General features: G+C 66.0%; 61 protein-coding genes and 1 pseudogene. 31 read left to right on the top strand and 31 right to left on the bottom strand.

Annotated features, from left to right (window positions below):
- The first annotated feature begins 92 nt into the window (after nt 1-92).
- A complete protein-coding gene (locus ACWEQQ_RS41795; protein ID WP_452352129.1) occupies nt 93-1847 on the top strand; it encodes an MFS transporter in 1755 nt (584 codons plus the stop codon).
- A 172-nt stretch (nt 1848-2019) separates the two neighbouring features.
- On the opposite strand, the gene ACWEQQ_RS41790 is transcribed toward ACWEQQ_RS41795, so the two are convergent.
- The 6 genes from ACWEQQ_RS41790 to ACWEQQ_RS41765 form a co-directional block, all read right to left on the bottom strand.
- A complete protein-coding gene (locus tag ACWEQQ_RS41790) occupies nt 2020-4278 on the bottom strand; it encodes an MMPL family transporter (RefSeq protein WP_452352128.1) in 2259 nt (752 codons plus the stop codon).
- Nucleotides 4272-5030: a thioesterase II family protein gene (locus ACWEQQ_RS41785; RefSeq protein ID WP_452352127.1), complete on the bottom strand. Its 759-nt coding sequence runs from the start codon at nt 5028-5030 to the stop codon at nt 4272-4274. The genes ACWEQQ_RS41790 and ACWEQQ_RS41785 overlap by 7 nt, the downstream gene beginning before the upstream one ends.
- The gene (locus ACWEQQ_RS41780; protein ID WP_452352126.1) at nt 5027-9274 is read right to left on the bottom strand and encodes a type I polyketide synthase; all 4248 of its coding nucleotides are present in this window, start codon (nt 9272-9274) and stop codon (nt 5027-5029) included. Before ACWEQQ_RS41780 ends, ACWEQQ_RS41785 begins: the two co-directional genes overlap by 4 nt.
- An 89-nt stretch (nt 9275-9363) precedes the next feature.
- Nucleotides 9364-9645: an acyl carrier protein gene (locus tag ACWEQQ_RS41775; RefSeq protein ID WP_452345549.1), complete on the bottom strand. Its 282-nt coding sequence runs from the start codon at nt 9643-9645 to the stop codon at nt 9364-9366.
- Nucleotides 9646-9678: 33 nt separating this feature from the next.
- Nucleotides 9679-11424 (bottom strand): fatty acyl-AMP ligase, encoded by a 1746-nt coding sequence (locus ACWEQQ_RS41770; RefSeq protein WP_452352125.1) that lies wholly within the window; start codon nt 11422-11424, stop codon nt 9679-9681.
- 168 nt (nt 11425-11592) lie between these two features.
- Entirely contained in the window at nt 11593-12876 is a 1284-nt protein-coding gene (locus tag ACWEQQ_RS41765; RefSeq protein WP_452345547.1) for a cytochrome P450, read from the bottom strand.
- 107 nt (nt 12877-12983) lie between these two features.
- Between ACWEQQ_RS41765 and ACWEQQ_RS41760 the strand changes: the two genes are divergently transcribed.
- From ACWEQQ_RS41760 to ACWEQQ_RS41745, 4 genes are all read left to right on the top strand, one after another.
- Nucleotides 12984-14618 (top strand): GMC oxidoreductase, encoded by a 1635-nt coding sequence (locus ACWEQQ_RS41760; protein ID WP_452345546.1) that lies wholly within the window; start codon nt 12984-12986, stop codon nt 14616-14618.
- Nucleotides 14619-14648: 30 nt separating this feature from the next.
- On the top strand, nt 14649-15518 hold the full coding sequence (locus ACWEQQ_RS41755; RefSeq protein ID WP_452352124.1) for an SDR family NAD(P)-dependent oxidoreductase: 870 nt from the start codon (nt 14649-14651) through the stop codon (nt 15516-15518).
- Nucleotides 15519-15893: 375 nt separating this feature from the next.
- Entirely contained in the window at nt 15894-33038 is a 17145-nt protein-coding gene (locus tag ACWEQQ_RS41750; RefSeq protein WP_452352123.1) for an amino acid adenylation domain-containing protein, read from the top strand.
- The gene (locus ACWEQQ_RS41745; protein WP_452352122.1) at nt 33035-33721 is read left to right on the top strand and encodes a DUF6875 domain-containing protein; all 687 of its coding nucleotides are present in this window, start codon (nt 33035-33037) and stop codon (nt 33719-33721) included. Before ACWEQQ_RS41750 ends, ACWEQQ_RS41745 begins: the two co-directional genes overlap by 4 nt.
- 102 nt (nt 33722-33823) lie before the next feature.
- Here ACWEQQ_RS41745 and ACWEQQ_RS41740 read toward each other — a convergent pair whose 3' ends face one another.
- From ACWEQQ_RS41740 to ACWEQQ_RS41730, 3 genes are all read right to left on the bottom strand, one after another.
- Nucleotides 33824-34315 (bottom strand): Uma2 family endonuclease, encoded by a 492-nt coding sequence (locus ACWEQQ_RS41740; RefSeq protein WP_452352121.1) that lies wholly within the window; start codon nt 34313-34315, stop codon nt 33824-33826.
- A 284-nt stretch (nt 34316-34599) separates the two neighbouring features.
- On the bottom strand, nt 34600-35457 hold the full coding sequence (locus ACWEQQ_RS41735) for a class I SAM-dependent methyltransferase (RefSeq protein WP_452352120.1): 858 nt from the start codon (nt 35455-35457) through the stop codon (nt 34600-34602).
- 560 nt (nt 35458-36017) lie between these two features.
- A complete protein-coding gene (locus ACWEQQ_RS41730; RefSeq protein WP_452352119.1) occupies nt 36018-36185 on the bottom strand; it encodes a hypothetical protein in 168 nt (55 codons plus the stop codon).
- Nucleotides 36186-36287: 102 nt separating this feature from the next.
- Here ACWEQQ_RS41730 and ACWEQQ_RS41725 point away from each other — a divergent pair, with 102 nt between their 5' ends.
- A complete protein-coding gene (locus tag ACWEQQ_RS41725; RefSeq protein ID WP_452352118.1) occupies nt 36288-36422 on the top strand; it encodes a hypothetical protein in 135 nt (44 codons plus the stop codon).
- 205 nt (nt 36423-36627) lie between these two features.
- Here ACWEQQ_RS41725 and ACWEQQ_RS41720 read toward each other — a convergent pair whose 3' ends face one another.
- Together ACWEQQ_RS41720 and ACWEQQ_RS41715 are read right to left on the bottom strand one after the other, a co-directional pair.
- Nucleotides 36628-36873, bottom strand: a complete 246-nt coding sequence (locus tag ACWEQQ_RS41720; RefSeq protein ID WP_452344676.1) for a hypothetical protein — start codon at nt 36871-36873, stop codon at nt 36628-36630.
- 776 nt (nt 36874-37649) lie between these two features.
- On the bottom strand, nt 37650-38111 hold the full coding sequence (locus tag ACWEQQ_RS41715) for a hypothetical protein (RefSeq protein WP_452352117.1): 462 nt from the start codon (nt 38109-38111) through the stop codon (nt 37650-37652).
- Nucleotides 38112-38269: 158 nt separating this feature from the next.
- Here ACWEQQ_RS41715 and ACWEQQ_RS41710 point away from each other — a divergent pair.
- Nucleotides 38270-38545 (top strand): annotated as a pseudogene (locus ACWEQQ_RS41710) (response regulator transcription factor); the annotation flags it as partial.
- Nucleotides 38546-38716: 171 nt separating this feature from the next.
- Here the strand turns inward: ACWEQQ_RS41710 and ACWEQQ_RS41705 are convergent.
- Nucleotides 38717-39607, bottom strand: a complete 891-nt coding sequence (locus ACWEQQ_RS41705) for an alpha/beta fold hydrolase (protein ID WP_452352116.1) — start codon at nt 39605-39607, stop codon at nt 38717-38719.
- 793 nt (nt 39608-40400) lie between these two features.
- On the opposite strand from ACWEQQ_RS41705, the gene car reads away from it, so the two are divergent.
- Nucleotides 40401-43913, top strand: coding sequence for a carboxylic acid reductase (gene car / locus ACWEQQ_RS41700; RefSeq protein WP_452352115.1), 3513 nt, complete (start codon nt 40401-40403; stop codon nt 43911-43913).
- Nucleotides 43914-44119: 206 nt separating this feature from the next.
- On the opposite strand, the gene ACWEQQ_RS41695 is transcribed toward car, so the two are convergent.
- From ACWEQQ_RS41695 to ACWEQQ_RS41685, 3 genes are all read right to left on the bottom strand, one after another.
- Nucleotides 44120-44284 (bottom strand): transposase, encoded by a 165-nt coding sequence (locus tag ACWEQQ_RS41695; RefSeq protein ID WP_452352114.1) that lies wholly within the window; start codon nt 44282-44284, stop codon nt 44120-44122.
- Nucleotides 44285-44322: 38 nt separating this feature from the next.
- A complete protein-coding gene (locus ACWEQQ_RS41690) occupies nt 44323-44445 on the bottom strand; it encodes a hypothetical protein (protein ID WP_452352113.1) in 123 nt (40 codons plus the stop codon).
- Nucleotides 44446-45311: 866 nt separating this feature from the next.
- Nucleotides 45312-45569 carry an EF-hand domain-containing protein gene (locus ACWEQQ_RS41685; RefSeq protein ID WP_452344681.1) on the bottom strand — a complete coding sequence of 86 codons (258 nt, stop codon included), beginning with the start codon at nt 45567-45569 and terminating at the stop codon, nt 45312-45314.
- Nucleotides 45570-45789: 220 nt separating this feature from the next.
- On the opposite strand from ACWEQQ_RS41685, the gene ACWEQQ_RS41680 reads away from it, so the two are divergent.
- Nucleotides 45790-46725: a hypothetical protein gene (locus tag ACWEQQ_RS41680; protein ID WP_452352112.1), complete on the top strand. Its 936-nt coding sequence runs from the start codon at nt 45790-45792 to the stop codon at nt 46723-46725.
- Between the two features lie 1107 nt (nt 46726-47832).
- Nucleotides 47833-48087 carry a hypothetical protein gene (locus ACWEQQ_RS41675; protein WP_452352111.1) on the top strand — a complete coding sequence of 85 codons (255 nt, stop codon included), beginning with the start codon at nt 47833-47835 and terminating at the stop codon, nt 48085-48087.
- On the opposite strand, the gene ACWEQQ_RS41670 is transcribed toward ACWEQQ_RS41675, so the two are convergent.
- A complete protein-coding gene (locus ACWEQQ_RS41670) occupies nt 48084-48533 on the bottom strand; it encodes a hypothetical protein (protein WP_452352110.1) in 450 nt (149 codons plus the stop codon). The two genes, ACWEQQ_RS41675 and ACWEQQ_RS41670, sit on opposite strands and share 4 nt — an antisense overlap.
- Nucleotides 48534-49120: 587 nt before the next feature.
- Between ACWEQQ_RS41670 and ACWEQQ_RS41665 the strand changes: the two genes are divergently transcribed.
- Both ACWEQQ_RS41665 and ACWEQQ_RS41660 read left to right on the top strand, forming a co-directional pair.
- Nucleotides 49121-49456 (top strand): helix-turn-helix domain-containing protein, encoded by a 336-nt coding sequence (locus tag ACWEQQ_RS41665; protein ID WP_452352109.1) that lies wholly within the window; start codon nt 49121-49123, stop codon nt 49454-49456.
- 76 nt (nt 49457-49532) lie between these two features.
- Nucleotides 49533-50081 carry a hypothetical protein gene (locus ACWEQQ_RS41660; RefSeq protein WP_452352108.1) on the top strand — a complete coding sequence of 183 codons (549 nt, stop codon included), beginning with the start codon at nt 49533-49535 and terminating at the stop codon, nt 50079-50081.
- Between the two features lie 286 nt (nt 50082-50367).
- Here ACWEQQ_RS41660 and ACWEQQ_RS41655 read toward each other — a convergent pair whose 3' ends face one another.
- Nucleotides 50368-51177, bottom strand: coding sequence for an enoyl-CoA hydratase/isomerase family protein (locus ACWEQQ_RS41655; RefSeq protein ID WP_452352107.1), 810 nt, complete (start codon nt 51175-51177; stop codon nt 50368-50370).
- A 480-nt stretch (nt 51178-51657) separates the two neighbouring features.
- On the bottom strand, nt 51658-52272 hold the full coding sequence (locus ACWEQQ_RS41650) for a hypothetical protein (RefSeq protein WP_452352106.1): 615 nt from the start codon (nt 52270-52272) through the stop codon (nt 51658-51660).
- Nucleotides 52273-53237: 965 nt separating this feature from the next.
- On the opposite strand from ACWEQQ_RS41650, the gene ACWEQQ_RS41645 reads away from it, so the two are divergent.
- Genes ACWEQQ_RS41645 through ACWEQQ_RS41635 form a run of 3 tightly spaced genes read left to right on the top strand, consistent with a single transcriptional unit; the run spans nt 53238 to nt 55807 of the window.
- The gene (locus ACWEQQ_RS41645; RefSeq protein WP_452352130.1) at nt 53238-54659 is read left to right on the top strand and encodes a UbiD family decarboxylase; all 1422 of its coding nucleotides are present in this window, start codon (nt 53238-53240) and stop codon (nt 54657-54659) included.
- Nucleotides 54660-54686: 27 nt separating this feature from the next.
- Nucleotides 54687-55178: a hypothetical protein gene (locus tag ACWEQQ_RS41640; protein WP_452352105.1), complete on the top strand. Its 492-nt coding sequence runs from the start codon at nt 54687-54689 to the stop codon at nt 55176-55178.
- Nucleotides 55175-55807, top strand: a complete 633-nt coding sequence (locus ACWEQQ_RS41635) for a non-oxidative hydroxyarylic acid decarboxylases subunit B (RefSeq protein WP_452352104.1) — start codon at nt 55175-55177, stop codon at nt 55805-55807. The genes ACWEQQ_RS41640 and ACWEQQ_RS41635 overlap by 4 nt, the downstream gene beginning before the upstream one ends.
- Here ACWEQQ_RS41635 and ACWEQQ_RS41630 read toward each other — a convergent pair.
- The 6 genes from ACWEQQ_RS41630 to ACWEQQ_RS41605 form a co-directional block, all read right to left on the bottom strand.
- On the bottom strand, nt 55793-56710 hold the full coding sequence (locus tag ACWEQQ_RS41630) for a LysR family transcriptional regulator (RefSeq protein ID WP_452344693.1): 918 nt from the start codon (nt 56708-56710) through the stop codon (nt 55793-55795). The genes ACWEQQ_RS41635 and ACWEQQ_RS41630 overlap by 15 nt on opposite strands.
- A 179-nt stretch (nt 56711-56889) precedes the next feature.
- Nucleotides 56890-57111 carry a hypothetical protein gene (locus ACWEQQ_RS41625; RefSeq protein ID WP_452352103.1) on the bottom strand — a complete coding sequence of 74 codons (222 nt, stop codon included), beginning with the start codon at nt 57109-57111 and terminating at the stop codon, nt 56890-56892.
- 48 nt (nt 57112-57159) lie between these two features.
- On the bottom strand, nt 57160-57981 hold the full coding sequence (hcaB, locus tag ACWEQQ_RS41620; RefSeq protein WP_452344695.1) for a 3-(cis-5,6-dihydroxycyclohexa-1,3-dien-1-yl)propanoate dehydrogenase: 822 nt from the start codon (nt 57979-57981) through the stop codon (nt 57160-57162).
- A 55-nt stretch (nt 57982-58036) separates the two neighbouring features.
- Nucleotides 58037-58243 (bottom strand): dihydrodiol dehydrogenase, encoded by a 207-nt coding sequence (locus tag ACWEQQ_RS41615; RefSeq protein WP_452352102.1) that lies wholly within the window; start codon nt 58241-58243, stop codon nt 58037-58039.
- Nucleotides 58240-58773 (bottom strand): aromatic-ring-hydroxylating dioxygenase subunit beta, encoded by a 534-nt coding sequence (locus ACWEQQ_RS41610; RefSeq protein ID WP_452344697.1) that lies wholly within the window; start codon nt 58771-58773, stop codon nt 58240-58242. Before ACWEQQ_RS41610 ends, ACWEQQ_RS41615 begins: the two co-directional genes overlap by 4 nt.
- Entirely contained in the window at nt 58770-60179 is a 1410-nt protein-coding gene (locus ACWEQQ_RS41605) for an aromatic ring-hydroxylating oxygenase subunit alpha (protein WP_452352101.1), read from the bottom strand. Before ACWEQQ_RS41605 ends, ACWEQQ_RS41610 begins: the two co-directional genes overlap by 4 nt.
- Nucleotides 60180-60437: 258 nt before the next feature.
- On the opposite strand from ACWEQQ_RS41605, the gene ACWEQQ_RS41600 reads away from it, so the two are divergent.
- On the top strand, nt 60438-63728 hold the full coding sequence (locus ACWEQQ_RS41600) for a protein kinase domain-containing protein (RefSeq protein ID WP_452352100.1): 3291 nt from the start codon (nt 60438-60440) through the stop codon (nt 63726-63728).
- A 51-nt stretch (nt 63729-63779) separates the two neighbouring features.
- On the opposite strand, the gene ACWEQQ_RS41595 is transcribed toward ACWEQQ_RS41600, so the two are convergent.
- The 5 genes from ACWEQQ_RS41595 to ACWEQQ_RS41575 all read right to left on the bottom strand — a co-directional run bounded on the left by ACWEQQ_RS41595 (nt 63780) and on the right by ACWEQQ_RS41575 (nt 68391).
- Nucleotides 63780-64589: a carbon-nitrogen hydrolase family protein gene (locus tag ACWEQQ_RS41595; RefSeq protein ID WP_452352099.1), complete on the bottom strand. Its 810-nt coding sequence runs from the start codon at nt 64587-64589 to the stop codon at nt 63780-63782.
- On the bottom strand, nt 64586-65749 hold the full coding sequence (locus tag ACWEQQ_RS41590; protein WP_452352098.1) for an oxidoreductase: 1164 nt from the start codon (nt 65747-65749) through the stop codon (nt 64586-64588). Before ACWEQQ_RS41590 ends, ACWEQQ_RS41595 begins: the two co-directional genes overlap by 4 nt.
- Before the next feature lie 33 nt (nt 65750-65782).
- Complete coding sequence (locus ACWEQQ_RS41585) at nt 65783-66475, bottom strand: DUF2848 domain-containing protein (RefSeq protein WP_452352097.1); 693 nt, start codon at nt 66473-66475, stop codon at nt 65783-65785.
- 56 nt (nt 66476-66531) lie between these two features.
- Complete coding sequence (locus ACWEQQ_RS41580; protein WP_452352096.1) at nt 66532-67392, bottom strand: IclR family transcriptional regulator; 861 nt, start codon at nt 67390-67392, stop codon at nt 66532-66534.
- A 183-nt stretch (nt 67393-67575) separates the two neighbouring features.
- Complete coding sequence (locus ACWEQQ_RS41575) at nt 67576-68391, bottom strand: 2-keto-4-pentenoate hydratase (protein WP_452352095.1); 816 nt, start codon at nt 68389-68391, stop codon at nt 67576-67578.
- 218 nt (nt 68392-68609) lie between these two features.
- Between ACWEQQ_RS41575 and ACWEQQ_RS41570 the strand changes: the two genes are divergently transcribed.
- The 11 genes from ACWEQQ_RS41570 (at nt 68610) to ACWEQQ_RS41520 (ending at nt 78294) form a co-directional block, all read left to right on the top strand.
- Nucleotides 68610-69371: an alpha/beta fold hydrolase gene (locus ACWEQQ_RS41570; protein WP_452352094.1), complete on the top strand. Its 762-nt coding sequence runs from the start codon at nt 68610-68612 to the stop codon at nt 69369-69371.
- The gene (locus ACWEQQ_RS41565) at nt 69368-70021 is read left to right on the top strand and encodes a pyroglutamyl-peptidase I family protein (RefSeq protein ID WP_452352093.1); all 654 of its coding nucleotides are present in this window, start codon (nt 69368-69370) and stop codon (nt 70019-70021) included. The genes ACWEQQ_RS41570 and ACWEQQ_RS41565 overlap by 4 nt, the downstream gene beginning before the upstream one ends.
- A gap of 89 nt (nt 70022-70110) precedes the next feature.
- A complete protein-coding gene (locus ACWEQQ_RS41560) occupies nt 70111-70866 on the top strand; it encodes an alpha/beta fold hydrolase (RefSeq protein WP_452352092.1) in 756 nt (251 codons plus the stop codon).
- A 143-nt stretch (nt 70867-71009) separates the two neighbouring features.
- Nucleotides 71010-71876 (top strand): VOC family protein, encoded by an 867-nt coding sequence (locus tag ACWEQQ_RS41555; RefSeq protein WP_452352091.1) that lies wholly within the window; start codon nt 71010-71012, stop codon nt 71874-71876.
- 53 nt (nt 71877-71929) lie between these two features.
- Nucleotides 71930-73177, top strand: a complete 1248-nt coding sequence (locus tag ACWEQQ_RS41550; protein WP_452352090.1) for an NAD(P)/FAD-dependent oxidoreductase — start codon at nt 71930-71932, stop codon at nt 73175-73177.
- Nucleotides 73178-73190: 13 nt separating this feature from the next.
- Entirely contained in the window at nt 73191-73523 is a 333-nt protein-coding gene (locus ACWEQQ_RS41545; protein ID WP_452344709.1) for a non-heme iron oxygenase ferredoxin subunit, read from the top strand.
- 109 nt (nt 73524-73632) lie between these two features.
- Nucleotides 73633-74958, top strand: coding sequence for an aromatic ring-hydroxylating dioxygenase subunit alpha (locus ACWEQQ_RS41540; RefSeq protein WP_452344710.1), 1326 nt, complete (start codon nt 73633-73635; stop codon nt 74956-74958).
- Entirely contained in the window at nt 74955-75530 is a 576-nt protein-coding gene (locus ACWEQQ_RS41535; RefSeq protein WP_452352089.1) for an aromatic-ring-hydroxylating dioxygenase subunit beta, read from the top strand. Before ACWEQQ_RS41540 ends, ACWEQQ_RS41535 begins: the two co-directional genes overlap by 4 nt.
- A gap of 34 nt (nt 75531-75564) precedes the next feature.
- Nucleotides 75565-76737: an acyl-CoA dehydrogenase family protein gene (locus ACWEQQ_RS41530; RefSeq protein WP_452352088.1), complete on the top strand. Its 1173-nt coding sequence runs from the start codon at nt 75565-75567 to the stop codon at nt 76735-76737.
- A 58-nt stretch (nt 76738-76795) separates the two neighbouring features.
- Complete coding sequence (locus ACWEQQ_RS41525; protein ID WP_452352087.1) at nt 76796-77686, top strand: VOC family protein; 891 nt, start codon at nt 76796-76798, stop codon at nt 77684-77686.
- 17 nt (nt 77687-77703) lie between these two features.
- Nucleotides 77704-78294 (top strand): NADPH-dependent FMN reductase, encoded by a 591-nt coding sequence (locus ACWEQQ_RS41520; protein ID WP_452344714.1) that lies wholly within the window; start codon nt 77704-77706, stop codon nt 78292-78294.
- Nucleotides 78295-78380: 86 nt separating this feature from the next.
- On the opposite strand, the gene ACWEQQ_RS41515 is transcribed toward ACWEQQ_RS41520, so the two are convergent.
- On the bottom strand, nt 78381-79181 hold the full coding sequence (locus ACWEQQ_RS41515) for an SDR family NAD(P)-dependent oxidoreductase (protein WP_452352086.1): 801 nt from the start codon (nt 79179-79181) through the stop codon (nt 78381-78383).
- 232 nt (nt 79182-79413) lie between these two features.
- On the opposite strand from ACWEQQ_RS41515, the gene ACWEQQ_RS41510 reads away from it, so the two are divergent.
- From ACWEQQ_RS41510 to ACWEQQ_RS41495, 4 genes are all read left to right on the top strand, one after another.
- Nucleotides 79414-80616 carry an aromatic ring-hydroxylating oxygenase subunit alpha gene (locus tag ACWEQQ_RS41510; RefSeq protein ID WP_452352085.1) on the top strand — a complete coding sequence of 401 codons (1203 nt, stop codon included), beginning with the start codon at nt 79414-79416 and terminating at the stop codon, nt 80614-80616.
- On the top strand, nt 80606-81088 hold the full coding sequence (locus ACWEQQ_RS41505) for an aromatic-ring-hydroxylating dioxygenase subunit beta (RefSeq protein WP_452352084.1): 483 nt from the start codon (nt 80606-80608) through the stop codon (nt 81086-81088). The genes ACWEQQ_RS41510 and ACWEQQ_RS41505 overlap by 11 nt, the downstream gene beginning before the upstream one ends.
- Before the next feature lie 55 nt (nt 81089-81143).
- Nucleotides 81144-82592: an amidase gene (locus ACWEQQ_RS41500; RefSeq protein WP_452352083.1), complete on the top strand. Its 1449-nt coding sequence runs from the start codon at nt 81144-81146 to the stop codon at nt 82590-82592.
- A gap of 228 nt (nt 82593-82820) precedes the next feature.
- Complete coding sequence (locus ACWEQQ_RS41495) at nt 82821-83153, top strand: hypothetical protein (protein WP_452352082.1); 333 nt, start codon at nt 82821-82823, stop codon at nt 83151-83153.
- 107 nt (nt 83154-83260) lie between these two features.
- Here ACWEQQ_RS41495 and ACWEQQ_RS41490 read toward each other — a convergent pair.
- A partial coding sequence (locus ACWEQQ_RS41490; protein ID WP_452352081.1) for an IS3 family transposase occupies nt 83261-83823 on the bottom strand: 563 nt, incomplete at its 5' end.

The raw sequence follows: 83823 nt of genomic DNA, 5'->3' as shown, positions 1-83823 counted from the left end.
GGGCGTGCCGTGCCCGCGGGGAAGGGGCCGGTGGGGCATTTCGACCCGTCCCTGATGAGTCTCGCCACGGTACGGAAATAACCCACGTGGCGATGCCGCAAGCCCGACCGGACGGCAGGCGTGCCGCCATACAACACAACCGTGACGATGCGGATTCACCCGATCGCGACCACTCCGCACCCAGCACGCCGCCGGAACGCCGACGTTGGATCGCGCTCGCCGTGGTCCTCGTCGCGGGGTTCATCGATCTGCTGGATTCCACCATCGTCAATGTCGCGGTGCCGAGCATCCAGCGTGACCTCGGGGCGCAGTATGCGCAGCTCGAATGGATCGTCGCGGGATACGTGCTGGCTTTTGCGGCAGTCCTCATTACCGGTGGCAGGCTCGGCGATATCTACGGCCGCCGCCGGGTGTTCCTGACGGGCGTTGCAGGGTTCACCATCGCGTCGGCGCTGTGCGGCATCGCCGTCAGCCCCGGCATGCTCATCGTCTCGCGGTTTCTCCAGGGCGGAAGCGCGGGGCTGATGGTGCCGCAGATCCTCGCGATCATCCACGTCACATTCCCGCGCGAAGAGCGCGGCCGTGTGCTGGGCATCTTCGGTGCCGTGGTCGGATCGGCGGCAGTGGTCGGGCCGACCGTCGGTGGTGTGCTCGTCGACTGGAATGTGTTCGACCTCCAGTGGCGGCCGATCTTTCTGGTCAACGTCCCGGTCGGTATCGCGGCCGTCGTGGCGGCCCTGTTCGTGGTGCGCGAATCGAGGTCCGCGACCGCTCCGAAGCTCGACCTCGTCGGCGCCACCCTCGCCACGGCCGCGATCGCGATGCTTGTGTACCCGCTCACGGAAGGACGCCGATTCGGCTGGCCGGCCTGGACTTTCGTCATGATGGCGGGCGCGGTCGCGATGCTCGCGGTCCTTGTCGTCCACGAGAACCGGCGAACCCGGACGATCGGTTCACCGCTGATCGTGCTCGGATTGTTCCGGCGGCGGTCGTTCTCGATCGGCAGTGTGCTCTGGCTGATCTTCTGGATCGCGCTCGGTGGCTTCTTCCTCGTCTGGACGCTCTACATGCAGGTCGGCCTCGGCTGGTCGCCGCTGCGGGCCGGTCTGACCTTCGGCGTGTTCGCTGTCGGCGCTGCGGCGGCGGCAGGCATCTCCGTGGAGATGCTCGTACCCCGGTACGGCCGGCGAGTGCTGATGGCGGGGGCACTGCTCAATGCGACGGGCTTCGCCGGCTACGTGTGGGCCGCGTGGCACTATGGTCCCGCGATCACCTCGTGGGAAATGATTGCGCCGCTGGCCATTTCGGGTCTCGGCTTCGGCCTGGTCGTCTCGCCGACCATCGATTTCGTCCTGGCCGAGGTCCCCAAGGACGATGCCGGTTCGGCGTCCGGCCTGCTGAACACCGCTCAGCAGCTCGGCATCGCACTCGGGGTCGCACTCGCCGGGGTGGTCTTCTTCGCCCAGCTCGACAGTGGTTCCGGCCGCGGCGTCGACGTGGTCGCACCCCAGGTCCGCACCGAATTCACCGCGGCCGGCCTGAACACACAAGCGCAGACGCAGATCCTCTCCGGCTTCCGGGCATGCGTGCAGGACAGATCGGCCGGCACCAACCCCGCCGAGACCCCTCCGAGCTGCCAGGCGATCCAGGGTCCGTCCACCCAGCCTGGAAAGCCCGATCGGGTCGCCGAAATCCTCAGCGATGCAGGCAAAAAGGCCAACGCCGAGAACTTCTCCCGCACGTTCGGAAGCACGCTGTGGTGGGGCGTAGGAATTCTCGCCGCCGTCTTCGCGGGATTATTCGCGGTGCCCCGACGCGCGGCGCACCACGATCCGGACGATCTCTGACTATCGAACTTCCTTGCAGCAGCGGGCTCAGCAGCCAGACGGTGTCTCATGTCGCTGTGATTCGTTCGTCGCGTGTCGGATTCGGTTGCGCGGCAAGATGTCCGGCCGTGATCGACGAGTTGTCGCGCCGCCCGGTGGTGCTCGACGAACCAACCATGGGTGATCGAGGGCATCAGCCCGCGAGTTGTCCCGCCATCGAACCTGTCGCCGTACCGGCGCTCGACGGCCTGTCGATGGAGATCACTTCGGCGACCATCGGTGTCCGTACCCGCGGGCTGGGGACCGTCGACGATTCCTTGCACCCGATGCGGGCGTGCAGCCGGCGCAATGGTCCTGGCGCCCACCAGTTCAGGTCGCCGGCGATCCGCATGAAGGCCGGGACCAGCACGCCGCGGATCAAGGTGGCGTCGACGAGGACGGCCAGTGCGGTGCCGATGCCGAACATCTGCATGAACGACAGGCCGGTCGCGAAGGACAGCAGTGTCACGGTGAGCAGGGCCGCCGCGCTGCTGACGATGCGGCCGACGCGGCCCAGGCCCTCGATGGTGGCCGCGGTGGTGTCCGCGCCGGCGTCGTGGGCCTCCTTGATGCGGCCGAGCAGAAAGATCTCGTAGTCCACCGAGAGGCTGAATGCGATGCAGCACAGCAGCACCACCATCGCGATATTGAGCGGTGCCGGGGTGAAACCGAGCAGCCCGGCCAGGTGACCGTCCTGGAACACCCAGACCAGGGCGCCCAGCACGGCCGAGAGCATGAAGATGTTCAGCACCAGCGCCTTGATGGGCACCACGATGCTCCCGGTGAACAGGAACAGCAGCACCAGTGTCGCTCCCGCCATGATCGCCAGCGCCGGCGCCAGCCGGCCGGTGATCGCGGCGCGGCTGTCGATCAGCGACGCCGTCGGCCCGCCCACCGAATGGTCCCCCGGTAGTGCGCGAATCGCGCGCACCAAAGCCTGCGAAGCCGCGCTCTGGACGGTCGTCGACGGCTGAACCTCCACGAATCCGGTTGTCCCCGAGACGAATCGGGCGGCAGTCGGCCCGGGTGCGGTCACCAGCACGCCACCCTCGTACCGCCCGAAGGCGCCGTCGACGTGGCGGACGCCGGGCATGGTCGAGACCTGCCGGGCGAGCGGTTCCAGCGCTTGCGGGTCGCGATCGGACAGCACGGTGACGGCGTTGGACACCTCCGCCGGGTAGTCGTCCCGGATCGAGGTCGTGACCTGGCGGGCAGCCGAGTCGGCCGGCAGCGCCCGCTCGTCCGATGTCGCGAACTGCGCGTGCGCGAACGGGATTCCCATCAGCAGCAGCAGCGCCATGACTCCCAGCGCCGCCCGCAGCGGCCGGCGCGTGACGGCCATCGCGGTGCGCCGCCAGAATCGTGACGGCTGCGCCAGCCGATCCCGGCGGCGGCGCAATGCCAGGGCATCGACGCGGGATCCGAGCAGGCTCATCAGGGCTGGCAGGACGACGACCGCGGCCAGCGCGGCCAGCAGCACCACCACGATCGCGGCGATACCGACCGACCGTAGGAAAGACGTGGGAAACACCAGCATTCCGGCCATGGCGACGGTGACGGTGGCCGCGCTGAACAGGATCGTGCGTCCGGCTGTCGTGACAGCCTCCACGACAGCCTGTTCCGGCTCGTGACCGCGTTGTCGCTCCTCGCGGAATCTCGACACCGTCAGCAGCCCGAAATCGATTGCGAGCCCGAGCCCGAAGGCGGTGGCGACGGTGAGCGCATATACCGACACCTCGGTGACATGGGCCAGCCAGAAGAGCACCCCGGTGGTGGACACGATCGAGACGACGCCCACCGTCAGCGGCAGCAGCGCGGCCATCACGCCGCCGAACACCACGATCAGCAGGAGCAGGGTCGCGGGCAGTGCGATCGATTCGGAGACGACGAGATCGCGGTGCACCCGGCCCTCGATGTCGTTGGTCAGGCCGAGCTTGCCGCCGGCCCGCACCTCGATCGCCGGGTCGTCGGCGGGCAGGTCGTCGACGACCCGCTTGGTGATCTGGGCCGCCGCTTCCGGGCTGCCGTTCGGGTGCAGCAACACCAATCCGGACCGGCCGTCCGCGCTGCGCAGCTCCGGCGTGCCGGTGGACCAGTACGAGCCCACCACCGCCACGTCCGGTTCTGCGGCGATCTTCTGCGTCAATCGCTGTGCGGCCGTTGCCACTTCGGGGCTGCCGACATCGCCGTCGCGCGCGGTCACCTGCAGGATCAGATCGGGGGAGCCGCCGAACCGGGTGTCGAGGACGTCCTGGACCTGGGCGGACTCCGAGTGCGGATCGTCGAATCCGCCGACCTTCAAATGCTGGGACACCCCGGCTCCCATCAGGCCCGCGAGCACGAGTACGACGGTGGTGAGGGCGAGGACCAGCCGGGGGTGTGCGACGGTGGCGGTGGCAAGGCGTCTCAACATGGCAGGCTCGCTTCGGATCGGGTGTACCGGCGCAGCAGCTGCCGTAGGTGCCGGAACAGAAGTTCCTTGTGTTCGGTGAGGTAGAAGTGATCGCCCGGAAGGATCCGCACCTCGTGGGATCCGGTGGTGCACTCTGCCCAGGCGGCCAGGTCGAGTTCGCCGGCCAGCGGATCAGCGTCGCCACCGAAGACGTGGATCGGGCAGGGCAACGGTGGCTCGGCGGCCTGGGAGTCGCTTGCGCATAGACGCAGGTCGTCACGGGTCGTCGCGACCAGATCGCCCAGTAGCGCGGGAAATTCGAGCAGTTCTGCGGGCAGCCCGCCGAGGTCGGTGAGCAGCCGGATCAATGCCGCGTCGTCGAGGGTGTCGGTCAGCGGGAACGCCATCGGCAGCGGGGGAGCGGCATACCCGGACAGCAGCAGCGCCCGGGGACCGGTTCGCCCACTGTGCTGGCGGCGGCAGGCCAACCGGTAGGCGATCAGAGCGCCCATGCTGTGCCCGAAGAACAGGTGCGGTTCGGTGAGGAACTCGTCCAGCTGATCGTCGAGCGCCGCGAGCAGTGCCTCGATATCGGTGAAGCGGGCCTCTCCGGCGCGGCGCTCGCGGCCGGGCAGCAGCACCGGCCAGACCGTCGCGTGCGGGTGCAGCGCGCGCTGCCATCCGTGAAACAGCGAGGCGCCGCCGCCGGCGTGGTGGAAGCAGAACAACCTCAGGCCCTGCTCGTCGGCGGGCCGAATCAGATACCGGGTCATGGCAAGGCGGCCAATTCCTCGGCCAGCACGCGTACGGTGTGCCGGATCTGCTCTTCGGTGTGGCACACCGTGACGAAGAACCGCAGCCGGGCCAGGTTCTCGGGCACGGCCGGATACAGGATCGGATTGACGTTGATTCCGCGCCGCAGCAACGCATTCGACAGTGCCAGCGTCTTCATCGAATCACCGACGATGCACGGGATCACGGGCGTGGCGAAGCTGTCGCCGGTGTCGATGCCGGCCCTCCTGGCCAGTTTCAGGAACAGCTCCGACCGGGTCCGCAGCTGCTCGAGCAGCGCGGGCTGGGACCGCAGCTGCCGGAGCGCCGCCAGCGATGCCGCCGCATTGGGCGGGGTGATGCCGACGCTGTAGATGAATCCGGGCGTGGTGTATTTAAGGAACCGGATGAGCTCGGCGCTGCCCGCCACGTACCCACCGCACCCGGCGAGCGCCTTGGACATGGTGCCCGACCACAGCTCCACATCGGCACGGTCGACGCCGAAATGCTCGCCGATGCCGGCGCCGGTCGCGCCGAGCACCCCGATGCTGTGCGCCTCGTCGATCATGAGCTGCGCGCGGTGCTTCTTCTTCACCGCGACGAGCGCGGGCAGATCCGGGATGTCACCGTCCTGGCTGTACACGCCCTCGATGACGATGAGCGCTCGCCGGTATTGATGCCGAATCTCGGTGAGCAGGCGGTCGAGCGCCTCGTGGTCGTTGTGCGGGAACGGCCGCCGGGTGGCGCCGGAGAGCTTGCAGCCCTGCAGAATACTGTCGTGCGCCAGGCTGTCGTGCACGATCAGGTCGCCCTCCCCGACGATGTGCCCGATCACCGTCACATTGGTGGCGTGCCCGCTGACCATCGCGAGCGCATCCTCGGTGCCCAGCAGGGCGGCGAGTTCCCGCTCGAGTTCGGCATGAATCGGTTTCTCGCCGGAGAGCAGCCGGCTGGCCGAGCACGAGCTGCCGTACCGCGCGACCGCATCCTGGACCGCCGACACGACAGCGGGATGTCCCGACAGGCCGAGGTAGTTGTAGCTGGAGAAGTTCAGCACCTCGTGGCCTTCGATCACCGACGTGTCCCGGGTGATTCCGTCGTTGACGAGGAAGTAGGGGTTGGACATGCCCAGGGACTCGGCCAGCGCGATGCGCTCCGAGATCGCCTTGACCTCGGGGAAATCCGCGATGCGATGCTGGGGTTCGACGGCCGGTCGTGGTTCGGCGACGGGTTCGGGTACGACGTGCTCCCCGCGGTGACGCGCGACGAGTGCGGCCACATCGCCGAGAGTCGTTGCGGGGGTGTACCAATTCGGCTCGACGACCAGTCCTGGGAACTTCCTGGCGAGGCCGCCGAACAGGTCGGCGATCATGATCGAGTCGAATCCCAGGTCGCCGCTGAGGGTTTGGATGATGCTCACCTTGTCTGCCGGAAATCCGCTGATCCGAGCGACTTCGGCGCGGACGGCAGCCGAGATGGCCGTACCCTGCTCCACCGGGGTGGGCTGCATTCGCGTTTCCGGTGTGGCCGAAGTGTTCCGGGCCGCGGCCGCGAGGACGGCGGCCTGCTCCCGGAAGAGCTCGATCAGTTGATCCATGGTGGTGCCCGTCGTGTGTCGTGTTGTCGGCGTGGGTGTTTCGGTGCTGGGCGCGGGGGCATCCACCTGCGTCCAGAAGCGGTGGGTGGTGGCGAACTCGTAGCCGCCGATGCGGTGCCGCACCCGGGCGGCGGGCTCGTAGAGGACGTCCCAGTCCGGGTTCAGGCCGTCGCGATACAGCGCCGCGACCGTCGAGTCGAGCTCGTGACCGGTCGCATCCGGCCCGGGACAGGGCACCTGGATCGGCAGGTCGAGCTCGGCGTGGGCACGGCCGACCATCGGGGCCAGCGTGCGCCGGGGACCCACTTCCACGAGGTGGGTGGGCTCGGCCCGCAGCGCGGCCGCCGCGGCATCGGCGAACCGCACCGTGGCCTCGACGTGTTCCACCCAGTAGGCGGCGTCCATCGGCTCGCCGGCGTCGAGCAGGCGTCCGCGCACGCTCGAATAGATCGGGATTTCGGGCCGGCGGTAGTGGCATTCGCTGGCCACCTCGGCGAAGGCGTCGAGCATCGGCTGCATCAGCGGCGAGTGGAATCCGTGCGAGACGGTGAGCGGGCGCGCGGTGATCCCGAGGTCGGTGAGCACCGCACCGATCCGTCCGACGCCATCGGCGGCGCCGGACAGCACCAGCTCCCGTGGACCGTTCACCGCGGCCACCGCGACATGGGGCTCGGCGGCGATCAACTCGGCGAGCTCGGAGCTCGTGCCGCGGACCGCGAGCATCGTTCCACCGTCGGGCAGCTGCTGCATGAGCCGGCCGCGGGCGCAGACCAGCCGGCACGCGTCGTCCAGGCCGAAGACTCCGGCGACCGCGGCGGCCGCGTATTCGCCGACGCTGTGGCCGAGCAGCCAGGCCGGCTCGACGCCGAGGTCGGTGAGCACCCGGGCCAGCGCGTACTCGATCGCGAAGATCGCCGGCTGCGCGAACTCGGTCCGGTGCACGAGTTCGCTTCCGCCGAGCAGCAGTTCGGTCACCGAACGGTGCAGGTGCGGTGCCAGCTGCGCGTCCACCTCCGCGAGCGCCCGCCGGTAGGCATGACTGCGCTCGTACAGCGCGCGCGACATCCCGGGATACTGCGAGCCCTGGCCGGTGAACAGCCAGCCGATCGACAACGGCTGCGCGACACCCGAATCGGGCCCCGTGCCCGAGGCGAACGCCCGCAGCGCCGACACCGCCTCCGTCCGGTCGCCGACCGCGAACGCCAGCCGATGCCGGCCGGAGGACTTCACGAGATTGCTCGACCAGCACAGCCGATTCAGGGCGGCGGGATCGTGGTCGATGTGCTCGGCGAGCCGGGCGGCGTTGCGCCGCAGACCATCCCGGTCGTTCGAGGAGACGGTGAGCACGCCGCCGCCGCCGGTCGCCGCCGGAACGCTGGTCGCGGGAGCGTCGGCCAGCAGCATGTGCGCATTGGTCCCGCCCATACCGAAGCTGCTGACGGCGCCGTGAATCGGGCCGTCCGGCAACGGCATCGGCTCGTGCAGCAGTCGCAGCCCGTGGGCGGCCAGCCGCAGCCGCGGATTCTCGTCGGCGGCGAACCTGGTGGGCGGGACGACGCGGTGGCGCAGGCTGAGCGCCACCTTGATCAGGCCCGCGATGCCGGCCGCGCCCTCGGTGTGGCCGAGGTTGCCCTTGATCGACCCGATCGCGCACGGCTGCGGCCGCTCGACCGCGTGCACCGCGCCCAGCGCCTTGGCCTCGATCATGTCGCCGAGAACCGTTCCCGTGCCGTGCGCCTCGACGAAGGCGACCTGCTCCGCGGACACGCCGGCGCGCCGGTACGCCTCGGCGATCACCTGCTGCTGTGCCCAGCGGTTGGGCGCGGTGATGCCGTTGCTGCGCCCGTCGTTGTTCACCGCACTGCCCTTGATCACCGCGTGGATCGGCAGACCCTCGGCCAGGGCATCGGCGAGCCGCCGCAGCACCACCACCGCGACGCCCTCGCCGCGGCCGATGCCGTCGGCCTTGCCGCTGAACGGCTTGCACCGCCCGTCCGGGGCCGACAGGCCGGCCTGGGTGTAGAAGACATTGAGCGTGGGCGTGACGGTGATGTTCACCCCGGCGGCGAGAGCCTGATCGCATTCCCCTGCCGACAGTGCGACACACGCCTGGTGCACCGCGACCAGCGAGGACGAGCAGGCGGTATCGACGGCCAGACTCGGGCCCTTCAGGTCCAGCTGATAGGAGATCCGATTCGCGGTCATGAAATAGCCGTTACCCGAACCCATTTGGGGCGTGATGCGCGCGTAGTCGCGCAGGTGCACGGTCGCCCACTCATTGGCCATGACGCCGACGAAGACACCGGTATTCGACCCGGACTGGCGGCGGGGGTCGAGGGTGGCGTCCTCGAACGCCCGCCAGGCAGCCTGCAGCAGCAGCCGCTGCTGCGGATCCATCGCCTGCGCCTCACGCGGTGCGATACCGAAGAACTCGTGGTCGAATGCGTCGGCATCGCAAAGGAATCCGCCACTGACGTTGTTGACCGATCCCGGTCCGCCCGCCGGATCGTGGAATTCGCCTGCCCGCCAGCGCTGCTCGGGCACCTCGGTGACGGCATCGGCGCCGGCCATCAGCAACGCCCACAATGCTTCGGCATTCGGTGCCTGCGGGAATCGGCAGTCGAGGCCGACGATCGCGATATCGGTCATGCTGTGTCGATCGGGCATGCGCGTCGGCTCTGCGTGGTTACGCTGCGCAAGCGCGGGGAGGCGGAGCGGCGCCTCCAAGACTTGACCGCTCATGCCGCCGACTCACGGTGCAGGACAGCCTCGTTCGCGATGAACCCGGCCAGTTCGGCGATCGTCGGATAGTCGAACACGACGGTGGCGTCGAGCTCGAGATCCCACTCGTCCTCGACCTCGCCGCACAGGCTCACCGCGGACACGGAGTCCAGGCCGAGCTCGGCCAGCGGCAGCATGGTGTCGACGCTGTGGGCGGGCTGGTCCAGATAGCCGGCGACCCGCTCGACGAGCCACTCGATGATCGGCGCTGCCGCACCGGCAGCCGTGTGCGTGTGCATCGTGGTGATCCCCTTGTGGTTTCGGCTGTCGGATCAGCCGAGGGTGGCCAGGGCGCGGGTGCGCAGCCGTTGGACGGACGGTTCGATCTGTTCGTGCAGCACCGAGTCGATGGTGTTGTCGAAGAAGGCCGCTCGCATGGAGCCGCGCTGCACCTTGCCGCTGGTCGTGCGGTGCACGCTGCGGTGCTCCACCAGCACCACATTCGGCGCCGGCAGGTCGAACGCCGCGGCCACGGTGGCGCGGATGCGGGTTGCCAGTTCGGCGGGGGTCGATTCGCCCAATGCCGTGGTCCGCACGCCCTGGATCAGCAGCAACCGCTCCTGCCGGCCGGTTTCCACGGCCAGTGCGACTCCCAGTGAGTCGGCGAGTGCCGGGTGCTCCGCGCGGACGGCTTCCTCGATGTCATGGGGGTACAGATTGCGGCCGTTGACGATGATCAGATCCTTCAGCCGGCCGGTCACGAAGACTTCGCCGTGATGGATCGCGCCGAGGTCGCCGGTGCGCAGGTATGGTCCCTGCCCGGCGATGCGCGCACCGAACTTCTCGCGTGTTTCTTCCGGTCGGTTCCAATAGCCCTGTGCCACACTGTCTCCGGCGATCCAGATCTCGCCGACCCGACCATCGGGCAGCGCCTGCAGCGTGTGCGGATCCACGATCCGGATCTCCATTCCCGCTACCGCCGGCCCGTTACCGACCAGGCGGATTCCGTGCTCGGCCGGTACCAGCCGGTGGGCTTCGAGCTGAGCTGGATCGACGGTCAGATGCTCGAGCGGGCGCCCGGGCGGGCTGATGGACCCGATCAGCGTCGCCTCGGCCATGCCGTAGCCGGGGGCGAAGATGTCGGCGGCGAATCCGGCCGGGCCCAGCCGCTCGATCACCGCCTCGAGGGTCCTCGGCCGGATCGGTTCGGCACCGACGAGCGCGCCCCGCAGCGATGACAGGTCCAGCTCCGCCAGCTGCGCGTCGCTCACGCGCCGGGCGAGCAGGTCGTAGGCGAAGTTCGGCGCGACAGTGGCGCGGGCGCGGTAGCGGTGGATGGCCTCGAGCAGGCTCACCGGTCGCTTGAGGAACGTCATCGGTGACATGAACACCAAGTTCGCGCCGTGGTAGATCGGCTGCAGCAGCATGCCGATCAATCCCATGTCGTGGAAGTGCGGCAGCCATCCGACCGTGGTGTCGAGATCGGTGGCGCCGAGGGCCGTGCTGGTGGCGGCCGCGTTGTGCACGAGATTGCGGTGGGTGACCACCACACCCCTGGGCGCACTGGTGGAGCCGGAGGTGTACTGCAGGAATGCGACTGTGCCGGAATCGATCTCGGGCATCGCCCAGGCATCCGGGTCACCCAGATCGGCGGTATCGGTCGCGGCGACCGACACCTGCACGCCCGCCTCTCGGGCCCAGGCGGCGAGCGGATCCCGGAACTCACCGGTCGTCAGCACCAAACCGGTCCCGGTATCCGTGAACATCCCCGCCACCCGCTGCATGCTGCGCGCATCGTGCGGAACCGGGGCCGGTACAGCGATCACGCCCGCATACAGGCAGCCGAGGAAGGCCCGCAGGAATTCGAGCCCGGGGGGATACAGCAGCAGCACCGGCCGGTCGGCCTCCGGGCGTTGTGACAGCCAGACCGCCATCGCCCGGGCATCGCGGTCGAGTTCGCGATAGCTCGCAGGCTGCTCGATCAATTCGCGGCCCTGCTCGCGCAGATACGTGTAGCGCCGCGTATCGCCATAGGTCGCGGCCTGCTCGCGAATATGCGCGACGAAGGTGGACTGCATTCGTGAACTCCCGGGATGTGATTCGTGTACCAGGTGCGACAGATTTGCTGGCATTTGTCGCACTACCTGGAAAAGAATCTTCCGGGTCGGCGGTTGCGCCGAATAGCCACCAAAGGTGGAGACCACCTTCACCCCCCCGTGGTCACATTCCCGCTGGAGGGGGCCCTGTCAGTCGGCAGATACCTTGGCGGGCATGGAGCGGTAGGCGTGCAGGTTTCGCAGGGGATGCGGGATCGGTGGACCGTCCAGGCGCAGATCCGGGTACCGCTCGAAAAGGGCTCGCAGCGCGATGGCGCCTTCCAGCCGCGCGAGCCGGGCTCCCAGACAGCCGTGTATCCCGCTGCTGAACGCGAGATGCTCCGCGGCGTTGTCCCTGGTCACATCGAATTGCTCGGGGTCGGGGAAGACCGTGGGATCGTGGTTGGCTCCGGCCAATGACAGCAGGACCAGGGATCCCGATCTGATGTGCTGATGATCGATATCGACGTCACAGTTCGCGACCCGGCCGGTCATCCGCACGGGACCGTCGTAGCGCAGGATTTCCTCGACCGCGTTCGGCCACAGCTCCGGCCTTGCGGCCAGCAGTTCCAGCTGGTCCGGATGGCTTGTCAGCAAGGCGATTCCGTTGCCGAGCATGTTCACCGTCGTCAAGAATCCGGCATCCAGGAGCAGGGCCGCATTGGCCATCTGCTCGCGGCGGGTGAGTTCGTCATTCGCCACCAGCATGCTGAGCACGTCATCGCGCGGCTCGGCGGTGAGCCGATCGAGGTGCTGGTCGAAGTACTGTTTGATTTCGGCCAGGTCTTTGACGGCGTCGCGATAGGTGGTCCAGTCCAGGCCTCGTTCGAGCAGCGGCGCACCCGAGTCTCCCCATTTCAGCAGGGTCGAATGCATGTCCTGCGGCAGCCCGAGAATTTCGGCGATGATCGTGACCGGCATCTGCGCGGAAAAATCGCTGATCAGATCGGGTCGAGGATTCGAATCCAGGCGGTCGATCAGGTCATCGGCCACTTCGGCAACTCGCTCCTCCAACGTCGCGATCGCCTTCGGGCCGAATGCCTGCCCGACCATGCGCCGGTACCGGGTGTGATCCGGCGGATCGGTCACCAGCATCGAGGGCGGTTCGCCGAGGTTGGGAAGTCCCGGATCCGTCTTGGCCAGCATCCAGCGGATCGGCTTCGGCAGGGCTGGATGATTGGGCGAGACCACGCCGAAGCGCCGGTCTCGGAGGACGAGCCGGCAGATTTCGTAATCCGCGGTGATGTACACCCCCGACATCCGGGGAATCCGGCCCTGCCGCCGGATCTCCTCGATATGCGGCGATGAGCCGAGCAAGCTGTCCGGGGAGAGGGCGAGATTCCCCAGCGGCTCACCTCGACGTGCCGACCACCGGAGGTAGGTCCGCAGGAAGCCGTGCATGAGCAGCCATCGAGTCCATGTGCGAGTCAACATCGTCACCTCTCACCCCTGACCCGCTCCCTATGATAGTGATTCGCTATGGCCTATCGCAGCTACCCGAGGGTGACGGAGTGACGTTCGGATCAGGCGAGGGGCCCACCATGGACAGGCGCAGTTTCATACAGGGCGTCGGCGTGGCTGCGGCGACGCTGGGCTTTGCCGGCGTCGGCGCGGCCACATCTGTCGCACGGGCCGACGATGTCGACCAGAGCCCGAAGACGCCGGAATATCGCACGCTGCTGCCGGAAATCTTCCAACCCCTGCCGGATCCCGCCGATCATGTACCGGCGATCGTCGTCGGATCAGGGTTCGGGGCGTCGGTCACCGCGCTGCGCCTGGCGCAGTCCGGGATGGACGTCGCAGTGCTCGAGCGGGGATCGCGCTGGCCGAATGATCCGTGGCGCAATATCTTCACCGTCGACACGGTTCCGGATGGCCGCGGCTTCTGGCATCGCACCACCTTCACCGGGGTGAACAGGATCCCGCTTGCTTTCGATCCGTTCGGCGGGGTCCTCGATGTCTGCAGCTACCCGGGCATCGACGTGTGGCGCGCCGCGTGTGTCGGCGGTGGCTCGGTCGTGTTCACCGGGGTGATGATCGAGCCCGAGCAACGGTTCTTCGATCACGTATTCCGCGGCGTGGTCGACTATCGCGAGATGCATGACATCTACTACCCCAGGGTCCGAAAGATGTTGCGGCTCAGCCCGATACCGGACGACATCTACAACTCCTCCGCGTTCACGCACTCCCGCGCCTGGGACGAACAGGTCCGCGCGGCCGGATATACGCCGCAGCCCATCGACGGCATCTGGAAATGGGACGTCATCCGCGACGAGCTGGCCGGGCGATCGAAGGCGTCGGCGACGGTGGGCTGTTCGGACCTCGGCAATTCCAACGGGGCGAAGTTCGATCTGAACCAGAACTACCTGCGCGGTGCCGAGGACACCGGCCGCGCTCGGATCTATCCGGGCCATCGCGTGGACGCCATCGCCGAGGAGCCGGGAGCGCCGGGTCGCTATGCCGTCGCCGTGACCAAACTCGCCCCGACCGGCGCGGTGCTCCGCACCCGGACGCTGACCTGCGACAGGCTGTTCCTGGCCGCGGGCTCCCTCGGCACCTCCGAGCTGCTGGTGCGCGCGCAGGCGACCGGCGCGCTGCCGAACCTGAACGAGTACATCGGCCAGGGCTGGGGCAGCAACGGCGACGTCGCCCTGGCCCGGCCGCTCACCGTGCTCGATATGGGCACGCAGGGTGCGCCGTCAGCGAGCCGGATTCTGGACGAGTCGGGCGCACCCGTGACGCTGGAGAACTGGTTCATCCCCGGCACGACGCCTTTCGATATCGGCCTGCTCGGATCGCTGGGCATCGTGCTCGACGACACTCGCGGCCGGTTCGTCTGCGATCCGGCCGACGGGCGCGTGCACCTGCTGTGGCCAACCGGCGGCGCCGCCGGTTATCTCGCGCGAGCGCGCGAGGTCAACGACACCATGATCGGTAACGGTCAGGTTTTCACTCTCTCGGGCCTGGATGCGGACGCGTCGTTCACCGCCCATCCGCTGGGCGGCGCAGTGATCGGACGTGCGACGGACGCGTACGGCCGGGTGCGTGGTTACCGAAACCTCTATGTCATGGACGGGGCGGCGGTGCCCGGGAGCACCGGAACGGTGAACCCCGCATTGACGATCAGCGCGCTGGCCGAGCGCAATATCGAACAGATCATTCGTTCCGGCGGGTAGTGGAATAGTCCAGCGATACAGTCGAGAGCTGTGGACGAGACTCCGGTCGCACACCGTCGGCGGTCGCTCGCCGAGCGAGTGGCGATCCGGCTGCTGTACCCGACATTCCGGCCCACTACGGAGTCCTTACGGGAGGCCGTCGCCGGCAAGATGGTGCTGGTGACCGGGGCCTCGCACGGTATCGGCAAGGCCAGCGCGCGGAAGCTGGCCGCGGCGGGCGCGGTGGTGCTGCTGGTGGCGCGTTCCCGGACCGAATTGGAACGACTGGCCGCCGACATCACGGCCGCCGGCGGCGTAGCCCACGCCTACCCGGCCGACCTGACCGACACCGATGCCGTCGACCGGCTCGGCCGGACGCTACTGGCCGAGTACGGGCACATCGATGTGGTGGTCAGCAACGCGGGCAAGTCGATTCGACGTCCCATTGCCGAGTCCTACGACCGCTTCCACGATTTCACCCGCACCATCGACATCAACTATCTCGGCCCGGTGCGGCTGCTGCTGACTCTCCTGCCCGATATGCGCGCACGCGGGCAGGGGCACATCGTGAACGTCTCCACCTGGGGTGTGCTCATGCCGCCGAGTCCGCGCTGGTCGGCCTACGGTGCCTCGAAGGCGGCCTTCGACGTCTGGCTGCGCAGCGTCGCCGCCGAAATCGCCGGTGACCACGTCACCACCACCTCGGTCTACATGCCACTGGTGCACACCAGAATGAGCGCCCCCACCGACTTCGGCCGGATGCCCGGCCTGACCGTCGACGAAGCCTCCGACCTCGTCACACACGCCGTCACCGCCAAACCCCGCGACGTCGCCCCGTGGTGGGCAGTCCGGGTCCAAGCCTGGTCCGCCGTCCACCGCGACCAGGTCCAGCGCTTCATGGAACGCAGGTTCCATCGCTGAAGACCGGATCGCGGCGGGCCCTGCCGGCGTGTCGTCCCCATTACATTTCGGCGGCATTCTTATGGCAAAGGTATAGCCATTGCATCGCGCCGGACAATTTGGAATGCCGACCAGTGCAAATGCAGGAATGCAGAGACATTTGGTCATCGAATCGAACGTGGCAAGTCACTGAATCGTTGCTGTTCGACCGCAGCGGCGTTCCCGGTGAAGTCTTCGGGGAATACCCGGTGCACTGCGCACCTTCCTAGTGGATATGGAAACTATCCCAGCGTGCGGCGGTGTACACGAACGTACCGATCGGCTTATACTGGCCGCGGTCGGGGTTGCAGGAAATTAAGGCGCGAATACAGCGCGGTCCAGGGTTAGAGGGATGTAATGACTGCACCGCGACCGCAGCCCGACCCTGGCCGAGGATCGAGCGGAAATGCCGAGCCGGGCGCGTCAACCACAGAGCTGATACCGCTGTCTGCCGGGCAGCAGGGGTTGTGGCTGGCGCAGAAATTGACTCCGGATGTGCCGATATCCGAGGCGCAGTATGTCGAGTTGCATGGCGATCTCGACGGTGATCTGCTGCGTGAGGCAGCGATTCGAGCCGGCCACGAGTTCCAGTCGGGGTATCTGCGACTGGTCGAGGCCGACGGTCAGCCGTATCAGCGGTACGACCCGTCGCTGAACATGACGGGACAGGTGATCGATGTCCGTGGTGCATCAGATCCTGTCGCAGCCGGCCTGGAATGGATGCGCCGGGAGTACACGGCGCCGCTGGATATGACCCGGGATCTGTTGGTCGCGACGGCGATTGTGCAGGTGGGGGATCGGCATTATCTGCTGTACTGCCGCAGTCACCACGTCGCGCTGGACGGCTACGGCGCGATGATGATGGTGAACCGGATTGCCGAGTTGTACACGGCGGCGGTGCAGGGCCGTACCGCAGAGCCCAATCGTCCGGCCGACATCCGCGCCCTCTACGAGGCCGAGCGTAGCTACCGGGAATCGAAGCGGTTCACCGACGACCAGGCATATTGGGTGAACAGGCTGGCCGGCGTCGGCGAGGAGTCCAGCCTGGCCGCCGGGCAGGCGCCCGCGTGCGCGGACAGTGTTGTGGCAATCACCGAACTGTCGGCGGCGACGGCGGAGCGGATCGAACAGTCGGCGAAAGCAGTGGGCGCGAGCCCGGCCGCGGTGGTGATCGCCGCATTCGGCTGCTATTTGGGTCGCAAGACCGGGCGCGACGAACTCCTGGTCAACATTCCCGTGTCGGGTCGCACGACCGCCGTGCTGCGGCGATCCGCGGGGGTATTCGTCAACGTGGCACCGCTTCCGATCGTCCTCGATCCAGGGGACACCGTCGCGACACTGGCGCTGCGGGTGCAGTCCGATCTGGTGGGTGTGTTGCGGCACCAGCGGTGCGGCCTCCCCGACATTCGCGCCGCCGCCGGGACGCGTGGCGGCGAGCGCCGCTTCGCGGGCCCCGTCGTGAATGTCATGCTCTTCGACCAGAAGCTCCAACTCGGGTCGGTGACCGGCGAATTCCATATCCTCAGCTCCGGCCCGGTCGAGGATGTGCTGGTCGACGTGTATCGGACCGGGGATCCGCCGCGGACGCTCCTCCAGTTCCTGGCCAATCCCAACCTGTACACCGACTCCGAACTGTCGGCGCACAGCGCCGCATTCGCGGAGTTCATCGACGAATTCGCCGCCGCCACAGCGGACACCGAACTCGGACAGGTCCACCCCGGCAGCTTGGCCGAAAGCGCCGGGATCCGCCGCCGCCGCGAGAACCTGGCGTTCTGGCGGGATACGCTCGCGGATCTTCCCGAGCAGCTTCGTCTGCCGTTCGACAGGCCGCGGCCGGTGGTGATGTCGAATCGTGGTGCGACTGCGGATTTTTCGTTGGATGCGGCGTTGGTTCGGGGGTTGGAGGATTGTGCGCGGCGGCATGAATCTTCGTTGTTCACGGTGGTTCACGGTGCGTTGGCGGTATTGCTTGCGCGGATGAGTGGTGGCACCGATATTCCGGTCGGCACAGCGGTCGACGATGCGATCGGGATGTTCGCCAATACCCTGGTGTTGCGGACCGAGATCGATCCGGGGGAGTCGTTCGCCGATCTGCTCGGGCGGGTCCGGCAGGTCGAGCTGGATGCGTTCGATCGTGCCGATGTCCCGTTCGAGCAACTGGTGGACCAGCTATCTCTATCGCGACACCCCTTGTGCCAAGTGACGCTGGCATTCCGGAACCCGGAACCCGTCAGAGCGGAACTACTCGACCTCGAGCTGCCGGCGGTCGGCCTCTCCAGTGAAATATCCTGCTTCGACCTGCAATTCGTCCTGTCGGACCACGGCGGCGGCGACCTGACCGCCGCGGTCACCTTCGCCACGGATGTGTTCGATGCCGCGACGATCGATTCTCTTGTACGTCGGTGGATCCGGATTCTGGAGTCTGCGGTAGCCGATCCGACGGTTCCGATCGGGGCGATCGACGTGCTCGGGCCTGCCGAGCGCGCCGATCTGCTGGCACGTCACGGCGCGCCTGCGGCGGCACCGGTCACCCTGCCCGAGCTGCTGGCCACGGCGGTTGCGGTGGATCCCGATGCGGCGGCGATCGTGTCCGGCGGCCGGGAATTGAGTTACCGGGAGGTGGACGAGCGTTCGAATCGGTGGGCTCGGCAGCTGATCGAGCGGGGTATCGGTCCGGAAGATGTTGTCGCGATCGGTATGCCGCGTTCTGCGGATTCGGTGCTGGCGGTGTGGGCGGTTGCCAAGTCGGGGGCTGCCTTCCTGCCGATCGATCCGGGCTATCCGGTCGAGCGCGTCGCCCATTTGGTGGCCGATTCGAGGGCGGCGGTCGGTCTGACGGTGGCTTCCGTGCGTGCACGGTTACCGGATGACATCGATTGGCTGACAGCGGATTTCCTCGATGAGGGCGATGATCGTCCGGTCGCCGACGGTGATCGGGTGCGTCCGGTTCGTGTCGACGATATCGCGTATGTCATCTACACCTCCGGATCGACCGGGCTGCCCAAGGGCGTCGCTGTCACCCATCGGGGACTGAACAACTGCGCCACTATGCACCGGGATGCGATCAGCGTCGGAAACCGGTCCCGCACACTACATCTGGCTTCGCCGAGCTTCGATGTCTCGGTCCTGGAACTGCTGTTGTCGCTGTGCGCGGGCGCGACGATGGTTGTCGCCCCCGGCGACAGCTTCGGCGGCGACGAACTCGCCGAACTCCTCGACCGCGAGCACGTCAGCCACGTGTGTATTACGCCCTCGGCACTGTCGACCATCGACCACACCCGTTGGCTGTTACCGGATTTGGGGCACCTGATCGTCGGTGGCGAAGGCATCGGCACCGACCTGGTCGAACGGTGGAGTGGTGATCGTGAACTGCTCAACGAATACGGGCCGACCGAGACCACGATCGCGGTCACGCTGACCTCGCTGGCGGCAGGGGAGCTGGTCACGATCGGCCGTCCGATCCGCGGCGTTTCGACATGGATCCTCGACCAGCGATTGCAGCCGGTGCCCGTCGGTGTGGCGGGTGAATTGTATGTCGCCGGTGGTCTATTGGCGCGTGGGTATCACCGCCGGGCGGGTCTGACGGCGGAGCGTTTCGTGGCGTGTCCGTGGTTGCCGGGTGAGCGCATGTATCGGACCGGTGATGTGGTTCGCTGGTCGGTCGATGGTGCGATCGAGTATCTGGGCCGGTCCGATTTCCAGGTGAAGATTCGTGGTCTTCGGATCGAGCTCGGTGAGATCGATGCCGTGCTCACGGGTCACGCGAGTGTCGGTCATGCCGTCACGATCGGCTATCACGCCGAATCGGGAGCTCAGTCGCTGGTCTCGTATGTTGTTGCCGCGCCGGGTGATTCGATCGATACCACACTTTTGGCGGAGTATGTCGCCGATCGTCTGCCGGCGTACATGGTTCCGTCCTCGATCGTGGCGCTGGACCGAATCCCATTGACACCCACAGGCAAGCTCGATCGCAAGGCGCTGCCCGAACCGGTGTTCACCGACGACAAACCGTACCGGGCACCGCGAACACCGATCGAGCATCTCATCGCCGAGACCATCGCCGATGTGCTCCACCTCGACACCATCGGGATCGACGACTCCTTCTTCGCCCTCGGCGCGGACAGCTTGGTCGCGACCCGGGTCGCAGCGCGCCTCGGCGCTGCGCTGAATATCGAAATTCCGGTCCGGCTGTTGTTCGATGCGGCCACGACCGCGGAACTGGCCATCCGTATGGAGCAGGAGGCACTGACGGGGCGGCGACCCCGCCCGCCGCTGATCGCCGGTCCGCGCCCCGATCTCGTGCCGTTGGCGCCCGCGCAGCAACGAATGTGGTTCTTCAATCAATACGACACCGCCTCCGGGGCGTACAACATGCCGATCGCCCTTCGGCTGCGTGGCGAATTGAACGTCGATGCGCTGCGGCTGGCCCTGATCGACGTGCTCGCCAGACACGAATCCTTGCGAACGCGGTACCCGGATCACGACGGAATGCTGATCCAGGTCATCGAATCCGTCGACCACGTCGACCGGGAACCCACTCCGACGACGGTCTCGTTCGGCCAATTGGTTCCGGCGATAACCGAATTCGTGACCGAGGGCTTCGACGTGAGCACCCGGGTGCCGGTGCGCGCCCAGCTGTTCCGCGTGACCGATGCGGAGGAGCCGGAACACGTGCTGGCAGTCGTGGTGCATCACATTGCCGCGGACGGCTTCTCGATGGCGCCGCTGGCTCGTGACGTGACGACCGCCTATGCCGCCCGGATCCGTGGTGCGGCCCCGTCGTGGACACCGCTGCCCGTCCAGTACGCGGACTATGCCCTGTGGCAGCGAGCCACCCTCGGCTCGCCGGACGAACCGGAATCGCTGTGCGCGCAGCAGATTCGATATTGGACAGAAGCCTTGGACGGAGTTCCCGACGAGCTCTATCTGCCGTTCGACAGGCCGCGTCCGGCGGTGATGTCGAATCGGGGTGCGACGGTGAATTTCTCGTTGGGTGCCGGGTTGGTTCGAGCGTTGGAAGATGCTGCGCGGCAGCACAATTCTTCCCTGTTCATGGTGATTCATGGTGCGTTGACGGTGTTGCTCGCCCGGATGAGCGGGTCCGCCGATATCCCGGTCGGCACGCCGGTTGCCGGTCGTGGTGTGGCGGAGCTCGACGATATGGTCGGGATGTTCGTCAATACCTTGGTATTGCGGACCCAGATCGATCCGGGGGAGTCGTTCGCCGATCTGCTCGGCCGGGTGCGGCGGGTCGACCTGGATGCCTTCGACCATGCCGATGTCCCGTTCGAGCAAGTGGTGGATCAGTTGGTCACGCACCGATCCCAGGCTCGCCATCCGCTGTTCCAGGTGATGCTGGCATTCCAGAATCTGGAACCGGTGAAGCTGACGCTGCCCGATCTCGAACTGTCGGTGGTCGACCTGCCCAACAACGTCTCCCGCTTCGACCTGCAATTCATCCTCTCGCAGGACCACGACAGCGGCGACATGACCGTCGCGCTCACCTTCGCCACGGATTTGTTCGACGCCGCGACGATCGACTCTCTGACCCGTCGGTGGATCCGGATTCTGGAGTCGGTGGCCGCCGACCCGACGGTTCCGGTCGGGGCGATCGAGGTGCTCGAGCCCGCCGAGCTGGCCGACTTGCTGGCCCGTCACGGTGCGCCTCCGGCCGCGCCGGTCACCATGCCCGACCTGTTCGCCGCCGCAGTGGGATTGGATCCTGATGCGACAGCGATCGTGGCCGGAGGACGGCAGCTGAGTTACCGGGAGGTGGACGAGCGTTCGAATCGGTGGGCCCGGCAGCTCATTCGTCAGGGGATAGGTCCGGAAGATGTTGTCGCGATCGGCATCCCGCGTTCCGCGGATTCGGTGCTGGCGGTGTGGGCGGTTGCCAAAACGGGAGCCGCTTTCCTGCCGATCGATCCGAGCAATCCGGCCGAGCGCGTCGCCCATTTGGTGGCCGATTCGAGGGCGGCGGTCGGCCTGACAGTGGCCTCCGCACGTGCACGCTTGCCGGATGACATCGATTGGCTGACAACGGATTTCCTCGATGAGGGCGATGATCGGCCGGTCACCGACGGCGATCGGGTGCGGCCGGTCCGTGTCGACGATATCGCGTATGTCATCTACACCTCCGGATCGACCGGGCTGCCCAAGGGCGTCGCTGTCACCCATCGGGGACTGAACAACTCCACCACTGAACGTCACGCCGCCCTGAGTATCGAAACCCATAGCCGCATACTGCATCTGGCCTCCCCGAGCTTCGATGTCGCGGTTCTCGAGCTGCTGTTGCCGCTGGGTTCGGGCGCGGCGCTGATCATCGCACCCGGCGACGCCGTGGGCGGCGACGAACTCGCCGAACTCCTCGACCGCGAACACGTCAGCCACGCCCTGCTCACCCCCTCCGTCTTGTCCACGATCGACCACACCCGCTGGCCATTGCCGGATTTGAGGCATCTGATCGTCGGTGGCGAGAGCTGTCGCACCGAACTGGTCGAGCGGTGGAGTGGGAATTGTCGGCTGACGGTCGACTACGGGCCCACCGAGACCACCATCACCGCGACAGTGACTCTCCCCCTGGTAGCGGGGGAGTCGGTCACGATCGGTGGGCCGGTGCCGGGCGCCTCGACATGGATACTGGATCAGCGATTGCAGCCGGTGCCGGTCGGTGTGGCGGGTGAGTTGTATATCGCCGGTGGTCTATTGGCGCGTGGGTATCTGCGCCGCGCGGGTCTGACGGCGGAGCGTTTCGTGGCGTGTCCGTGGTTGCCGGGTGAGCGCATGTATCGGACCGGTGATGTGGCTCGCTGGTCGGCCGATGGTGCGATCGAGTATCTGGGCCGGTCCGATTTCCAGGTGAAGATCCGCGGTCTTCGTATCGAATTGGGTGAGATCGATTCGGCGGTGGCGGCGCACGAGAGTGTCGGTCGAGCCGTCACGATCGGCTATCGCGCCGATTCGGGAGCGCAGTCGCTGGTCTCGTATGTTGTTGCCGCGCCAGGGTCTTCGATCGATACCGCGCTGTTGGCGGAGTATGTCGCCGATCGTGTGCCGTCGTATATGGTTCCGTCTTCGATCGTGGTGCTGGACCGGATTCCGTTGACACCGGCGGGCAAGATCGATCGTAAGGCGTTGCCCGAACCGGTATTCGCCGACAACAAACCGTATCGGGCGCCCCGAACGTCGATCGAGCATCTCATCGCCGAGGCCTTCGCCGGCGTGCTCCACCTCGACACCATCGGGATCGACGACTCCTTCTTCGCCCTCGGCGGGGACAGCATCATGTCGATCCAGCTGGTGAATCGGGCCAGAGCCGCAGGCGTGGTGTTCTCCCCACGCGACGTGTTCGAGCGCAAAACGGTCGCCGGTCTCGCCCAGGTCGCCATCCACGAGGGCGCTGCGGAGACATCCATTCCGGCCGAACCGCCCGGTGCAGGCGTGGGCCCGCTACCGCTGACGCCGATCATGCGAGAGTTGCTCGAGCGGGCGGGGCCGACCTGTGACCGCTACTCGCAGGCGATGATGCTGGGCCTGCCGGCGGGGATCGACCGGCGTCAGCTGACCGACGGCGTGCAGGCGGTACTCGATCGCCACGACATGCTGCGTGCGCAACTGACCCCGGGCACCGACGGGCAGTGGACGTGGGAGGTGCTGCCGGCCGGAACGATTCGCGCCGAGGACGTCCTCGTGCGGGTGCCGATGGAAGCGGGGCGCGGCGAGTTCCGTGCGTTGGCGGCGGCCGAGCTGGATGCCGCCGCGGACCGGCTCGATCCTGGAGCCGGGATCGTGACGCAGGTGGTCTGGTTCGACCCGGTGAACACGGCGGAGCCGGGCACGGTGCTGGTGGTGGTGCATCGTTCGGCGATCGATCGCGTCTCCTGGCGCGTGCTGGTCGCGGATCTCACGGCGGCGTGGACGCGCACTGCCTCCGGCGAGCTACCCGATTCGGCCCCGACCGGGACCTCGATGCGCAGCTGGGCGCACAGGCTGGTCGAGGCGGCCCAGCGCCCGGAGCGCGCCGCCGAGCTCGAATTGTGGCAGGCGATGGCCGCCGGGAACGATCCGATGCTCGGGTCACGGCCCCTCGACCCCGCGATCGACGTGGTCGCGACCGCCCGCACGGTCCAGGTCGACGTCGACCCCGGGACGACCGAGGCTCTGCTGACCACGGTGCCCGCGGCTTTCCACGGCAGTGTGGACGACGGGCTGCTGGCCGCCCTTGCGGTGGCGATCGCGAGGTGGCGGCGCGAGCACGCCACAGCGACCTCCGCGGACGTGACGATCCGCCTCGAAGGAAACGGCCGTGCGGAGGGCATTGTCCCGGGCTCGGATCCGCAACGGACGGTCGGCTGGTTCACCACGAGTTTCCCGATGCGCCTGGATCTTTCGGGCATCGATCTCGACGACGCGTGCGCGGGCGGGCCGGCACTGGGGGCAGCGGTCAAGTCCGTCAAGGAGCAGCTCCTAGCCGTCCCGGACCACGGGATCGGCTACGGCCTGCTGCGGTATCTCGACGAGGACGCCGGACCGATCCTCGCCACCGCGCCGCCGCAGATCGCGTTCAACTACCTTGGTGCCGAAGCGATTCCGGCGGCCGGATGGGTCCCGGTGGACGTCGGTGATGCCGCGGGTGCGGCAGAGCTCGCCGGTACACAGCCTCCGGATATGCCGGTGCCCGCGGTGCTCGACATCAATGCCATCGTCGTGGACGACGCGAACGGGTCACGGCTGCAAGCGATCTGGTCGTATCCCACCGGCATTCTCACCGCTGAGGCGGTGCGCGAGATGGCGGAGTCGTGGAGCTCGGTACTGACCGCGCTGGCCGCGCACGTCCGCCGTGCCGGGAGCGGGGGACGGACGCCGTCGGATCTGGCGCTGGCCGGGCTCGGACAATCCGAGATCGAGCGGCTCGAGGACCGATATCCGGCCTTGAGCGACGTCTGGCCCTTGGCCCCGCTGCAACAGGGGCTGCTGTTCCATGCGCTCGTGTCGGAGCAGTCGGTGGATGCCTACATCACGCAGCTGGTCCTCGAGCTGCGTGGCCGGGTCGATCCACGGCGGCTGCGCCGAGCCGCGCACGTGCTGCTGGACCGGCATGCGAATCTGCGCGCCGCCTTCGTCACCGACGCCGGACCGGTACAGGTGGTCGACGACGACGCCGAGGCGCCATGGACGGAGCTGGACCTGTCCGGGCTGGATGATGGTGCGCGCGAACGCGAGTGGACGCGGCTCATGGCCACGGACCGCACCACCCGGTTCGACCCGGCGCATGCCCCGCTGCTCCGCTGGATGCTGGTCACCACCGGGCCGGAGCAGTACCGGCTGGTGCTGACCAATCATCACCTGCTGCTCGACGGCTGGTCGACGCCGCTGCTCCTGCAGGAGCTGCTGGTGCTCTACGCCACCGACTGCGACGCCACGATGCTGCCGCAGGTCCGTCCCTACCGGGACTTCCTGACCTGGGTCGCCCGGCAGGATCCGGCCCCGTCGCTCGACGCCTGGGCCCGGGCGTTCGACGGCGCCGACGAGCCGACCCTGGTGGCTGCGGCCGATCCCCGCCGTCACTACACCGGATCGCGTGCGGTGCTCGGCGAACTGACCGAGGCGCAGACCGCGGAGTTGACCGGCCGCGCACGATCCCGCGGCATCACACTCAACACCATGATCCAGGCGGCATGGGCAATCGTGCTGGGCACGTTGACATCCCGGCAGGACGTGACGTTCGGGGCCGTGGTCTCCGGACGGACCCCGCAGATCGCGGGTATCGAATCGATGATCGGGCTGTTCATCAACACGGTCCCGGTGCGCGTCCGCCTGGACGCCACCGAGACCCTCGGGCAACTGCTCGACCGCATCCAGGCCGAGCAGGCCGCGCTGCTCGATCATCAGTTCATCGGTCTGGCCGACATCGAGCGGGCGGCCGGGCCGGGGGCGGTATTCGACACGGTGACGGTGTTCGAGTCCTTCCCGGTCGACCGCCACGGATTGACCGCGGACACCGACATCGCCGGGATGCGGCTGGTCGACGTGACCGGCGCCGACGCGGCGCACTATCCGCTGGGCGTGGTCGGGCGCGTCGACTCGCGACTGCACCTCGAGATCAAGTACCTGCCCGAGTTCTTCGACCACGACACCATCGCGGCGACCCTGCGACGGTTCGTGGGCGTGCTGGGCGACATTGCCGCCGACTCGGATCTGCCGCTGGCCCGGCTGAATCTGCTCTCGCCGCGGGAATACCGCGAATTGGCGCCGGTATCAGGTGATCCCGCGATGCCGGAGCGGATGTTGCCGGAGCTCTTCGCGGCGACGGTGGCCCGGGATCCGGGGGCGGTGGCGGTGGTGTGCGGGGACCGGCAGTGGACCTATGGCGAGCTCGATGCCGAGTCGAATCGGCTCGCGCGCTTGCTGATCGGCCGAGGTGCCGGGCCGGAGACGAGTGTCGCGGTTGCGTTGCCGCGCTCCTACGAGTCGGTGCTCGCAGTGTGGGCGGTGGCAAAGTCGGGGGCGGCATTCGTCCCGGTGGATCCGCGCAATCCGGGGGACCGGATCCAGCACATGCTCGGCGATTCGGGCGTCGCGACAGGAATCACGCTGTCGGAGTGGAGGAATCGACTACCCGGATCGGTGCGGTGGCTGGTCCTCGACGAGCCGGCGCTCGAAGCGGAGGCGGCGGGGTTGCCGGCCGTGCCGGTGACCGATGCCGAGCGAATTCGACCGGTCCGGGTCGATCACGCCGCGTACATGATCTACACGTCCGGCTCGACGGGTGTGCCGAAGGGCGTGGTGGTCTCGCACCGGGGGCTGGCGAACCTGGTGGCCGAGCAGTGCACGCGGTTCGACCTCGGCCCGGGCGCGCGGGTGCTGCATGCCGCGTCTCCCAGTTTCGACGCGGCGGTCCTGGAACTGCTGTGGGCGTTCGCGTCCGGCGGGCGGCTGGTGATCGCGCCGCCGACCGTTCTCGGCGGAATCGAACTGGCGCAGATCATTTCGCAGCACTCGGTGACCCACGCCGCGCTGACACCCACGGCCCTGAGCACGGTCGACCCGGCCGGGCTCCGGAACCTCGGGACCGTCGTGATCGGAGGCGAGGAGCCCCCACCGCAACTGGTGTCACGCTGGGCGCCGGGCCGGAAACTGTTCAACACCTATGGTCCGGCGGAGGCCACGATCCAGACCGATGCCGGTGCGCCGATGGTGCCGGGTGAGGCCGCGACGATCGGCGGACCGATCCGCGGTGTCGGTGAGGTCGTGCTCGACGCGTGGTTGCGTCCGGTGCCGCTCGGCGTCGTCGGCGAGTTGTACCTCACCGGTCCGGGACTGGCTCGCGGCTACCGCAACCGGACGGGTCTGACAGCGTCGCGGTTCGTCGCCGATCCGTTCGCGGGTCGCGGGCAGCGCATGTATCGGACCGGGGACCTGGTGCGGTGGCTGCGGCTACCGGAAGGAGGTCTGACCCTCGACTATGTCGGCCGGACGGACTTCCAGGTCAAGATCCGTGGCTTCCGCATCGAACTCGGCGAGGTCGAAGCGGGCCTGCTGGCCTACCCGGGAGTGGCTGCTGCGGTGGCGACCGTGCACCGCGGCTCCGCCGCCAGCGATCGGTTGATCGGGTACGTGGTGCCCGAGCCCGGCGCCGGCCTGGATCCGGTCGCGGTCCTCGCGTTCGCCGGGCAGCGATTGGCCCCGCACATGGTGCCGGCGACCGTGATGGTGCTCGACACGCTGCCCACGACGGAGACGGGCAAGATCGACCGCCTCGCGCTGCCCGAACCCGACTTCACCACGGGCCGAACCGAATTCAGGGCGCCGGTCACCGAGATGGAGACAACGCTCGCGGAACTGTTCGCCGAGGTACTGGGAGTCGACACGATCGGGCTCGATGACTCGTTCTTCGCCCTCGGCGGAGACAGCATCATGTCGATCCAGCTGGTGACCCGGGCCAAGGCGGCGGGTCTGGTGCTGTCCGTGCGTGAGGTGTTCGAGCGCAGAACGGTCGCCGGACTGGCCCAGATCGCGGTCCGCGACAGCGCCGCGGCAGCCTCCCTCCCGGCAGAACTGCCCGGCGGGGGCGTGGGGTCGATGCCATTGACGCCGATCATGCGCTGGATGTTCGAGCGTGGCGAATTCGACCGCTTCTGCCAGTGGGTGATGCTCACGCTGCCGGCCGGCATCGAGCAGTCTGCCATCGCGGCGACCGTGCAAGCGGTGATCGATCATCACGACATGCTGCGGGCCCGGCTACAACCCGACCCCGCGCACCCATCGGGCTGGGCAGTGCAGGTGCAGCCGATCGGGGTATCCGCCGCCGGACTGATCCGGCGGGTGCCGGTCGATGCGGCACCGGACAGCAGCGCGTTCGCCGCGATTGCCGACGCCGAGGCACGCGCGGCCGCCGAACGCCTCGACCCCGCCGCGGGAGTCATGCTCCAGCTGGTCTGGTTCGACTGCGCCGGCGGGCCGGGCCGGCTCCTGGTCGTCGCACACCACCTGGTGGTGGACGGCGTGTCGTGGCGGATCCTCGTTCCCGACCTTGCTGTCGCCGGAGCCCAGGTGAGCGCCGGGCAACAGCCGCAGCTCATGCCCGTCGGTACGTCGATGCGACGCTGGGCGCACGCTCTCGAGACCGCTGCCGCGAACCTCGATGAACTCGACTGGTGGCGTTCCACACTCGCCGCCGCGGATCCGCCGATCGGGACGCGCCCGCTCGACCCGGTCGTGGACCGGCAGGCCGCCGTTGCCACCGTCCGAGTGACACTGCCTACCGTGGTGACCCGCGCTGTACTCACCACCCTGCCCAGGGCGTTCCGCGGCAATGTGGACGATGCCCTCATCGCGGGGCTCGCACTGGCGCTGACCCGGTGGCGGCGCCGCCACGGCGACGACGTCACCGACACGCTGCTCACTCTCGAAGGCCACGGGCGCGACGACACGGTTCTCCCCGGTGCCGACCTCACCCGCACTGTCGGATGGTTCACCACCACCTCCCCGGTGCGGCTCGACCTGTCCGATATCGACATCGATGACGCGTTCGCCGCCGGCGCCGCCGCGGGGGCGGTCGTCAAATCGGTCAAGGAACAACTCCGGCGGGTCCCCGGCCACGGGATCGGCTACGGGCTGCTGCGCTACCTCAACACCGATACCGCCCGCATCCTGGGCGCGCTGCCCGACCCCCAGGTGAGTTTCAACTATCTCGGCCGATTCGACACGATTCCCGACGCGTTGCGCGACACCGGGTGGCTGCCCGCCGGCGACGATGCCGCGGGCGGCACCCAGCACCCCGACGCATCCGCGGCAGCCGTACTGGGCATCAACGCGGCCACCGAGGACACGCCGGACGGACCCGCCCTGACCGCGACCTGGGACTACCCGGCCGGCCTGATCACCGCCGGCGAGGTCACCGACCTCGCGGAACTGTGGCGCGACGCGGTGACGGCTCTCGCGGCCCACGCCTCCCGGCCCGGCGCGGGCGGGCTGACGCCGTCCGACGCCGGACTCGTCGACCTCGACCAGGCCGCGATCGACCGGATCGAGGCCCGGTACCCGGAGCTGGACGATATCTGGCCGCTCACGCCGCTGCAGGCGGGGCTGCTGTTCCACGCCCAGCTCGCCGACGGCGCTCGCGACGACTACATCGTGCAACTCCGGATGGAACTCGGTGGGCGCGTCGACGCGGACCGGTTACGCCGCGCCGCACAGACTTTCATCGGACGGCATCCGAACCTGCGGACCGCGTTCGTTCAAGACGGTGCCGGTGAGCCGGTCCAGGTGGTACACCGCCGTGTCGACGTGCCGTTCACCCGGATCGATCTCGCGGAAGGCGCCGACACCGCAGCGGCGCTCGATCAGCTCATGGCCGCCGACCGGCACTTCGACATGACCGCAGCGCCGCTGCTGCGACTGACACTGATCAGCACCGCCCCCCAGCGGTACACACTGCTGCTGAGCATGCATCACATTCTGATCGACGGCTGGTCCACCCCACTGCTGATCCGGGAACTGCTGATCCTCTACGCCGGCGACAGCGACCCCAGAGCACTGCCCCCGGTGCGTCCCTACCGCGACTACCTGACGTGGCTGCAGGCCCAGGATCAGGATGCGGCCGAAGCGGCGTGGGCACGGACACTCGAGGGCGTCTCCGAGCCGACTCTGCTGGCGCACGCGGACCGCGGCCACCAGCACACCGCCGCCGCGCGCGAAGTCCGGGTGGGGCTGAGCGAGCACCGCACCGCGGCCCTGGTCACGGTGGCTCACCAGCAGGAGAGCACCCTCAACACCGTTGTCCAAGCCGCCTGGGCGATCGTGCTCGCGAACGCGACCGCGCGCGAGGACGTCGTCTTCGGCACCACGATTTCCGGACGCCCCCCACAGCTCCCCGGCATCGAATCGATGATCGGCCTGTTCGTCAACACCGTGCCCGTCCGGGTCCGGCTCGACTACGGCGAGAGTCTCGCTCAGCTGCTCCGGCGAATCCAGGCCGAACAAGCCGCGATGCTCGACCACGACCACCTCGGGCTCGCCCGGATCCAGCGGGTGACCGGGTTCGGCGCGATGTTCGACACCGTGACCGTCTTCGAGTCCTACCCGGTCGACACGGCCGGATTGTCCGAGGACACCGACATCGCCGGGATGCATGTCCTCGGCGTGCAGGGACGCGACGCCGCGCACTACCCGCTCGGCCTGATCGTCCATCTCGGTACCCGGCTGGAGCTGACCTTCGAATACCAGCCCGGACTGTTCGCACCGGACGAGATCGACGCCCTCGCCGGCCGGGTGCTGCGTGTGCTCGACGCCATCACCGATGACATCGATCTCTCACTGCTGCGCGTCCAGCTGCTGTCGTCGGATGAGCTGGCCACCTTCGCACCCGTTCGCGGTGGGCCCAGCGTGGCGACATCGACGTTGCCGCAGGTGTTCGCGGCCGCAGCGAGGTCCGGCGCGGACGCGTTGGTCTGTGACGGTGAACGGTTGTCCTACCGCGAACTCGACGAAGTCTCGAACCGGTGGGCGCGGATACTGATCGACGCCGGAGCAGGACCGGAATCGTTTGTGGCCGTGGCATTACCGCGCTCCATCGACGCCATGATCGCCGTCTGGGCGGTCGCCAAGACCGGCGCCGCGTTCGTGCAGATCGACCCCGCCCAGCCCGAAGACCGGATCAGCGGCATCCTCGCCGATGCCGGTGTCATCGCCGGGCTGACCGCCGAGACCCATCGAGACCGGCTGCCGGACACCACCACGTGGCTCAGCCTCGACAGTCCCGGATTCGCCGCGAAGGCAATGTCCTTGTCCGCCAACGCGATCGACGATTCCGAGCGCACGGCCACGCTCCGGCCGGAGCACCCCGCCTACCTGATCTACACCTCGGGCTCGACCGGCACCCCCAAGGGCGTCGTGGTCACCCATACCGGGATTGCGAATCTGGCCGCCGAAGCGCGGGAGCAGCTCGGCCTCACCTCGTCCTCTCGAATGCTGGCCGCGGCCTCACCGACCTTCGACGTGTCGATCCTCGAATGGCTCAGCGCTACCGCCGCCGGAGCCACCCTGGTGCTCGCACCGGAGCGTGTGGTCGCCGGCGCCGAGCTGGCCGAGCTGATCGAGGCCGCACAGGTCACCCATGCGGCCGTCACTCCGACTGTGCTCGCATCACTGCGCCCGGACGGACTCGATACCCTCCACACCCTGATCCTCGGCGGCGAGACATGCTCACCGGATCTGGCAACCCGATGGGCCCCGGACCGCACGCTGATCAACGCTTACGGGACGACCGAGACCACCATCCAGAGCTGCACCGACGTCCTCCTGACCACCACCGCCGACGGTCCGCCGCCGATCGGCGGCCCGGCCCGCGGATTCTCCGCCGTCGTGCTCGACCGCAGACTGCGCCCGGTCCCGCCCGGAGTGGTCGGCGAACTGTATCTGTCCGGACCGGGCATCGCCCGCGGCTACCACGGGCAACCCGCGCTCACGGCAGCACGATTCATCCCCGACCCGTACGGGCCGGCCGGGACCCGCATGTACCGCACCGGCGATCTGGTCACCTGGACCAGCGACCGGAGACTGCAATACCTGGGCCGTAGCGATCTGCAGATCAAGGTCAACGGCCATCGCATCGAACCAGGCGACATCGAAACCGCGTTGTGCAGCCATCCCGACGTCTCGCGTGCCGCCGTCGCCGTCCACACCCGGCCCGACGGTGTCGACCAGCTCACGGGCTATGTGGTGCCCGCCAGGCACACCGCACCGGATGCCGCGGCGCTGACCAGGCACCTCGCTACCCGATTGCCCACCCACATGATCCCGACCGCCATCGTGACGCTCGACCGGATACCGCTCACGACCACCGGCAAACTCGATCGCAACGCCCTGCCCGCACCCGACCTGCGCGGTCGGGCTCGGTTCCGGGCGCCGTCCACCCCGCTCGAGGCCACCGTGTGCGAAGCCTTCGGCCAAACCCTCGACATCGAGCGAGTCGGAGTCGACGACGGCTTCTTCGCTCTCGGCGGCAACTCGCTGGCCGCCATCCAACTGGTGGCGCGGCTCGCGGAGTCCACCGGTGTCACCGTGCCGCTGCAGTGGCTGTTCACCGATCCGACGCCGCAATCGCTGGCCCGCCGCATCGAGAGCCGCCGTGACGGCCTCGCAGGGCAGGACGTCGACGGACGGGATCTCGCAGGGGCGCTCGCCGTGATGCTGCCGCTGCGCGCTGCCGGAACCGATCCGCCACTGTTCTGTATTCACCCGGCGGTCGGATTGGCTTGGGGCTTCAGCGGACTCGTGCGGTACCTCGATCCCGACCTCCCCGTCCGAGGGCTGCAATCTCCCGCGCTGTCCGACCCCACCGTGCGGTTCGACACCCTCGACGAACTCGCCGCCCGCTATGTGCAGGAGATCCGGTCCGTCCAACCGCACGGCCCCTACCATCTGCTCGGCTACTCGCTCGGCGGCACCATCGCGCACGCGATCGCGGTCCAGCTCCGCCGCGACGGCGACTCCGTCGCCACCCTGGCCATGATGGACACCCGCGTCGTCACGGCCGACAGCTTCCGGGGTCCCACACCCTCCGTGGCGACGATGCTCGCCGAGTTCGGCGGTGTCGCCGTTCCGGCCGGCGACACCGAGCTGACCATCGACGCAGCAACCGAGTTGCTGCACCGGCAAGGCGGACTCTTCACCGAGGTGACCTCCGAGCATCTCGTGAGCTTGCAACGCGACTACACCCGGCTCATCGACCTCACCTGGAACCATCGGCCGGGACTGTTCGACGGCGATCTGATCTACTTCAGCGCCGACGACCACCACGTCGACGGGTCCTCTCCTGCGCAGGCCTGGAACGACCACATCACCGGTCGCATCAGCGAGCACCGGATTCCCGTCCAGCACGAACGGATGACCGATCAGGATGCGCTCCGCGCCATCGGTTTCGTCCTCACCGAACACTTCCGGTCCATCCACGCCGCACCCACGGAGTCACAAACCCCAGCAAGGACAAGCCGATCATGAACACCGACCGAATCGTCGGAACACGTTCCGGCGTCGAGCCAGTCAACTTGTTCGACCCCGATGTGGCAGCCGGTAACGGCATGCACCCTCACCTTGCCGAACTGCGCCGATGGATGGTCGACTACCTGTGCCAATCCCACCCCGACCTGGGCCGGCCCGGCAATGTCTGCCCCTACACCAGCCACGCCATCGCACTGCGATCCCTGTGGGCCGCATTCATCCCCGGTCGTGATATCGACCGCTCGCGCATCACCGCGATAGTCGCCGACCTCTACGACCTGTTTCCCACCCTGCCACCCCGGACCGAACCCGATTCCAAGCTCAAGGCGGTCATCGCGGTCTTCCCCGACCTCACCGAATACGCCGACATCGACACCGTTCAGCACGACCAGAAAACCAAATTCGTCGAACAGGGCCTGATGCTCGGCCAGTTCTACCCCGGCTGCACCGTCCCCGGCCTCCACAACCCGTCCTTCCCCGCCCTGGACGCCCCCCTCCCCATGCTCGCCATCCGCTACATGGCCCCCACCGACTTCCCATTCCTCAGCTCCCGCCACGAATGGATGAACTTCTACCTCAAGATCTTCGCCCCCGCCATCCCCAAGTTCATCGCCACCGCCATGTCCGACCGACTCGTGGTAACCCCCGACGCCCCACCCGACCTCGGCCCGGACGGCGGGTAACGGACCCTTGCAACCGCTGCGCGAAAAAGGTTTGGCTGCGACCGAATCGGGAGAACGCACCGCCATCGCAGATCCGGCCCGTCCGGACCCGCGAACGTGCTCTTAGAGCTCGAACTCGATATCGGCGACTCGAACTGGTGTGCTGATCGGCTTCGTCGACGTGAGCTGATATTCACCGTCGGACGGGCTGGAGTGCAGTGTCCAGGTTTCGCGTGCCGGATCGACGATCAGGTATTCGGGAACTCCGGCCTCGGCGTAGAGGCGGGCCTTGTCGATGTAATCGGCCTCGATGCTGCTCGGCGAAACCACCTCGAAGAAGGCTAGCGCGTTCCGGGCATGGAGGGCTTCACCCTTGCGGAAGATCGCCACGTCGGGGGCCTTGTCGTTCTCGCCGGTTCCTGCGATCTTCACGTCCGATGTGGTGGAGAGCTCCGCGTCCGCGAGCCGGACCCGAAAGGCGATCTCCTGGATGATGTTCCAGTGTTCGGGTCGTTGAGGGGACACCACGATCACATCGCCTTTCGCGTCCGCGCGAAATCCTTCGGGTACGTCCATGCCGGCGGCTACTTCCACAAGCTGGTCGTGCAGGCTCATCGGGGCTCCTCGTTCTCCGTCGCCGTAGCAATGGTAGCTAGCAGCAGTGACATGGATACGAGAAGAGCCGGTCCGAAGACCGGCTCTTTGTCGGGCTGACAGGATTTGAACCTGCGACCACTCGACCCCCAGGATGCTGCCATGGCATCTGTGCACGTCGCACGTCATGCGCGTGCAATCCGAGATCACCCGCGAACGGGCGAAGTTCGTTGCGACGCAAGCCGTGTGGTCCCCAGTTGGTCCCCACCTGTCACCGAGGCCGACCCTGCACCTCAATCGCATGATCACCTGGCACGGCGTGGACCTGCGCCATCACCGACAGCAACCCAGTGGCGGTAGGTCACCGGAAGCATGCGGCCGGTGAAGTGAGCGTTCGACGGCTTGGTGTAGAGCACGGCCGCTTGCCCCTTGGCTGTCGGCAGGAACTTGACAGTGATCGTGGGGTCGGCCGCGCTGCCGAGTGCGATGAACGCCGATGCGCTGTAGGAGCGCAACAAGCTGATGTACGCGTCGTGCAGGACCGGGGCGACCGCGAACGGCGAGGAGCAGGCCATCACGATCAAGATCACGGGGAGGAGGGTGAGCAAGGGCACCACTGCCAAGGCGATCGCCGGCGGCCTCATCACGTCGAGGACGAGGAATCTCCTCCCGACACGGGTGGCTTCGGCGATGGCCCGGTACGCGAGGCTGGGCGGGAGGTGATGCATGGAGGTCGCTAACACGACCAGGTCGTAGCTATGGTCGGGTGCGTCGATGGCGGTTGCGTCGGCCACCCTGGCAGTGGCGCGCGGGTGGGCGCCGAGGGGACCTGCTTCGATCGCGGCAACCGATTTCGGGTCCAGGTCGGTCACTGTCACCGTCGCGGTGCTGTGCAGGTCGAGCACTCGTGCCGCCAGCTCGCCGTGGCCGGCGCCCAATTCGAGCACCCGCGGATTGCGGAGGCCGGCGAGCCGTCCGGCGACCAATTGCGCGTTGCGGTCGTGGTCACCGAACACGTTGCCGACTCGATCGAGGAACGTAACGATCCTCCGCTTGCGCTGCTCGGGCACGTCGTATCTGTCGAGGTATTCGAGCCTTCCGGTCTGTAGCCGCCGGTCGAGCCAAGACGCATCCGGACCGCCACGAGGCATCGCGGCGATCATCTCGATATCGGGTGGGTATTGAGTCATATCCCTCCGCCTTGTGCCAAATTTTAGTCCTGGTGTACAGCCAGGGCGACCGCGTGGCGGCACCAACCTCACGGGAGGGCCCCGGAATCCGCAGGCAGCGGGGCCACACCCACCTGCGACGCACCGGGGATCGCTACCATCACCGGTGCCCAGGCATCCGAAACCCACTGCCAGCAGCAGCGATTGCGCCCCGAAGCGGTCGATATGCGCACCGTCGCGTTTTCGTATCCGGTGCAAGCCCGGTAAAGGTAGTTTTCGCCGAAAATCGTGCCTATACCGTAATTCGTTGCCGTCCAATGAATTACGGAACATTCGCCCGATTTTCAGTGAAAGCCGCAGGGACCCGATAGGGGATGCCCCGGAAGACCGCGACAAGGCTTTCCTGCCCGCCCCGCACGACTCCGGCAGCAGTCCGGATTTCAGGTCCGATGTCCATGCGATGCTCGCTGTCGCGCGGGTATCAGACGGTGATGACAGCCGAAACCGCATGCTATCCAAAATGATTCGCGGGCTGCGACGCTCTATCTGTCTGATCAGTCGTCTTCGGCAGCGGCCGGATCACGCAGCGGCCGGTGACCACCTCCGAGGTTGGGCAGATGGAAAGAGTAGTGGCCTTCCAATCGCACATGGCGGCGCACGAACCCCGACAACCGGGCGGCGTCCTCATCACGGACCGGGTAGTCCTGGGTCAGGGACGTCACCAGGCGGCCCTCCGTGGCGCATAGCCGAGACTCTCGGCGTCTTCGACCGTTCGTTCGTACTTCCGGGCCGACCGGGCGCTGTATCTGCGCGGAGTCCGCACCATGGGCGATCTGCTCGAGCTGTCGGACACCGAGTTGCTGGCGATACCCGGGATCGGCGAGCACGGCGTCACGATCATCGCCGATGCCCGCGCCCGCTACGCCGCGGACCAGGCCGGGGTGAAGCGCGCGGGGTAGTCGGCACGATCGGTCACGACCACGCCCCATGCCGCCACCATCCGGGCCTGCCGGGGAGCCGAATACCCGCTGGCTCCATCACTCGTAGGGTCGATGCGCAGGCTCACGCCATCCGACACCGCAATCCGGACATGCGTGCAGGCGCATCTCAACATCGGCGTCCGTGTGCGAGTGTCGGGCGCCGGCGGTCGTATTGAACGCTCTCCTAGTCCCAATCGAACCAGTCGAAGAACTCGAACGGCAGTAGATGCTTGAACCATCCCGGAGGGATTCCCCAGCCCGGAGGGAAGAAGAAGTGCTTACTGTCCCAGCCGTGGTCCCAGTGCTGATCGACAGGGGTGGGGGCGTAGTTGGTGACCACATCGGCCTGGGCCGGCACGGTCACGGCGGTGACCGGAGCCACCGCAATCGCACCAGCGAGGACGGCCCGAGCCACCGTTTGCCTGGTCATTGCGAACATTGCTGATCCTTCTGATGATCCATTCAACTCGATTGCACCAGGGCTATCCCCGCGCACCGTGCGTGGAAGATACTCGGTCGACTGCTACCGAATCAGCGGTGGAAATACGGGCCGATACATCCGCGGCACGGCGAATAGCACTGGCAGCGCCACAACCATAACCCCGCCAGATTCTTCCGAGCAATTGATCGCTGCGTTTATCCGGGGTTCCGGTAGCAATCGCCGAGAATCAACGAAGTTCGGGCATATCCCCTGGTGGGGGTGATTTCGAGGTCGCGCCTCTTTGGGTCCGGCGTCACGACCGATTGCACCCTCAGCTGCGGTTTCTTCGATATCCGCCCAAATTTTCGGCGAGTACTGCGGCGACCCCTTGATAGCAGTCGGTGACCGAGTGAAGCTAGTGGCCAGCGGGGTGTCGGTGTTCGAGATCCTCGCCATCGAGTTCGATAGGTGAGGGGCTTTTCTGGATTCGGGTCGATCAGGGTTTGCCGTTCCCCGTCAGCCCCTGGCACTGCGTGACGCTGCCGGAGTTGCAGAACGCGTTATACAGCGCACTCGACCCGGCCTGGGTCAGCGCAGTCAGCGGATCGGGCATCTCATGTCCTCCTTCCACTCGATGCCGGGTGCGGCTCGGGTCGAATTCCCGCAGACCCAGGGTCGCTGCCGCGGTGTGGTGTTTTCGCTGGTTTCGGGTCTGCGGGCATGACTGGTCGATGGGCTGGAGATCGACTGCCTGGTGCGGGCCGAGGCGCGGAAGACACACACGGTCACCCCGAATAGGGATCGAGGTTGCCATGGGTGCGGTGGTCGATCCCCTCGGCGGGCTGCAGCCAGCGAGCCGGGACGCGCAGCGGCTCGGGTAAACCCACGGGACGGTCCTGGTCGTCCACCAATCGTCCGCGCACGCGATATTCGCCACCGGGCAGACCCAGCGCGGTGAGCGCAGTGACCTGCTCGTCGGTCAGCACGACCTCGATGCTGGGGCCTTCGGTGATCGGTCGCCCCTCCACCATGGCCGGTCTGCTGGTCGAGTCCACCTCGGTGACGGTGAGCCGGAAACGAGTACCGGTCATCCACCACCACGCCGACGCCGGCGTGCCGGGTTGATCACGGTCGAGACGGCGCCCCGGCGAAATCCGGTGTGGAATCAGCACCGCATAGGTTTGCCCGACCACGACGTCGCGGGCCTCCATGCACTCAGCCTGCGCGTCCTCATCGGTGCTGGTCAAGCCACTGTCGTTGTTTTTCGCACGAGTCCAGGACCCCGATGTTCGGGACTCCTTGCGAGGTTCCGGGTGCAAAACGACGAAGTTCGAATAGCCGCTGGTCAGGTTATATCCGAATTCTGAATACGGCGCGTCGGTGAGAGAACCAATGGGTAGGTCTGCTGAGTCTCGATGCCGCAGTCGCTTTCGCACTCGGCGAACCATCCCGAGCCACCTCGTCGGCCGATCGTTCGCCCGAGCGCCTCACCGCGCGCGAACGCCAGGTCGCCAACCTCGCCGCAGAAGGACTGACCGACAAGGCAATCGCCGATCGCCTGGTCGGTTCGCCGCGAACCGCGCAGGGGCACGTCGAACATATTCTCATCGAACTGGGCTTCACCTCGCGCGGGCAGATCGCGGCGTGGGCCGTAGCCCAGACCCATGACACGGCCGAGTAATCGAATGCCCGGAGGTACCGTGACCATCAGCCGCCGTCGTCCGGGCGTTGCAGTGGCACTGCGAGGTGGAGGTCGCGATCAGTCGGGCGAGGGTTCGTGCTGGCTGGCGTCAGCCGGATCGGTAGAAGGCAGCACCCGCAACGACGCCAACCACCCGGTTCTGTCGCTGGTTCACCCTTCGCCGTCGCGTTGCGGCGCCCATTCCCGGATCGCGGCGATGATCTGCTCGGGCGCGTCTTCCTGGATGTAGTGGCCCGCGCCCTCCAGGATGACGGTGCGATGCTGCGGAAAGACCCGCTCCCAGCGGCGACGCTCCGGTTCGCGGAACGCCACATCCTTCGTCGGCCACACCAGCAAGGCGGGCTTGTCACCCAGGGCGGGCAGCCCTCGCTCGATCTCGGCGAGAAACGGTCGGCTGCCGAGGATTTCGCGGGGGAATACGTGCATCGGACGCCTCGACTCGGACGTCGGGAACGGCCCGCGGTAGGCGTCCATTACCGACTCCGATAGCGTCCGGCGCCGGACACCGAGCGGTATGAGCTTCTCGACGAAGAAGTTTCGACGCAGAATCAGGTAGCTGCCGATCGGACCGCCCAGCGTCCGGGAGAATATCTGCGTTCCCAGATCCGATTTCGGCCAGGCCCAGGTATTGCCGATCACGAACGCGGCGAACCGATCCGGATGCCGCGTCGCGACCGCGAACCCGATCGGTCCGCCCCAATCCTGCACCATGAGCATCACGCCCGACAGGTCGAGCTCGGTGACGAATCGCTCGACGATTGTCGCGTGCTCGGCGGGCGTGAAACCGTATCCAGGGCCCGGACGTGAGAGGCCGAACCCGGGGTAATCCAAAGCGATGCAGCGAAATTGGCCGCCGAGATGGGTGATCAACTCACGGTAGAGAAACGACCAGGTGGGGTTGCCGTGCAGAAGTAGCAGGGGTGGACCGGTGCCTTCGTCGACGTAATGGACGCGAGCGCCGCCCAGGTCGAGATAGCGGTGCTCGAAGGGGTATGAGTCTCGGGGCACCCAGGACGGAATTGCCGGTGTGTCTTCGGACATGTCGACCTCCTCGGGCGAAGCATACGGAGTAGCTGCTGCGGATCGCATTCGCGAAACACCCACCCGACCGGATTGACCACCATTGAACGGACTGCAAACCAGAAAACCGCCGCCGCAAACAGGAGCAGCAACTCCGGACCTGCGCGAGAGCACTCTTCGAGCAGTTCATCAGCGCGATCCGCTACGAATTGCGACTTCCTCGAGTCGAAGCGAGCTTCTTCTCCTACACCACGGAGCCAGTGGATCCGCCGGCTCCGACAAGCTAGCTCTCTGCGGCCATCGCCTCCGGGCCAGTCACCGGATGTGCCTTTGGCAGGAATCGATCCTGCGACCTAGGGATTGGAACAAAGTGCCGGCACTCGACACTACGAATTGCCGTCAAGAGCCATCGAAAGACTTGTACGCCTAGAGATTCGGCGGCCGACGGTCAACTATTCGCAGCTGAACGCAGTTTCGAAAGACGTTGGCGGGCAGCGGATTCAGTGGGAGATCGTTGGGTCTCGTCCGGTCCCGGGTGTCCTCGTAAGCACGGAGCCTTGCTTAACTGACCCTCAGAGTGTCAGCGAACCGCGCCTCGATGGTTGCGATGCCCAGGTGGCGGGCGGTGATGCCGACCGAGTGCGGCGTCGCCACGTACCCGCGATTGCGTCGGTTACCACAAGCCCGCGATGTCGCCGCGTATTCGCCCGGTCCACCGTGATCGTGGCGCGCGCCGGAGGCACGGAACTAGACTTCGAATTTGCCAGAGGTTTTCTCTAGTTGTAGTCCATCGAACGACCCAGGGAGACCGGCCATGGCGACGCATACGTGGGAAACCGAACAGCAGCACCGCATCGAGCAGGTGTTCACCGACCAGCAGGTGCGCGATGCCATGCCGTCGGAGGAGGTCATCGCCGCCGCCGCGCGGCCCGGCCTGCGACTGGCCCAGATGGTCGACACCGTCGCAGCCGGGTATGCCGACAGGCCGGCCTTGGGCATGCGCGGTACCGAACTCGGCACCGACGCCGCCGGGCGCCGGGTCCGGCGGCTGCTGCCGCGTTTCGACACCATGACCTACCGGGAATTGTGGTCGCGGGTGGGCGCGCTGGCCGCCGCATGGCACCGAGACCCGCAGCATCCGGTGCGTGCCGGTGACTTCGTCGCGATCCTCGGGTTCACCAGCCCCGGCTACATCACGGTCGACTTCGCCTGCACCCGGCAGGGCGCGGTCTCGGTGCCACTGCAGGTGAGCGCGACGCCGGCGCAGTGGGCGGCGATCCTCGCCGAGACCTCTCCTCGGGTGCTGGCCTGCAGCCTGGAGATGCTCGACGGGGCCGTGGACGCGGTGCTCGCCGGGACCGCCGCCCCGCAGCAACTGCTGGTCTTCGACTACCACCCGGAGGACGACAGCGACCGTGCCGCCATGGAGGCCGCCCGCCACCGACTGGCACAGGCCGACAGTCCCATCGTGGTGGCCGAGCTGAACACCGTGCTCGACCGAGGCAGCAGCCTGTCTCCCGCCCCGTTGTTCGTGCCCGCCGCCGACGAGAATCCGCTGTCCATGCTGATCTATACCTCCGGCAGCACCGGCACCCCGAAGGGCGCGATGTACACCGAGGAGATGCTGGCCGCGATGTGGCGTGCCCGCTACGGAACCGATGGCATTTCGCTGCCCGCGATCGAGCTCAACTACATGCCACAGAGCCACCTGGCGGGGCGGATGCAGGTGGTCAGCACGCTGATGCGTGGCGGCACTGCGTATTTCACCGCCGGCAGCCACATGTCCACCCTGTTCGACGATTTCGCGCTGGTGCGGCCCACCGAGGTGTCCTTCGTGCCGCGGGTGTGCGATCTGGTATTCCAGGAGTTCGTCAGCGAGGTGGAACAGCGTGTCGCGGACGGCGCCGACCGCACCACCGCCGAGCGTGAGGTGCGAATCGACCTGCGGGAGCGGCAGTTCGGTGGTCGCGTATTGGCGATGAGCTGCGGGACCGCGCCGCTGTCCGCGGAGACGCGGGCCTTCATCGAGTCCGTGTTCGAACTGCCGCTGCACGACGGGTACGGTTCCACCGAGGCCGGAGGCATCATGCGGGACAACCACATCAGCCGACCCCAGGTGCTGGACTACAAGCTCGCCGACGTGCCCGAACTCGGCTACCACCACGACGACCGGCCGCATCCGCGCGGCGAGTTGCTGGTGAAGACGATGACGATGTTCCCCGGGTACTACAAGCGGCCCGAGCTCAGCGCGGAGATGTTCGACGCCGATGGCTTCTACCGCACCGGCGACATCATGGCCGAGATCAGCCCCGACGAACTGGTGTATGTGGATCGGCGGAACAACGTGCTGAAGCTCTCGCAGGGCGAATTCGTCGCCGTGTCCCAACTGGAGGCGGTATACGCGATCAGCTCGCTGGTCCGGCAGATCTACGTGTACGGCTCCAGCGAGCGCGCCTACGTGCTGGCGGTGGTGGTGCCCACCGACGAGGCGCTGCATGCGCATCCGGACGATCTGAAGGCCGCCGTCCTGCAGTCGCTGCAGAAGATCGCGCAGAATGCCGGGCTGGCCTCGTACGAGATACCGCGCGACATCATCATCGAGACGCACCCGTTCACGCGCGCCGAAGGGCTACTGTCCGGTGTCGGAAAACTGTTGCGGCCCAAGCTGAAGCAGCGCTACGGGGAGCAGCTGGAGGAACTCTACCGGGAGCTGGAGCGGCAGCAGACCGACGAATTGACCGCGTTGCGAAGCGGTATCGGTGACCGACCGGTGCCGGAGATCGTGCACCGGGCGGTGCGGGCGCTACTGGGCTGCGCCGACGCCGATATCCGGCCCGACTCGCACTTCGGCGATCTCGGCGGCGATTCGCTGTCGGCACTGTCGCTGTCCAACCTGCTGCAGGAGATCTTCGGGATACAGGTGCCCGTCGGCGTGATCGTCAGTCCCGCGGTCGACCTGCGACAGCTGGCCGGATACATCGAGGAGGAGCAGGTTACCGCGGGGCGGCGCGCGACCGCGGTCTCGGTGCACGGCACCGGCGATCGGATCCGCGCCGCAGACCTCACACTGGAGAAGTTCATCGACGCCGGCACTCTGGAGGCCGCGCCCGCGCTGCCGCCGGCGGCCACGACGCCGCGGACCGTGCTGCTCACCGGCGCCAACGGGTACCTGGGCCGGTTCCTGTGCCTGCGCTGGCTGGAGCGCCTGGACGCCGTCGACGGCGCCCTGATCTGCATCATCCGCGGCAAGGACGCGGACGCGGCGCACGCGCGGCTGGACGCGGTGTTCGACTCGGGCGATCCGGCGCTGTTGCGGCACTACCAGGAGCTGTCCGAACGCCGGCTGCAGGTGCTACCCGGCGATATCGGCTACCCGAATCTCGGTCTGACGGAAAAGGATTGGCAGCGGCTGGCGGACACCGCCGACATGGTCGTGCATCCCGCCGCGTTGGTGAACCACGTGCTGCCCTACGACCAGCTGTTCGGCCCCAACGTCGTCGGCACCGCGGAGGTGATCCGGCTGGCCCTCACCGGCAAGCGCAAGCCGGTCACGTACTTGTCCTCGGTGGCGGTAGCCGGCCAGGTGCCGCCCGGGATGTTCGCCGAGGACGGCGACATCCGTGAGATGAGCCCGGAGCGGATACTCGACAACAGCTACGCCAACGGCTACGGCAACAGCAAGTGGGCCGGCGAGGTGTTACTACGGGAAGCGCAGGAGCGGTTCGGGCTGCCGGTGGCGGTGTTCCGCTCCGACATGATCCTCGCGCACAGCTATTACGCCGGGCAGCTCAACGTGACCGACATGTTCACCCGGCTGCTCCTCAGCATCCTGGTGACCGGCATGGCGCCGAAGTCGTTCTACCGCACCGACTCCGGCGGCCATCGGCAGCGGTCGCACTACGACGGCCTGCCCGCGGACTTCACCGCCGAGGCGATCGTCACCCTCGGCGGCCGCGCCACCAGCGGCTATCAGAGCTTCGACGTCCTGAACCCCTACGACGACGGCATCTCCCTGGACCAGTTCGTCGACTGGCTCATCGACGAGGGCCATCCCGTCCAGCGCTTCGACGACTACGGCGAATGGCTGTCCCGCTTCGAGAGCGCCCTGCTGGCCCTGCCCCAGCAGCAACGCCAGCAATCCGTCCTCCCGCTTCTGGACGCCTACCGCACCCCCGCCGAACCCACCCGAGGCTCCGTCCTCCCCGCCGACCTCTTCCGCGCCGCCGTGCAGCAGGCCAATCTCGGCCCCGACGCCGACATCCCCCACCTTTCCCCCGCCCTTGTCCACAAATACGTCGACGACCTGCACCTGCTGAAGCTCCTCTGACCCCAGCAGAGAACCGGGCCGGTCAGCTGGCCCCATCGATGTGAATTCTGACCGGCCACCAGCGCCCTCGGGGCAATGCCGACCCTGTGTGACGAATTCTGCCGCTCTATCCGTGCTCGTTTGCCGCTACTTCCCGCGTGCTGTCTTCCCTGTGCGACGACGGTCGGTTCGAGGGGCCGGAAAGTTCTCGGACAGTGAGATTTTGGTTATCTCGAGCCGCAAACGACCGTGGCGGTCGAGTTCGTCCGCTGGAACTGCTTCACCCAGTTCCGGATCGTCTCATCGGTCACCCCGCAATCGCGCGCGACATCGGCCACCCGGCCGAGACTGCTCGACCACCCGGCCACCGCGGCCGGATCGGCGAAACCCATCACCCAGACCCGCAGGCTCGCACTGCTGCGGCGCGCTCTCACCGAGCTGCGTCCACCACTTCGATCTCGCGTCGCCGGTCGAGGCTTACCGCCGGATCCGGCGCGAGGGAGGGCGCGGGCGCTTGTGCGGCATCTGGTAGCGTATTGATAATGAAATCCATTACCGATAATGGTAGGAAGCTGACTTTCGCGCGTACGACCCTCATCACCGGGGCCGGGTGCGTGGCTCTGGCATCTGGACTACTCCTCACTCCGGCGGTAGCGCACGCCGAATATCACTGCCACGATGACGGCACGTGCCATGACGACGACCATGGTGGTGGCGGGGGTGCGGCCGGGGGTGGAGGGGCGGGAGGAAACGCGGGCACGGGAGGCAATCGCGGGCTCACCCTCAATCTATTCCCGATGCAGGTCACGGTCCCTATGGGATCCTCGTTCACATTGTTCGGAGGAGGCCCGTCGATCTTCTGATCGTCGCCCCGCGGAGACGGGTCGTCGTCGCGCCGCCACAACCGAATTTCGTGATGCCCTGGGAACTTCCGCTCAGGGCATCGCCATGTCCGGTCTACGCGACAGCTGATTCCGGGACGTGACCAGTGTCGCACCCGAGGTTCGACCGCACCGCACCAACAGTTATCGCAGCTCACGTGGGTGCCCTTGGCTGATGTGGTGGTACCTGTCGCAGATAACCGGGTCACTGTCTGGGGCAAATCCCTAGCGCCGGATTCCGCGCGAGTGTGCGCACTACCCCCGGGGGCATCCCACCCGCCGCCGGAGGGTTCGCGTTCGGCCAATCGTTTTCCGAACATATGGACGGCACCGGCGGGCGGCGACGCCGCCAGGCCGAAGATTCACGGTCGGCAAGGTCTGCGAACGGCGCTGGAGGTCAGCGGTCACCACGCGGAACCGCTGACCCGCCGGCTTCATCGGTGATCTATGACATCGTTCATCGGCGGGCACGTCGCGTCGCCGCTTGGATCTGCGCGGCATGCGGCGATTTCGGACGCGCGCCCCGAGGGATCGAGGATCAGGAGTTGGCGTTGAGAGTCTCGAGGCCCGCGATGAACTCGCTGCGGGTGAGTCGGCTGTCTCGGCTCACATCGGACTGGTCGAACCAGTCGGCTATGCCGGTCATGTCGGCAGAACTCAAGCCGGGGATAGTGATCTCCCCCGAGCCATTGCTCCCTATGCGCAGGGCGGTGATCACTTCGCCCCGAGTGAGGACACCGTCCTTGTTGAGATCGAGCGCATCCCAGAGCGTTATCGCTTGATCCTGATCTACCATCGCATAGCCTCCCTACTCTCGGACGTGATTGCTGGGTCGTCGGATTACGTACCAGCACAACAGATTTCGATACGGTGTCCACCCTCGGTAGATACCGACCTCACGACCCGGGGTGCCATCCCTCGGCGGTGAGCTCGGTGGCCTTCACTACGGGGACACCTGACGGGCCGTCAGCCCTCAATCTCCGGCAATGCCGGTGACTCATGCCACAGTAATGTGTGTGAGCTATCAATACTCCAGTCTGGCCGGGGCGATTGACGACAAGGCCAGCCCGTTGCGTCAGTACCTCGACCACCGTTACCCGAATCTCGAACCCGTGCAGGCCGACTACCGAGCCCGCGCCGGCACACTGCTCGTCGGCGGCACCGGCGCCAGCCCGGGAACCTTGGGCGCGGCCTTCGACTACCTACTCCGATTCACCTGCGGCGCCGAGTACGTCCCCGAGACAGCGGTGTTCGCCGAACCGATCTTCTATCGCCCCGACCACATCGCCGTCGTATGGGAGCTGGCCACACTGGCAGGTCACGCGTACATGCGGCCGCTGCCGGAGAGCACCTTCGAGATCGTCGCCCGGGCGAGCTGGGCGTTGGCGCTGTGCACGGAGCTGTACCGCAACCGGTTCGTCTTCCCCAATTCCCCACTGGCCGAACCCATTCGCAGCGACCGATTCACGACCGAGGCCTTGCTCGCGTTGGCTCCCGGCGACGCTGTCGCCGAGATGCGGTCACTGTATCTACTCGCTCTCACCGAACTCGCCGAATTCCTGCCCGACCCATCGTCGGCGGTGGCCCTGGGGCCGACGTTCGCCGCCTCGCAGCTCTGCTCGGCCGATGCCGACCTCATCGTGGACGGCGTCCTGATCGAGGTGAAGACCCGCCTCGGCGCGGCCAACCGTGAGACAGGGCAACGCTCGGACTCGCTGTCGCTGACCGACATCTACCAGGTCATCGGCTACGCGCTGTTCGACACCACCGACACCTTCTGCGTCCATACCGCGGCCCTCTACTCCGCCCGATACGGCGCATTGCACACATGGCCGCTGCAGCAACTGCTCGACACCCTCGCCGACGCGCCTATCGACCTCGCGGCCGAACGCGCCCACGTATGGGAACTTCTCGGCGGCCAGCAGATTCCAGCGATCCCCGTGCTCCGGTGAACCGCAGGCGCGCCAGCCCTTTCCACGGCGTGCATGAAATAGGAATCGCTGGGGAATACGCCGAACTGTGGGTGGATTCGAGGCTCCGCCGCGAACGACGCAACCGGCGGCGTATCGCGGCTACCGGACCTGGGACTCGTGCACCGTCGGCCCGATCGCGACGTGTGCGAGAACCGCCGGCAGGTCGGTGCCCAGATGTCGGGTGACCTCGCACAGCGCGGTGTCGAGCGCCGCCCGCGTGGAACCCCGGCCGCGGGTGCGGCCTCACAATGGCGTCCTCCCAGCGGATTTCGACATGGCAGACCTGATCACCGCGGCCGCACCCGGCGATCGGCCGAGGTGCGCCGATAACGACGTGGGCCTCACTACCGCAGCGGCTGACCACCGGCCAGGCGACCCGATTCCCTGCTACCGCGGGTCGGCATTGAACACGACCCGTGCGACCGGTGCGGGCCGCGGCGATCGCGGCGCACTGATAGCGCAAGCAGGCGGGCGGGATCAGGTCGTCGGCGGTAGCGCGCCAGCGCCGGCGGATCCGATCGGGGATGGTGGTGAAATCGGCGGTGCGACTGCAGATGTCCGCGTCGAGGGGTTGGCGGCGGATCCGGATGTCGGCCCAGATGAGATCGGCGGCACCGTCGAGGACGTTCAGCGACGGCAACAGTTGCGGGGGCGCATCCATGCCTGCTCGTAGCACACGACCGTTTCCACCGTGACGATCCGATTGCTGCTCAGGCCGAGTGGATCGAAGGGATCTGTGGGCGATCCACCCGGCCGCCGAGCACGGATGCACCGCTCGGAGTCAGCGAAGCGGGGCACCCCTTCCGGAGTCGTCCACTATCGACCCCGGCCGGATGATCCGACGTGAGAGTGCGGAGCGATAACCGCACCCTGATCCCGCTACGCTCCCGCGATCGGCTCACCCACACCGCACAGTAATCAGATCCGGTGCCGGAGCGGCCCGAACACCGCGCTGGTGGCACGAATCGAGAGTGTCCAGGCACGGGAGGTCGCAGATATCTCCGAATTAGCCACGCGGTCGGGATTGTCGTGCAGAATGCGGGACAGAACTGGGCCCGACCTGTCGGTGAACCTTAATGGGGTGAAATGACCGATCTGATGGGATCGACCGTGCACGAGTTTCTCGCGCAGATCCTCGCGCGCTACGGCAGCATCGAGGCCTTCATCGCCCGTCTCCACATCCTGCTCGACACGCCCACAGCCGTGCTCCCCGAGGCGGTGGCGTCCTCGGCCGGCGGCCGGCACCGGCTCGCAGAGCCCAGAGGCCGAGTGCCGATGACTACTGGAGCCCCACCTCGCCTACTTGGCCGAAATCTGTCAGGAAAGGCAGGGGTTCCCTAGCCGAAACTCCCGGTACCGATACTTCCGGCGCCATCACAGCCGTAGGTGGCCGGAGTCGGCACGGGGGTACCGGCAGGTGCGGCAGCAACCGTGACGGTCTGAGACGCCAGCAGCTTCCCCTGGGTCAGGGTGATCGTGTGCGCACCCGCGGTCGCGGGAGTCCACTTGACGTGAATGCCGACGGTAAACCCCTGGAAGCCCGAGAAGAAGCAGGTCCCGTTGTCACGGAAGGTCACCCGCTCCCACGGGAGAAAAAGCAGCGTGGGGGAAACTGTCCCGTCGATATCCACGCCGGTACCCACCACGAAACCACCGGCGGGGGCGTTGATGGTCAAGGCCGAATCCGCCGACGCGGTCGCCGCCGTGAGCCCGACCATAGCGGCCGCCGCCATCAAACCCACTGCACCCCGGCCGATTCGGCGGACAGTCGCACTGCTCGTACTCATGTATCACTCCTGTTCGAGGACTGGGCGGTCAGAATCGGAGGCTGCTGGTCCCAGCGCTGCCGCTGCCGATGCTGCCGCCGCCTTCGCACCCCCGGGGTCGCCGGAGTCGGCACCGGGGGTGCCGACGGAGGCCGGACCGACCATGACGGTCTGCGCGGCCGTCATGACTAATCCCGATGCGCCCCAGCCGATTCGACGAGAGAAAGTCCTACTTGCACTCATCTGAGCTCCTGCTCGTGAATCCCGCCGATGGGGTCCACGAACACTAACGTTCACAGAGTGTGAAATGAGGAAATTCCAAATCTTCCTCAGCCCAAGATTTTTGGGGCAGCCGACTCCGATCGGCTCGGCCGGGCGGGACCGGGCACCGTCGTCTTCCTCGCTGCCGCAGGTCGGCACTGAACACGACTTCGAAAACTGACGCCGGATCGGGGGTAGCGGTGCGATCGCGCGGTACCTTGCACTGGCGTCGAAATATGCTGTAGCGCAACATGTTTCGAGTGAATTATCTGCGGTAGTGGCGTTACCGCCGGATCCCGGTTCGCACGACTGGCCCCTCCTCCAGTCCAGCCCTTGGCCTCGGCGGATTGGTGGTCATCGATATGGACCACATACAGCAGTGGGGAGTCTGCCCAGCTGGTCGCGACATCCCGAGCAGCGAACAGGCAGCCGTCCGCGGGGATCTCGGCGAGTTCGTCGTGGTCGTTCTTCATAGCGCCTGCACCGGCCGCAAACCCGCGCTGACCGATGCCCAGGCCTGCCAGCCGCGCGAGCGTGCAGCAGCGGATGAGTCGAAGTCGTTGCTGGCCAAGGAATTCAGCATCAGCCGCGAAATCGTCTACAGCTACCTGCGTGCCGACACTGTCATGGGCTGCTGGCAAGCTGAGACCGATCCCGCCGCCCGGCGCGAGCGACGGTGGTAGGGCCCGATGAGGTTGTGCAGCGGGTTCGTTCCCCTTGCACCGTGCGGATTCGTTTGGTGTGCAGAAGGAGTGTTCGGTGTCGAAGGACGTGCTGCTGTTCTCGGACTATTGCCAGATCCACGTCTTCGACCAGGACACGGCCGAGGATGTGTGCGGCCTCTGGGGCCCGGACGATTCCCCGGCAGGCGGATACCTGGCGCTGGGCAGGGACGCGGTCGCGGTCGAGACGGGTGTCAACGGGGACCTGGTGGTCGCCGTCGAGGTCACCGATGGACCTCCGGCCCTGGGCGCCGATGCCGAGGTCGTGCTGGAGTGCAGCCTGCACGCCGGGTCCGGTCGCATGGTCCTCGGATCGCCGACGCTGCCCCCGGAGGACGGCCCGTCATTCGACGTACCAACTGGCTGGTTGCGGCTGCGTGTGTCGATGGCCTGGTGGCCCGACGAGGAGGATCCGCGGGTCGACACCGTCGCCGCCGCCGACCTCGACGAGGCCAGCATCCCGCTGTACTCGCGCGACGAGCCCAGCTTCGAGGTCCTCAACCGCGTCCGCCTCCAGTTCTGGCCTGCGGGACCGTCCGAGCCTGCTCTGGTCCGCGGATGGGTCGGCGGTACATACAAGTCGTAGGCGTCGCCGTAGTACTCGCCGATAATCGGGCGGATATCGGAGCAACCGCAGCTGATGGTGCTATCGGTCATGATGCCGGGTCCAAGGAGGCGCCACCGCGTTCCCCGCGCCCCTTTCTGCACATAAGTGGGCGGTACCCGCTCAGCGCTGGATCGCTGGATTGATAGCCAAACCGCTCAGCGTGACTTTTCCCGGATCTGTCCTTCAACCCCTGGGCCGCCGCGGCTAGCGGGCAGTGCACGCCTTCGGCCTGGCAACGGTGTTGATAGGCAGCGGTTTTGGGAGTTCAGCGGCCGGTGTATTCGATGTGGAAGTCTGGGTCACCGTGCGGCGGCTTGTTGCCCCGCAGCAGGGCCTCGTAGATGGCGGCGCCTGCGCTGATTGCCTTGTGCGCGTCGTCGGTGTTGTAGGTGTCGATGGACAGGTCCAGCATCAATTTGTCGGCGGCGGGAATGCCGCCCACCCACCACGCTTTGAGCAGCGACTTGGCAGCCGCGTAAGCGCGGGTCGGTCCCTTCGACAGTCGTGTGGCCAGCTCGCGTGCCGTGTCGTCGAGTTTGTCGTCGGGCACGATGAAGTCGGCCACCTGCGGGACCTGCGTAATCGGCGTCCGCTCGCCGAGCATGACCATGCGGCGGGCCGCTCCCGGACCGATCAAGCTGGCCAACCGTTGATAGCCGCCCGCCAATGGCACTTGCGCCGAGTTGATTTCCACACACCACAGTACGGTGTTCTCCGACGCGACGATGAAATCGGCAGCGAGCGCGAGCTCGAAACCGGCGCCTGTCGTCTGACCGCGCAGAGCCACCACGACGGGAATGCGCATCGATTCAATCGCACGGTAGGAGTTGGTCACCTCGGTGACGAACGTGCGAAACCAGTTGTAGCTCTTGCCGGGCCATTCGTGCACCGCACCGCCGACGCTGAAGTTCGGTCCTTCGGCGTGGATGAGCAGCGCGCGGATGTCGCTGTCGGCGGCGTCGTGCACCGCAGCGATGAGGTCGTTGTTGTATTGCGCGCTCACGAAGTTGAACGGCGGGCTGGCCAACACAATCCGGCCAAGGCTGTCTTCCTTCTCGAATCGAACAGCGCTCACTGGCGTCATCCTTTCCTCCGCGTCTGACTCGGCGTCTCCGCGCATGTCGCTGCCGGCGGCTGTAAAGGCAGCCGTTTGTGCTCAGGCGGACCCCCGTCGCACGATCGTCGACACCGCACAAGAGAAACACACTCAGCCTTGCATGATCGCTATTTCAGGCATGCGTGCCTCGTTCGTGATTGCCACACAACGGCCTGGGCGAAGAAGACCCGCCGAAGTCACCGCGTGTCGATGCCTGCCGCTCACACTCTGGATCGACCGGTTGACGAACGGGCTTACGAACACCGATACCTGCGGTGGCGCGGGTGGTTCATAGCGCGCGTTCACGTTCGTCGTGTCGCCGGAGAAGGTCGCGCCCCGGAACTCGGTGGGGCAGGAGAATGTCGGCTCCCTGAAGTCTGCGGCGCTGGAGAATGTACGCGATGGCCTGCGTCGCCGACGAATCCGCTGAGTCCAATCAGCGGCGTTGCCCGCTACGGATTAATGGTCGACGGCGGTGAACAGGTCGGATTCCTTGAAGTCGAGCATCGTGCGGTAGCCGAGAATCTCGCCTGGGGTGATGTCTGCGGTCCGGCCCGCGTCGTAGAGCTCGATCCGGATGCGGTACTTCGTGCCGGGCGTGGGTGTAGCGGCCCAGCAGCGCCAGGTGATGCCGTCTTCGTCAGCTTTCGGGCTCAGGTCCTCGCACGTTCCTGTGGTTACACCTGTGCGGGCTTCCCTTGGCGGGAGTTGCACGCCTCTCTCATCAACCAGGATGGGGTCGCGTGAGTAGCTTCGGTCCTTGAAGCCGAGCAACGATACGTGGATGAAGACCATGTCCCCGGCGAAGGGGCTGAAGTCAGCTGGAAGGGTCGGATTGGATTCGCCCATTCGGTAGCGGTAGCCGATGTAGTCCACGGCATGCTCGACGGCGATGTGATCGATTGTGGCGCCGAGCTTCTCCCTCGGTTTGAGGTCGGGGTTGATGGTATAGATCGCCCCATATATCGAAGCAATCGTGGTCGCGACCAGGGCAGCAACCGTAAGTAGCCCAACCAGCCCAGCCAGTCTGGGCCAGCGCCAGCGCTCCTCTTCCCTTTTGGTCGAATCACTCACTGCTGTTCGCGATGCCCGGCGGTTGAGCGCGGCTCGCCGCGACGGCGGAGCAGGTGACCGTCGACGTCGCGTTGTTCGAGCAGCCGCCGCGTGACTGGCGCTAGGCGGCTCGCTAGCTGGATCTGCCATTTCCATGCATCGCGTTAGGGCCGGCGAACGCAACCGCTGTCCAGCGAAAATATTGGCGCAGTGTGTCTGGCCCCCAGAAGCCGGAGCGTGACGCCAGACTTGGCTGATACTAATCGATCTCGTACAAGGGACGTACTTCACCGACTGGCTTGGCGAGGCGCAGCAGCGATCTTGTCCCTTGCCGAGGGCGGAGGCGTGGCCGCCGACCCTCCTACCAGTTGGTACCACGATCTCGGATGGGCTGTGGAAGTACGTCACCACGCTGCGCGCCGCACCTGGGCAGAGCGCTTACGCCAACCAGGAATGGTGCGGGCTGGTCGCTGAACCTCTTCGGCTACATCGCCAACTCCCGCCGCGACGACCGGACGAACCGGCGCATCCCGAACACGATCACGTCGGGGTCGTTGATGTCGCGGCCGCCGTCGAACACCATCTGTCCACTGTCGCCGAAGGGCAGTCCGCCTGGACGGCGGACGGTATTGACTGTCCCGGACATTGATTGGGTGGTCGAGGTGCTCGAGCATTGGGTGAGTGAGGCGCGCCCGCTGTTCAATCCCCGGCAGCCGGTTGCAGGCACTCTGGGTTCACGAATGCGCGGGTCGGATGTCTCCACGTGTCGCGTAGTGCATCTGAAATTGTGATGGTTTGCAGCAGATCCAGCTATTGGACTTATGGCGCGGTGGGTCGCAGAGTGGAATCAGGCGGGCGAGAACAAGACCAGTCCTTCGCCCGGTCGACCTTCTGATCGATTCGAAAAGTCAACCAATGGAAAGGAATAGGGTCGCGATGCCGTCTGGCTCGTGTGCCCTGACTGCGCTATGACTGTATTTCGCGATCTGCGGCACTACATCGATAACCTCACTGAGAAATTGGGTGAGGATGAAGTGCGTGTCATCGACGGTGCCGATTGGGACTTGGAGATCGGTGCGATCACCGAGCTGCTCGCCGAAAAGGAGGGGCCAGCACTACTTTTCGACAATATTCCCGGCTATCCAGCGGGCTATCGGGTCTTCACGAACTTCATGGGCACCGCAGAGCGTTGCGCGGTGGCGCTCGGGCTGCCCGCGGATACCTCGAAGATGGATATCATCCGGGCCTGGAAGGACCTGAGCAAGCGGATCGAACCGATACCGCCTGTGGTCGTATCGACGGGTTCGGTGCTCGAAAACATCATGGAGGGCGACGATATCGATCTGACCGCCTTCCCTACGCCGCGCTGGCACGCCGAGGACGGTGGTCGCTATATCGGCACGGCCTGCATGGTCATCACACGCGACCCCGACACCGGATGGGTCAACGTCGGCACCTACCGGGGGTGTGTGCAGGGTAAGGATCGCTTGTCGCTGTGGATGCTCGGCAACCGCCATGCACGCGCGATCGCGAAGAAGTATTGGGATCGTGGCATCGCGTGCCCGATCGCGGTGGTCGTCGGTTCGGATCCGATTCTGTCCACGGTCGCCGCAATCGCCGCGCCCGCAGGTGTTTCCGAGTACGACGTGGCCGGCGGTCTTCGCGGTGAAGCGGTGGAGGTGCTGTACGCCCCGGGTAGCGACCTGCCGATTCCGGCGCACGCCGAGATCGTCATCCAAGGCGAGATGCCGCCGGTCACAGAGGAATCGGTCCTCGAAGGTCCCTTCGGTGAATGGACGGGCTACTTCACCCACGCGGGGCAGGAGACGGTGGTCCGGGTCAATCGGATCATGCATCGAGACTCGCCGATCATTCTCGGTGCGCCGCCGATGATTCCGACCGTTCCGGCCGGCGACCAGGCGGTCCCGCTGTACTCCGCATCGGTCACCTGGGACCACCTGGAGGCCTCTGGAGTGCAGAACATTCGAGGCGTGTGGGCCTACGCGCGCCAGCTCATGATGGTGATCTCGATCGAGCAGACCGGCGCGGGAGACGCGATGCACGCGCTCATGGCTGCCGCCGGCCGCAAGCGCACCGGCGGCATGGAGCGGTACTTCGTCGTGGTCGACGAGGACATCGACATCACCGATATCAACCATGTCCTGTGGGCCATGTTCACTCGGGTCGACCCGTCGGAGTCGATTCACGTGGTGCGGGCTCCGACCACCGCGATCGATCCACGACTGTCGCCCGCCAAGCGTGAGGCCGGGGATATGTCCATGGGGATCGTGCTGATCGATGCCTGTAAACCGTTCGCGTGGAGAGACTCCTACCCGAAGTCGAACCGTTTCGATGAGCCGTATCGTGCCGAGATCCGCGAGCGGTGGAAAGCGACGCTGCCGCTGTAATTCCGGATCCGCTGACACACCCGAGAAATGATGGAAAGGCCTGATCTGATGCCCCTGCCCGACGAGATCATCGCGTTGCTGCGCGGATTCCCTGATCCAGAAGCCCATGAACAGGCATTTCCATTCCTCACCGTGGATCCGAACGGGTTCCCCCACAGCGCACTGCTGTCGCGGTCGGAACTCGAGCCGGCCGCGGACGGCGAACGCTTGCTCGCGGCGATCGCGAGTAACCGGAGTCGGGCGAATCTGCGGCGCTCGGGTTCGGCTGGACTCATCGCAGTGCATGGTTCGGTCTGTCACCACGTCAAGCTCGAACTGACGGCATCGCTGGACGACGGCGATCTCGCTGGCTGCGTCTTCGCGCTCGTCGAGCACAAACGTGACGATATCGGTATTCCGATGGAGCCGTTGACATTCCGGACCTCCGCTGAGCTCGCGGCCCGGGAGGATTGGCGGCGCAGTGCGGCGTTGCTCGCTCGATTGCACATGGTGGGGGCCGACGGGGAGGTGCAGCGATGACCGAATCCGTGACCCGCATCATTGTGGGAATCACCGGTGCCAGCGGTGCACCGTTCGCGGTACGCCTTTTGGAGACATTGCGCGAAATGCCGCAGGTCGAAACGCATCTCGTGATTAGCACCTGGGCGAAGTCCAATATCGAGATGGAAACGCGCTACTCCACGCGCGAGGTCGCGGCGCTGGGCGACGTCACCTACAACCTGGGCGAGCAGGGTGCAGCGATCTCGTCGGGGTCCTTCCGGACTGCCGGGATGATCGTCGTGCCGTGCAGTATGCGGACCCTCGCGGGAATCCGGCACGGCCACGCGGACAACCTCATCTGCCGCGCTGCCGACGTGGTGCTCAAGGAGTATCGCCGGCTGGTCGTCGTGCCACGGGAAATGCCGCTCAACGAGATTCATCTGGAGAACATGCTGGCGCTGAGCCGGATGGGCGCGCGGATCGTGCCCCCGATGCCGGCGTTCTACAACCAGCCCGAGACGATCGACGACATTGTCGACCACATCGTCACCCGGATCCTCGACCAGTTCGATCTCGATGCTCCGCAGGCCCGCCGATGGCGAGGTTTGGACGTGGCCCGACACGAACGCGCAAGGGCACGGGCCGTTGCGGATTCATTCGAAGGCTGAGGGCTGACGTGGTTCTCTGCGTTGCGATGCCAGTGCCGCCGTGTGTTCGATGAAGACCTGGGCGGCGGGACTGGCGGCGGCGCCGGCGCGCCAGATGATTCCCAGCCGGCCCCGCGGAAGCTCTGGAATAGGCACTCCGACAACTCGATCATTGTGCCGGAGTACTGATTCCGGAACCAAGGCCATGCCGAGGCCCTTTTCCACCATCATGACGAGAACGTCGGCGTCACCGGCCTCGAACGCGATATGGGTGGGAATGCCGGCGCGGGACAGGGCTCGGTCGAGCTGCCAGCGCAGGCCGGAGCCCTCCGGCAGCGCGATGAGTGGCCGTTCGCTGAGAACGCTCAGCGGTAGTTCCCCCTGGCGTGCCAGCGGATCGGACGGCAAGAGTGCGGCGACAACGTGCTCGGTGTGGAGTTCGCGAGTGTGGATGCCCGCCACCGCTTCGTCGGTGAGGCTGGTGAACGCGACGTCGATGACACCTTCGTTCAGCCGTCGGAGCAGTGTCGCCGCCGTGTCTTCGATGAGTGAGATGCCGACGCCCGGATGTTTGCGGTGGAACGAGGCGAGAGTCTCGGGTAGGTCGACGCTGCGTGGCGAGATCGAGGTAATGCTGCCGATCGCCACATGCCCGTTCAGTAGCCCGGTGAGGGCATCTACGGCGGCGCGACCGGCCGCGAGGGCGTTGATCGCTGCGTGTGCGTGGGGGAGCAGCGCCGCACCGGCGGCCGTGAGCTGTGCCGCTCGCGGCCGCCGATCGAAAAGCGGTTGTCCCAGTTCACGTTCCAGCGCCTTGATCTGGGCACTGACCCCGGATTGGGCGACATGCACCTGTTCCGCCGCGCGGGTGAAGGTGCCCGCTTCCGCGACGGCAATGAAGTACTGCAGCTGGCGCAGGTCCACTGTCTATGTGTATCGGAGAGGCGTTGCTGGGCGGCGGCCGGTGTCGACCGGTGCCGTGTCCGGAAAGATGGGTTCTATAAGCGGAACCGTCGGCGCAGCACTGTGGAGCTGCGTGCGATGGAACAGCCCGAACAGAGCTCGCTGATCAACCCGACCCACTGGCATCTTGGTGGTGCTGGTCACGGTCCGAGGAACAGTTCTTCGCACGGCAGGCGCGGCAGCAGCCCATAGTCGTTGATCGTGTCGCGTATGAATTCGATTGTGAACCAATGCTTTTTCCTCCAATCGTGGATCAAGTAGCGCACTGCCGCCGCGGTGGCCCTGTAGTCGAAGGCCATGCCGGCCAGCCAGATTCGGACGTGGATATCACCTTCGGGCGGGAACCATCCTTGAGTAGTCATGGGCGGCCATCTCCAGGCATTACCGTGTCAACCTTTCCGAATGAGGCACTAGGTGGTCAGTTCGTCGCCCAGCGGGACCAGACCTCGGCTCTGCAATCCGCCGTCGGAGTGGATGACGCACCCGGTCACCGACTTCGTGCGCTCCTTCGACGCGAGGTACACGTAGGCCCAGACATGGTCGGCGGGTTCGGAGGCCACCTGCAGCGGGTTGGTCTGGCGAATCAAATTGGGCAGGTCGGGCATGTCGACCAGTCGAACGTCGCCGGAATCCATCGCCTCCACGCCGCGTAACTGCGTGACGGTCCCGCCCGGCGCGACCGCGTTGACCCGGATGTGCGGGGCCAGCTCGAAGGACAGCTGGGACAGCAGGCCGCGGACCGCGAATTTGGAACCGGTGTACAACGGTCCGCCTCCACCGGGGAGGAAGCCGGCGTTCGAAATCGTCAGCACCACATTGCCCTGCGTCTTGGACAGCTCGGGCAGGGCTGCCTTCACTGCCAGCAGCGATCCCTTGACGTTGATGTCGAACATCTCGGTGAAGGCAGCGTCGATGCGATCGTCGGCCAGGCTCTTCAGGGACACGAAGTAGTCGAAAATCCCCGCGACCGTCACCAGCACGTCGATCCGGCCGAACCGTTCGACAGTGTCGGCGACCGCGCGCTGGTGATCGGCAAGGTTGCGCACGTCACCCTGGGTCGCCGATACCGCGGTGCCCGGTAGGGCGCGCAGCTCGGCGATCGCCTCGTCGGAGCGATCGAGCACCCCGACCTGTGCGCCCTCGTCGACGAAACACTCCACCACTGCTCGGCCGATTCCGGTGCCGCCGCCGGTGACCAGCACGACCTTTCCGGCCAACCAACCTTCACTCATATCCAACTCTTTCCACTGGGGGTGCCTCGCCTCCGCGAGGCCGAACGGGCGGTTGTCACAGCGCCGCCGGGCCGATCGAGCCCTCGAGCATGCAGGTGAATACGTCGGCGGACTGCCATGTCAGGGCCTCCAGCACGACCGGGTCGAGACGAATACTGGTGCCCCGCCGCAGTGAGGTGATCTCGAGCCGCTCGCCATTGCCGGTCGCGACCACCCGCATGAAGACCTCGGCGAACTCGTTGCTGAGCCGTAGCGGACTCACAGGAATATCCCGAGGTTGGCGGTGACCAGTGTGGTGTGTGCCAAATGCACCGTCCGCGCCGCGACTTTCCAGCCGTCGGCGGTGTCGTGCAGTATGTCGAACCGTTCGCCGACGATCAGATCGGATCCGATGCCGTCGCCTTGCCCCCGAAAACACATGAAACTGCTTCGCACATCATATTTTCCGGGGGTGTCGAGTGCATCGACTCGGATGTTCGTCACCAGCCGCTGGGTTCGTGATGGCGGATCTTCGGCGTAGGCGTGTTCGGTGTAGAGCCGAGAGACACGCATTTTCATCGATGCGTACGTCTCTTTCATGTGGAATCCGATGGGGGAGAGCTCCAGGTGCCGCGCTTCCGGGCCGCGAGTGATGCGAATGGGCATCAGATACACGAGCTCCTCGGACAGGCATTCCAGCCAGCAGTTGAACTCGCGGTGGTCCAGGTACTCGGCCTCACGATAGAGGAAGCTCGCGCACTCGGCGGTGATGTCTCGGGGGGTGTTCGTGGGTGAAGTCGTCGAAAGCGTCACTGGTCGGTCTCCTGTCCTTCGCCATCGTTCGCGTTCGAGATCTCACGCAGCCAGCGTCGGTAGAAGGCCCGCTGCGGGGCTTCTCCGAGCGCGGACGTGGTCGCTCGGCCGGGGAACTGCCATTGCGTGTCCTCCTCGTAGTCGCTCATTCCGTCGATACCGAGCTGAAAGTTGAGGCGCATGCCGCTCTTCCGCGCGAAAACCGATTTGCCGGCGACCGGTGCACCGGCCCACGCGACCGGGTCATCCTGCTCGAGGATTCCGGCCGGGCCGTGCATACTGAGCCCGGCGACGTAGGCGTCTTCGTTGAATCCGTCCGGTGCGCTGTTCCAGCCCAGCGTCCAATTCCAGTTCTCCAGCGTGTCCGGCCCGGCGGGTTGCAGCAGGCGCAGGTAGGTGAACACCGTTGGCGGGGCGTCCGGGTGTGGGGACGCGGGGACGCGAATCAATCCCAGGTTGGGGAAGATGAGAAAGGTTGTCGCCGAGTGGTTCTCGACGAACAGACGCTGGTCCGGGGTGAGGCGGTCGGTCTGGAATGTCTCGGCGACTTCCGGCGGAAAGCCGGAACGATGCCACGGCGGTGGGAGGAATCCGTCGTTGATGATCATCCCGTGGCCTTCGTCGAAGTACACGTGCCTCGACACCCCTTGTGGCCCCGCGCCGCCCGATTCGATGTTGGGGAACATGCCGACCTCCTCCGCCGAACGGTGCAGGGAGGGAACGTGATACGCGTCGGCCATGACATTGTCGGCGGCGGATTTCCAGTTCGCGGGCACACGCCAGCGGTGGGGTTCGCCGATTGCCCGCATGCCCTGGTCATTGAGACCGAGCAAGACGTCCAGGTACCAGCGCATGTCGCCGAGATACTCGTCGAGCGTCGGCGCGTCCGGATCGAGCGTGGCGAATACCAGGCCGTGTACCGAGTCCACATGGGGCGCGGCCGCCAAGCCCCACGCCGCGGCGTCCAACTTCTTGTATGCCTTCTTGCGATACGGCGCGCCGCTCCATTCGCCATTGTTCTTGAAGACCCAGGAGTGATATGGGCAGCGGAAGTGCGAGCTATTGCCCTTTTCCACCCGACACACCGGACTGCCGCGGTGCGTACATTTATTGAACAGAACCCGGATCTCGCCGTCTTCGTCACGTACGACGATGAACTGATCCTCGCCGATGTAGCGCAGCACGTAGTCGCCGGGCGTCGGAATCTCGGACTCATGGGCGACGAAACACCAACAGCGCGCGAAGATTCGGTCGAGCTCATAAGAATAGAGCTCCGGATCGTTGAAGATCCGAGGCGAAATAATTCCTTGTTCCAACTCGCGATCCACCGTACGGAAGAATTCTGCGGCAGAATTAGATGTCTGGATTCCGCCCCCGGATTCGGGTTTGATCTTCTGATCGAACACGTGATATCTCCTCGTGAAGCACCCTCGGACTTCCGGGCAAAGTACGGCCCTCGAGACCGGACGCCAATGGCGCCGGTCCGGATGTCGGAACATCGGCGGTGGCGGCGCCTGGATCGGGTGAATCAGCAGATCGGGCACGTGTGTCGCAGTATGCTGGCGCTATGCTGCTCAATGGATCGGTCGGCTGCCCGAGATCGGCCGATTCGAGGATTTCGGCCTCATGTTCCGCGCGTAGCTCTCGGGAGATAGGCCTTGTCGATGGTCAGCCACGATCCGCTGCGAACGCAACGTGAAATTGGCGCGAGCATTCCAGCCGGTCTGAGAGAGGCCGGATTCGAGGACGTCACCGAGATCGGGCGCGGCGGTTTCGGAATCGTGTACCGCTGTGCGCAGTCAGCGCTGGAGCGGATGGTTGCCGTGAAGGTGCTGACCTCCGACCTCGACCGCGAGAACCTCGAACGGTTCCTCAGGGAACAGCGGGCCATGGGTAGACTCTCGGGCCATCCGAATATCGTCGGCATTCTGTTCACTGGCGTGATAATGGCCGACCGCCCGTATATCGTCATGCCGTTCCATCCGCGCGGATCGCTGCAGCGTCGGATCGAACAGGATGGTCCGCTCCGGTGGCAAGACGGCCTGCGGATCGGCGTGCGGCTGGCGGGCGCGCTCGAGACGGCGCACCAGTCGGGTGTGCTGCATCGGGATGTCAAGCCGGGAAACGTATTACTGAACGGGTACGGCGAACCGGAACTCAGCGACTTCGGAATAGCCCATGTTCCAGGTGGGTTCGTCACCACATCCGGAATCATCACGGGGTCGCCGGCCTTCACCGCACCAGAGGTATTGAAGGGCCATTTGCCGACCGTGGCATCGGACATCTACAGTCTCGGTTCGACATTGTTCTGTTTGATCACCGGTCACGCTGCCTTCGAACGCCGCACCGGAGAGAAGGTGATGTCGCAGTTTCTTCGAATCACCTCAGAGCCTGTTCCGGATTTGCGTGAACGACACATTCCGGATGATGTGTGCGCCGCGATCGAGCGAGCGATGTCCGAGGATCCGGCGGATCGCTTTGCCACCGCCGCCGCATTCGGCGGCGACCTCTGCGAAATCCAACGACGCCACCGTTTGCCCGTCGACAATATGGCCCTTCCCGACGGCCAGGCCGCCGCCTCGCTGGATATCGTCAACAGCTCCGACAGCCCATCGAACGACCGAGGTGATGTGATGGCCGATGCACCGACGCCCCCGGGCGGTTCAGGCCTTCCCGTGGACATGACCAGCCTGGTGGGACGCAAAGCCGAGTCGGCGGAAGTCCGCCGGGTGCTGGCCGATTCGCGGCTGGTCACATTGACCGGTATCGGTGGTGTCGGCAAGACCCGGCTCGCCGTGCACGTGGCTCGAAAGGTGCAGCGCGGCTTCGCCGATGGTGTGGTCCTGGTCGAGCTGGCAGATTTGGCGGATCACGCCCTGGTGGGGTTGACGGTCGCGCAGGCGGTGGGCGCCCCGACACATCAGCCGGATGTGGTCGGGACCTTGATCGACTATCTGCGTGGGCGTGAGCTGCTATTGGTGTTGGACAATTGCGAGCACCTGCTGGACGAGAGTGCGATCCTGGTCCGAAATCTCTTGTCCACGTGCGCGGGTCTGCGGATCCTCGTCACCAGTCGTGAGCCATTACGTGTTTCCGGTGAGCATGTGTTCGAGGTGGACCCGCTGGCGGTACACCGGACGGCCGCGCAGCTGGCGTATCCAGCATCCGCGGCGGATTCGCGACCCGATGCCGTGGCACTGTTCGCCGACCGTGCGTTGGCGGCAGCGCCGACCTTCCGGATCACCGCCGACAATGCCCAGACGATCGAGGAGCTGTGCCGGCGACTCGATGGATTGCCACTGGCGATCGAGCTCGCCGCCGGGCGCATGCGGGCGCTGTCGCCACGTGAGCTGCTCGATCGGCTCGACGACCGCCACAAATTGCTCAGCGTCGGTGACCGTTCCGCGGCCCCGCGCCATCAATCGTTGTGGGCGACCCTCGACTGGAGCTACGAACTGTGTTCGGATCGAGAACGACTGCTGTGGGAACGGCTTTCGGTCTTCACCGGCGCCGTGCATCTACAGGCAGCCGAATGCATCTGCAGTAGTGAGGACTTGCCGCGAGACGCGGTCGTCGATTGCATCTCGGCGCTGGTGGACAAGTCCATCCTCGCCCAGCATTCGACGGGCGGCACGCCGACCTATCGGATGCTCGAAACGGTGCGTGACTACGGGCTACGGAAGCTGCACGGGCGTCCTGCCGAAGCCGAGATCAACGGGCGTTATCGAACCTATTACCAGCGGCTGGCGCGCGAGTTCGAAGAGAATTGGTTCGGTCCCGGCCAAGAGCAGATGGTCGAACGAATGCGGGGCGAGCACGCGAACCTGCGGGCCGTCCTCGATTCGCTGTTGTCGGATCCGGCGGGTGGGCGGGCTGCCCTCGGTATGGCTGCCGCGCTGTTCTGGTATTGGCTCGGCTGTGGCCAGCAGCGCGAGGGACGGCATTGGCTCGATCGGGCCCTGGCGTCCGACAGTGCCGCGAGTTCCGAGCGTGCGGCGGCCCTGTGGTCCAACGGCTATCTCGCGGTCGCCGAGGGCAAAGCGGTGGTGGCGCTGGAACTGCTGCGCACCAGCCAGGCTCTGGCGAAGGAGCTGGGCGACACGGTGAATCTCGCGCATGCAACACATTTCCGCGGCGTGGCCGAACATAATCTCGGAAACACGATGCAGGGGATGGCCCTTATCGAAGAGGGGTCTGCGATGGAGGCGGAGGGTGGTCCCGGTCTGTTGCACATCCTGGCACTGGAACAGCTCGGCTGGGCTTACTGCCGCAAACACGAACCCGACCGGGCACTCGAGGTTCTCGAACAGTGCCGCCAGGCCTGCACGGCCCACGGCGAGCGATGGCTGCTGTCCTGGATCCAGACCTTCCTCGGTTTGGCGCAGTGGATGCGTGGCGAGTTCGCCGAGGCAGGTCTCCTGCTACGAGAAGCGTTGGCAGGCAAACGGCCGTTCCACGACGCCCTCGGAATCGCGGTCGTGCTGGAAATACTGTCCTGGGTGGCAGCGGCCGAAGGCGACCCCGGGCGATCGGCGCGCCTGATGGGTGCGGTTCGCCAGGTTTGGGAACCGCTCGGCGATTATCCAGGGGGCTTCGAACTGCGGACCTGGAGCGATCAGACCGGGCAAGAGGTGAGAGCCCTGTTGGGAGACAACGCCTTCGAGAACGCGTTCAGCGAGGGCGGTCGGCTCGGCACCGAGCGCGCGACCGGGTATGCGCTGGGCGAGGCAGCGCCGGTCGAGGAGCAGTCCTCGACCGACGATGCCCTCATCGCCGCTCTCACACCGCGTGAGGCGCAGGTCGCGCGCATGTTGGCCGAGGGAATGACCAACAAGCAAATCGCCCAGGCCTTGATCATCGCCCCACGCACGGTGGAGACGCACGTGGAGCACATCTTCACGAAATTGGGTGTGAACAATCGAACCCAGGTCGCCTCCCTGCTAGCGACCCAGTAACGCTGACCTGCGGTGAGCCGTGTCGGGCCCGACCCGGACCCAGCATGGAGCTCACAATACTGTCGCGCGATTGGCCAGTACGCCGGTAGCCGCCCGGGCGTCGCTGACGACGGTGACGTCGATATCGACGATGAGCAGCCCAGGGGCCGCGCCCAGTCGACCCTCGATGCGGCCGAGCGGATCGATCGCGACCGAGCGGCCGATACCTGTCGGTGCATTCGGATCGACCTGCGTTCCAGTGGTTCCCGGGTCTGCCTGATCGCATCCGAGTACCCAACAGCCGGTGTCCAGTGCCCGCGCCCGTACCAGGGTGTCCCATTGCTCGGCCTTTCCGTCGCCCGCGCCCCAGGAGGTGGGAAGTAGAACCGCACCAGCCCCCTGCTCGGCGAGGCGTTGGAACAGCGTGGGAAAGCGCACGTCGTAGCAGGTAGCGATACCCAGCACGAAGCCGTCGACGGTGACCGTGACGCAGTCCGTGCCAGCGGCGACGGTGTCGGATTCGCGATAGCCGAAAGCGTCGTAGAGGTGAATCTTGTGGTAGCCGAAGTGCTTTCCGAGCCCGGTCAGTAGAACTGTGTTGTGAATCCGGTCACCCGCAGGGGTGAACATGCCCGCGACGATGAGTACATCGTGGGCGTCGGCCAAGTCGGCGACCGCAGTGGGCCACGGACCGTCGAGCGGTTGGGCCAGCTCGGCTAGCGGGGCGCCGAAGTGGGCCATGGTGGCCTCCGGGAACACGACCACCCGGGCACCGGCATCGGCCGCGCGCCGTACCCACTGTCGCATCAGCGCAAGGTTTTCGGCGGGATCAGCGGTGGAGACTACTTGGCAGAGCCCGATGCGCAATCTGGTGTGGGTCACGACTGCGCACCCGGTTCTGCCCGGGGGATCCATCCGGGTCGGCTCAGCAGGTAGCGCACCATGCGTGGGGGGATCGTCAATGTTGTTTCGATGTCGGTAGGGTGCGCCGGTAGCTCGGTTCGAATCTGATGATGCGCACCGGCTTTCACCTTGTCGACCCATTCGGGATCGATGAGTGCCGCGCGTCCGATAGCGACCAGATCCGCACCCGCATGCAGTGCGTCGCGGGCGTCGTCCAGCGATCGGATGCCACCGCTCGCAATGATCGCGCTGCGTCCGACTACCGCCGCGGCGATCGCCTCGATCGGATTGCGTGATTCCACTCGTGCCCGCGTCCTCGTCCAGTCCCGATCCTCCGGCTGCGGCGAGTTCGTCCGGAAGTTGTCCATCGAGATATGCACGTAATCGACTCCGGCGGATGCCAACCGGTCGGCGAGGCGTGCGGAGTCGTCGAGGGTGTAGCCGCCGGGCTCGGATTCGAACGGGGTGATTCGGAATCCGACGGTGACCGTTGGGCCGACCGCGCTGCGCACGGCATCGGCCACCGCGAGGGGGAAGCGCATTCGCTCGTCGAGTCCGCCGCCCCAGTCGTCGAGTCGGCGGTTGGCGCGTGGCGAGAAGAACTGGTGGATCAGATAATGATTCGCGCCGTGGATTTCGATCCCGTCGAACCCCGCCTGCACCCCGAGAGCGGCCGACTGCCCGAAGGCCGTGAGCAATTGATTGATTTCCGGACCGGTCAGCTCACGGGGCGTGTGGGCGTTGGGACGGGCCGACGGAATGGGTGAGGGGCCGCGAATGCCGCTGGGCCCCACCAGCTCCGGGAGAGCGATCCGGCCCCCGTCGTAGATCTGCAGGATACCCAGGCCGCCATCACCGCGAACGGCATCGGCGACGGAGGCCAGGCTGCCGAGGTGAATGGCGTCGGTTGCGCCGATTCCACGCCAGGACCGGCCGTCGGCGTGCACGTACGCGCACGAGGTGATGGCCGCGCCGAACTCGGCGGCGCCGCGGCGGGCGAGGTAGTCGATTTCGGCTTCGGTGACCAACCCGTCCGGCTCGGACGCATCGGTTGTCATGGGTGCGAGTACAAACCTATTTCTCAGTGTCGCACCGGAATTGAGGCGCAGCGGCGCCCAGGGATCGGCGGTTTCGTGCACAGCGGCTCCTGCGGAGAGGGTGATGTCGGGGGATCAGTCGACCGGCGGCGGCGTCTGGCGCACCGTGTAGGACAGCGAGATCGATTGCCCGGTGCGGGGATCGCCGAGCTCGACGCTCCATCCGGTGCTGAATTGGCCGACGTCGGCGCGCATCGGAATGGTTCCGGACATGAGTATGGTGCCGGGCTTCAAGAGCTGGCGCGCACGTAGTTCCTCGGCCCAGTACATCGGTGTCAGCAATTCCGCGAGCGTGCCCTGCTGGATCAGCTGCGGACCGGCTCCGGTGATCACACTGCCGGTGAGTGTGAGTTCATCGATGTAGCCGGCCACGTCGTCGAGGCGCCATGCCTTGCGGGCCAGCACATCCGGTGCCGCCTGCTTGCTCCATGCCACGCCGTGTTGTTCGAGGCGGCGATCGGTGTGGTCACATGCCGCGGTCAGCAGCAGGTCACGGGGGTTGTCCCCGGCCACCACGAGCGCCCACTCGGCCTCGCCGGAGGTGCGTTCGTGTTGCACCGGGACTTCGTCGACCTGCATCGCCAGGTAGGGGGCGATCGGATAGATACATGGGATCCTGGTCGGTGCAGGCACGCCCAGCTCGGCCAGTTCGGCGACGTGCGCGGCGACATCGGCCTGGCTGCGGCCGGCATACCCGGCGTTGAGCAGCGTGGCGACCGTCACCGTGTACTGCTCGCCATCGGGCAGGTCGAAGGTGAGGCGGGTCATCGGTTGTCCTTGCTGTGAGGGTCGCGTTGTGCGACCGGTGTTTTCGAGAATTCGCGTCAACGAGACAGATGTCGCTGCCAACTCGCCTGCTGGGCGAGCTTGGCGATTCCCGCGGCGGCCGTGCGGATCGCGGGCGCGGCGGTAGCCGGTTGAAAGCGTTGTACCGAACCGGATATGGAGACCGCGGCGACCACGGTGCCGGACCAGCTTCGGACCGGCGCCGCGATACAGCTCAGGCCCGGCCTGGTCTCCTGCCGGTCGTAGGCGATGCCGGTTCGCCGGATCGCGGCGAGCTCGCGAGCGAGTTGAGCCGGCGAGGAGATGCTCGACGAGGTTGCCGGACGGAGATTTCTCGCGGCCCGGTCGACCACCACGGTTTCGCTGAATGCGAGCAGCGCCTTGCCGACTGCGGTGTTGGCCGCCGGGAGCCGGACGCCGACCAGAGCGGGAGAATTGACGCAGTTGTGTCCGTGGATCTTCTCGACGTAGAGCACATCGTCGCCGACCAGAACACAGAGATTGACTGTCTCGTGGGTCATTTCGTAGAGGTCGAGCAGGTACGGCAGCGCGACGCGACGCAGATCCTGAGTATCCGGCTGCGCGGAGAGCGCGGCCAGCTCGGTCAATCGGCCGCCCGGCGAGTACTCCGTGCCACGCTTGGTGATCATCTCCCATTCGACGAGGACCGACAGCAACCGATGCGCGGTGGATTTCGGCAGGTTCGCGCGCCGAGCGATCTCGGTGACGCCCATGGTGAGGTGATGCGGCGTAAAGCTGCTCAGGAGCGCGAGCGCCTTCGCGACGGAGGTGGACGAGTCGCGGTCGGGGCGGTCCCAACCGGCGATCTCGGGAATGGCGACGCCACTACGCGGGGGGCTCGATAGCCGGGCGTATGGGGCTGTTTGGGAGATGGTCACGGTTGCCTCTCGGTCGCCAGGCCCGACCGCGGAGTCGGCGAGCTGGTGCTGTGAAAAGGGCGCGACGGATGGGTCGCGGTGAGGTCGGCGGCCTGGTGGAAGCCGTATCCGACTCGCTCCTCGACGGTATGGCCGCCGTGGCGTCCGTCACATCGGGAGAACTCCCGAGAGGCTGCCCATTCCTCAGCACCGCACCCCGACCGATCCGAGATGGGTGAACTGTGCGCTGATCGTCGCGCCGGCGGGCGCGTCGATCGCGTCGGTCAAGCCACCAGTCATCACGATCCAACCTGCCTCGATAGCATGACCGCGCTGGGCGAGCGAGTTGGCGGCCATGGCGAGCGCCTCCGCGGGATGCCCCTGTACCGCCGCGCCGACCCCGGTCGCCATCAGCTGGCCGTCGACCTCGAGCAGACAGGCCTCCAACGGCAGATTCAATGTTGTCGGGTCCGCGCCGACCGGTCCGGTCACGTAATAGGCGGAGGACGCGTTGTCGGCGATCACATCGGGCAGTGTGAAGCGGAAGTCCAGGTAGCGGCTGTCGATGATCTCGAGGCTCGCGTACACCCGATCCACCGCCGCCAGTGCGGCGGCGGCCGTGACGCCCGGTCCCTCCAACCGCCGACCCATGACGAACGTGATCTCGGGCTCGACCCGGGGATGAATCAGCAGCTCCCGCGGCAGTGGGGTGCCGTGGGGCAGTGTCATCGCATCGGTGAGCCACGCGGTCAACGGCGCTGATACACCCATCTGGCGTTGCTTGGCGGGCGAGGTCAGGCCCAATTTGACGCCGATGATGTTCTCGCCACGCTCGATTCGCTGACTCAGCGCCTCGTCTTGAACGCGGTAGGCCAGGTCGATATCGAGCTCTGGGTACTCGGCGGTGAGCGGACCGCGTGCGGTGCGCACAGCCTCCGCGCGTAACAGTTCAGCCGCCAATGAGTCGGCCGATGATTGCGTCTCCAGGACCCGGATCCGTCCGCAGGGTTCTACTTTCATGTCGCGCTCCTCGCGTCGTTCTTGGGCTCGGTGAACGTTCACCCTGATCGCCGCCGCGGACCATGAGAATCGTTGCGGTCCGCCCCCCGGAACATCGGCGCCGACGATACGGGGACAGCCGTGTTTGCCGTTCTGCGGAACATCTCCGTTGCCGCACGCCTCTTTGTCGTCGACCCTGCCATCTCGACAAACAGTGTTGGAACAGAAGGGAATCGCCCATGGCCACCTTGGCCGTCGACGGTGTCGACATCTACTACGAGGAGTTCGGGCAGGGGGAGCCGCTGCTGCTGGTGCACGGCGCTGCCGCGTCCGGGCGGTGGTTCGGTGACCTCGTGCCCAGGCTGGCACGGACACACCGGGTCATCGTGCCGGACCTGCGTGGGCTGGGGCGCAGCGAACGCGTTGCGCCGCTGGCGCATCCGCGGGTGTGGGTGTCGGACCTGTGGCGACTCTTGGATCAGCTCGAACTCGATCGGGTTCACCTGGCCGGGGTTTCGCTGGGGTCGCGGATCGCAGGCCGATTGGTGCTCGACGACGCGGCCCGGATCCGGACATTGACCGTGGATGCGCCGATCATCGGTTTGAGCACCAGCGGAAACACTTCCCTCAACTCGGTTTTCACCGACATCGACCCCGACAGCGCACAGGCTCGCGAATGGCAGACCCTGCACGGTGACGACTGGAGCGTCGCTATCGCCTTCTACGCCGAAACGCGCGCCACCGCCGAGTTCCAGGAGTACTTGACGCTTCGGCCGCATCTCGCCGACCTCACCGTGCCGACACTGGTGTGCCGCGGCGATCACGACGACGCGATCCACCCGGTGGATGATGCCTTCATCTGGCACAAGCAGGCGCCGGACACTCGGCTTTTCATCGCGCCGGGCATGAACCAGTCGTCGGTGATGCTGGAACGCGCCGAGTCGTTCATCACGGCGTTCACCGCGTTCCAGATCAGCTGTGCGTCTGCGCTGTCGGCATGAGCCGGGTGCTCGTCACGGGATTCGGCGCATACGCGCAGGAGACCGACAACCCCAGCGGCTTGATCGCACAGCGGCTCGATGGGCGGCGGCTCGATGGTTTCGATGTCGTCGGCCGGGTCCTCCCGGTGGACACCGAGGCGGTGCGGGAGGCGCTGAGTGCGGCCATCGAATTCGCCCGGGCCGAAGTCATTCTCGTCACCGGGGTGGCACCGGGACGTACAGCACCTGCGCTCGAGCGTGTCGCAATCAATGTGCGGGACTTCCCGATTCCCGATAGCGAGGGCCGCACACCGGTCGACGAGCCCGTCGAGCCGGATGCGCCCGCAGCCTATCTGAGCACGCTGCCCATCAAGGCGATCGTCGACGGCTGGCGACGCGCGGGAATTCCGGGATACGTCTCGAATACCGCTGGTACATACCTGTGCAATCAGACTTTCTATCTAGCCCGCCATCTCGCGCGGGAGTCGGCGGCGCGGGTCGGCATGCTGCACGTTCCGGTCACGCCGACCCGTGCCGCCGAAGCCGTTGCGCCGCAGCCGCTTCCGTCGGTCTCGCTGGATCAGCTGGAAGCGGCTGTGCTACTGGCTATTTCGATCGCTGCACGATTCGACGGGCCGGATCTTCCTATCGGAGGCGGTGCGATCAGTTGACGACGCAGCACTGGGAGCAATCCAGCAGCCGAACTCTGGAGGTGGACGGGAGCGCGGTCCACTTTCACGATGTGGGATCGGGTCCGCCGGTGATCGTTCAGCAGGCATTCGGTCCGTTGCCCGGTACCACGGCGTGGCTGACATACCATCAGGTGCTGGCGGACCTGGCGGCCGATCACCGCTGTATCTTGGTGGACTACCCCAACTTCGGGCGCAGCGCCGCACGCGAATTCCATGAGCCGGTTCACGACCTGTACGTGCGGAACACCCTCGCGATACTCGACGATCTCGATCTGGACACCGTCACCCTGCTCGGCGTATCCACTGGCGGCACCGTTGCACTCGATATGGCGCTGACTGCTCCGGAGCGCGTCTCTCGGCTCATTGTCGGAGGTTGTAGTGCGTCGACCGGCGGTGACCCGTATCTGCTCGCACCGGCCCCGACCGAGGTGGGACGGCTGTTCGACGATTGTCAGTCGGGCCCACCCGATCTCGGTGCCATCGCCCGTCTGCTTCGCGGGATCGTGTACGACGCCGGGCTGATCGGCGACGACCTCGTCGAGGACATGTACAAGTGGCGGCTGCGCGAGCCAGAGCATGCCGCGACCTGGTCACGCTCGACGATCGTTCCACGTAGCAATCTGCAAGCGCTGTCGACGATTACGGTGCCGACGCTTATCGTGCACGGGCGCTTCGACCGGATGGTGCCGCTGGAGGGCGCACTGATGTTGCTCGGTCATCTGCCGACCGCGGACCTGGTTGTGCTCAACAACTGCGGGCATTGGCCGCCCTTCGAGCGTCCGCGCGAATTCATGGCCGCGGTCCGCGCATTTCTGACCGCCTGAGGATCCCGCGATCGTGGACCGGTGTTCCGGCTGACGGATCGGTGCCGTTGTCGGGCTCGGCAGCTATCGCGCATTCTCCACACCCACGCCGGAGCCGACATCGCGGCATCCAGCGTATTTCATCAGGAAGGCAATACGAGATCATGACTGAAGTTGTCGGGCTCGGCTACGTAGGTCTCTACGCAACGGATCTGGACGCCTGGCGCGCATACGGGACCGAGGTCCTCGGCCTGCAGGATGTCTCCGCCGCAGCAGGGGCCGACCAGGACACCGTCCTGCTGCGCGCCGACGAACGCGGCTGGCGGTTCGCGATTCACCGGGGTGAGGCCGGCGGGGCGGCATATATCGGCTGGGAAGTCGCCAACCGGCAGGCGCTCGACGCGCTCGGTCGCAGGCTGGCCGCGGCAGGTGTGGCGGTCGAAGAGGATGCGCGGTGCGCCGCGACCCGCCGGGTGGAGGGGCTGCTGTGGTGCGTGGACTCCGATGGCCACCGGATCGAATTCTTCTACGGCGCCCGCGTGCCGAAGCAGCCGTTCCTTTCGCCGCGTGGGATCCGTTTCGTGACAGGTGATCTCGGTCTGGGACACGTCTTCTTCTTCGTCACCGACCTGGCCGCCGCCAAGGGGTTCTATCTCGATGTGCTCGGATTCCGGCTCAGCGACACCATCGAGTTCCACGGACGCAAGGTCCACTTCCTGCACGTCAACCCGCGCCACCACAGCCTCGCATTCGTGCAGAACAACGAATTGGCTCCGGCCCTGGGACATTTCATGCTCGAGGTGGCCGACATCGACGACGTCGGACGGACCCTGGACGAGGTTGCGACCCGGGGCGTACAGCTCACCGAAACGCTCGGCAGGCATACCAACGATCTGGCGCTGTCCTTCTTCATGAAGAACCCATCCGGATCCGAGGTCGAGTACGGCTACGACGGCCGCCTCGTCGACGAGTCGACCTGGCGGGTGTCGAACTACGACTCGACCAGCCTGTGGGGCCATCACCGCCATTGAGATGCAGCGCCCGAAAGAGCTCGAGTGGCACCGAACATGACAGAGAGGACGAAATGACCGAAACCTACGCCGTCATCGGCGCGAGCCTGGCGGGGGCCCGTGCCGTCGAGGCGCTTCGAGACGAAGGGTTCGACGGTCGCGTCGTCCTGATCGGCGCCGAGCACCACCTGCCCTACGATCGCCCGCCGCTGTCGAAGGAAGTGATTCTGGGACAGAAGCAACCCGGCACGACACTGATCCATCGGGATAGTTTTTACTCCGACAACGATATCGAATTGCGCCTCGGCGTGCGTGCAACCCGCATCGATACGCACAGTCGCGCAGTCGAACTCGATAACGGTACGTCGCTGCGCGTGGACAAGTTGTTGCTCTGTACAGGCACCGCGCCGCGCCGGCCGGATATTCCAGGAGTTGACCTCGACGGGGTGCATTTCCTGCGTACCGTGGACGACGCGATTGCCATCCGGGAACGATTGCTGACCGGCGGTGCTGTGGTCATCGTCGGCGGTGGGTTGATCGGGATGGAGCTCGCGGCCGCCGCGGTCGTGTTGGGCAATGAAGTCACGGTGCTGGAGCGCGACGCTGGACTGTTGCGGCGAGTGCTCGGCACGCGGATCGGAGACCGGCTGTCGCGCTGGCATTCCGAGCGTGGCGTGCACATTCGAACCGATGCGGAGGTGGCCCGGATCGAGGGCGATCACCGGGTGCGCAGGGTGCGCACCGTGGATGGGTTCGTCGCCGAGGCCGACCTGGTGGTGGTCGGCATCGGCGTCGTTCCGGCACTCGATGCGGCTCGGGAGTGCGGCATCGAGATCGACAACGGCATCGTCGTCGACGAATTCTGCGAGACCTCGGTGCCCGGCATCTACGCGGCGGGCGATGTGGCCCAGCATCCGAATTGGCTGACTGGACAACACATTCGACTTGAGCACTGGCAGCACGCCCAGAATCAGGGCATCGCCGCCGCCCGCGCGATGGCGGGACGCCGCGAACCTTATCGGGAGGTCCCGTGGTTCTGGTCCGATCAGGGCGACACCAACATTCAGGTCGCGGGCGATCCCCGGAGCGCCGATGAGCAGGTGTGGCGCGGCGATCCGGAATCGCTGGACTTCACCGTGTTCCACCTGCGCCGCGGAGTCCTCGTCGGAGTGGTCGGGGTCAACCGCCGCCGCGATGTCCGAATGGCGATGCCCTTGATCGAAAGACAGGTGCGCCCGGTGTCCGCGCTGCTTGCCGACCCTTCGGTGGATCTACGCAGCGTCGGTGACGACGCCGCGACGGCCACGAGCACCCAGTGGTGAAGAGGAGAAGACAATGACAACATCTGAGAAGTCGGAGAATCTTGTCCGGGTGTGTGCCGTCGGGGAATTGACCCCCGGCAACGTCACTCGGGTGAACACGCAGCCGCCCATCGCGGTATACAACATCGACGGCGCCTTCTACGCAACAGCGGACTGGTGCTCGCACGACAAGTCGTCGCTGGCCGATGAAGGATACATCGAGAACGGTCAGATCGAATGCGGCTGGCATTTCGCAAAATTCTGCATCAAGACCGGTGCGGTCACCGCGCCACCTGCATCCGCGCCGCTCGCCAAGTACGAGGTCCAGGTCGTCGACGATGCCGTCTATGTCGTGATCGAGAGCTGAAAACCGCTGTTCCGCACCTCAGAACGAACATATCGACTCGGCACTCGCGCACTGCTTGGCTGTAGCGCAGTCATCGAATAGCAATGCCGGACAATAATATTGAAAGGAGATGGTCGTGGCTGTTGACGCCGACTATCTGCATTCACTGGTGAATTGGAAGAAGGGCAACATCGGGCCCGAGATCTTCATCAGTGAAGAAATCTACAAGCTGGAGCAGGAGCGCATTTTCGGGCGCTCCTGGCTGTTCCTGGCGCACGACAGTATGATCCCGAATCCCCACGACTTCTTCGCGACCTACATGGGCGGAGATCCGGTGCTCGTGGTGCGTCAGCCGGACGGCGGAGTCAAAGCATTCCTCAATGTCTGCCGCCACCGCGGCATGCGGGTGTGCCGCGCCGAGGAGGGCAACACCCGCTCGTTCATGTGCACCTATCACGGCTGGACCTACGACAGCGCGGGCAAGCTGATCGGCGTCCCGAACATGGAGGACGCCTACTTCAACAAGCTGTCACTCGAGGACAACGGCCTGATCCAGGTCGCGCAGGTCGACAGCTACCAGGGTCTGATCTTCGGAAACTTCGACCAGGCCGCGCCGCCGCTGCACGAGTACCTGGGTGATCTGAAGTACTACATCGACGGCTGGGTCGATCATGCCGAAGGCGGCATCGAGGTGTTGCCCGGCGCGATCAAGTGGACCATCAACGCCAATTGGAAGCTGGCCGCCGAACAGTTCGCCGGCGACACGTATCACGCCACCACGAGCCATCTTTCGTCGCTCCTGGCCTTCGGCCCGGGCTTCGAGGCCAAGGACGGCGCCCATGTCTCGCTGCGGGAGGGCCACGGTGAGAGCTTCTTGTTCGAGCGCCACACCAGGTTCGCGGACGACCCGCTCGGCCAGTACAACGAGAACAAGCGGCGCATCGCGCGCGAGCGGGTCGGCGATCGCGCCGATATGGTAGCCAACTTCAACGCGTTCCCGAACTTCGCGGGCCTGCCGGGTTCTGCGAATCTGCGGGTGTGGCACCCCAAGGGCCCCGGCAAGTTCGAGATCTGGTCGTTCACCGTCGTGGAGAAGAACGCGCCCGAGGAAGTGAAACGCGCGCAACAGATTTCGGCGTCCTTCACCGAGGGGGCCGCCGGTGTCGTCGAGACCGACGATGGGGAGAACTGGGGCATGATCGGTGGCGTTCTCGAACACGGCTATCAGGCACGGAAGATGGCCTGGAACTACGAGATGGGCCTCGGAAACGAGCAGGAACACCCGGAATTTCCGGGCGAGTACTACGACACGTTCTTCGGCGAGGCGGGTCAGCGCGGATTCTACCGGCGCTGGCTGGAATTCATGACAAGCGAGGCGTGGCCGGTGATTCCGCCGGCAGACCGGAACGGTGAGATGGCTGCGGCAGGGCCCGTAGTAGCAGGAGGTGCGGAATGACCGTCGAAGGAATCGTGGCGCCTGAAGGCACGAATGCCCTGGGACAGTTGCTGCTCCAGCATCAAGTCGAGCAGTTCCTCTACCGTGAGGCGCGGTTGCTCGATCGCTGGCAGTGGGGCACCTGGCTCGAGCTGTTCACCGAGGACATCCTCTACTGGATGCCGGTGCGCAAGAACCGTCTTCGCCGCCAGCGCGATCAGGACGAGGTGCCCCAGGGCATCGAGATGGCGCACTTCTACGACAATTACGAGTCGCTTCGGATGCGCGTGAACCAAATGCACTCCGGAACCCACTGGGCCGAGGACCCGCCCTCGCGCTGTCGGCATCTGGTGTCCAACGTCGTCGTCACTCTACGTGGCGAGCATGACTCCGCCGCAGTGGAATCCGCGGAGTTCGACGTTGTGTCGAACTTCCTGCTGTACCGGAATCGACTCGAGTCTGAGACCGATGTCTGGGTGGGTGAACGGCGCGATGTGCTGCGTGTGACCGACGGCGAATTCAAGATCGCGAAACGCACGATCCTGCTCGACCAGAACGTCGTGCAATCGAAGAACCTCAGCGTGCTGTTCTAGCGCGCCGCCGGAAAGCTGAAGGAGACGAATTGCCATGGTAGTAACAAATATCGACGATTCTGCGGACCTGGCCTTGCATCAGGCGCTGGTCGAGCGTGCGCGGGCCCTCGGGCCGCAGATCCGGGAGCTGTCCGCGGTGACGGAGGCGCTGCGCTCGGTGCCGCGGGAGCTGATCGACCAGATAGTGGCGGCCGGGCTCGGTGGACGGATCCTTGCCCCTCGCCGATTCGGAGGTGATGAGCTCACGCTCGACACTATGTACGAGGTGTCGCTGGAACTCGGGCGCGCCTGTGCGTCCACGGCTTGGTGTGCGGCGCTGCTGCCACACGATGCGCACATGGTTGGGTTCTTCCCGCTCACCGCACAAGAGGCGGTGTGGGCGGACGGTCCGGACGCCTGCATCGCCGCATCGCTCGCCCCTGCGGCGACGGTGCAGAAGGTCGACGGCGGCTATCGGCTGACGGGCAGGCACGCCTTCGCCAGCGGTGTCGACCACGCGTCCTGGGTGATCGTCAGCGGACTGATCAAGGATGGCGGCCGGCCGGCGAATCACCACTTCCTGGTGCGGCCGGGCGATTACACCATCGATGACGACTGGTATGCGGCCGGTATGCGCGGCACCGGTAGTAAGACCATCGTGGTCGACGATATCTTCGTGCCGGACGGGTTCGTGCTACCCGCGGCGGCGTTGGTATCGGGCGACGGTCCGGGCACCGAAATCAATCAGGGCCCGCTCTACCGTCAGCCGCTGGCGCTGCACGCTGGGCTCACTTTCCTCGGCCCGATGATGGGTACAGCGCTGGACGCATACGACCACTTCGTTGAGTGGGCGCGCAGCCGCCCGCAGACCGCCGGCTCGGAGATCGTCCAGGAGGCGGTCGCGCGCACCGCGGCCGACCTAAGGCTGGCGCAGCTGTCGATTCGGCGAATCCTGGACGCAGCCGGCACTTCCGGGCGGCTCGAGCTGGCCGATCGCGCAGAGATCCTGCGCGACTACAACCGGGTGACCGAACTGCTCGTCGAATCCGTCGATCGGCTGTTCGCGCTGAGCGGCACGTCGGGCTTCAAGGACACGAGCCCTATGCAGCAGAAGTGGCGCGACATCCACATGATGGCCAGCCATGTGTCGTTCGCCCGCGCCAACTACCAGCATTACGGACGCATGGTGCTCGGCCTCCAGCGCGACTCCAAGCTAGCGGTGTTCTGAGTCGCAGTCCTCACACACTCCACGTTGTTCCACTAGATCTCCGGAAAGAAGCAGATCCATGGCCGCTGTCAGCCAACTCAGTTATGTCGTAGGGACGTCCAGCGACGTCCCGGGGTGGAAACAGTACGCGACCGACGTTCTCGGACTGGAGGTGTCGCGCGACAGCGACAACAGTCTGCTCTACGTTCGCGCCGACGACCGGCACCACCGGATCGGAGTGCGCGCCGGCCACGACGATGATGTGGCGTATGTGGGCTGGGATGTGCCCTCGAAGGTGGCGCTCGAGGCGGCAGCGGCCCAGCTCGAGGCCGCGGGCGTCGTCGTAACGGCGGGAACGCCGGAGGAGGCGGCCGATCGGCGAGTCATGGAGTTCGTCCACTTCATCTGCCCGTATTCGGAAGTGCGGATGGAACTCGTGCTCGGACACGAGAAGGTGTTCATGCCGCGGTTCCGTCCGGGACGGGACATGGCGGGGTTCAATACCGGCGAGATGGGCATGGGGCATGTCGTGCTCTACGCCGCCGACATCCTCGGTGCGGCCGACTTCTATTCGCGGGTACTGGGTTTCGGTGTCAGCGACTTCGCGCACATTCCCAAGGTGGGACCGTTCGCGGTATTCCTGCACTGCAACTCGCGCCATCATTCGCTCGCGTTCATGCATATTCCGGGCGCGCCGCGCCGCATCCAGCACGTCATGTTCGAGACGGTCAGCATCGATGACGTCGGCCACAGCTACGACCTGTGCCTCGAGCGCGGTATCACCAGCACTTCGACCGGCCGCCACCAGAACGACCACGTCTTCTCGTTCTACTTCCGCAATCCTTCCGGATGGCATTTCGAGTATGGCTGGGGCCCGCGGTTGGTCGACCCGGCAACATGGACGGCTGAAAGCTATTCCCTGGGTTCAGGTTTCGCCTGGGGACACCGCGGCCTGATGAAGATGGTGTGACTGCCGTGGAACGAAGGATGCGGCCATTCATCGTCGGGCTCGGCGGCACACTGCGCGCCGAGTCCTCGACGGAGTCGGCTCTGCGCATTGCGCTGGATGCCGCCGCCGCGAACGGTGCGCGCACGGAACTGTTCGGCGGCAGCGTGCTCGCGGCCCTGCCGATGTACGACCCGGACGGGCCGAAAGTCGCTGAGGCCAGAAGGCTCATCGATGCACTGCGAGTCGCCGACGGCGTAATCATCGCGTCGCCCGGCTACCACGGGTCGATATCGGGATTGGTGAAGAACGCCCTCGACTATGTCGAGGACCTTCGCGAGGACGGCAACCCGTATCTCTCGGGCCGTGCAGTCGGGTGCGTGACCACGGCCTACGGCTGGCAGGCCGCGGTCACCACGCTGCAGACGCTGCGCAGCATCGTGCACGCGTTGCGGGGCTGGCCCACTCCGCTGGGCGCGGCGATCAACTCGGCGACCACGCGGATCGCCTACGGGCAGCAGCCGGACGAGCGAGTCGAATTTCAATTGCAGACCGTCGGCCGCGAAGTGTGCGCACTGAGTGGGATGGCGCACACGGTCAAAAACGGTGTCGCGGTTGCCATGCCGGAATAGGTAGTGGCGCGGCGCGCAAAGAATCGCCCCGATATTCGGCTTCATCGAATATCGGGGCGATTTGCGTCGGAAGGGATTCGCGTTGGTCAGGCATCCTCGAAGATTGCGAAATGCTTCCCCGCGGTGAGCCCGCCATCGACGGCCAGGACTGCGCCGGTGATGTAACTGGCCTCGTCGGAGGCGAGGAAGACTGCCGGCCGGGCAATCTCTTCCGGTTCGGCGTAGCGCTTCATCGGGCACAGGTCATCGAGCAGGGAGTCATGGCCGGGTACTCGTTCGAGGTAGTCCTGAATGCGGGGAGTCATCGTGCTTCCGGGGCAGATCGCGTTCACGCGGATGGCGTCGGCGGCATAGTCCATTGCCATGTTCTTGGTCAGCAGCAGGACTCCGCCCTTGGCGGCACTGTAAGCGGAGCAACGGTTTTCGGCGAGCAGTCCCGCGGTCGAGGATATGTTGACGATGCTGCCGCCGCCGATCCGTCGCAGTTCGGGGATTACGAACTTCGAGCAGCGATAGACCGAGGTCAGGTTGATATCGATCATCCGATACCAGTCGCTGTCGGCCATCTCGTCCACACGCTTCGGCAGGCTCGCGCCGGCGACATTGAACAGTGCGTCGATCCGTCCGAAGCTGTCGAGGGCCGTCGCGACGACGCGTGGCATCGCATCGGCGTCCGTGACATCAGCGGTCGCCCACGCGGATTGCCCGCCGGCGTCGGTGATCGATCGGGCCGTCGCGCGGGCCGCGTCGCGGTGCAGATCCGCGACGACCACCGAGCCGCCACGCGCGGTCCACTCGACCGCGATCGCCCGCCCGATACCTGCGCCCGCAGCGGTGACGATGGCGACCCGGCCGGCCAGTGGCAAATGAGAATTCGGATTGGACACGTTAATTCGACCCTTCGGGTAAACGGCACGGAGAACGGGCTGAGGTCAATTCAGCTGTTCCGGCATGTGGCACAACGGATTTGAGTGTGATAATGCTTGACCTGGTGTGTATCGAATCATAAGATTCGTTCAACGGGCAGTAGCTTTGTTCTACGCGCCGGAATCAAATGGGTAGATCGTTCATAGTCGAATTGGGCGGTCCGAGTGCCTGCAAAAATATCGATGCGGAGGCATGGTGTTAGTCACCAAATATGAACCAGAAGTCGCGGCGGACTACGAGCGGGTTCGGGCGTCGATCGCCGCGCGCTTCACCAATCCGCTCGACCTGCCCAAGGAGATCTTCTCCGATCCGCTGGTGTACCGGGAAGAGTTGCGGCGGATCTTCTACGGTCCATACTGGCATCCGGTCGCGCACCGAGCGGAATTGGGCGAGGTCAACAGCTTCAAAACGGCATGGCTCGGCGAAGTCCCGATCCTGGTCAGCCGGGGTTCCGATGACAAGATTCGAGCGTTCGTCAACACCTGCACCCATCGCGGGACGTTGCTGGAACAGCGCTCGGCCGGAGTAGCCACAGAGTTCCAATGTCCTTATCACCGTTGGCTTTTCAACAGTTCGGGTGACTTCTGCGGAGCACCGGGGGAGCGGGATTTCCGTTCCGACTTCGATCGCAAGGACTACGCGCTGCCGGAGCTGCGGGTCGCGGTGCTGGCCGGGTTGATCTTCGTGACGAGACATCGCGAGACCCCGTTGCTCGAAACCTTTCTCGGCGAGTGCGCAGATCCGGTCCGTGATTGCCTGCTCGACGATGGGAACCTCACCCTGCTCGGCTACCAGAAGGTCGTCTACAAAACGAACTGGAAGACCTACTTCGACAACGACTTCTATCATGCGCCGTTGCTGCACACCGGGTTTCGGATTCTGGGTTGGCAAGGTGGCAAGGGTGAAGTTCGGATCACACAACCGGTCGGCCACTTCTCGGTCGGCTATCAGAGCACACCGTACGTCGACAACGGCTACCTGGCGGATCCGAGCGTCGTGCAGTTTCGCGGCGCGGACGACCGGGCCAGAGTTGTAGCATTGCGCCCGGTCACGGTGCTGACCAAGCATGTCGACACCATCAACGTGCGATTCGCACGCCCACGTGGTGTCGATCGCACCGAGGTCAGCTATGCATTCTTCGGGCACGCCGGCGACACCGAGGAGTATCGCGCGCATCGAGTACGGCAAGCATCGAATCTGTTGGGGCCCAGCGGTTTCATCACGATCGAGGATGCCGCGGTTTTCAACCGCCAGCAAATGACCTCGGATGACGGGACATTGGCCCGCTTCGTCAAGGGCGTCGACGGCCGCCCCGAAGACGCCACTCAGAACGACGAGATCGGCAATACCGTCGGCTGGGCGAACTACCGGAAGGTGATGGGCTTTGATTACTGAGACTACCGCCGGACTGCACGCGATCGACGAGCTGCTCGGGCACTGCTCCTACGTGCTCGACCAACAGGACTGGGCGCAATGGCCGGACCTGTTCGCGCAGGAATGCTCGTACACCGTGCAAACCCTAGACAACATCGAGCGCGGCTTGCCGCTGGCGTATATGTATGACGACAATCGCGCCAGAGTGCTGGACCGTGTCAAGTTCATCACCGAGGTTTGGGCGGGGACCATCGAGCCGTACCGGACTCGCCATGTCACCCAGCGCACCCACGCGAGCCCGGTGGATGCCGACCACTGGATGGTCCGTTCGAACTTCCACGTGAGCTTCACCGAGAACGATTCGCTATCAGGACTTTTGGCGACCGGGTACTACGAAGACGCGATCGAGCTCACCGGCGGCAGCGCTCGGCTGACGAGTCGCGCAGTTCGCCTCGACAGTATGCCCGCCCGCTATCTCGTATATCCGCTGTAGCGGTTGACGCTTCGGCGCGTGACCGCCGCGGTTCAGGCTTCCTCAGGAGATTCGTATGACCGACCTAGCATTTCTCTCCGCACGCGAGCTCGCTGCCGCCGTCGCCGCGAAGGAGGTGTCGAGCACCGAGCTACTCGACCACTACCTGTCCCGGGTGGACCAATTCAATCCGCAGGTGAACGCCATCGTCGCCCGGGATGAAGAGGGTGCGAGAGCTGCGGCATCGGCGGCCGACCGCGCCGTCTCCCGCGGCGAGCAGCTTGGCTGCCTCCATGGTGTGCCTGTGACGATCAAGGACAGTCTCGAAGTTGCGGGCATGCGAACCACCGGTGGTTCGACCAGATGGGGACACCATGTCTCGACCTGCGACGCCGACTCGGTCGCGCAACTCAAGAACGCGGGCGCGATCGTTTTCGGCAAGTCGAATCTTCCGGAAGACGCCCGGGACTGGCAGACCTACAACGAGATCTACGGAACCACGAGCAATCCCTGGGACCTGACCCGCGGACCCGGCGGTTCCTCCGGCGGGTCCGCCGCCGCCCTCGCCGCGGGGTTGACCGGCCTGGAGCTCGGCGGCGACACGGCAGGCTCGATTCGGGTGCCCGCCCACTTCTGCGGTGTGTACGGGTTGCGCTCGTCGTATGGAATCGTCCCGAGACACGGCAGCGTCTCGGGACATGCTCCCGGGACGCTCGCGGAGTTCGACATGGCGGTATTGGGACCGCTCGGCAGGCACGCCGACGACCTCGATCTCGGTCTCGACGTCCTCGCAGTGCCGGACCCCGACCGCGCCCCGGCGTGGCGGCTGGAGCTGCCTTCCGCGAGATCGAGCACGCTGCGGGAGTTCCGGGTCGCCGCATGGCTCGACGACCCGTTCTGCGCCGTCGACAGCGAGCTGGTCGAGATCATGGAGACGGCCCTGGGGGCAGTGCGGGCCGAGGGCGCGGTCGTGGTCGAGCGCAAGGGACCGGTCGGACTCGAGGAGACGATGGCTCTCTACCAATCGTTACTGATGGCGCAGAGTGGGTTGATCGAACCAGATGAGTCGTATGCCGGACTCGTGGAGATGGCCGCAGCCGAAGGGGCCACCGGTGGGTTCGCATCCGACCTGACGGTCCGCTTCCGTGACTGGCACCGGCTCGACGAACGCCGGCAACACTCACGGCGGCGCTGGTCAGAGTTCTTTCGCGAGTTCGACGTGCTCCTTTGTCCGGTGAGCCCGACTGCCGCCTTCCCACACGACCATCGACCGGATCCCAGCTGGTCGGTACGAACACTGCTGGTCGACGGCACCGACCGGCCGTATCGCGAGATGCTGGCATGGATGGCGCCTTCGCCGCTCAACCATTTGCCTGCAGCGGTCGGGCCGGTCGGTGTGACCCGGCAGGGTCTTCCGGTCGGTATTCAAGTGATCGCGCCCTACCTCCACGACCGCACGGCAGTGCAGTTCCTGCGGTGCCTTGCCGAGGTGATCGGCGGGTTCCGCCGTCCCCCTGGATTCTGAGTAGCCGCGGCTTCCTCGTCGCGTGGAGTGCTGCGGTCTTGAATCAAATGGCAATGACTCATACTGCCGTCCTTCATATTTCATCGGAACAGATCGCGATCCACAGGAGAGCGGGTTCCTGAACAAGCTGTCGATCACCGATGCGGACGTGGACAGCCCCATAGGCATCGAGGAGGGGGCATCGTCGGTTTGTCGACCACATGCCAGGGCCGTCGCTCCGGGGGCAAGTTGATCGGCGCGCTGCAGGTGCATAATCCGCGACTGGATGAGGCGCTCGAAATATCCGACTACTTGCGCCCCGTCGCAGGTTTCGAGGGGAAAGCCTGGACGGGTGCCCCGCCGCCCTATTGGTCCGCGATCCACGCCCAGGATGGAACCTGGTCTGCCGAAACGCGTTTCGTGAAGGACAGCCCCGAGCAGGAGTTGCTCGGCCACGACGACGTGCAGAAGGTGGCCGAGTTCCTCGTTCAGGTCGCGCACGACCGAGAGCGATGTTGCTTGGCCATTAGCCCCGGCCAGTGTGTGTGCCGGCCGCCACTCACCTCCCGATCGGCCGGATAGGGCTCTATAGTTCTGGCCGACAATCAAACTGGGCGATCAGCGAGGCGGTTACCCCCGAACGAGCCCCGAGCCGTGGGGACTGCTGCAAGATCAGGTGACGGTTTCGGTCACGCGGCCCGACTGGCCGGTGGGGTCATGATGGTCTCGTATTCGACCGGCGTCAAACGACCGAGGGCGGTCTGCCGTCGGCGTCGGTGGTAGGTTCGTTCGATCCAGGTGACGATAGCGATGCGCAATTCCTCACGGCTGCACCAGGATCGGCGGTCGAGCACGTTCTTCTGCAATAGTGCGAAGAAACTCTCCATGGCGGCGTTGTCACCGGCCGCGCCGACGCGGCCCATCGACCCGGCCATGCAGTGACGAGTCAAGGCGCGCACGAACTTTCGGCTTCGAAATTGCGACCCGCGGTCGGTGTGAATCACGCAGCCGGCCACGTCGCCACGGCGAGCCACCACGTTGTCGAGAGCGCGGACGGCCAACTCCGACTTCATCCGAGAATCGATCGAATAACCGACGATCCGGTTCGAATAGACGTCCTTGACCGCACAGATGTAGAGCTTGCCCTCGCCGGTGTGATGTTCGGAAATATCGGCCAGCCACAACCTGTCGTCAGCCGGATATCGCAGCGATTGGCCACGCCCGCAACGAGTCTCGCCGGTCTGGTCGCCGA

The sequence above is a fragment of the Nocardia sp. NPDC004123 genome, from assembly GCF_053603795.1.
This window is presented reverse-complemented; position numbering and strand designations above follow the sequence as displayed.

What these genes read in the sequence shown, in the direction of transcription:
- ACWEQQ_RS41795 (WP_452352129.1), top strand. Translation starts at nt 93, where the DNA reads ATGCCGCAAGCCCGACCGGACGGCAGGCGTGCCGCCATACAACACAAC.
- ACWEQQ_RS41790 (WP_452352128.1), bottom strand. Translation starts at nt 4,278, where the DNA reads ATGTTGAGACGCCTTGCCACCGCCACCGTCGCACACCCCCGGCTGGTC.
- ACWEQQ_RS41785 (WP_452352127.1), bottom strand. Translation starts at nt 5,030, where the DNA reads ATGACCCGGTATCTGATTCGGCCCGCCGACGAGCAGGGCCTGAGGTTG.
- ACWEQQ_RS41780 (WP_452352126.1), bottom strand. Translation starts at nt 9,274, where the DNA reads ATGACCGATATCGCGATCGTCGGCCTCGACTGCCGATTCCCGCAGGCA.
- ACWEQQ_RS41775 (WP_452345549.1), bottom strand. Translation starts at nt 9,645, where the DNA reads ATGCACACGCACACGGCTGCCGGTGCGGCAGCGCCGATCATCGAGTGG.
- ACWEQQ_RS41770 (WP_452352125.1), bottom strand. Translation starts at nt 11,424, where the DNA reads ATGCAGTCCACCTTCGTCGCGCATATTCGCGAGCAGGCCGCGACCTAT.
- ACWEQQ_RS41765 (WP_452345547.1), bottom strand. Translation starts at nt 12,876, where the DNA reads ATGTTGACTCGCACATGGACTCGATGGCTGCTCATGCACGGCTTCCTG.
- ACWEQQ_RS41760 (WP_452345546.1), top strand. Translation starts at nt 12,984, where the DNA reads ATGGACAGGCGCAGTTTCATACAGGGCGTCGGCGTGGCTGCGGCGACG.
- ACWEQQ_RS41750 (WP_452352123.1), top strand. Translation starts at nt 15,894, where the DNA reads ATGACTGCACCGCGACCGCAGCCCGACCCTGGCCGAGGATCGAGCGGA.
- ACWEQQ_RS41745 (WP_452352122.1), top strand. Translation starts at nt 33,035, where the DNA reads ATGAACACCGACCGAATCGTCGGAACACGTTCCGGCGTCGAGCCAGTC.
- ACWEQQ_RS41740 (WP_452352121.1), bottom strand. Translation starts at nt 34,315, where the DNA reads ATGAGCCTGCACGACCAGCTTGTGGAAGTAGCCGCCGGCATGGACGTA.
- ACWEQQ_RS41735 (WP_452352120.1), bottom strand. Translation starts at nt 35,457, where the DNA reads ATGATCGCCGCGATGCCTCGTGGCGGTCCGGATGCGTCTTGGCTCGAC.
- ACWEQQ_RS41725 (WP_452352118.1), top strand. Translation starts at nt 36,288, where the DNA reads ATGGGCGATCTGCTCGAGCTGTCGGACACCGAGTTGCTGGCGATACCC.
- ACWEQQ_RS41720 (WP_452344676.1), bottom strand. Translation starts at nt 36,873, where the DNA reads ATGACCAGGCAAACGGTGGCTCGGGCCGTCCTCGCTGGTGCGATTGCG.
- ACWEQQ_RS41705 (WP_452352116.1), bottom strand. Translation starts at nt 39,607, where the DNA reads ATGTCCGAAGACACACCGGCAATTCCGTCCTGGGTGCCCCGAGACTCA.
- car (WP_452352115.1), top strand. Translation starts at nt 40,401, where the DNA reads ATGGCGACGCATACGTGGGAAACCGAACAGCAGCACCGCATCGAGCAG.
- ACWEQQ_RS41695 (WP_452352114.1), bottom strand. Translation starts at nt 44,284, where the DNA reads ATGGGTTTCGCCGATCCGGCCGCGGTGGCCGGGTGGTCGAGCAGTCTC.
- ACWEQQ_RS41690 (WP_452352113.1), bottom strand. Translation starts at nt 44,445, where the DNA reads ATGGATTTCATTATCAATACGCTACCAGATGCCGCACAAGCGCCCGCG.
- ACWEQQ_RS41685 (WP_452344681.1), bottom strand. Translation starts at nt 45,569, where the DNA reads ATGGTAGATCAGGATCAAGCGATAACGCTCTGGGATGCGCTCGATCTC.
- ACWEQQ_RS41675 (WP_452352111.1), top strand. Translation starts at nt 47,833, where the DNA reads ATGACCGATCTGATGGGATCGACCGTGCACGAGTTTCTCGCGCAGATC.
- ACWEQQ_RS41670 (WP_452352110.1), bottom strand. Translation starts at nt 48,533, where the DNA reads ATGAGTACGAGCAGTGCGACTGTCCGCCGAATCGGCCGGGGTGCAGTG.
- ACWEQQ_RS41640 (WP_452352105.1), top strand. Translation starts at nt 54,687, where the DNA reads ATGATGGAAAGGCCTGATCTGATGCCCCTGCCCGACGAGATCATCGCG.
- ACWEQQ_RS41635 (WP_452352104.1), top strand. Translation starts at nt 55,175, where the DNA reads ATGACCGAATCCGTGACCCGCATCATTGTGGGAATCACCGGTGCCAGC.
- ACWEQQ_RS41625 (WP_452352103.1), bottom strand. Translation starts at nt 57,111, where the DNA reads ATGACTACTCAAGGATGGTTCCCGCCCGAAGGTGATATCCACGTCCGA.
- hcaB (WP_452344695.1), bottom strand. Translation starts at nt 57,981, where the DNA reads ATGAGTGAAGGTTGGTTGGCCGGAAAGGTCGTGCTGGTCACCGGCGGC.
- ACWEQQ_RS41600 (WP_452352100.1), top strand. Translation starts at nt 60,438, where the DNA reads ATGGTCAGCCACGATCCGCTGCGAACGCAACGTGAAATTGGCGCGAGC.
- ACWEQQ_RS41585 (WP_452352097.1), bottom strand. Translation starts at nt 66,475, where the DNA reads ATGACCCGCCTCACCTTCGACCTGCCCGATGGCGAGCAGTACACGGTG.
- ACWEQQ_RS41575 (WP_452352095.1), bottom strand. Translation starts at nt 68,391, where the DNA reads ATGAAAGTAGAACCCTGCGGACGGATCCGGGTCCTGGAGACGCAATCA.
- ACWEQQ_RS41570 (WP_452352094.1), top strand. Translation starts at nt 68,610, where the DNA reads ATGGCCACCTTGGCCGTCGACGGTGTCGACATCTACTACGAGGAGTTC.
- ACWEQQ_RS41565 (WP_452352093.1), top strand. Translation starts at nt 69,368, where the DNA reads ATGAGCCGGGTGCTCGTCACGGGATTCGGCGCATACGCGCAGGAGACC.
- ACWEQQ_RS41555 (WP_452352091.1), top strand. Translation starts at nt 71,010, where the DNA reads ATGACTGAAGTTGTCGGGCTCGGCTACGTAGGTCTCTACGCAACGGAT.
- ACWEQQ_RS41550 (WP_452352090.1), top strand. Translation starts at nt 71,930, where the DNA reads ATGACCGAAACCTACGCCGTCATCGGCGCGAGCCTGGCGGGGGCCCGT.
- ACWEQQ_RS41545 (WP_452344709.1), top strand. Translation starts at nt 73,191, where the DNA reads ATGACAACATCTGAGAAGTCGGAGAATCTTGTCCGGGTGTGTGCCGTC.
- ACWEQQ_RS41540 (WP_452344710.1), top strand. Translation starts at nt 73,633, where the DNA reads ATGGTCGTGGCTGTTGACGCCGACTATCTGCATTCACTGGTGAATTGG.
- ACWEQQ_RS41535 (WP_452352089.1), top strand. Translation starts at nt 74,955, where the DNA reads ATGACCGTCGAAGGAATCGTGGCGCCTGAAGGCACGAATGCCCTGGGA.
- ACWEQQ_RS41530 (WP_452352088.1), top strand. Translation starts at nt 75,565, where the DNA reads ATGGTAGTAACAAATATCGACGATTCTGCGGACCTGGCCTTGCATCAG.
- ACWEQQ_RS41525 (WP_452352087.1), top strand. Translation starts at nt 76,796, where the DNA reads ATGGCCGCTGTCAGCCAACTCAGTTATGTCGTAGGGACGTCCAGCGAC.
- ACWEQQ_RS41520 (WP_452344714.1), top strand. Translation starts at nt 77,704, where the DNA reads ATGCGGCCATTCATCGTCGGGCTCGGCGGCACACTGCGCGCCGAGTCC.
- ACWEQQ_RS41510 (WP_452352085.1), top strand. Translation starts at nt 79,414, where the DNA reads ATGGTGTTAGTCACCAAATATGAACCAGAAGTCGCGGCGGACTACGAG.
- ACWEQQ_RS41500 (WP_452352083.1), top strand. Translation starts at nt 81,144, where the DNA reads ATGACCGACCTAGCATTTCTCTCCGCACGCGAGCTCGCTGCCGCCGTC.